Origin of the sequence: Spirosoma arboris, assembly GCF_009754945.1 — a bacterium.
Lineage (GTDB): Bacteria > Bacteroidota > Bacteroidia > Cytophagales > Spirosomataceae > Spirosoma > Spirosoma arboris.
This window is the reverse complement of sequence record NZ_WPIN01000009.1, coordinates 230,686-346,028: the sequence shown is the minus strand read 5'-3', so window position 1 is coordinate 346,028 and position 115,343 is coordinate 230,686. Positions and strand designations below refer to the sequence as shown.

At 47.8% G+C, this 115,343-nt stretch carries 80 protein-coding genes and 1 tRNA gene (2 of these 81 only partly in view); 60 read left to right on the top strand and 21 right to left on the bottom strand.

Annotation, left to right across the window (positions count from 1 at the left end; genetic code table 11):
* The 5 genes from GO755_RS24025 to GO755_RS24005 form a co-directional block, all read left to right on the top strand.
* Window positions 1-37 carry the 3' portion of a pyridoxal phosphate-dependent aminotransferase gene (locus GO755_RS24025; protein ID WP_157587842.1) on the top strand. Its footprint begins 1,136 nt before the window's first position, so only the last 37 of its 1,173 coding nucleotides appear in the window; the start codon falls outside the window, past its left edge; its stop codon occupies window positions 35-37.
* Window positions 38-198: 161 nt separating this feature from the next.
* On the top strand, window positions 199-600 hold the full coding sequence (locus tag GO755_RS24020) for a GxxExxY protein (protein WP_157587841.1): 402 nt from the start codon (window positions 199-201) through the stop codon (window positions 598-600).
* A 57-nt stretch (window positions 601-657) separates the two neighbouring features.
* Window positions 658-1,515, top strand: a complete 858-nt coding sequence (locus GO755_RS24015; RefSeq protein ID WP_157587840.1) for a prephenate dehydrogenase — start codon at window positions 658-660, stop codon at window positions 1,513-1,515.
* Window positions 1,516-1,622: 107 nt separating this feature from the next.
* Window positions 1,623-2,501: an aldo/keto reductase gene (locus GO755_RS24010; RefSeq protein ID WP_157587839.1), complete on the top strand. Its 879-nt coding sequence runs from the start codon at window positions 1,623-1,625 to the stop codon at window positions 2,499-2,501.
* Window positions 2,502-2,538: 37 nt separating this feature from the next.
* Entirely contained in the window at window positions 2,539-2,886 is a 348-nt protein-coding gene (locus GO755_RS24005; protein ID WP_157587838.1) for a hypothetical protein, read from the top strand.
* 65 nt (window positions 2,887-2,951) lie between these two features.
* Here GO755_RS24005 and GO755_RS24000 read toward each other — a convergent pair whose 3' ends face one another.
* Window positions 2,952-3,407 carry a ferritin-like domain-containing protein gene (locus GO755_RS24000; RefSeq protein WP_157587837.1) on the bottom strand — a complete coding sequence of 152 codons (456 nt, stop codon included), beginning with the start codon at window positions 3,405-3,407 and terminating at the stop codon, window positions 2,952-2,954.
* A gap of 129 nt (window positions 3,408-3,536) precedes the next feature.
* On the bottom strand, window positions 3,537-4,967 hold the full coding sequence (locus tag GO755_RS23995; protein ID WP_157587836.1) for a hypothetical protein: 1,431 nt from the start codon (window positions 4,965-4,967) through the stop codon (window positions 3,537-3,539).
* Between the two features lie 365 nt (window positions 4,968-5,332).
* Between GO755_RS23995 and carB the strand changes: the two genes are divergently transcribed.
* On the top strand, window positions 5,333-8,209 hold the full coding sequence (gene carB / locus GO755_RS23990) for a carbamoyl-phosphate synthase large subunit (RefSeq protein ID WP_157587835.1): 2,877 nt from the start codon (window positions 5,333-5,335) through the stop codon (window positions 8,207-8,209).
* A 53-nt stretch (window positions 8,210-8,262) separates the two neighbouring features.
* Here carB and GO755_RS23985 read toward each other — a convergent pair whose 3' ends face one another.
* The 3 genes from GO755_RS23985 to GO755_RS23975 form a co-directional block, all read right to left on the bottom strand.
* A complete protein-coding gene (locus GO755_RS23985; protein WP_157587834.1) occupies window positions 8,263-8,694 on the bottom strand; it encodes a hypothetical protein in 432 nt (143 codons plus the stop codon).
* Between the two features lie 70 nt (window positions 8,695-8,764).
* Window positions 8,765-10,330: a DUF4394 domain-containing protein gene (locus tag GO755_RS23980; RefSeq protein WP_157587833.1), complete on the bottom strand. Its 1,566-nt coding sequence runs from the start codon at window positions 10,328-10,330 to the stop codon at window positions 8,765-8,767.
* Between the two features lie 132 nt (window positions 10,331-10,462).
* Window positions 10,463-11,965 carry a capsule assembly Wzi family protein gene (locus tag GO755_RS23975; protein ID WP_157587832.1) on the bottom strand — a complete coding sequence of 501 codons (1,503 nt, stop codon included), beginning with the start codon at window positions 11,963-11,965 and terminating at the stop codon, window positions 10,463-10,465.
* A gap of 140 nt (window positions 11,966-12,105) precedes the next feature.
* On the opposite strand from GO755_RS23975, the gene GO755_RS23970 reads away from it, so the two are divergent.
* Window positions 12,106-12,924 (top strand): aldo/keto reductase, encoded by an 819-nt coding sequence (locus GO755_RS23970; RefSeq protein ID WP_157587831.1) that lies wholly within the window; start codon window positions 12,106-12,108, stop codon window positions 12,922-12,924.
* 162 nt (window positions 12,925-13,086) lie between these two features.
* Here the strand turns inward: GO755_RS23970 and GO755_RS23965 are convergent, their stop codons facing one another.
* Window positions 13,087-13,866, bottom strand: coding sequence for a Nif3-like dinuclear metal center hexameric protein (locus GO755_RS23965; RefSeq protein ID WP_157587830.1), 780 nt, complete (start codon window positions 13,864-13,866; stop codon window positions 13,087-13,089).
* A 393-nt stretch (window positions 13,867-14,259) separates the two neighbouring features.
* Between GO755_RS23965 and GO755_RS23960 the strand changes: the two genes are divergently transcribed.
* The 3 genes from GO755_RS23960 (at window position 14,260) to GO755_RS23950 (ending at window position 17,282) form a co-directional block, all read left to right on the top strand.
* Window positions 14,260-15,645, top strand: a complete 1,386-nt coding sequence (locus tag GO755_RS23960; RefSeq protein WP_157587829.1) for an MATE family efflux transporter — start codon at window positions 14,260-14,262, stop codon at window positions 15,643-15,645.
* A 232-nt stretch (window positions 15,646-15,877) separates the two neighbouring features.
* On the top strand, window positions 15,878-17,155 hold the full coding sequence (gene hflX, locus GO755_RS23955; RefSeq protein WP_157587828.1) for a GTPase HflX: 1,278 nt from the start codon (window positions 15,878-15,880) through the stop codon (window positions 17,153-17,155).
* Window positions 17,156-17,210: 55 nt separating this feature from the next.
* A tRNA-Arg gene (locus tag GO755_RS23950) sits at window positions 17,211-17,282 on the top strand.
* Between the two features lie 203 nt (window positions 17,283-17,485).
* On the opposite strand, the gene lgt is transcribed toward GO755_RS23950, so the two are convergent.
* The 5 genes from lgt to GO755_RS23925 all read right to left on the bottom strand — a co-directional run bounded on the left by lgt (window position 17,486) and on the right by GO755_RS23925 (window position 31,284).
* Entirely contained in the window at window positions 17,486-18,496 is a 1,011-nt protein-coding gene (gene lgt, locus GO755_RS23945) for a prolipoprotein diacylglyceryl transferase (protein WP_157587827.1), read from the bottom strand.
* Window positions 18,497-18,616: 120 nt separating this feature from the next.
* Complete coding sequence (locus GO755_RS23940; RefSeq protein ID WP_157587826.1) at window positions 18,617-23,734, bottom strand: putative Ig domain-containing protein; 5,118 nt, start codon at window positions 23,732-23,734, stop codon at window positions 18,617-18,619.
* Window positions 23,735-24,373: 639 nt separating this feature from the next.
* On the bottom strand, window positions 24,374-25,153 hold the full coding sequence (locus GO755_RS23935) for a response regulator (protein WP_157587825.1): 780 nt from the start codon (window positions 25,151-25,153) through the stop codon (window positions 24,374-24,376).
* A gap of 96 nt (window positions 25,154-25,249) precedes the next feature.
* A complete protein-coding gene (locus GO755_RS23930; RefSeq protein ID WP_157587824.1) occupies window positions 25,250-27,118 on the bottom strand; it encodes a putative Ig domain-containing protein in 1,869 nt (622 codons plus the stop codon).
* Window positions 27,119-27,234: 116 nt separating this feature from the next.
* Complete coding sequence (locus tag GO755_RS23925; RefSeq protein ID WP_157587823.1) at window positions 27,235-31,284, bottom strand: ATP-binding protein; 4,050 nt, start codon at window positions 31,282-31,284, stop codon at window positions 27,235-27,237.
* A gap of 392 nt (window positions 31,285-31,676) precedes the next feature.
* Between GO755_RS23925 and GO755_RS23920 the strand changes: the two genes are divergently transcribed.
* The gene (locus tag GO755_RS23920) at window positions 31,677-32,654 is read left to right on the top strand and encodes an alpha/beta hydrolase (protein WP_157587822.1); all 978 of its coding nucleotides are present in this window, start codon (window positions 31,677-31,679) and stop codon (window positions 32,652-32,654) included.
* A 60-nt stretch (window positions 32,655-32,714) separates the two neighbouring features.
* Window positions 32,715-33,857 (top strand): NAD(P)-binding domain-containing protein, encoded by a 1,143-nt coding sequence (locus GO755_RS23915; protein ID WP_157587821.1) that lies wholly within the window; start codon window positions 32,715-32,717, stop codon window positions 33,855-33,857.
* Between the two features lie 36 nt (window positions 33,858-33,893).
* Here the strand turns inward: GO755_RS23915 and GO755_RS23910 are convergent, their stop codons facing one another.
* Both GO755_RS23910 and GO755_RS23905 read right to left on the bottom strand, forming a co-directional pair.
* Entirely contained in the window at window positions 33,894-35,987 is a 2,094-nt protein-coding gene (locus tag GO755_RS23910) for a M56 family metallopeptidase (RefSeq protein WP_157587820.1), read from the bottom strand.
* A gap of 6 nt (window positions 35,988-35,993) precedes the next feature.
* Entirely contained in the window at window positions 35,994-36,368 is a 375-nt protein-coding gene (locus GO755_RS23905) for a BlaI/MecI/CopY family transcriptional regulator (protein ID WP_157587819.1), read from the bottom strand.
* 254 nt (window positions 36,369-36,622) lie between these two features.
* Between GO755_RS23905 and GO755_RS23900 the strand changes: the two genes are divergently transcribed.
* On the top strand, window positions 36,623-39,220 hold the full coding sequence (locus tag GO755_RS23900; RefSeq protein ID WP_157587818.1) for a helix-turn-helix transcriptional regulator: 2,598 nt from the start codon (window positions 36,623-36,625) through the stop codon (window positions 39,218-39,220).
* A 95-nt stretch (window positions 39,221-39,315) separates the two neighbouring features.
* Window positions 39,316-39,588, top strand: a complete 273-nt coding sequence (locus GO755_RS23895) for a DUF4242 domain-containing protein (RefSeq protein ID WP_157587817.1) — start codon at window positions 39,316-39,318, stop codon at window positions 39,586-39,588.
* A gap of 220 nt (window positions 39,589-39,808) precedes the next feature.
* Here the strand turns inward: GO755_RS23895 and GO755_RS23890 are convergent, their stop codons facing one another.
* Window positions 39,809-40,936, bottom strand: a complete 1,128-nt coding sequence (locus tag GO755_RS23890; RefSeq protein ID WP_157587816.1) for a hybrid sensor histidine kinase/response regulator — start codon at window positions 40,934-40,936, stop codon at window positions 39,809-39,811.
* Between the two features lie 404 nt (window positions 40,937-41,340).
* Between GO755_RS23890 and GO755_RS23885 the strand changes: the two genes are divergently transcribed.
* The 3 genes from GO755_RS23885 (at window position 41,341) to GO755_RS23875 (ending at window position 43,233) form a co-directional block, all read left to right on the top strand.
* Window positions 41,341-42,228 carry a helix-turn-helix domain-containing protein gene (locus GO755_RS23885; RefSeq protein WP_157587815.1) on the top strand — a complete coding sequence of 296 codons (888 nt, stop codon included), beginning with the start codon at window positions 41,341-41,343 and terminating at the stop codon, window positions 42,226-42,228.
* A 62-nt stretch (window positions 42,229-42,290) separates the two neighbouring features.
* On the top strand, window positions 42,291-43,013 hold the full coding sequence (locus tag GO755_RS23880; RefSeq protein ID WP_157587814.1) for a siderophore-interacting protein: 723 nt from the start codon (window positions 42,291-42,293) through the stop codon (window positions 43,011-43,013).
* Window positions 43,014-43,029: 16 nt separating this feature from the next.
* Window positions 43,030-43,233, top strand: coding sequence for a hypothetical protein (locus tag GO755_RS23875; protein ID WP_157587813.1), 204 nt, complete (start codon window positions 43,030-43,032; stop codon window positions 43,231-43,233).
* Window positions 43,234-43,244: 11 nt separating this feature from the next.
* On the opposite strand, the gene treZ is transcribed toward GO755_RS23875, so the two are convergent.
* The gene (treZ, locus tag GO755_RS23870; protein WP_157587812.1) at window positions 43,245-45,137 is read right to left on the bottom strand and encodes a malto-oligosyltrehalose trehalohydrolase; all 1,893 of its coding nucleotides are present in this window, start codon (window positions 45,135-45,137) and stop codon (window positions 43,245-43,247) included.
* A 248-nt stretch (window positions 45,138-45,385) separates the two neighbouring features.
* On the opposite strand from treZ, the gene GO755_RS23865 reads away from it, so the two are divergent.
* The 21 genes from GO755_RS23865 to GO755_RS23765 all read left to right on the top strand — a co-directional run bounded on the left by GO755_RS23865 (window position 45,386) and on the right by GO755_RS23765 (window position 62,351).
* On the top strand, window positions 45,386-45,529 hold the full coding sequence (locus GO755_RS23865) for a hypothetical protein (RefSeq protein ID WP_157587811.1): 144 nt from the start codon (window positions 45,386-45,388) through the stop codon (window positions 45,527-45,529).
* A gap of 21 nt (window positions 45,530-45,550) precedes the next feature.
* A complete protein-coding gene (locus GO755_RS23860; protein WP_157587810.1) occupies window positions 45,551-46,414 on the top strand; it encodes a hypothetical protein in 864 nt (287 codons plus the stop codon).
* A gap of 11 nt (window positions 46,415-46,425) precedes the next feature.
* Complete coding sequence (locus GO755_RS23855; protein ID WP_157587809.1) at window positions 46,426-47,298, top strand: DKNYY domain-containing protein; 873 nt, start codon at window positions 46,426-46,428, stop codon at window positions 47,296-47,298.
* Window positions 47,299-47,304: 6 nt separating this feature from the next.
* The gene (locus GO755_RS23850; protein ID WP_157587808.1) at window positions 47,305-48,852 is read left to right on the top strand and encodes a TPM domain-containing protein; all 1,548 of its coding nucleotides are present in this window, start codon (window positions 47,305-47,307) and stop codon (window positions 48,850-48,852) included.
* 12 nt (window positions 48,853-48,864) lie between these two features.
* On the top strand, window positions 48,865-49,128 hold the full coding sequence (locus GO755_RS23845; protein ID WP_157587807.1) for a hypothetical protein: 264 nt from the start codon (window positions 48,865-48,867) through the stop codon (window positions 49,126-49,128).
* 9 nt (window positions 49,129-49,137) lie between these two features.
* Complete coding sequence (locus GO755_RS23840; protein ID WP_157587806.1) at window positions 49,138-49,398, top strand: hypothetical protein; 261 nt, start codon at window positions 49,138-49,140, stop codon at window positions 49,396-49,398.
* Entirely contained in the window at window positions 49,382-50,563 is a 1,182-nt protein-coding gene (locus tag GO755_RS23835) for an outer membrane protein assembly factor BamB family protein (protein ID WP_157587805.1), read from the top strand. The genes GO755_RS23840 and GO755_RS23835 overlap by 17 nt, the downstream gene beginning before the upstream one ends.
* A 12-nt stretch (window positions 50,564-50,575) precedes the next feature.
* Window positions 50,576-51,223, top strand: coding sequence for a hypothetical protein (locus GO755_RS23830; protein WP_157587804.1), 648 nt, complete (start codon window positions 50,576-50,578; stop codon window positions 51,221-51,223).
* Complete coding sequence (locus GO755_RS23825; protein ID WP_157587803.1) at window positions 51,216-51,830, top strand: ankyrin repeat domain-containing protein; 615 nt, start codon at window positions 51,216-51,218, stop codon at window positions 51,828-51,830. Before GO755_RS23830 ends, GO755_RS23825 begins: the two co-directional genes overlap by 8 nt.
* 177 nt (window positions 51,831-52,007) lie before the next feature.
* Window positions 52,008-52,505: a YbjN domain-containing protein gene (locus GO755_RS23820; protein WP_157587802.1), complete on the top strand. Its 498-nt coding sequence runs from the start codon at window positions 52,008-52,010 to the stop codon at window positions 52,503-52,505.
* Window positions 52,505-52,651, top strand: coding sequence for a hypothetical protein (locus tag GO755_RS23815; RefSeq protein WP_157587801.1), 147 nt, complete (start codon window positions 52,505-52,507; stop codon window positions 52,649-52,651). The genes GO755_RS23820 and GO755_RS23815 overlap by 1 nt, the downstream gene beginning before the upstream one ends.
* 9 nt (window positions 52,652-52,660) lie before the next feature.
* Window positions 52,661-53,788 carry a hypothetical protein gene (locus GO755_RS23810; protein WP_157587800.1) on the top strand — a complete coding sequence of 376 codons (1,128 nt, stop codon included), beginning with the start codon at window positions 52,661-52,663 and terminating at the stop codon, window positions 53,786-53,788.
* 6 nt (window positions 53,789-53,794) lie between these two features.
* The gene (locus GO755_RS23805; protein ID WP_157587799.1) at window positions 53,795-54,568 is read left to right on the top strand and encodes a leucine-rich repeat domain-containing protein; all 774 of its coding nucleotides are present in this window, start codon (window positions 53,795-53,797) and stop codon (window positions 54,566-54,568) included.
* On the top strand, window positions 54,507-55,052 hold the full coding sequence (locus GO755_RS23800; protein WP_157587798.1) for a hypothetical protein: 546 nt from the start codon (window positions 54,507-54,509) through the stop codon (window positions 55,050-55,052). The genes GO755_RS23805 and GO755_RS23800 overlap by 62 nt, the downstream gene beginning before the upstream one ends.
* A gap of 43 nt (window positions 55,053-55,095) precedes the next feature.
* Complete coding sequence (locus tag GO755_RS23795; RefSeq protein ID WP_157587797.1) at window positions 55,096-55,587, top strand: hypothetical protein; 492 nt, start codon at window positions 55,096-55,098, stop codon at window positions 55,585-55,587.
* A 106-nt stretch (window positions 55,588-55,693) separates the two neighbouring features.
* Window positions 55,694-56,317 (top strand): hypothetical protein, encoded by a 624-nt coding sequence (locus tag GO755_RS23790; protein ID WP_157587796.1) that lies wholly within the window; start codon window positions 55,694-55,696, stop codon window positions 56,315-56,317.
* Between the two features lie 8 nt (window positions 56,318-56,325).
* Window positions 56,326-56,556 (top strand): hypothetical protein, encoded by a 231-nt coding sequence (locus GO755_RS23785; RefSeq protein WP_157587795.1) that lies wholly within the window; start codon window positions 56,326-56,328, stop codon window positions 56,554-56,556.
* 108 nt (window positions 56,557-56,664) lie between these two features.
* On the top strand, window positions 56,665-57,297 hold the full coding sequence (locus tag GO755_RS23780) for a hypothetical protein (RefSeq protein WP_157587794.1): 633 nt from the start codon (window positions 56,665-56,667) through the stop codon (window positions 57,295-57,297).
* A gap of 125 nt (window positions 57,298-57,422) precedes the next feature.
* Window positions 57,423-60,455, top strand: coding sequence for a sensor histidine kinase (locus GO755_RS23775; protein ID WP_157587793.1), 3,033 nt, complete (start codon window positions 57,423-57,425; stop codon window positions 60,453-60,455).
* A 4-nt stretch (window positions 60,456-60,459) separates the two neighbouring features.
* Complete coding sequence (locus GO755_RS23770) at window positions 60,460-61,263, top strand: LytR/AlgR family response regulator transcription factor (protein WP_157587792.1); 804 nt, start codon at window positions 60,460-60,462, stop codon at window positions 61,261-61,263.
* A 269-nt stretch (window positions 61,264-61,532) separates the two neighbouring features.
* Window positions 61,533-62,351, top strand: coding sequence for an RpnC/YadD family protein (locus GO755_RS23765; RefSeq protein ID WP_157587791.1), 819 nt, complete (start codon window positions 61,533-61,535; stop codon window positions 62,349-62,351).
* Window positions 62,352-62,380: 29 nt separating this feature from the next.
* Here GO755_RS23765 and GO755_RS23760 read toward each other — a convergent pair whose 3' ends face one another.
* Window positions 62,381-63,832: a serine hydrolase gene (locus GO755_RS23760; RefSeq protein ID WP_157587790.1), complete on the bottom strand. Its 1,452-nt coding sequence runs from the start codon at window positions 63,830-63,832 to the stop codon at window positions 62,381-62,383.
* A 231-nt stretch (window positions 63,833-64,063) separates the two neighbouring features.
* Between GO755_RS23760 and GO755_RS23755 the strand changes: the two genes are divergently transcribed.
* On the top strand, window positions 64,064-64,549 hold the full coding sequence (locus tag GO755_RS23755; RefSeq protein ID WP_157587789.1) for a DUF6252 family protein: 486 nt from the start codon (window positions 64,064-64,066) through the stop codon (window positions 64,547-64,549).
* 77 nt (window positions 64,550-64,626) lie between these two features.
* On the opposite strand, the gene GO755_RS23750 is transcribed toward GO755_RS23755, so the two are convergent.
* The 3 genes from GO755_RS23750 to GO755_RS23740 all read right to left on the bottom strand — a co-directional run bounded on the left by GO755_RS23750 (window position 64,627) and on the right by GO755_RS23740 (window position 68,647).
* Window positions 64,627-66,537 (bottom strand): sensor histidine kinase, encoded by a 1,911-nt coding sequence (locus GO755_RS23750; protein WP_227687059.1) that lies wholly within the window; start codon window positions 66,535-66,537, stop codon window positions 64,627-64,629.
* 198 nt (window positions 66,538-66,735) lie between these two features.
* Window positions 66,736-68,187 carry a Gfo/Idh/MocA family protein gene (locus GO755_RS23745; protein WP_157587787.1) on the bottom strand — a complete coding sequence of 484 codons (1,452 nt, stop codon included), beginning with the start codon at window positions 68,185-68,187 and terminating at the stop codon, window positions 66,736-66,738.
* Window positions 68,188-68,350: 163 nt separating this feature from the next.
* Window positions 68,351-68,647, bottom strand: coding sequence for an SCP2 sterol-binding domain-containing protein (locus GO755_RS23740; protein ID WP_157587786.1), 297 nt, complete (start codon window positions 68,645-68,647; stop codon window positions 68,351-68,353).
* Window positions 68,648-68,760: 113 nt separating this feature from the next.
* Here GO755_RS23740 and GO755_RS23735 point away from each other — a divergent pair, with 113 nt between their 5' ends.
* Window positions 68,761-69,213 (top strand): hypothetical protein, encoded by a 453-nt coding sequence (locus GO755_RS23735; RefSeq protein ID WP_157587785.1) that lies wholly within the window; start codon window positions 68,761-68,763, stop codon window positions 69,211-69,213.
* Between the two features lie 29 nt (window positions 69,214-69,242).
* On the opposite strand, the gene GO755_RS23730 is transcribed toward GO755_RS23735, so the two are convergent.
* Window positions 69,243-70,415 (bottom strand): hypothetical protein, encoded by a 1,173-nt coding sequence (locus GO755_RS23730; protein ID WP_157587784.1) that lies wholly within the window; start codon window positions 70,413-70,415, stop codon window positions 69,243-69,245.
* A 158-nt stretch (window positions 70,416-70,573) separates the two neighbouring features.
* On the opposite strand from GO755_RS23730, the gene GO755_RS23725 reads away from it, so the two are divergent.
* Complete coding sequence (locus GO755_RS23725; RefSeq protein ID WP_157587783.1) at window positions 70,574-71,290, top strand: DUF5020 family protein; 717 nt, start codon at window positions 70,574-70,576, stop codon at window positions 71,288-71,290.
* 159 nt (window positions 71,291-71,449) lie between these two features.
* Window positions 71,450-73,876: an ABC transporter permease gene (locus GO755_RS23720; RefSeq protein ID WP_157587782.1), complete on the top strand. Its 2,427-nt coding sequence runs from the start codon at window positions 71,450-71,452 to the stop codon at window positions 73,874-73,876.
* A gap of 10 nt (window positions 73,877-73,886) precedes the next feature.
* Here the strand turns inward: GO755_RS23720 and GO755_RS23715 are convergent, their stop codons facing one another.
* On the bottom strand, window positions 73,887-74,357 hold the full coding sequence (locus GO755_RS23715) for a Uma2 family endonuclease (RefSeq protein WP_157587781.1): 471 nt from the start codon (window positions 74,355-74,357) through the stop codon (window positions 73,887-73,889).
* A gap of 56 nt (window positions 74,358-74,413) precedes the next feature.
* Between GO755_RS23715 and GO755_RS23710 the strand changes: the two genes are divergently transcribed.
* The 18 genes from GO755_RS23710 to GO755_RS23625 all read left to right on the top strand — a co-directional run.
* Window positions 74,414-76,816, top strand: a complete 2,403-nt coding sequence (locus GO755_RS23710) for an FtsX-like permease family protein (RefSeq protein ID WP_157587780.1) — start codon at window positions 74,414-74,416, stop codon at window positions 76,814-76,816.
* A gap of 259 nt (window positions 76,817-77,075) precedes the next feature.
* Complete coding sequence (locus tag GO755_RS23705; protein WP_157587779.1) at window positions 77,076-79,478, top strand: ABC transporter permease; 2,403 nt, start codon at window positions 77,076-77,078, stop codon at window positions 79,476-79,478.
* Between the two features lie 80 nt (window positions 79,479-79,558).
* Window positions 79,559-81,946: an ABC transporter permease gene (locus tag GO755_RS23700; RefSeq protein ID WP_198174909.1), complete on the top strand. Its 2,388-nt coding sequence runs from the start codon at window positions 79,559-79,561 to the stop codon at window positions 81,944-81,946.
* Window positions 81,947-82,005: 59 nt separating this feature from the next.
* Window positions 82,006-84,384, top strand: a complete 2,379-nt coding sequence (locus GO755_RS23695; RefSeq protein ID WP_157587777.1) for an ABC transporter permease — start codon at window positions 82,006-82,008, stop codon at window positions 84,382-84,384.
* 274 nt (window positions 84,385-84,658) lie between these two features.
* Window positions 84,659-87,079 (top strand): ABC transporter permease, encoded by a 2,421-nt coding sequence (locus GO755_RS23690; RefSeq protein WP_157587776.1) that lies wholly within the window; start codon window positions 84,659-84,661, stop codon window positions 87,077-87,079.
* A 79-nt stretch (window positions 87,080-87,158) separates the two neighbouring features.
* Window positions 87,159-89,618, top strand: a complete 2,460-nt coding sequence (locus GO755_RS23685) for an ABC transporter permease (protein ID WP_157587775.1) — start codon at window positions 87,159-87,161, stop codon at window positions 89,616-89,618.
* A gap of 74 nt (window positions 89,619-89,692) precedes the next feature.
* Complete coding sequence (locus GO755_RS23680; protein WP_198174908.1) at window positions 89,693-92,050, top strand: ABC transporter permease; 2,358 nt, start codon at window positions 89,693-89,695, stop codon at window positions 92,048-92,050.
* Between the two features lie 68 nt (window positions 92,051-92,118).
* Complete coding sequence (locus GO755_RS23675) at window positions 92,119-94,503, top strand: FtsX-like permease family protein (RefSeq protein ID WP_157587773.1); 2,385 nt, start codon at window positions 92,119-92,121, stop codon at window positions 94,501-94,503.
* Window positions 94,504-94,577: 74 nt separating this feature from the next.
* Complete coding sequence (locus GO755_RS23670; RefSeq protein WP_157587772.1) at window positions 94,578-97,031, top strand: ABC transporter permease; 2,454 nt, start codon at window positions 94,578-94,580, stop codon at window positions 97,029-97,031.
* Window positions 97,032-97,131: 100 nt separating this feature from the next.
* Window positions 97,132-99,498: an ABC transporter permease gene (locus GO755_RS23665; protein WP_157587771.1), complete on the top strand. Its 2,367-nt coding sequence runs from the start codon at window positions 97,132-97,134 to the stop codon at window positions 99,496-99,498.
* A 74-nt stretch (window positions 99,499-99,572) separates the two neighbouring features.
* Complete coding sequence (locus tag GO755_RS23660; protein ID WP_157587770.1) at window positions 99,573-101,966, top strand: ABC transporter permease; 2,394 nt, start codon at window positions 99,573-99,575, stop codon at window positions 101,964-101,966.
* 15 nt (window positions 101,967-101,981) lie between these two features.
* Entirely contained in the window at window positions 101,982-104,360 is a 2,379-nt protein-coding gene (locus GO755_RS23655) for an ABC transporter permease (RefSeq protein WP_157587769.1), read from the top strand.
* Between the two features lie 15 nt (window positions 104,361-104,375).
* Window positions 104,376-106,835 (top strand): ABC transporter permease, encoded by a 2,460-nt coding sequence (locus GO755_RS23650; protein WP_157587768.1) that lies wholly within the window; start codon window positions 104,376-104,378, stop codon window positions 106,833-106,835.
* Window positions 106,836-106,858: 23 nt separating this feature from the next.
* On the top strand, window positions 106,859-109,306 hold the full coding sequence (locus GO755_RS23645) for an FtsX-like permease family protein (protein WP_157587767.1): 2,448 nt from the start codon (window positions 106,859-106,861) through the stop codon (window positions 109,304-109,306).
* Window positions 109,307-109,568: 262 nt separating this feature from the next.
* On the top strand, window positions 109,569-110,204 hold the full coding sequence (locus tag GO755_RS23640) for a hypothetical protein (RefSeq protein ID WP_157587766.1): 636 nt from the start codon (window positions 109,569-109,571) through the stop codon (window positions 110,202-110,204).
* Window positions 110,205-110,411: 207 nt separating this feature from the next.
* A complete protein-coding gene (locus GO755_RS23635) occupies window positions 110,412-112,799 on the top strand; it encodes an ABC transporter permease (RefSeq protein ID WP_157587765.1) in 2,388 nt (795 codons plus the stop codon).
* A 194-nt stretch (window positions 112,800-112,993) separates the two neighbouring features.
* Window positions 112,994-113,746: a GIN domain-containing protein gene (locus GO755_RS23630; protein WP_198174907.1), complete on the top strand. Its 753-nt coding sequence runs from the start codon at window positions 112,994-112,996 to the stop codon at window positions 113,744-113,746.
* An 84-nt stretch (window positions 113,747-113,830) separates the two neighbouring features.
* On the top strand, window positions 113,831-115,343 hold the 5' portion of the coding sequence (locus GO755_RS23625) for an ABC transporter permease (RefSeq protein WP_157587763.1). The gene runs 872 nt beyond the window's last position; 1,513 of the gene's 2,385 nt are visible here — the first part of the coding sequence; the start codon lies at window positions 113,831-113,833; its stop codon lies beyond the right edge, outside the window.

The following is a 115,343-nucleotide window of genomic DNA, read 5'->3' as shown; positions in this document are numbered from 1 at the left end:
GCGTATTCGAACCGGGATTGAACGGATTTTAGGATAAACCAGATTTTGTTTTTATTCAATCAACAATTTACTTGACTGCTCAAAAATCAGATTCTGGCATGAACCGTTTTTTTGATTTTAATGCTCTCCTCTACGTATCTCTTTCAATCAATTTCAAGATGAACATGGTCTTATTGTTAAGAATTATTGATCGTAGTGATGCATCAGGATTACAAATATGGCGAACTGACACATCGCATTATTGGCTGTTCGATGGAAGTACATCGTGTATTAGGTAATGGCTTTCAGGAGGTTATTTACCAGCGTTCGCTAGCTTATGAACTTGAGCAATTTAATATAGGCTTCGCTCGTGAAGTGGATATGCCTATTTTCTATAAGGGTGTTCTGATGGGTACTCGTCGCGCAGACTTTCTAATAGAAGAGAAAGTATTGGTTAAATTAAAAGCGATTATCAAATTAGAAGAAGTTCATCTGGCCCAGTCCATCAACTATCTCGAAGCTTATAATCTGGAAATCGGATTACTAATAAACTTCGGTGCATCCAGCTTAGAATTTAAGCGTGTACTCAATCCTCATTTTCGACGCTTTCATTCCAAATAATCATCTAATGAGAAACAAAATCTGTTTCATCCATAAATCTGTTAAATCCCGGTTCAGATGACAGTCTCCATTATTGGCATAGGCTTACTAGGCGGCTCGTTTGCCCTTGCAGTGCGCGAGAAATACCCAAAAATGCGCTTCATTGGCGTTGACACCTCGCCCGTGAATGGGCAGCTGGCGTTGGCAAAAGGTATTGTCGATGACGTATTGCCGCTAGCCGAAGCGGTAGCCCAAAGCACACTCGTCGTGATGGCGACACCCGTTAATATCATCATCGACTTGCTGCCTGAGGTACTTGATCACCTGCCACCGGGCGCTACTGTAATCGACCTGGGTTCTACCAAAGAATTAATTTGTGCCGTAGCCGATGCCCATGTAAAACGAGCACAGTTTGTTGCTGTTCACCCAATGGCTGGCACCGAAAACTCTGGTCCTGGTGCGGCTTTTAAGGAATTGCTAGTAGGCAAAAACCTCATTATTTGCGATCGGGAAAAGAGCAATTCCGACAGTCTGACGCTTACCGAAAGCCTGTTCCGGGATGTGGGTATGAAATTGTTTTATATGAACCCACAGGAGCATGACCTGCACCTGGCCTACGTCTCACACCTGAGTCATATTAGCGCGTTCGCCCTCGGCCTGACTGTACTGGAAAAAGAAAAAGATGAGCAGGCCATTTTCGATATGGCTAGCACAGGCTTTAGCTCGACGGTTCGTTTAGCGAAGAGTTCTCCACAAATGTGGGCCCCTATTTTCGATCAAAATCGCACGAACGTATCCGACGCCCTGGCCGCCTACATCGACTTTCTGCAGCAATTCAAAGAGGTAATTGACAGTCAAGATGTTAAAACATCGCTCGATTTTATGCAACGGGCCAACGTTATTCGGCGGGTGCTGGATGGAATTGAGAAACGGTAAAAAAAGTAAAACTTTTTCCGGTTGCTGATACAAAACGGATTTCTGTTGGTTTATGTCATAGGACACCACTAACTGGTATGTCCTGGAACCTGAATCACAAAATACCCATGCAAGCAACTGAACAATCGGCCGGATCACAATTGGCCGCCCAGGCAGGTACTATTACAATCGGTGGCGACTTAACTGTCAATCGTATGGCGTACGGAGCTATGCGTATTACTGGGAACGGAATATGGGGGCCACCAAAAGACCATGACGAAGCGATCCGCGTTTTAAAACGCTGCCTCGATCTGGGCATTAATTTTATTGATACGGCTGATAGCTACGGCCCTTACGTTTCAGAAGAACTCATTGCCGAAGCACTTCACCCCTACCCCGACGGCTTAGTCATCGCCACCAAAGGCGGTCTACTACGTACGGGGCCGAACCAATGGCCGGTAGATGGCAGCCGGAAACATCTACAAGAGGCTCTGGAAGGCAGTCTGAAACGATTGAAAGTCGATCGAATCGATTTGTATCAACTTCACCGTTTCGACCCAAAAGTACCGTCTGACGAGTTCCTGAGTTTTTTACAGGAGGCCCAGCAACAAGGCAAAATTCGGCACATTGGTTTGTCGGAAGTAAGTATCGATCAGATCGAAGAAGCAAAAAAATACTTCGAGGTCGTGTCGGTACAGAATATGTACAACTTTGGGGAGCAGCGGTGGAATGATGTTCTAAAATACAGCGAACAGAACAACATTGCCTTTATTCCCTGGTTCCCGCTCAATGCAGGAAACGTAGCGGCTAACAATGCCATCAAAAAAGTGGCTGCTCGTCACAATGCTACAGACTATCAAATTGCGCTTGCCTGGCTCTTAGCCGCTTCACCGGCAATGCTGCCTATTGCCGGAACATCATCGGTAAAGCATTTGGAAGAAAACCTACAGGCTGTGACAATCAAACTTACCGACGAAGATTTGAATGATATGCCGCTACCTGAATAAGGTTTGCTATAAATCAGTAACCAAATCGTCAATCTGTATGCTAACACAAACCAAACAAGACCCGCAGCAATTGCTGGCTTCAACCCTGCATAGGCTGCAAGAAGGCGCTGAACACATAAGTCCAGTCAATGACTTAATTAATCAGTGGAGTGATGCACTTGGGGAAGGTAATCTGACGCTCGAAAATGTTGCCGATGAGTTATTCTCGCTCAAACGAGCGCTGGCAGATGGGAAAGCTCCCCAAATCGCCGGGTCGTTGCATACACTTAGCAAGCTAACAAAGCAGGCTGCTAACGAGGTATCGGACGTTGGTTTAGTTGGACAACTGCTTCAGCTGGCACAGGTACTGGAGGAGACATCGAAACAGGTTACGCAGGCAGGTTAATCAAACCAGCATACAACAAAAGGGAGGACTTGAAGTCCTCCCTTTTTGTTGTATGCTGGCACAACTTATGCAGCCTTCTCCAGTGAACTGATTTTATCGTGAGCAGTTTGCAATTGGCTTAATTGCTTTTGCAAATCTTCTTTAATGTACGCCGGAATATGATCTTTATCAATCGCATCCTGATAGGCTTCAATCGCAGCATTTTCGCCAAACTCAACTGAACTCAGTACGCTATCGCGATCCTTACCCGTCAGCGCTGATTTAATATCGATCCAGGCCCGGTGAATCTTACTTGTTACATCCGTTGATGTGGCATCAGATACTGCCAATCCATCAATCCGTACAATGTGATCGGCCAATTGACTACGAAAATTCTGACTCTGAATTACATAGTGCCGGAAAAGATCGTCCAGTTGTGCGTCTTCGTTGTCTTCAATCGCTTTTTCATAGCCCTGAATGCGATCATTATTGATTTTAACCAGTTCGTTGAGGTCGTCAACAATTTCCTTATTCGTGATCATAACAGTTGATTTCTATAAGTTATTAACTCAGATTACAACCAAGTGTACGCGCGATTGTTCACCTGGGACTAAAAAATGAGGGATTTGCTGAGCTCAGCAAATCCCTCATTTTTTAGTCCCAGGTATTTACTAATTGGAAGCGGTTACACTACGTAGCCGCAAAATCGACCCTTTCTCGAAAGGAAACTGACTGTCTGGACTTGTTAAGGAAATTTGAGTAATAGCTCCATCCCATCCTGTCAGTTGACTTGTGTTAATTTCATACGTACGGAACTGGCCATCGCCCACAATTGGGAAATCGACGTAGCGACCCGGTGTGTCCAGAAAGTCATAATCCTCAGGTTTACGCCACGAAAACCGGGCTATCGTTCCTTTTGTCTGAAAAGCAGCCTGTATGTAAATCTTTGGTACACTTGTCGAATTCCAGAACGACATTGGACTCATAACCCGGAATCTGCTGGCAGTCGAATCATCTCGCATCCAGCGAACAGTCAATTCATTCTGAATCGGATAGCCCTTGTCGCGAGTATGATTGAAATACCAACCCTGTCGATCGCTGACAAATTTATACGTAGGGGCCGTAGGCGGGCGAGGCTGGGCATAGGCGAACTGTCGAATATCGGTCAACGAGCCAACGACCAAAGTATATTCAAATTCATACTGCCCATTATGATCAATTAGCAAGTGAGGCTGGCTGGTTATGTAGCCCGCCGACACGTCATACTCACCCCCAACCTTTGGAACACCAAAACCCGCCGATCCGAATCGTACCTCGTTGGGCTTATACAAACCAACACCCCGTCCATCTGCATTCAGCAAGGCAATCCAGTTTTCGCTACCATATCGATTCAGTACATCCCGGTCGGTAAATTCTGATACCGCATCGTTAGTGAACGGCTTCACGCCCCCATAGGTAATCATCCGATAATAGGGCCCATTCAGGTAGACACAAGGCACCTCCTGCGTTCGGGACTCATACTGAGTGGTATCGGCCCGATTAACAACAATTTTACAACGTACGTGAATTGTATTGTCTTTGAGTTCAATCCAGTGCTCGAAGTAACAGTCGGCGGGTTCATTGAGCAAGGGCCAAATCAATGGTATCGTTTTGACGTACAGCGTGTTTTGCCCTTGTTGATAGCTAATCACCCGCGCTGGATTATTATAATAGTCACCTGTCTGAACGGGATTCCAGCCAAGATATCTCCACTGATAAACAGGATCTTTTCCATTCACACTATAGGGGTAAGGACCCGCATAAATTGAGGTTTGTATCTGCCGTCCCAAGTCATTATTGTTGACCATGTTTACGCTACTACCGGCCTCTGATAAATAAGTAATAGCTCCTCCCGCATTGAGATCAATACCCACCCGTATCTTATCATTATCCAGATACAGTCGCTTTTGGGGAGATGTTTGCGTCTGGCCAGGCAATCCGCCTGATGGTGGGTTCGGCACAACGGGCGCTTTATTAGGATCTGTAGACGGGTAATCACGAACACAGGTTACAGCCAGACAACTAACCAGAACACATATAAACAGTAAATAAGGTCGAACCATAAGCGCAATACATTAATGAATCAAATTAGTCAAAAATAGGTATATACCGAGCGTTTTCCAATAAATCACATTGTATGTTACTGATTGGTATTAGGCGAAAACCGTTGGAAGGAAATCAAAAAAAATTTACGTTAAACCCTATTGACGAACTTATTATTGAAGCAGCTTACACAAAAAAAAGGGCCTTGAGGCTTATTATCGCCACTATCGCATTATATTCTAAAATTCTCCTTTTCCATTCCCCGCTAAACCCCTAATTTTGCAGGATTTTTGACCAGACCCTGAATCGCCTGCTAATCGTCAGGCAGTGTGCTCAACTTACAACTCATTCAGGGCCGCCCATGCGGTCATTGTCCTGCTGAAAAATGCCAAAAAATTCCAACATTCGCTCGGTTCTTATTATTGGCTCAGGCCCCATTGTTATTGGCCAGGCTTGTGAGTTCGATTATGCTGGCTCACAGGCCGCTCGATCTATTCGGGAGGAAGGTATAGAAGTGTCGTTGATTAATTCCAATCCGGCCACGATCATGACCGACCCAATCAACGCCGATCATGTCTATCTACTGCCGTTAGAGAAAAAGTCTATCGTCGAAATCCTGAAAAAACACCAGGAAATGGGTCGCCCCATCGACGCCGTTCTACCAACTATGGGTGGGCAGACAGCGCTGAATCTGGCTATCGATTGCGACAAAGCCGGTATTTGGAAAAAATACAATGTTCAGATCATCGGGGTGGATATTAAAGCCATCGAAACGACCGAAGATCGTGAGAAATTCCGCCTGCTGATGCTTGAGCTTGGCGCGGGGGTTTGTAAAGGACGCACCGCTCGCTCGTTTCTGGAAGGTAAAGAAATTGCGCAGGAAATTGGCTTCCCGCTCGTTATTCGACCATCGTTTACCCTTGGCGGTACGGGCGGTGGCTTCGTCAACCGACCTGAAGATTTCGACAAGGCGCTTACCGCCGGTTTACACGCATCTCCTGTTCATGAGGTGTTGGTAGAACAAAGTGTAATGGGCTGGAAAGAGTATGAGCTGGAGTTGTTGCGTGATAACAACGGTAACTTCATCATCATCTGCTCCATCGAAAACTTCGATCCGATGGGTATTCATACCGGCGACAGTATTACAGTTGCTCCGGCCATGACCCTACCCGACACACTCTACCAAAAAATGCGCGACCTGGCCATCAGGGTGATGAGTGGTATTGGGCAGTTTGCCGGAGGATGCAATATTCAGTTTTCAGTCAACCCGCAAACGGATGACATCATCGTTATTGAGGTAAATCCACGCGTGAGCCGATCATCAGCGCTGGCATCAAAAGCAACGGGTTATCCTATTGCTAAGATTGCGGCTAAAATGTCGGTCGGGTATAACCTCGATGAACTGATCAACCCGATTACGGGCACAACGTCAGCTTTCTTCGAACCAGCTATTGACTACGTCATTGTAAAAGTACCTCGCTGGAATTTTGACAAGTTTCCGGGTGCCGACCGGTCGTTAGGCCTGCAAATGAAGTCGGTAGGCGAAACGATGGGTATTGGCCGGAACTTTCAGGAAGCCCTCCAAAAAGCCTGTCAGTCGTTAGAAATTCGTCGGAATGGCCTTGGTGCTGATGGTCACGAACTCACCGACCGAGCTGCTCTAACGGAAAGTCTGCAACACCCAAGCTGGAACCGTCTGTTCCATATCTACGATGCGTTTAAAGCCGGAATGTCCTTCCGTACGATTCAGCAATTAACCAAAATAGACCCCTGGTTTTTGCATCAGATCGAGGAATTGATTGAGCTGGAGCGTGAGATTCAAAAATACGATCTGGACGATATTCCGCCCGAACTTCTCCGGACGGCCAAGCAGAAAGGCTATGCCGATCGCCAGTTAGCTCACTTGCTTCAGGTGAAGGAAAGTAAGATTTACAATTATCGGCAGGAGCATAACATCCGCCGGGTGTATAAGTGTGTAGATACCTGCGCAGCTGAGTTCGAGGCTAAAACGCCGTATTATTATTCGACGTTTAACAATCAGTTACCCATCACAAATGACCGCCCTGAGCCGGTTTCTGACCTGCCCGGTAATGAGTCGATTCGGAGCAATCGCAAAAAGGTTGTGGTATTGGGTTCAGGACCAAACCGCATTGGCCAGGGAATCGAATTCGATTACTCTTGTGTACATGGTGTGTTGGCGGCTAAGGAAGCGGGTTATGAGACGATCATGATCAACTGTAATCCCGAAACGGTCTCAACGGACCCTGATATTGCCGACAAACTGTACTTCGAACCGGTTTTCTGGGAGCACGTTCACGCCATTATCATGCACGAGCAGCCCGAGGGCGTCATTGTGCAGTTGGGTGGTCAAACGGCGCTGAAAATGGCCGAAAAACTGACTCGCTACGGTATCAAAATCATCGGTACAAGTTGGGAAGCCCTCGACTTAGCCGAAGATCGGGGTCATTTCTCGGAGATGCTGAAAACCCTGGACATTCCATACCCAAAATTTGGAACCGTTCGGGAGTCGGAAGGCGCACTGGAATTATCGCGTGAGCTAGGATTCCCGCTGCTGGTACGGCCAAGCTACGTGCTGGGTGGCCAGAACATGAAGATCGTTATCAATGAGAACGAGCTGGAGCAACATGTAATGAAGATTCTGGAAGATATTCCAGACAACAACATCCTGCTCGACCACTTCCTCGAAAACGCCATTGAAGCGGAAGCCGATGCCATTTGCGACGGCGAGGACGTATATATCATTGGTATCATGGAGCACATCGAACCGGCGGGTATTCACTCCGGCGACTCCTATGCTGTGCTACCGACCTTCGACTTGAGCGAGAACGTGATTCGGCAAATTGAAGAACATACCAAAAAGATTGCCGTCGCGCTTAAGACCGTTGGGTTGATCAATATTCAGTTCGCCATCAAAAACGAAGTGGTCTACATTATTGAAGCAAACCCACGGGCCAGCCGTACGGTACCGTTCATCTGTAAAGCGTATCAGGAACCTTATGTCAACTATGCAACCAAGGTAATGCTAGGCGACAAGAAGGTGAAGGATTTCGATTTCAAGCCGGTCAAGAAAGGTTATGCGATCAAGATTCCGGTGTTCTCGTTCAGCAAATTCCCGAACGTAAATAAGGAACTCGGTCCCGAAATGAAATCGACCGGAGAGGGTATCTATTTCATCGACGACCTTACGGACGATTATTTCCAGAAGGTATACTCCGAACGGAATTTGTATCTGAGCCGGTAGAATTACAAAAAGAGCCACTCGAATTGAGTGGCTCTTTTTGTATCCGGATGTTTTTACCGCTGGCGGCTAAAAATGCTTGTGACTCCATCATCAGCATTCATACTAATAGACAATTCACTATTGGAAATGCCTGTAATGATACCGCCAAACATGACGAAGCGGGGATTTTTAGGCAGGTTACTATACGTCACCTGCTCTAAGTCGATTTGAGGTTTGTCTTTGCCATAGTAAACCCCACTCGTTACCCGAAATAAACCACTATAGGTGAGTGTATCATTCTGATGAAGACTGAATTTCCCATCAGATGAGAATCGCAGGACAACGCGTTCTGCCATATTGGGTTTGGTAATCCCGCCAGAAATTCCACCCGACGAGCCTATCCATTGCCAGTCGCCAATAAGCAATAGTGGAGCTGGTTCTTTACTACATCCACTTACTAAACTTAACAAAATGCCTGCGAGGCAAAGCCTTTGAAAGAGTAACATAACAGGTATTAGTCTGTTTCAGAGAGACTCCAATTTTACCCAGGCGGTTGGAATTGTTCTGGATTTTGATCTAGAATCCTAAACCAACCGTAAAACCACGAACTGTTGGACTACCAGATAAAGTCGCTCCAGCCGTGGCTGCACCCGTTGTCAGGTTAATGGTATATATTTTTGTTGTGCCGCTCGAACGCAGTAAAGCATAGGCCGTGCCGGTTGTCCCACCAATATCAAATCCATTGGCACTTTCAACGTCAGCACCCAACGAACCGACAGCAACTAATGTCCCGTTATTGGGTGGGTTTTGCTGCAATAAAACAGCGCTTCCCGGACGAACATCAATGTCATACAAGGTTGTCGTGGTAGCCCCCGCAAAATTGTTCGTATACGCAGCTGCCGATATGTTAGGAGTCCCGCCCTGTGGAGAGAACGTCAGTGCGCCATCGGTAGCGGCTAATGTGCCATCATTCGGGTTCAGGCGCAGGTTCTGGCCAGTGTTGCTCACCACACGGATGCGGTCGACCGTGGGGTTAAAGTCAAATCCAAAATCGGTTCCTGACAGCGTGAATGCTCCAGCACTACCAACCTGTACCAAATTCCAAACGTTTGTATTCGTAACAGCAATGGTATATAACCGACTCGAGCTACCTAACACAAACAATTGACCATTTACGGGTCGGGAGTCGATACCCAGAATTGACTCACCTGGTTGAAGACCTGTAATAACTTTTAGCGTCTGGGCAGTTAAACTAACCGGGTTGAAAATAAGAAGGCTATTGGTACCATCGACGGCATAAGCAACTGGATTTGTTGGAATTGCCAGTCCGATAATCGTACCAGGCAGATTGCCCAACTTCTGCAAACGCCCTGTAGATAGGTTGATTTGATCCAGTTCTGATGACCCGTTAAACTGCACAGCAACCAGACCTTGCGTATTATCATTGGGCGAAATATCGAAGCCAGCTGCTCCCGATATGTCTAACCCAAGTGGACCAACATCCGTCAACGTTCCATTATTAGGCGGATTTTGGATATACAGGCGGTCGGTGGCAGGATCAATGTCGTATAGGGTTGTTACCGTTACACCTGCGCTGCTATTCGTGTAAGCTACTTCCGAAATCATAGCCCCCATTACCCCGTTAATCACCCCATCAGTAGCAACTACTAACCCCGTTTCTGGATTCAAGCGTAAATCCTGTCCTGTATTGGTAACAAGACGAATGCGGTCAACGGTCGGATTGAAATCAATCCCAACGACAGAACCCGAAATTGCAGGTGTAAATGGAGTGGTTGTTAGCGGACGAGCCTCCGCCGTTGTTGGGTTAATGACAAACAACCGACTCATGTTGCTTACCCCATAAAGCTGTCCCGTAGCTGGGCGAAAATCGATCGATACCATGCGCTCACCCATCTGAAAATTCACGCCCGTGATAACCAGCATCGACAACGGAACACTTGAATTCTGAACGTTCAATCGTAGTAGTTGATTCGCGTCATTAATGGCATAAATTGTAGCATCGGGCAAGGCGTTTGGGTTAGGTGGCAGGCGGTGATCCTGACAACTGACCAATGTCAATAAAGAGCCAATTACCAACATACCAACAACGATACGAAGGTGTTTCGTGTAAAGCATAACCATAGAAAAGTCGTTCAGAGTAAATCAGAAAAGCAATTACACCTGACATACGTCAATACGCGGCAAATGGATTTAAAAAGATTAAAAAGAGATTAAAATTTTTATCTATAAATTAAAAAGTCATTAAAAATCTAATTACCAGATCTTCTTCAAACTCATATAACCACCAAAGGAATTGGGCATTAACTCACCCCGATCAAGCGCCAATGTAGTTGTTAACGCCAGACCGGACCCGGTACGAATAGGCCACTGAGCTGTTATAAGTGTGGATAACTGATGAAATACTTGTGGATAAGGTTGTTTGTATGATCCAAAATTTCGGCTGTAGGAAATTCGGGTTGTTACGGTTGGCCCACGCTGGAAAGTACTTGTCGTCCCCAGGTACCAGGCAACAACCCGGTTATTTGGATAATAGCCATTCCCGGCATACTCATTGCCTACCGATGGCGCTAAATCCCCTCGGGGCATAATAAACGGGGTACCAATCGTGCGTCCTCGATATGACCAACCTTCAGGGTACTGGCTGTTGTTAAAGTAATTGTCGGCACCCTGGTAGCGAGCTGTCGGGTCAAACGTTGGTCCGCTCTGATCCGTAGTACTTAGCCATTCGAGTAAGATACGCCGAAACCGGAAACGCGTGTTTGTCGTAGCCTGATTCAGGAAACGTAGTCCTGTTAATCCATCCGGTACATTTTGCAAAGCCAGTCCAGATGCATCGTCGTACATGTGCTGATGGTATAACAGCCAATTAGACCTATCTCCTTTCCATTCCAGCGCCACATCATAATTTCCGACATGATTACCTACGCGGTTGGTCCCATCGAATGTTGTAAATCGGTCGTTTTCCAGCGCATCAGGATACCGACCCGTGATAATTGACAGATAGTCCTGAAAAGAAGTGGGCAGGTTCCCATTTATGGCCAAATCTGGTCTCGCAAGCAGGTAATCGGCGTGCCCACCCCACTGAACCTGATGATTTAAGCCAGCATAAAACTGGAATCGCCAGGTTGGTTTTCCGATTCGGCCATACAAATATTTTTGATGCAGATAACTTCCCTGAATGTAGGAGTCAGCAAACCACCCATGCGCATAACCAACCCGAAAAGAAAGCAGTTTTTTCGTGAATCCAATCGGCACATAATCGGGCGTGTGCAGTTGTATTTTCGGAAATGGCATCGCATTACCCGACCAGGCCACGAAGCCCGAAGTCAACAGTGTATCGCCCAGGCCGGCCACTTCGCGTCGATTACCCCCATAGAGTTCCAGTATGCCAAACCGGATTTTTACATACGCATCGGGTAGCAAAACGGCTGGATTATCGGATGTGGACGTAGGACCAACATTAGCAACTCCATAAACCCCAAAGCCCCAGTCGAAACGGGATTTGCGTTTCGGAATCGAATCGGGTCGAGGTTTGTAATCGCGCTGAATACCCAATCGAATTGTTCCGAACGATCCTCGCAGCGGCACAGTGTTATATTGATTAGCTCGCAGCCAGAATGGATTTTGCGGGTCCGATGTCGCCATTCCACCTAGTTCAACCGAATATCGAACCGTGCCCGCAGCCGGGATCGATTGAGTTTGACCCACCAGCACGTTCAAAAAGAGAAGGCCTGTAATCAGGTAAAGTATCCGCATAATTCGATAAACAAAGGAGGAAGCGTATCTACCCGTAAACATACGGCAGAACGGATAATTGACCTCACGCACTTTATTGTTAGTATTTTAAAACATCTTGTCCTGATTTTGATTTAATATATGAAACTTGTCTTCACCGAATGACTATACCCTCTACTACGCTTAATAATGGTGTCGAAATGCCTCTGCTAGGTCTTGGTGTATACGCGCCAAGTCAGGTCAATGAAGTACAGCAGGCCATTGAATGGGCGCTCGAAATGGGTTGCCGATTAATTGATACCGCAGCCGCTTACGGCAATGAACGTGAAGTAGCCAATGCCATTAGAGCCAGCGGAATTCCCCGAAGCGATATTTTCATTACCACCAAAGTCTGGAACGACGATCAGGGCTACACTCGAACCCTACGGGCATTTAACCGAAGTCTGGAACGGCTCGGGCTCGATGTCGTCGATTTATATCTTATTCATTGGCCTATAAAAGAACATCGACACGAAACCTGGAGAGCGCTCGAAAAAATCTACTCAAGCGGTCGTGCCCGCGCCATAGGTGTCTCTAATCATTACCCCGCCCACCTGGATGATCTCCTGACAGAGGCTCACATAACGCCCGCCGTAAACCAGTTTGAGCTAAGTCCATACAGCTATCTGCCCGAAGTGCTGGACTATTGCCGGGAGAAGAATATCCAATCCGAAGGCTATGCGCCTTTAGTACGGGGGGAGAAAAATAACGATCCCAAACTGGTTGCATTGGCAGAAAAGTACGGCAAAAGCACTTACCAGATTCTAATTCGATGGTCGTTGCAACACGGAGTCGTCACCATTCCGAAGTCGGTGAAGCGTGAACGTATTCAGGAAAATTTCGACGTCTGGGATTTCACTATTTCTGACGAAGATATGGCTCTGATGGACACATTTTATGACAATACCCGTATAGCCGAAGACCCGCGCGAGATTTCATAAATTACTAATAATCAATTAATTAAGAATCATAAAATCAAATTACCCATTGTGTGACTCCGATGGGGTCAGATGTTTATAGAAGAGCCAAGATTACTATAAACATTTGACCCCATCGGGGTCACACAAAATGCAAATGATTCAATTCTACTTACTTCTAACGAATTATAACTTACTAAGAATCGTCGGTTCGTGAATGATGCACTCGACGGAATATTGTTCCCGAAGCAAGTCGGCCAAGGTGCGTAGCCCCCAAACCTCGCTCCGGCGATGCCCAACGGCAATAAAAGCGCTGCCTGTAGCATCTATGGCCTGCTGACCTGGCTTACGATAGGTACCTGTTATATACATAGTTGCCCCTTTGCTAGCAGCCTCCCGAACAAGCGCATCAGTCATGGCGCCAACCACTGCAATTCGACAACTATCGGGTTGCCATGCCCCAGAACCATGCCCGGCTTCGGCCCGGTCGTAGCCCCCAAATAGATTTTTGATAGCCGTGAGACATTGATCAAATTCTCTTGGAGTAATCTCCATAAGCATCCCGATAGGTCGTTGTGGTAGCGTTTTACCTGGCCCAATGATATCCTGTTTATAACCAAGTGGCACCAATTCCCCAACAGCTCCCATTTCCTTCGCCATTCGGGGGTTATACCCCATTGTTAGCGTTTCATCAAAGGGCAAATGATGCGTTAAAATTCCTATATCGGATGGGAGATTCGCGAGGTCGAGTTGCCAGGGACGGTGTAGCCAAAGCGCATCAATCTGCGTTTCACTGATCCAATCAGCTAACTTAGGAAACGGCTCCAGCGCCAATCCAATCCGCCTGATGGGTCGTTTAGATGGATAATAGATACCACCCCGTTCGGCGTCTGAATAGCGATCAGCCGTCAGTTCATTGTGCAGAAATTCAGCAAGATTGTCTAGATAGAATGGTGACGTAGGCATACTTTCTTAACAGGTATCGGGCAAGTTTGTTTTTCGACAGGATTAACAGGATAAAACAGGATTTCTAGATTTCAAATCCTGTTTTATCCTGTTAATCCTGTCGAAAATTTGTTATTATCTCATTGGAGATCACCTCTGTCCAGCACAAAAATGACCGTTCACTCAATCGAATTTGGTTTTCTGAAAAAGAAAATTGTAGTTTTGCAGCCTTAACTGCAACCGCCAGGTCGGTTTGTCAACGCCCATGAAGTTCCTCGCTTAAAAACCCACGTGGTTTTTTATTTCTTCTTCCGATTACTGCCGCCCGCTTCTGCATAGGTGGCCATTTTCATTTTCCAGATCATTCACATGCTGTCAGTAGCCCATTAGGCTTCGACATATCTTTTTGTTCCAATGACCAAATTTTTTCGGTTATTCCTGGCCGCACTGCGTGGTTCGGAAACCAATTTTACGTCCGGTAGTATTAACCGGGCCATTTTTCTGCTATCGGTTCCGATGATTCTGGAGATGGTGATGGAATCGCTTTTTGCGGTCGTCGATGTTTTTTTCGTGGCCAAAATCGGTACAGAAGCCATTGCCACCGTCGGACTGACCGAGTCGGTGCTCACGCTGGTGTATTCCATTGCGATTGGCCTGAGTACAGCCGCTACTGCGTTGGTATCCCGTCGGGTTGGCGAAAATAATCAGCGCGGGGCAGGCAACGCTGTCGGACAGGTAATTCTGGTATCTGTTGGGCTGGGGCTAGTGATGGGCCTGGCTGGTTTCGTGTTTGCCGAAGATATACTGCGCTTAATGGGTGGAGATGCAAAACTCATTGCCAATGGCGCCGGGTTCACTCGGATGATTTTCGCCAGTGCACCTGCCATCATGCTGCTCTATACGCTGAGTGGTTGTTTGCGTGGTTCGGGCGATGCGTCGGTAGCCATGCGGTCGCTGTGGCTGGCCAACGGGGTGAATATCGTCCTGTGTCCGGTGCTTATTTTCGGAATAGGTCCATTTCCTGAACTGGGCGTGATGGGCTCTGCCGTAGCCACTACCATTGGTCGGACAATGGGTGTATTCTATCAGCTTTATGCCCTGACGCGGGTAAAAGGTGTTATCCAGGTACTCCGATCCGATGTATCGCCTGATGCGGGTATTATTCGCAACCTTCTCAGTTTAGCCATTGGGGGCACCAGCCAGTTTCTGGTCGGTTCTGCCAGCTGGATATTTCTGACCCGAATTCTGTCCACTTTTGGTAGCGATGTGGTGGCAGGTTATACGATCGCCATCCGCATTATTGTGTTCACAATTCTGCCTTCGTGGGGAATGGCCAATGCGGCTGCTACGCTGGTTGGGCAGAATTTAGGGGCTGGTCAGCCCGAACGTGCCGAAACCTCCGCCTGGCGGGCGGCTTTCTGCAACATGCTCTTTTTAGCCACGGTTGGCGTCGGATTCTACCTGGGAGCCGCCCCAATCGTCGGTTTGTTCGATCACAACGTTCGCGTTGTCGAAATTGCGGTCGAATGCCTTCGAGTCTTTTGTCTGGGTTATCTGTTTATGGCATACGGTATGGTGCTTAGCCAGGCACTCAATGGTGCAGGCGATACCCGAACGCCCACACTTATTAACATTGTATGCTTTTGGGTGGTTGAAATACCACTAGCCTATACACTGGCTCACTTGCTAAACTGGGGACCTCCGGGCGTATTCTGGTCTGTGGCTATCAGTGAAACGTTACTGGCCGGTATAGCCGTCTGGATTTTCCGGCGGGGACGCTGGAAAACCGTTCAGGTATAGTTTTTGACAGGATTTACAGGATAAAACAGGATTGATAACTTGAGCAAATAATCCTGTTCATCCTGTAAATCCTGTCAAAAAAAGCAAACCTGTCTTATGCCCGTTTCAGCAGATTTACTGCCGAAACTTTTACCGAATAGGGTCCGTTATAATTAACAGGCTTATAGCTTTTTACAAGGATTAAATGCTTTGTTTGTACGCTATAACTGCCTAATCACCTCTAGAAATTTACATGATCGACAACACAAAACCACCCGAAACCGCTGTGTTGGTCGCGCTGATTACGCAAAAGCAAACCGCCGACCAAACCAAAGAATATCTTGATGAATTAGCGTTTCTGGCCGAAACGTCGGGTGTTAAAACTATCAAATCGTTTACCCAAAAACTTGACCATCCTGATAATCGCACGTTTGTTGGGAAGGGCAAATTGGAGGAAATCCAGATGTTCATTCTCGACAATCCGGTTGATTCTATCATTTTTGATGATGATCTGACCCCTTCTCAGGTGCGAAACCTGGAAGCGAGCTTTAAAGATATTAAGGTACTTGACCGCAGTTTGCTCATCCTGAATATTTTCTCGATGCGGGCCCAAACGGCTCAATCGCGTGTTCAGGTCGAGCTGGCTCAATATCAGTACATGTATCCTCGCCTGACCCGCATGTGGAGCCACTTAACCAGCCAGAAAGGGGGCGTGGGGATGCGAGGACCAGGAGAGAAAGAGCTCGAAACCGACCGTCGGATCGTGAAAGACCGAATTGCGTTTCTGAAAGAGAAACTGGCCAAAATTGACAAACAGAGCCAGACACGCCGGAAAGAGCGTGATCGCTTAGTACGCGTAGCTTTGGTTGGTTATACCAACGTGGGCAAATCAACGCTGATGCGGACGATGGCCAAAACCGACGTATTTGCCGAAAACAAACTCTTCGCCACGGTAGATTCGACCGTACGAAAAGTGACGTTGGGCAATATTCCGTTTCTATTGACTGATACGGTTGGTTTTATCCGTAAACTGCCAACGATGCTGATCGAGTCGTTCAAGTCCACACTCGATGAAGTACGTGAAGCGGATATTCTGGTTCACGTAGTTGATGTCTCGCACCCGAATTTTGAAGAGCAGATTGAAGTCGTCAACGCTACACTGGCCGACATTAAAGCGGCTGATAAACCAATGGTGCTGGTCTTCAACAAAATGGACCGTTTTGTTCCAAAAGATGAATGGACAGAGTCATTAAATTCGTCTGATGATGAGGAATTTACCGACTCCCACGAAGAAGTTATCGTTCCGATAGCTGTGCGTCGAAAAACTGCGCTGGAATACCTGAAGAAAACCTATTTGACTCAAAAAGCGGACTATGTTGCCTTTATTTCTGCGGAAACCGGTGAGAACATAGGCGAACTTCGCGAATTACTCTACGATTTGGTAAAGGAGCGTCATTATCAGATTTATCCGAACTGGTTGCACGTTCCCCTCACTGAATCAGCGGAATACGGCGACGGTTTGGCAGGCTGATAGATTTTTGACAATTTTGTATTTATGAGCGGTCAATGCTGGCCGCTCCTTTTTTGGTCCTGTAGTTCAACGGATAGAATAAGCGTTTCCTAAACGCTTGATACGGGTTCGATTCCCGTCGGGACTACGAAACAGGAGAAAACCCCCTATACAGCGCGTATTGGGGGTTTTTCGTTTACTAATCCATTTACTAAGACCAAAAAACCACCGTCCTTTTACTAATATTTTACGAATGGGAACAATACAGAACTTCACTCAAAAGGTTGTTATCCGAGATAAACCTAGGTCGTAGTCAATTTCTGTTTGCAAAACGATGCTATACAGCTAATTTCAGGTTAATGAACTCAATTTAGAAATTGAGTTTTTTGCCCTCGTTATACGGTTTTGGAAATATCTGATTTTGAGAGGCTTTTTGTCAGAAATTAATTCTTCACATCTGCCAGACTGGGCTTGCTCAGAAACTGGCAGGGCTGATTTATAATCGCACTGACAACAAAGACTCGATGACTGAATAACTAAGGCAATTGGAATTAGTGAAGCAGGTCTGATAAAATTTCTTAAGAGTAAAATCAGACCGAATAGAATAGCGGGTATACTCAAGAGTTGACCCATATTCAAACGCATATTGTCTTCAAAGGCCATCTGATTTTCCTTGAAAAATTCCCAGACAAATCGGAAGCCAAATACCCAAATTAGAAATATACCGACCATCGTACCCGGTGCTGACCGATTCCGATAGGCTCGCCAGTACCAGAATAAAATGAAGAAGAGAAGTAAATAGGATATGGATTCGTACAATTGAGTAGGATGGCGAGGAACCTGGCTAAACTCATGATCTCTCAGAAAGACGAACGCCCAGGGTACAGTAGTCGGCTTTCCGAAGATTTCGGAGTTCATCAGATTTCCAAACCGAATAAAGGCTCCGGCTAAAGCTATGGCAATACATATTCGGTCACTAACCCACCAAAACGTTTGACCACTAGCCTGGCTTGACTGACGACGTGAATAGAGCCAAAGGCCAATAATGATGCTTCCTATAGCTCCATGACTAGCCAATCCTTCGAAAGGGGGTGTTATGATTCGTAACGGATTCTGGATGAACATGTAAGGCTCATAAAACAAAAAATGCCCTATTCTGGCCCCCACAATAGTTGAAACCACCATTGTCATTAGCAATGAGTCGGTATCAGAAAGGGGTTTCTTTTCGGTCTTGAAAATGTGAGTCATGGTCTGAGCTCCAAGCAAGAACCCAGCAGCGAATAGTAAGCCATACCATCTCACTGGCCAGGAGCCAATACGAAAGAGTTCGGGGTCAACATCCCAGATAATGTATTGAAGCATCGTTTTTCTGTTGAATAATCTCCTATATATTCAGAAACGCTCAAGCGCCAAATATAACGTAAGCAACCGCGAAATCAGTAGCTATGGAAATTCGGCTTCAAGACAAACACTCAGTTAGAATCAATTAACTTTTTGCCATACAGTCTGCCCACCAATGATCGACGTAAAGGTTTGGGCATCTTCCGTAAAGGAGAAGGCAGGTTGAGAAACGGATGTACCATTGACAACAGAATTGAATATCCAGCCAATGGGAAGTCTGGTACAGTAGCCACCATTACTGTAGCATGGGGCACAACTGCAAGCTTCATTAGAGGGGATAATTGTTGTGGTACTCTTGCCCACAAAATCAAAAGAACCGCTATTCAGATAGCCAGGTGAACCACTCTTGTCGGCGTTATACCACAGTCGAATTGTCCAGCCAGTAGGGCTTATCACCGCTGTTCCGCTTGCAAGCTCACCTTGCCTGTAGGAGATAAGATTGTAGGTCCCATACGCGTAAAGCTGATTAAATGGGGGGACAGTTGTTGTAAACGATAAAACTCCACCATAAGCTGGCAGGAAAGAGGTATTTGCGTAAGCTCGAACGTAATATGTTTTGCCGGGTATCAAGTTGGTTAAACCTGCTGTGAACGTCTTACTGGAAGGCGGATGAAGTCCCGTTTTAAAATCAACTTTATTATCATCAATAGTAGGTGATGTATTCGTGCTTGAATAAACCATTCCATACTTGTCAAAATTGCCAAGGTCAAACTTCTGAATGACCCCCTGTACCTGTGCGGACGTAGCTGTTACACTGGAAACTTGTTGTGTTATGATAATCGGCTTTTCTGTTGTTGTGCACTTTTCCTTGAATAATGGAATGTTTAGCGCTGTAGTACTAACATCAAGCAGGGTAGCATTTAACAGGCTTAATTTAGCTGAGGCATATAAATTCGCATTGGCCGAATAACAAATAGTAAAATTATTACCTGTGCTAACCGTTGCTTTAATTTTGGCCGCATCAAACTGACAACCAACAGCTGCATTGGCATCTGCTTTGAACAATTTGTCGACGTAGCTATAATTTTGGTCGAAGAGGGTAAATTTTACTTCAAGCTTTAGATAACACGCAAATTCAACACTGGTCGAAGCACTCTCCTCACGGAAACCTGTTATAGGCGAATCCAGAATAGAGTCCCATGAATTAATCCAGTTCGTTGCTCCATTCACATACTCAGTCCCAATACTTCCATTTGTCTTCATCTTCGCAAAGGTCTGAACGGGCAAAGACACTTTACCCGTAAATTTAGCCCCGGCTTTTACGCTTGTTACCGGACGAATGGGCATAAATGGAAAGGCAGGTATCCGGATAGGTGGCAGCCGATACTCCTCTAATGTTTTTTCAATGACTGGAATCGTTATGCTTGGTATATCCAGTTGAAGGGAAGTCTCATTGGCAACATCATATTTAGCTATGAAGTAAGACAATGTACTCTTCGATGTACCATTGTCCGTAAATTTCCAGTTGATATAACCTGTCAGCTTATTATTGAATTGCCCTTTGAAGTTGAGCTGATCTCCAGTTGTGCCCGTATTGCCATCGGCATCAAACAAAGTAATGCCTACGGCTAAATTGACACTACTAATGATACCAGGGGTATTTTGTGGAGAGTTGGTTGTAGGATTTGACAAATCAAAAATGGTCTTAATATCTCCGTTCTTAATTAATTCGTTTAAGGCAGCGTTTTGCGTATTTATTATCGTCTGACCTCCAGAATTGCTTATTGATGTAACCTTACGCAAATACCCATTAATCGCATTGGTGTGAATACCTGAAACCAGTATATCACCGACCTTAAAATTGGCTATTTCGCCACTGGTCTGAAAAACTAACTGGGTTTCATTGAGTGTGCTAAGCTGCTGGTTTACATTGTCACTTACCATTTTGACGTTACTAAACAACTCGATATTGCTATCATAATTTAGTATACGTAATCGGCTATCCGTGTTAAACTTTAGGCTTCCGTTGGCTTTGTAAACCATCGTGCCAACTTGTGCTGTAAAATTTGCCGGAATTGTAACCAGATGAAGTAGTTGTACAGCATCGGTTCCTATCGGTATTCGCCCACAAGACCATACTGTCGGATCGTTCCAGTTTCCGTTTTTAACACTTTGTAATTCAACAGTCGACACAATCGCACTTGCCGTAGCTGTGCACCCATTGGCGTCGGTTACAATAATCGAATAGGAGTTTCCGCCCGACAGTGGATAAGTTAGCGCTGCGCCTACAGTTGACGAAATAATGGGCGTACTACCAGACCATACATACGAAACCACACTTGTATTAGGTATGGCTGTCAAGCTTAATGGAGACCCAGCGCAAACGGTTAAGCTACTCCCTAAAGCAGGCATAATTTTCACGCTTGCGTTAGGCGGACAAATGGTTGCCTTAAGCAGAAAAGTAGTGCTAATAGCTAAACCACCAGGGTCAGTAGCTGTTACAGTTACTGAGTAAGGTACAGATGTATCAGTTCCTAGGGCAAGAGTTCCACTAACTACATTATTCGTGAATTGAAGCCCATCTGGCAATCCAGCTAGTGTTACTGTCAGACTATTGGGCGTCTGGTCGTCAGTAAATGTATTCGCTGGAATGGTGTAGTTAAACGGTTGGCCAATAGAAGCTGTCTGGTCAGGAATGGCATTTTGTACTTTTGGTAACGTATTGGGCTGAGAGTCATCGAGTGAGGTCAGGATAATTCCGTCTCCTACGGCTACAAATAAGCCATTGCCATACCCAACACCGTTTAAGGTATTAATGGTACCAGAGGTACGGGTTGTCCAGGCAATACCTGTTGGAGAAGTGATTATCTTCCCACTCCAGCCAACCGTCATAAACAAACTATTGGCATAAATCAGATTATTGGGATTACTGATGATTCCACCAATATTCTGGGCGGTCCAGCTAGTACCATTAGCAGAGGTATAGGCAACTCCTCTATAAAAGCTACCTGCATCATAGCCCACAATTGTAAATACACCATTGCCATAGCTAACACCATTCAACGTAACAGAGGTATTCGTAAGCGACTTTCTGGTCCAGTTAACGCCATCAGATGAAACATAAATGGTTCCTACATCGCCCACGGCAACAAACAACCCATTTCCATAGGTAACACCATACAGCCTCCTGCCGGCATAGAACGAACGATACCAGGTAGTCCCATTCAGCGATACCATCCCATAACCACTCTCTTCTACGGCTACAAACACTCCATTCCCAAACGTACAGTCACTTATCCCATAGCCATACGCTTCAGTAGGGCGACTGGTCCAATTTATGCCATCGGGCGAGGTCAGCAGGACACCATACTCAGACGAAGCACCTACGGCCACAAATAGACCATTTCCATAGGAGACTCGACGCAGATTATTAATAGTTCCTGAGCTTCTGCCTGTCCAGGTAGCACCATCTGTTGATGTCATAATCATTCCTGTCCCTCCCACGGCAACATACATACCGTTGCCATAGGCGACGCCGTTTAGGTTGGAACTGCTTCCAATACCTCGGCTTACCCAGGTAATACTATCGGTAGAAGTTAGGAGTATGCCCCCTCCTACAACGATAAATGAGCCATTAGCGTAGGCTACACTTGTTAATGGCTCAACGGTAGGAGACTCCTGACGGGTCCAGGAGGTACCATTGCTGGACGCGAATATGGCACCTTTATCGCCCACGGCCACAAAGGTGCCATTGGCGTAGATAACACAGCGCAGATAACCATCGGTGCCGGTGCTTCTGAGGATCCAGGTGATGCCATCGGCCGAAGAATAAATGGCTGTAGTTGAATTGATTCGATCTTTACCAGTTGCGATAAGCAACCCATTACCATAGGCGATACTAAGTACATCAAAACCATTAGCGATACCACGGCTGGTCCAGGCAAGGCCATCAGGCGAAGTAAATACTGCACCGCTCCCTACTGCCACAAACTGACTATTGGCATAAATGATGTCATAGAGGTAATTAGTTGTATCGATATTCCGGTTAGTCCAGCTGATGCCATCGGGCGAGGTCATAATGATTCCATTCCAGCCTACAGCTACATAAAGCCCATTAGCGTACGTAACACTTGTCAACTGACCACTGGTGCCACTTAGCCGGCTTGTCCAGGTTTTACCATCCGGCGATGTGAAAATAGCCCCGTATCCAACGGCTACAAACAACCCATTTGCATAGACAACACCATTTAAGTCATTCCCGATATTCTGGCTGGTCCAGATAAGGCCATCAGACGAAGTTAGAATGTTATTACCCACGGCTACATATACTCCATTGCCATACGTGATATCTTTTGGAGAACCGTTGATGGCTGGACTGCGGAGAGTCCAGCTTATGCTATCGGGTGAGATTAGAATTACATTTCCTACCCCCACAAACACACCATTGGCATATGCGACACCTGATAGCGAATTCGATGTGGTGCGTGGCGTCCAGGTAATGCCATCGGGCGAGGTGTACGCAGAAAGTCCACCAACGGCTACAAAGGAACCGTTGACGTAAATGACGTCAGAAATACTCCCTGTATTACTACTAAGAAGTCCCGCTGTCCATGTAATGCCATTGGCTGAGGTAAAAATAGTAGTGCCGCTCCCTCCTGTCACAAACAGACCATTACCATATGTAATACTTTCCAGGCTATATCCGGAGCTAATATTCCGACTGGTCCAGGTGATGCCATCAGGCGAGGTCATAATGTTTCCACTCCAGCCTACAATAACAAACAACCCATTCCCATAGGCAACATCTTTCAAAATAGCCGTAGAGCCCGAACTTCTTGGGGTCCAGGCAATACCATCGGGCGAGGTTAAAATAGTGCCATTTAGACCTACAATAATGAATAACCCATTAGCGAAGGTAAGACCGCGCAATGAAGAGCTCACTCCCGAACTTCTTGCAGTCCAGGTAACGCCATTGGGTGAGGTTAAAATCGTACCTCCATCACCAACAGCCACAAATAAGCCATTACCATAGCTAACACTAAACAAATATCCGCCAAAGTTCACCGGTCGATTTGTCCATGTAATCCCATCAGATGAACTACGGATAAGCCCATTGTTGCCTACCGCGACAAATAAGCTCCCATTGGTAGCCACCGAATAAAGCATATTATCCGCCAGGGGAATAGGCGACCAAGTTGTCTGAGCAAGACTGGATAAACTACATAAAACAAATAGAGCACTCAGTAAAAGGTTTCTCATTATAGAAGCTATCAGTTGAACATGTCTAAGCTTTTAGTTTTTGCTCAAAATCAATGAGTTGTTGTCAAGAACTAAAAGTTGAAACAGGTTCATTTTATGAAGTGGACAGAAGTTGAAAATCGACCTTTTATTAACACTTAAATGAATTCACAGACTTCACATTGACTATTTGTCAATTGTTCTCATTAGCGTTATACCAAAAACAACTCTACTATAAAATATGTATATCAATTTGTCAAAACTATGAAACAACAAAGCTATAATAAACAATTTCTAATATTTGCATACTTATTATATAACATTTACTGGCAAATATAAACATATAAACTTATTCACTATATTGTTAAGGGAAAATTTTCCTTTTTGTAAGTAATTTCCCTTATAAGCCGTTCTAAATAAGTTGGAAAAGAGGTTAACAAGCTGCGGTCTGCCAGGCGCCAAATCTGTTTGAGAAACGATTCAGCATAGGTTCGCCGGCCCGTCGTCAGCTAAAAGTGGACGGGTAAGTGGAGGTTTCGCTTAAGTATGATTACTGTAGAATCGGGCGATTAGTTGCCCGGAGAGCTATTAACCAGGGCATAGCAATTTTGCCCTGGTAACGATTAGGAAGTCAATAAAGTAGTCAGTTATAAGCAGGCTTTACCGATGCAGAAAATGGCGCCAAAACTCATCCTTGTGGGTTCGGCTGAGCGATATAAGTTGCTGCCCGACTCTAACTTCGGCCTCATTAAAGGATTCCACTTTATTGATATTGACAGCATAGGAACGATGAATACGGACCAGATCGGGCTGGTTGATACGTTCCAAAACCCCACTCAGCGTGAGCCGGAGCACGTATTTACGGCCATTGGTGAACAGATTCGTATAAATATTGTCGGCCTCTAAGTACAGTAAATCACTCAAATTAACCTTAACGAACTGATTGTTTTGTTTGATAAACAGGTAATTATTGATTTGTAGGATAACTTCTCGTCCAAGCGGATCACGTCCGGAGGAAGCAGGTATAGGAGGAGTGGCAGAAATAGCTACTGCGCGAACAGTGAAGTTATAGATAGCGAGTTCGATGGTTGTTCGAAGGCTGTGCAATTGATAGGGTTTGGTAACGTAAGCCGCCGGATACGTCTGTTTAGCGCGCTCCAGCGTTTGCCGATCAGTTAGGGCAGTCAGGTAAATGACAGGGACAGGTCGCTCCGCAGTCAGGTGATGAATCGTCTGAATCCCATCCCAATCGCCCTTTATGTTAATATCACACAGGAGCAGGTCGACTGATTGACGTTTAAATAAGTCGAGCGCTTTGCGGCCGTTATTGGCTGTACCGACTACATCATATCCTTCTTCTTCCAGATTATCACTCAGTTCCATTGCCAGGATAGGCTCGTCTTCAATAATCAGGATTTTAACGCGTTCACCGGGATTCATGACGATATAATTAACGAAATTCAGAACTGTTAGTTGGTCAGGGCTAGTGCCTGCTTATAGGCTTTTCAGGAGGCCATTACTTTATTTTCTATCCGTTTACAAGCCCAATTGAAGGCGGGGGGCTGTGCCAGCCAGTTTCAGCTTAGCGTTGCTACGTTCCGTTAAGGTTTTAGCCCTGCCCGTGCTTGATAACGTAACGATATGGTTTTGGTCGATAATCACCTGATCGTTTGGGGTGGGTACCCGATTTACGTTCCAGGTAGAGCGATCCTCCCAATTGCCCGTTTTAATGCTGGTAATGATGTTACTAGCCGTAATGCTGAAACTGGTGCTGGCCGTTAGTCCACCGGGATCACGAGCGGTAATAATCACATTACTAACCCCTGCGACGGCTGGTACACCAAAGATCACACGCGTGGTAGCATTGAAACTTAATTCATTAGTAGGGGCAATACTCGCCGTGTAGGTTAGGCTGCCCGGTGTTTCAGCATCCGAGAATGCATTGATCGTGTAGGAAAAGGGCACACCTACCGTAGCGGTCTGGTTGGCATTCGGGGTGGCGACCGGGGGCGTATTGCTTGGTCTCACCGTTAGGGTCATACTGCTCGAAGATGTGCAGGGTGGATTGCTGATCGTCCAGGTTAGTACATATTGGCCTGTACCACCAAACGGTGTAAAGGTAGCCCTCGGGTTACTGCGATTCGTAAACTGACCTATACTAGTAGATGGACCGCTAACCACGGCCCACAGGCCCGTACCAGTCGAAGGCATGTTGGCAGCTAACGTAGCGCTTGTACCGTGAATGATGGTTTGAGAGGGCCCTGCATCGGCCACCGTTGTCGTTGGTGTATGCGTACAGCCACTGACCGCATCGCAGGCGTCAATGGTACAGGGATCATTGTCGTCACAGCTAATTGGGGTAAAAATACAGCCTATTAGTGTATTGCAGCCATCAATGGTACAAGCGCTTTCGTCGTCACAGACAATCGGAGTATGCGTACAGCCAAGGACATCGTCGCACGCGTCGTCGGTGCAGATGTTTTCGTCGTCACAGCTGGCAGGGTCAATTGGGGCAAAAATACAGCCTATTAAGGGATTACAGGTGTCGATGGTACACTCGCTATTGTCGTCGCAGGTAATCGGGGTATTCGTGCAGACATTGTTTACGCAGGCGTCGTCGGTACACACGGAGTTGTCATCACACTGGTCACTGGTCGTACAACTCAAACCCGTAGTAGGGCTAGTGATGGTCGTCGGTTTGGTGGTACTATTGCTGGCCACTGGTTTAGTCGGAGTAGTCAATGCTCCTGTGTAGCGCTGCCCGTTGAGAAAAATGGTGGGTGAACTTCGGATAGCCCGCTCTGTCGCCTTGTTGAGGTCGCTGGCCAGCAACTGACTGCTTTCTGCGCCCTGAAGCAGAGCCGTTAGGGCCGCCGGGTCAATGCCGGTTTGGCGAGCTGCCGTTTGCCAATCGGTAGTTTGGTAATTTTTAGCCCGTACCAGCAAATAATCCAGCCACTGGTTAGGGTAGTATTTGGCAATAATTAGCTGTCGGCTATCCTCGGCTACTTCGTCTGGCCCGTGTAAGCTACGAAACTGATTCGGCCCTGTAGTTGACGCGATATAATGCAATTGAAAATCAACTTGCCTGCCAAATTCCTTCACAATAGGAATCAGAGCTTCTTCGGCTCGTACGCCAAAGGGACACTGGCTCATAACAAACAACTCGACGGTGAGCGAACGCTGGCTATTGAGTTGTTTGGCAATGGCCTCCCAAAGGGGACTTTTACGAACGGCTTCTCCCGTTTGTGCTGTCTGAGTAGAGGGTGTGGCCAAACTCGACGAGTTAGCCGTATTGGTTTTCTGTGCCTGGGCTGGCAGGCAGATGAGTAGATATAAACTTACAAGTATCGGGAGCAGCCACCGGCCTTGTTGTGAGCTGAACAACGTAGAGAATAGCGTCATAGTGCCAGATAGCAGGGTGGTCAATAGAGGGTAAAACACCCACAAATCAACAGCTCCCCCGCTACACTGGTGTGCCAAAAAGCAGTACTAGTATGCCAAAAGACGCAGTAACAGGCTCATTTTAAATAATCGGTTGGGTTTTTACCAAAACGCTGCTGATAAACCTGCCCAAAGTAGCTTACCTGCCGGTAACCGACTCGATAGGCCACCTGCTTAACGGACGACACTTGCCGGGTTTCGAGCAGCCGCCGGGCCTCCTGAAAGCGGGCTTCGGCCATGTACTGCGCCGGGGTCAGGCCCGTCAGTCGCTTTATGGTTCGGTATAAAGTGCGCCTGGTCATAGCTAGCTCGTCGGCCAGTTCGTCAGCGTTCAAATCAAACTGACCCAGCCGACCGGCCATTAACCCTTCGAGCTGCTCCAGCCAGTGCTGCTCATCTGCCGAAACCACAGGTATCTTCTCCTCCGGCTCAGGCGACTGATCTTCTGGCGGCACTTGTCGGTTGCGTCGATTCTGAAGCAAGGTGGTTACACGGGCTGTAAGCTCGGCCTCGTTAAATGGCTTCAGCAAGTAATCATCGACTCCCAGCCGCAATGCCCGAAGTTTGTCGGTGGCCTCGGTTCGGGCACTTAGCATTATTACGGGAATCGTTCGATAAGTCGGGTGCGCTTTCAGGGTTTCCAGTAACTCAAATCCATCCATAACCGGCATCATAATGTCGGCAATGATGAGAGATGGCAGTTGGGGCAAATCGGCCAGCCGGTAGAGGGCTGCCTGGCCATTAGGGGCCGTCAGCACCCGTAGCCCCGGCGTTAATAAGGTGGTCAGATAAGTCCGAAGCTCGGCGTTATCCTCTACCAGTAGCACAGTGTCAACGTCAGTTGTATGGACAGTCTGCCTGAGGAGTGAGCTGACTTCTTCGTTTTCAGTGGCATCTACCCTAACCGTTTCTGGCATGGGCAATGTTTGCGTCTCCAACTCCTCATCGGTTGATTCGCTGGCGGCTATCGTGAGGGGCAGGTCGACACAAAACGAACTGCCTCGCCCTGGAGTGCTTTCTACACTGATGGTTCCCTGCATGAGTCGCACCAGTTCCTGACAAAGAGCCAGCCCAATTCCTGTACCGCCTTCCAGCGGAGCGTCGGGTTGCTGGGTTTGAAAATACCGGTCGAAAACATATGGCAAATCGCTGGGAGGAATTCCTCGCCCAGTATCGATTACCCATATACGCAGTCGATACTCCTGATTAACAGCCTCTAACGTGACCCGTCCCCCAGGAGGAGTGAATTTACAGGCATTGGCCAACAGGTTCTGAATGACCCGTTTAATTTTGCCAGCGTCGATAATCACAAAAAGGTCGTCGGCTTTTGCTAGTTGCAACGTCAGTGTAATGCCGCGTTGCTGCGCCTGCCCGGCAAAAGGGTCCAGACAATCCCGCAGCAGCGAATTAAGCCGAACCGTCTGGGGATGCAGATCCAGTTTGCCAGCTTCAAGCCGGGTCAGGTCCAGCAGTTCGTTAACCAATTCCAGCAGGTGTTGGGCACTCCGATCGGCCATTCGAATGAATTGTTCGTCCTGTGGCTCGATCCGGTTCCGGGTCAACACGCTATTTAGCGGTCCCAGCATTAGCGTGAGGGGAGTCCGCAACTCATGAGAAACATTGGTAAAAAAGCGGGTTTTCGTCTCATCTAACTGACGCAGTTCCGCAGCCTGCCGTTCACGCAGGGCCAATTCCTGCCGATCGCGGATGCGATTGCGCTGAACCCGAAATAGCCCCCAGCCAACTGATCCCAGCAGCATCGTGTATAAGCCATATGCCCAAATGCTGGCCCAGGGAGGAGGTAAAATAGTAATGGCCAGCTGGCGTACTTGCCGACTTGGCTGTCCCAATGTGTTGGCCGCTACGATCCGCAGGGTATAATGGCCCGGTGGCAATTGCGTGTAGCTGGCGGTGGCATGTGTGGTCGTAGTCCAGTGATTATCGTAACCCTCAAGCGTGTAACGGTAGGTTACCCGATCTGGCTGATGGTAGTTCAGGGCGGCAAAGCCAAACATCAGATAGTTTTGATCATGAGCGAGCCGTAAGCTAGTTAGCGTGTTGAACAATTGCGGCAGCAGCGTTGGTCGGCCGGCCGAATCAATTAGCTGATTGTTGATACTCAGGCTGGTTATTGCCACATCAGGCCGGATAGTATCCCCTCTAAGCTGAGTCGGATCGAACAATACCCAACCTTCCACCCCACCAAAAACCAATCGACCGTCGGGCAGCATCAAATGATGAAACCGATTGAATTCTTCACCGGGCAAACCATCCGACAGCCCGAAGTTGAGCGTTGTGTGCGTAACCGGATGAAACCGGCACAAGCCCCGATTGGTACTCAACCACAAATACCCCTGTCGGTCTGGCAGTATGGAATAAACCGTATTGTTGGGTAACCCTTCGGCCGTAGTAAATCGCCGGTAGCGGCCGGTCCTTTTGTTGAAACCAATCAGTCCCCGATAACCACCGATCCACAGCCAGTCTGGATGGGTAACGTCCTGATGCAGATTTAGCAGAGGTTCGTCCGAATCATTACCCGATTGGCGAGCAAAATGAATAGTCCGACGCTGATGGGTTATGGCATCGTACCGAATCAGACCATTGCCCATCGTTGTCGCCCATAAGGCGCTGGCATCGGCCACCAAATCGAGCGCTTCTACGTCTAGCTGACTAAAGGGCGTTTGCCACCGGCGGGCCGCCGAATCATATCGATAGATTGTCCCTTTTTGCGACAGAGCCCATACCTGATTATCGGTAGTGAAGGCGATTCCCCGGAGTAAACTAGTTGGAGTATCTATGTTCCCCTGGGGCATATCCAGATTGGGCAGTCGTGTAAACGTGCGTGTTTGAAACGAATAGTACCCTAGTTCGTGGCCGACACCTATCCATAACCGCCCCTGCCGATCATATTTCGTCCGAAAATAATAGGAAGACGCAGTTTTTGGATTGTCGAAAGGCCACTTAAAAAAGGTGGACAGGTTAAGGCCTAAGCTTGTTTGCAGTGCATCGGTACAAAATTCCTTCTGATAGCGGTAGGCCTCTAGCCGGGCAGCTGCCACATCGATTCGAAACAGTCCTTTGGTATTGGCGCCCATCCAGAGTACACCCGATCGATCTAGCCACAGACTGGTTTCCTGGAGACCGCCATGTCGATTGCCATACAATGAGCGATAGTGCCAAAGTTCGATTATTCCCGACCCATCTTTGTACTGATAAAGTGTTCCTCCGGCCAATAAATAGACTGTGCCATCGGCAGACTGACTCAACAGAGGCTGATCGACGGCGAGTTTATGGGTAGCGAAGGCAACCGACCGGGTAGTCATACGCCGGGGATCGATAAACAGCAGGTGCGTTTGATTATTAATCATAATCTCGCCGTTAGGCCGCACGAAAGCACGAACTCGTTCATCGTTGATGGCCATCGCCTGCAATCCTGGTATGGGCACTCTAAAGTGTGCTGATTTGACCGGTTGACCGGATGCAGAAATCTGGCTGATCCCAGCCGGAGCTATTGCCCATATGTTTCCCTGCCGGTCTTCGGCGAGGGTGTTGATGGTGTCGCTGATCAGGCCATCCTTGGCCCGCCGATACCGGGTAAATCGATCTTCCCGAACATCATAGTAAAAAACGCCCTGATTGAGAACCAGTCCCCACATATTCCCCCGGCGGTCCACATGTAATTGCCGATCACCGGGCAATGCCCGAAGGCTGTCCTCTAGTTTCGGGAAGTGCTGACACTGCCCCGTTTGGGCGTCCATCCGATCGAGCTGCCCCGTGTTGTAGCGTAGCCAGAGTTGATTGGGGCCACCTCGTTCCAGCCAGCCAACCATGTTGCTACGGGGCGATGTCGGATTAGCTGGCTGATGATAAAAAGGCAGCATCTGCCGACCGTCGTACCGCGCCACTCCACCCAGTGTACCCACCCAGATAAAACCAGCATCGTCCTGAACCACGCCGGAAACAAACGCCTGGGGTAATCCCTGCTCTACTCCAATCATTCGAAGTGGGGGCCAGCCTACAGGTTCTTGCCCCGACTGACCATAGGAGGGAGTAAACAGTAGCCAGCTAATCCCGTGCAATAGCCATTGGCAAATCCGAAGAAGTGTAGCAGAAAGTGCTTTTCGCATAGGCTGCTGACAGATCGTACTACTACTTGTTTGCACTTAGATGTAAAGAAAGCTATTCTGATAAGCCTATCAATGTACCAGATTATTTCCAGGTATCCAACGGTAGCAAAGTTGCGTTGTCAGATAAGCTACTGGAATTTCAATAGTTAACTGGCTATAAAATTAACGTGCGTTCAGGATTGCACATGATCACATCTTGATTTTCACTAACTATCTGAGAAGTTTCTGCTCCTATATGGGTTTAACAGCGTAGCGTCGCCGGGCTGATTTTTACGATGATTATGATTTTGAGATAAAAGGATGTTTATGCGAGCCATTTTTCTTGGCTTGTTGCACCTTTATCTTGGTAAAAATTGACTAAATCATCCTTAGTCATATTGATCATAAAAATCATGGCCATGAAAAAAATAGGAAAGAGAATCTTAATCGCTATTGGTGCTTTACTCGTACTTGTTTTTAGTATTGGGCTTATTCTGGCGTATCTCCCAACCAAATCAAAGACAAATCACGTTGGCATTACACCTGAAAAAGCAGCCATTTTGAGGAAGAATTTTGTGGGGGCCCATAACCAGTTTACTACTTCGGATGGGGAAACACTTTTTCTCAGACGATGGAATCCAGATAGTATTGAACCAGCCAAAAAAGATATTGCTGTCTTAATTTTTCATGGTATAACGGCCTACAGTGGCCCCTATGATATGGCAGGCAAACCCCTGTCAGCTGGCGGCTATACAACATTTGGACTGGATTATAGAGGGCATGGCTTATCAGACGGTAACCGAGGTGATAGCCCAGGTAAAGAACGGTGGATTGCTGATTTAGCGGAGTCGGTTAGGTATGTCAAAAGCCTTGGCTATCCCAAAGTGATTGTTTTGGGGCATAGTCTGGGGGTGGCTTCTGCGATATGTGCAGCAGATACAGTTCCTGATGAGATTTCAGGGTTAGTCTTACTGTCAGGCGCTTATGAAGGCAAAAAAGGAGTATCAAAACCACCTACATTTTATGAGAAAGCAAAAATTTTTGCAAGCTCTATTTTCCGTCCCTCCTATCCGGCTGCTGAATATTATAGAGAGGGCATGACCGTCACGAAAGACTCACTGTTCAATTTTAGATATACACTTCGGTTTCTGACAATGCTGAATGTAAAAGAGCTTCGGCTTCCTAAAACGCTGAATATTCCCGTGCTGGTGGGGGTTGGCGATAAAGATGAATTATTTAGTATAAATAAAGTAAAAGAATTCTACAACCTTGTTCCTGGCAACAAAAAGGAATTTTTAGTCATGAAAAACACAACGCATGCCAAGATCCCGGTTGAAAGCTGGAATCAGGTAGTGGCTTGGCTAGATAAAACGTTACCGCTGTATCAGTAGCCGCAACGTAGTAGGCGATTGCCCGTCGGGCCTAATCTGAATAATGCTAAACTCTTGATCATGAACCAGCAAACTACTACCCTCATTGTTGGCGCAGGCCCCTTTGGTCTTGGGTTGGCCTCCTATTTAAAGCATCATCAGCATGATTACCATATTGTCGGCAAACCCAACGAGTTTTGGGAACGGCATATGCCCAAAGGGATGCTGTTACGGTCATCTGCGAATTGGTATCTCGATCCTACTCATCAATGGACCATTGACCGTTTCTTTAGTGAGCATTATCCGGCGCGATTATCTGCTGATCCGATTTCGAGAGAGCATTACCTGCATTATATGAGCTGGTTTAGGCAACAAGCCGATATAGCAGTAACCTCGTCTTATGTCCACCTGTTGCGGCAGCACGACGGCTATTTTACTGCTGAGCTGGATACGGGAAACACCATCCAGGCGCAGAACGTTGTACTCGCAACCGGTTTTCAATACTTTACCAATTTCCCCGAAACGCTGGTAGCGCTACTGCCGGCGGGCCGTTACCAACATACCTGTGATGCAGTCGATATGGACGCCTATCGCGGTAAGCGGGTACTAGTGGTTGGAGGGCGTCAGAGTGCTTTTGAGTCAGCAGCTTTACTGCGCGAAGCAGGCGCAGAGCATATCCATATCAGCTACCGACACGATACTCCCCGATTTGAAGAGGCCGACTGGTCCTGGGTCGAAACGATTGTCGAACAGATGATTGAGCAGCCCAGTTGGTTCCGGAATTTGTCAGCCGAACAACAGGAACACTATCGGTATCGACTTTGGGCAGAAGGCCGCCTGAAGGTTGAACCCTGGCTCGAAAAGCGGATTTACCAGCCCGAAGTAACCCTGCATCCGCGCACAGAGATCGTATCTGCTACACTGCAACCGGATAACTCACTATGTGTTGGGCTGAGTTCTGGAGAGCGACTAACGGTTGACGATATACTATTTGCTACTGGTTATCAGGTCGATGTAAAACGCCTACCTTTCCTGTCGACCTCGTTGCAGGAAAGCCTGACCGTTGCCGGCGGATTTCCACTACTTGATCACCAATTTCAGAGCAGCGTACCCGGTTTATATTTCAGCAGCTTTCCAGCAGGGTTGTCTTTCGGGCCATTTTTTGGCTTTACAGTGGCAGTCCGTACGGCGGCCAAACTAATTGGAAATGCGCTCGTTAACTAAGGATAACCACTCGAATTTATAGTAGCTTGAACGTTGTTACTTCGCCATTTTGCTGATACCCGTCCTGCCATTATGGTTATAAATTATTTCGAGTCCGGCTTCATGGACATATTTGGCTTTCAACTTCTGATGCACCGAGTCGGGTTGTTTTACCCCGTTGACTTCTAACTCATCATTAGACAGTTTGAATGACAGTCCATTTTTATCCGAAATGATTCCTTCCTGGATAAGGTCATCGATTACGCCAGCGGTTGTTTTTTCAAAATAAATTTTGGCTTCTTCCGCTTTTCCTCTTGCCAGCTCGGCATGTTTCTTGGCTAGTTGAGCCAAGTCCTGCGCTTCTTCTGCTCTGAGCTTAGCGATCATGGCCTGGCTTCTGCTATCTTCAGCCATCTGTTTCATTTGTTCGGCACGGCCGCGTAACTCAGCTAGTTGGGCAACGCTCTCGGCTCGCATTTTATCCTGCTGTGCTCTGCCCCTTACAAAAGCCTCCTGCTGCAACTTATCCAGTTGCCTCTGCAATTGGGCCAATTCTGTCTTATTGTACGCCTGTTCGGCATCTTTCGCCGAACGAAAGCTTTCCATTTTTGCACGGAGCAGTTGGTCTTCTGCATTTAGTTCGGCTTTCAATCTCACTAGTTCAGCCATCTCTTTTGCCTGCCTTACCAACACTTGCCCTTGTTCGGCGGCTTGCTTTGACTTCTCAGCTTGCCTTCTGGCTAGTTCAGCCTGATCCCTCGCTTTTTCAGCTTGTTTTCGGTCAATTTCAGCTACTCGTTGCGCTTCCTTTATATCCTTGAGAATCGTATCGATTTCTGCTTTATATGTGGCAATCTGGTCGTCCGGAATCTGTTTACCATTAATCTGCAACGAGGAGATAACGCCCTTTTTTTCAATGAACTCATACCGTTTCCCATCTTTGGTTATGCTATATGTACCTGTTCCTCGCTTATCCAGGTCGACATACTCCGCGCTCTTCTTTTTGGGTAAGGTATCTGGTTGCGTGGTAGGATGTTTCCAGCTCACTACCTGATTACCAGACAAGATTGTCGCATAGTTTTCCTGAATTTTCTGTTGATACGACGATGGTACGAAAGCAACTGTTACGAGAACGGTAATGGCGATACTGGACGTCACAAAAATCTTTTCCATGGCATTTAATGGTTGGTTGTTCGTATAGACAATGCGTTTGATTCGTTCTAAAAGGTGATTTCGTTTGCTGGATAGCCTCATCGCATAGGATTGACGAGTCAGGTTATACTCCTGAAAGGCCACCAAGGCATTGATGAATGAGGTTTTATTGCCGCTGATGCCAATAGCCATATCGTCGCAGCAATGTTCGCGCTCCTCCCGAATCAGTGCCGACACCCACCATACAGCCGGATTAAAAAAGAAAACGCTTTCGGCAAAACTCTGCATCAAGTTGACCAGATAGTCTTTTCGTTTGATGTGAGCCAATTCATGCAGCAGAATTGCCTCTAGTTCATGGATTGGCAAATGAGCCAATAACCCAATGGGAAGCAGGATGACGGGTTTTAGCAAGCCAACCACCGTCGGCACGTTAACTAACTCGGACTCCAGCAATAAAATAGTCTGTCGAAGCCCTATTTTTTGGGCCAGCTCCTGAAGCTTGTCAGGCCACGATTCAGCTGGCTTATGGGTTTTATAATGCCTGATTCGCTGAATATGTCCCAGGCTAGCCATGGCCTGTACGCAGCGTGCAGAGAATATGATAAACCAGATCGCGACAATCAGGACCGCGTTGGCTGCAACAGAATCCATTAGCCAATTTATCGCTGTGGCGTTGGCTACCTGCTGAAAATCAACTGGTAGATAGGTCGAGAAACGGCTGGTAGTCTCCGGATCAGCTACCCTTGGTAAGGGCGTTTTTACAGGCCCTGGATGGCCGAATTGCAGATAGAATGTGAAACCAGACCCTACGACAAAGAGGAAAAATAGAAAAGCAAAAAGCTGGTAACGTATAGTAGCGCTTGATTTTCGGGTCAACACCGCTACAATGCCCGTTAAGGCCGCTAACAGCAGTCCCTGCCACAAGGAATGAACCAGCGTACGGCATAAAGCCTGGATTAAATAATGCCACGAGGGCAATGAAGTGTGTAGCAGTTCCATATACTGTTAGGGTTGATCCAGGTTTTTCAGAAAATCCTTAATTGCCTGTAGTTCCTGGGGCGATGTTTTTTGGTTGCCCAGCAACTGCATGACCAAATTGGAAGCCGACCCGTTATACATCGAATCGACATACCGTTTCAGTAAAAAATCTTTCGTTTTCTTTTCCTCTTCTACCGGACTGTAGACATGCTTCATACTGCTTTCATCCCGTTTCAGTATCCCCTTTTCGGCCATGATCTGCATCAATTTCAGGGTGGATGTGTACTGTACGGCCCGTTTTTCTTCGTTCAATTTATCATTTACGAACCGAACAGTAGAAGGTCCGTATTGCCAGAGAACCTGAAGGATTTCGAGTTCAGATTTGGTTGGCTCAGCAGGCATATCTTCGTTTGTTTGTTTTACGAATCAAAGGTAGGAAATTTTTCGTACGAAAAAATATTTACCTATTTTTTTATCACAGCGTTTTCGCAACCAGCCATGCCACGGTTCTCCATGAAACTTACTTAAACCGTGGCACGGCTGGTTGCGAAAACGTTGCTTTGCCCACTCGTTTCCCGATGACACAAAATAGCTTGAATCAGGAGGGCGTAGTGCTTACTTTAGACTATCAATCTCCTTAGTTATGACTAGATAGTATGGAACTAATTGAGAGGGCAGAATTTACGGCTTCTCTGCAAGCACAATTCGAAAAAACGCGTGAGGGGCAAGGGCATTGTGTTTTCATTGGTGGAGAAGCGGGGATTGGCAAAACCTCGTTAGTCAATGCTTTTTGTCAGTCGCGGAAGAACGATTGCACCATTTACCTGGGTACCTGCGATGCGTTGTTCACCCCGCGTCCGCTCGCTCCTTTATATGATATTGCCTGGCAAATGGGTGGCGCTATCGAAAAAAAAAGCCGAAGTATCGAAGACCGATCAGACTTATTTCTCAGCTTTCTTCAGGCCTTGAGCCACCAACCTCAGCCGGTCATAGTCGTATTCGAAGATATTCACTGGGCCGACGAAGCCACGCTGGATTTTATTAAATTCTTTAGCCGACGAATCACCCAAACCGCTTGTCTTTTTCTACTTACCTATCGTGATAATGAGATCCATACACGCCATCCCCTACGCAATGTCCTGGGTGAATTAGTGCCGGGCTCTTTTACCCGACTATTATTGCCCACTTTATCTATCCAGGCAGTCGAAAAACTAGCGAATGCCAAAGGATACAAGGGCGAGGATGTTTACAGTATATCGGGTGGCAATCCGTTTTACGTTCAGGAAATCTTAGCCAGTTATAGTCCAGGCATTCCGGAAACGATTAAGGATTCGATCTTACTGGTTTACAACCGGCAGGATGAATCGACAAAATATATATGGGCGATTTTGTCGATACTCCCCACTGGTCTGGAAAGTAGCTATCTCGAACAGGTTGAGCCTCAGCATGAAACCGCCATTGAAAACTCGCTTAGTTCGCGTATCCTGGTTTTGCAGGAAGGGCGGCTCTTGTTTAAGCATGAATTATACCGGCGAACCATTGAGCAATCGTTGTCTCCACTCAAACGAATTTCCCTCAATAAACGAATTCTGGATTTATTTCGGGTCCGTTTTGACGAACACAAGCAAATTGAGCGCATTATTCACCATGCAAAAAACGCCAATGAATACGATCTGGTCGTGCAATATGCCCCAATAGCCGCTCGCCAGGCCGCTTCAGTAGGTGCTCATATCGAAGCCTCAAAACTGTATTTATCGGCCATTGACTACTATCAGGGAAATGACAAGGACGTACTGCTCCCCTGGTATGAAGCCTATGCCTACGAATGCTATTTGACCAATCAGATCAACGAAGCGATTATATACCAGGGGAAAGTACTAACCATCTGGCGACATAAAGCAAACCGGTTACAGGAGGGGAACAGCCTGCGATTTCTTTCTCGTTTGTGGTGGTTCGATGGCAATCGGGAACAGGCAGAAAAGTTTGCGCTGGAAGCGATTGATGTGCTGGAGAATCAGCCAGCTTCTAGCGTGAAAGCAATGGCTTTCAGTAATTTGTCGCAACTGAAAATGCTGTCAGATCAGACTGTCGACTGTTTGTATTGGGGCGAAAAAGCCATTGCAATGGCTCGTGAACTACAGGACGAAGAGATTCTTTCACATGCCCTAAATAATGTGGGGACGGTGCAGGTAAGATATCCCGAGACTCGGGAAACAGGGGCCGAATCACTCCGAAAAAGTTTGGCTATTGCCCTGAAAAATGGCTACCATGAACATGCCGCCCGAGCCTATACGAATCTAAACAGTAATCTGGTTAGCATGAAAGACTTCGCCACTGTTCCTGAAACCCTGGAGGAAGGCATTTCATATTGTGAAGAAAGAGATCTGGACTCCTGGCTAAAGTACATGCTTTCTGTAAAAGCCCGGCTGAATCTTGAAACCGGCAACTGGAAAGAAGCCGCACGAATTGCCGGAAGTTTGCTTGAAAATGAACAGCAGACACCCATCATTAAAATTGGCGCGCTAACGATATTGGCTACAATCAGGATGCGAACCGGCGGACCTGATGCGCTGGCCATGTTGCTGGAGGCAAAGGCAAAAGCATTTGTGGCTCAGGAACTCCAACGAATTATTCCGGTGCTGGTGGCTTTGCTCGAATACGAATGGTTAACAGATCAGGTTGTTATTGAGCCTGAAGCGATTCGTCGTACCATCGAGTTGATCGAGCAAACCGACCATATTGTTCAGAACAGTGAATTTGCCTTCTGGTTACTGAAGGTAAGAAAACAGGCTATACCTCTCAAGGCCATATTTGCAGGCTATGATCTATCTACGGAAGTCACCTGCCATCAGGCTGCGTCGCTATGGGCGCAACTTGGGTCTCCGTATGAGCAAGCTTTGCTGTTAGTTGAAGGTGATGAAGAGGATAAACGAAAAGCAATAGCCATTCTCCACGAGCTGGGAGCAGAAACAGTCTATGAAAAATTGAAGCAGCAAATGCGGGCGGATGGCATTAAACATATTCCCCGTGGCATCCGGCAAACGACCCGGTCAAATCCGGCTCAGCTAACCACGCGCGAACTGGATATCTTACAACTGCTGAAACAAAGTTTACAGAATAAAGAAATCGCAACCCGACTCTTCATTTCGGCTAAAACCGTTGATCATCATATCTCCTCTGTCCTGTCTAAGCTGGAGGTCAACTCACGCATGAAGGCCGTGGAGGAAGCTCTTCGGCTAGGTATTATAAAATAGGGAATCCAACCCTTTTAAATAGGGAATATCTCTGACAAGAAAAAGATCCCGTTGGTAGAGCTTTGTAGGCATCAACCAGCTTACTTATTCTTGTCATGAAAAAATTTGTGATTGAACGAAATCTGCCCGGAGCAGGTAATCTATCGCCCGAAGAACTACAAGCCATTTCCCAAACCTCCTGTGGCGTCATTGGCGAATTGGGTAAACCCTATCAGTGGGTCCAGTCCTTTGTGACCGAAGACAAAATCTATTGTATTCACCTTGCCGAAAACGAAGAGGCCGTTCGCGAGCATGCCCGGCTGGGTGGGTTCCCGGTCAATTCGGTCAGTGAAGTCATTACGATCATTGATCCGATAACGGCTGGCTGAGTTTAACCGGCTGTTTTTCGACAGGATTGACAGGATGAACAGGATTGGCGAGCAGAAAGAAATCCTGTTCATCCTGTCAATCCTGTCGAAAAACATGCGGCCGACATTCCTAAATTTTCCAACCTGGCATTTGGCAAAATTGGATGGCAGAAGGACTACTTAATCCATTGACGGCTACCCAGCGAGACGCCTACTGGATTATGGTGTAAGCCTAAGAAATTTAGGAATCAATCGCACTGGTTTGTCCTTCATCAATCACTTGTGGTATCCAAATAGAAACAGTCGTCTCGCCTTCTGATGGTGTTTCAATAGTAAGTCGACCCTGGTTTAACTCCAGAATCTTTTTTACAATAGATAAGCCCAAGCCAAAGCCCTGCTGCTCGTACTTCTTCCGCTCGAATTGTTTATAGGGGGCAATTTGATCGCAGTACTCCTCCTTAAAGGGCTGCCCCTTGTTGGTAAACGTAAGATGGTAATCTGCTTCCTCGCACTTTCCGGTCAGCTTAATGATCTGATTTGAAGCGGAGAATTTAAAGGCATTATCGATTAGTTCTCCTAAACAGGTCCCCAGATTTACTTCCGACATTCGGAGTTGAGCGTTTTCTACCTGAATCTGGTAGCGGATGTCTCGATCCTGTCGATGGGAAACACTCAGTACGCAGTCTTCAACAAGTTTCTCTGTGATGGGTGCATTTCCAGTGGCAAAATAGGCAAAATCAATATGCCTCGAATCTACCTGCTGCAACACATCCATCAGTTGAATATTATCCAATGAACGTTTTAGCCGTAGGCCACTTACTTTAATCATTTCCACCATAGACACAACTTCTTCACCACTAAATTGCTGATAATCATTGATCAACAGGGAAGAAAATCCAATGACGCCAGCAAGGGCCGTATTATACTCGTGAGCCGTTACGGTGGCTAAAGTGTGGCGATATTTGTCTAACTGGTTCTTCAAATCGACTTTTCGCAAGGCTTCCCGTTGCAAACGGCTTTCGACCGCATGCAGCAGATCTTCATGCGCAAAAGGTTTGATCAGGTAGTCATCTGCTCCCTGATTCATACCCCGGCGTATATTGGCCGGGTCCGTTTGGGGTCCCAGAAATATAAACGGAACAGTAGCAATCAACTGACTTTTACGAACTACTTTCAGTACCTGATAGCCATCAACTTCTGGTATCATGATGCCACAGAGAATCAAATCAGGTCTGTTGTCTATAGCCTGATTTATCCCCTCCCGGCCATTAGAAGCCGTTTTTACCTGAAATCCCCGCAAGGTCAGCAGTTCTTCTACATTTTCCCGTATCTGACTGTCATCTTCAATGAGTAAAATTTGAATTGGCATGATTGTAATAGACACAAGTAAAACCGAAGGACGCTTTTCCTTAACCCCCATTCGTATAAATCAACGACTATTTCGCGGGCGGAAAATCCCTAGACAGCATCGAATTAACTCGTTAATTCTGTTAAATAACTAGCGAAACTACCCTTTTGATATTATCCCATGTTACATTTTGATAACTTATGAAGCTATTAAAACAATAAATTAACCAATAAATTCAACTTAATATTACTTTATAAACAATAAATTAGCTAATTATCATCAAAAACAACAAATGTGGTACTATTTTTTCTATAAGAAATAGTAGTCAATTAGCTAATTTTAGGCATACTCATGAATACCTATCCAGAAAATTGAGGTATTTTGTCAGTAACAAATGAATGTAAAACCAAAATAAAGCTCAAATTTTGGTCAAGGGCAAGAGGAAAAATATACCCGTTTTCGATCAGCATAAGGCGGCAAAAGCTGGCTTTTTTATTAAATCCTTAAGTGAGTCTCTGCATGATGTTGAACACGACGTGGTCAACGCTCACCGCGATGACGCATACCTTCTTTTTATACTCAAAACAGGCTTCTGTCGGGAGTTGATCGATTTTGAAGAATATACCTTTAGTGGGCCATCGTTTTGCATGATTCATCCTGAGCAGGTGCATGGCCTCCTGGAGCATCGTGACCTAGATGGCTGGATGATTTCCTTTGATCCAGGCTTGTTAGCGCAGGAAACAACCCAGCTAACAAGACTAATTAACTTTTCGCCTATCCCCGAACAGGAAGCAGGCTCACTGAGCATGATTTATGAGCTGACGGATTTGCTTTGGCGACAGTTTCATTCCAACGAAAACACAACGCACCAATCCCTCACATTACGCTATCTGCTAAACGCGCTGATTACAGCCATTGTCAGTCTGAGTCAATCAGGGAAAACCCTGCCTGAATCCATAGAAAATCGGCCGGACGAGATTACTGGCGCTTTCCGGCAATTGGTAAAACAGAATTTCATTCACTGGAAACGTCCGGCACATTATGCTGCGGCACTTCACTTATCGGTCAATCACCTGAACGATACCGTCAGGCAAAAAACGGGCTTCTCTGTCTCCTACTGGATTCAACACCAAACCATGCTGGAAGCCAGGCGATTATTATACCATACGCAGCAAACGGTGAAAGAAGTTGCTTATGAACTCGGTTTCGAAGACCAGCATTATTTTTCACGCCTTTTCCGCAAAGTTACGGGTCAAACACCGCTCTCCTTTCGACAATCATTCCGGGATTTGTCCACCAGAAGCCCTCTTTGAGCCATTCTTTTCGGGCAATCCACCCCATTTCTTTGTAGCCGAATCATTTTCTGCGGCATACAATGGGTTTAGTGGATACTATTGTCAAACGGTTTTCGCGAAAGGCCGTTCTGATCGACAAGCAGCAACTTACAGAACATACAGTTCACCTGAAAATTCAGGGCGATGACCTAACGGATCTAGCCTATACGCCGGGCGAACACCTGCGCGTGCTGGTCGGGATCGATAAGAATACGGCTATGCAGGATAAAGTCAGAACTTATTCTGTCTGGCAATATGATCGGACTAACGCTACCATCGACATCGCCGTTTGTACACATTCGACAGGTGTTGGTGCACGGTGGGTTCGCGAAATTGCGCTGGGCGACACGGTTTATTTCGGTGGCCCGAAAGGCAAATTTACGGTCGATCAGTCGGGCGATTATTATGTGTTCGTCGGCGATATTTCGGCGTTGGCCCATTTGTATGAAATCAATCGCCATTTGACTCAGCCAAAGCCTGTTATCAGTCTTATTTATGGCGATACCGAAGCCGATTTCTTCCCCGACCTGACGGGCGAAAAACCGTTTAATTTTTACCAATTGTCACAAAACCCCGATTCGGCTGTCATTGAGAAGCTTGACTCGCTGATAAAAAACAGGACAGGCAAAGGCATTGTCTATGTAGGTGGCGACGGACGGCTATGTGTGACGCTAAATAAGCATTTCCGAAATGCCCTTCATTGGGAGAGTCGACAGATTAAAACCAAACCATTCTGGCTACCCAACAAAACGGGGCTTGAATAACCAAAACAATTCAATTATGTACGCTAAACTTATTATTTACCAGCAGGAAAATGGAGTAATTTCTGACAGGCAACCTATTATCCAGACCGACAATCGCGCTCGATGGGAGCTAACCGCCGATAATCTGACGCCTGGAAAAGTAACTGAATTACTCCTTTGTCTGGACGAGTTGGGATTCTCTGATGAAGCGAATGCAGTTAGTGGTGTCGGTTACGTATAACCGACACCACATTACTTGTTTGTATAAATCAGAATGGATTCGGGCTGAACAACAACGGCTTCGTTTCCAGTTAGCGTCATTGGGGCCGCTACAAGACCACGCCACTGTGGATCAGCCGAATCCAAGAGTTTTTGCCAGGGTTTAGCACTAACAGCCAATATAAGCGAACGGGGCTCCTTCGAGAAGTTCATTAAACAAACAACCGTCTCCGACTCTGCCGACGTGCCATTTTGAGGCTGCTTACGCTGACGAAACAACGTAATCGTTTGTTGAATTTCATCGGCCACGACAGCCACCGATTCGCGGTCTGGGTGACGTAATGATGACTGTTTTCGTAAGGCAAGTAGTGCTTGGTAATAGCGAAAGAGGGTCTGATGCGGCTCCTTAGCCAGGCATGACCATTGCAACTTCGACCGCTCGAATGTTCGTTCGTCCTGCGCATCCAGTAAGTCTACATTAGGTGCTCCCTCATTTGGCACGGGTGTGCTAGAACCCTGAAAAGCGGCAAATTCCTTTTTGCGGCCCTGCCGAACAGCCTCAATAAGGGCTGGGTTGGAATGACTTACGAAGTATAAAAACGGATTTGATTCGCCCCATTCTTCACCCATGAATAACATCGGTAAATAAGGGCTGCTGATGACGGCCCCGGCCATTAGTTTCTGCATGGCAAAACTCACCAACTGACTCGGTCGCTCGCCCAACATTCGATTACCGATGTGATCATGGTTCTGCGAGAAAACCACGAATTGGCGTCCGGCATGACCAGCCGTCGATTTTCCAACAATTCGGGCGCGACGCGGCATATAGGTACCATCGTAGACATAAGCATCTTTGTACGATTTGGCCAGATGCTGGATGCCGTTATAATCAGCATAATAGCCCTTTCGCTCGCCACCAGCCGCCACTCGTAATGCATGATGGAACTCATCGTTCCACTGGGCATCCATCCCGTAGCCCTGATCGGACAGTGACTGAATAAAGCGGGTTTCGTTCTGGTCCGACTCCACAATCAAATAGTGTTGCCGCCCGGTCTGGCTCATTAATGCATCTACATACTGCTTGATCTCTCGCAGCAAGTGGGTTTCCCGAGCGTCGTGAATCGCATGGGCCGCGTCGATCCGCAAGGCATCAATGTGAAAATCCCGGAACCACATCAGGACATTTTCAACAAAATATCGGCGCACACTGTCGCTGTAGTCGCCATCGAAGTTGAGCGCGTTACCCCAGGGTGTCTGGTACCGCGTGGTGAAGTACGGGCCATAATCGCCAAAGTAATTTCCTTCGGGACCCATGTGGTTATACACCACGTCGAGCACAACCGCCAGCCCTTTCCGATGGCAGGTATCGACTAATCGCTGAAGCCCCGCAGCGCCCCCGTATGAGTATTGCACGGCAAAGGGGCAAACACCATCATACCCCCAGTTACGCGTACCCGGAAACTGAGCCACCGGCATGATTTCAATCGCATTAACGCCCAATTCCAGCAAATAATCCAGTCGACTTTCTATCCCAGCAAAAGTACCTTCGGGGGTGAATGTGCCTGTATGAAGCTCGTAGATCAGGTAATCTTCCAGGGGTAGATTGTGCCAGTCGGTATCTGTCCAGCTAAACTTCGTTATATCAACAGCCTGAGACGGACCATGTACGCCCTCGGGCTGTGCCACTGATGCCGGATCGGGTCGTTCGATGGTACCGTTCAGGACAAATTTATAGGTGTCGCCGGGTTGCATCTGATTGACCGTTGTCTGCCAATAATTGCCATCATTTTGAAGTGGTACTGTTACATCCTGGTTATACAAACGAAGGTCAACCGATTGCGCCTGAGGTGCCCAGACCCGCACGCATGTGCTATCGGAGTTAAAGGTAACGCCCAATGACCGGCGGTTGATGAGTGCCTGATTCATACGTTGAGAGTAGTAGTTGAGTAAGTAGTTATAAGACAACTAGTGACTAACCGGATGTGTTGCCAAAACTGATTTTAATGCATTAATAGAATTGTATGACCCCGATGGGCCGGTCGGTTGTAGCCACATATCAACCTACTTCTACCGATTTCTGATGGGTTTGCTCCACTTATCAACCCAATCAAATCAGCGCCGATACTCGTATTAATTTTATACTGTATTAAATATCACTGCAACAAAATACGAGAATGGAGAGGGGCGAGAATTTCACCAAACTGGGCTTATGGAAGCCCGCCAAAGCAGGATTAAGACGATTTGTAGAACAACGTTTTGATTGGATTGCCTTACTGACGATCACGTTACTAATTCTGTTTATTCTGGTCGTTTTTTAGTGTTTGTTATAACCTTATAGTATGGATCAGGACACATTTTTTCAGGCCATTGTTTTCGGTGGAATCTACGGCGTTAGTTTCTTCATCGTGTACCTATTCGCCCGGAAGACATCACCTACATCGGCCTGGCAATTCACTGTGGGCAGCTGGATTGGCTTGATGGCTTTCGTACTGATGGGCTCAGCTCCTGCTTCCTGTGTGTTCTTTGTGGTTCTCTTTTTTTCATCTTTTTTAATCTTTCGTAAAACAGTCCCCAATAACCTACAGGCTTTTTTTACGGACAACAACATCTACAAGGCAACCACTATTCCAGAGCCGGTTTCCAAACTATTAGGTAGTCAGTATTATTCCTGCGCCGAGGGAACGTTGACCAACCCATCGGGCGAGACTATTAAGTTTAACTGGTGGCAGGGCATGACATCGTCTATGATCAAATCCGGGAATGCGTATGTCAATTCGTACACCTACTACCTGGCCATTTCGTTCGCACCCAACACGATTACGGAGACGTTCAGACAGGCAGCTCGTGCCAAAATGGATACGTCAGGATTTACCTTTCGGCAGCGATTTAAGCACTGGTTTGTGCTGGATACCACAACGCCTATTCGGCTTGCGGAAGTCGAAGATGGCAGCTTCGTAATTATCTGGCAAACGTATCACGACGTCGAACGCTTTAGCCACTACATTGATTGGCTGAAGGCAAATCTGTTCGACACGAAGACGATTGAAACCGTCGAAAAAATTAGCGAGAAGCCTATAGATCAGGAAAATAGGCTTACCCAAAAAACTGAAACCGTTATCACTTCGGTTATCCCGTCCAGCCGTCATCAGCACGAACAGGCCGTAGGACAAGCGCCAAAAGTATCCACACATAGCCATCGATAATTCTTAAAACCATGATGTTTCTACTAAAAAAAGTATTCGGCCCTTTTGCTTCAGTCATTTTGACGCTTATTGGCCTGTTGCTAATCGGTTGTGGACCTGGTTCACGCAGGGGTTATCGTATTGAAAACGGCGAGGTGGCTATGTATAGAGGCTGGCCCGCTACTCGTTCCATCATCGGGGAAGCTGATACGGATTCGTTTACCATCATCAACGACGACTATGGCAAAGACAAAAACCATGTGTTTTATATAGGGCAAATTATCCCAAACGCCGACCCTGCTACGTTCGAATACCTGTCGGGTGCTTATTCCAGAGACAAAAACAACGGCTATTCCCGAAATGTACTAATCAGCACCGATGGGCCTCATTTCAAGGTAATTCCTAACGTGAATGATACGCCGACGAATGTAACGGCCGAAGGTGCCCCTTATGTCCGCGATCGGTATAAGGTTTATAAAGACACGTTCATTATTGAGGGAGCTGACCCAGCTTCGTTTGTCTTTGTACCGATGTTCAACGGAAATTACCTGACGCACGATAACCGACGGGTCTATTTTCAGGATAAACCGATAGAAGGTGCCGATGGAGGCACTTTCCGAAAAGTATCGGACTTCAATTTCTGCGATAAACACAGTGCGTGGGGATTGGTACTAGGTCAGTATACGCACTGGGCTCCGGTCGAGAAGGTCGACGTCGCCACTTTTTCTGGTGCTGGACAATACTATTCCAAAGACAAACAGCGGGTCTATTTCAGCGACCACACCGTTAAAGGAGCTGATCCGGCCACGTTTAAGGAAACAACTTACCTTCAGGCCAAAGATAAATACAGAACCTATTCTTCAGGCTACGGCAAAGACCAATCAAACGCCACCAGCCAGAATTAATCTCCTATGAAACAGACAATTACCCACCGAACTATTCTGTTCTTCCTGCTCATTTGCGGGGGAATGTCGTCGGCTATTGCACAGACTTACACGCTCGAAACCATCCCTAATCCGAAACAAAGTCGAAGCCCACACTATGTCAGCAATCCAGATCATATTCTGTCGAATGCAGCCGTGGGCCAAATTGACGCGATGTTGGGAAAACTGGAAGATTCGACAACGGCGCAGGTAGCGGTCGTCTGCGTCAACTCCATTGGTGAGAGTGTACCTAAAGACTTTGCGACGGCACTGTTTCGAAAATGGGGATTGGGGTATCAGAAGAAAAATAACGGCTTTCTGGTTCTGTTGGTAAAAGATCAGCATCGGATCGAAATGGAAACCGGCTACGGATTGGAAGGTATTCTGCCTGATGCCATCTGCAAACGGATTCAGACAGAGAATATGATCCCACTGGCCAAAACCGGCGATTTCGACGGCGCGATGATCGCTGGTGTTCAGGAGATTACCAATCGAATTAGTACACCAGAAGCCGCCAAAGAGGTTTATGACGACTCGAAAGCAAAGGCAGACCAAAAAGACAAACCCCTCGAAGATGGCGCGCTCTGGTTGTTCTTCGTTCTCTTAACCCCAGCTATGCTGGTACTCAGGCTGATTATATTCTTCCTCAGAAAACAGAATTCCATTGCCGATAAAATCGAACTCACAATTACACAGTCGAAACGGCGAGTACTCTGGGCAATTCTGATGTACGTTATCATGCCCGCAGCCGTAGGATTACTGGTTGTCCAGCTTCGGCAGGATCACTGGCTCCATAGCTGGCAAATTCTTCTCGTTTTTTATGCCGTTCCAGGTCTGGTTCTATGGGATGCCCGCCGACGCCGAATCAAGACATTTTATCAACTTTTCGGCACTATGACCGAGGCAGATCGCTACGTGCGCTATCGGGCTGCCCATCTCAATGGTTTTGGCAATATCCTGCTGTATCCCATTCCCTTCTGGTGGTTGAAACGGGAAGATGAAAAAGCCCTCTACGCCATTCGGAATGCAAGCCGGACATCGCCAGAAGGCTACCCATTAACGAAAGTACCCGTAACTCATAGAGACGCCTATATTACTGACTATCAACGAACAGAGCAAAGCATTTGCAGTGTAGACTATGATGTCTGGCGCAACGAAGCTCACGATAGTACGCAGACTATTGGCTACGAAAACTTAAACAATATCGTGTACCATCGCTGTAGCAAATGCGAATCAAAGGCGGTGTATAAAGTCCGGGATCGAGTCGTAAAAGAAGCCACCAGCGAGCGTGAAGGTCGGGGTGCCCATGAGTATGAGTGCAAAGCCTGTGGCCATCACTACGAAACGTATTACAAGATTTCGGCAATCCAACGGAGTTCGCCATCATCGACGTCTAACTCGTCATCTACTACTTATTCCTCGTCGGGCAGTAGTAGCAGTAGTTCATGGGGCAGCTCATCGGGCAGTTCCTCGAGTAGTAGCAGTAGCTGGGGTGGTGGTAGTTCGGGGGGCGGTGGTGCCGGTAGTAGTTGGTGATCCTTCTTTCTCATGTGCATCAAAAAATACCTCGAAAATCGCCAGATGGAGAAACGAATCCGGCGATTAACTGAAGCAGAACGACAGGCAATTTTAAAGGCGTCGCCGTTAGAAGCGGGCCTTTTTCAGGGCGAAGGGTTTCACGTTTTTCTGAAAAGTGAGCCCGATTTTGGAAAAGCGCATGTGGATAGTTTAGGGGAGATTTCGGCCCAAGCCGCCGAAGACTGGATTATTCGGCAATACTTGTTGGCAGAGGATAAAATGAAGAATCTTTAAACTAACACAATGTGGTTCAGGAAGTACCTCCAAAAACGTCGGGTGGAAAAACAGTTGAAACGACTGACGGAGACTGAACGACAAACCATTTTGGAAGCATCACCTCTAGAGGTGTTCTGGGCGCAGGGAACGGGGTTTGCGATTCTCAAAAAAGATGAACCCGACTCAGCTAAATCCTACGTGCATGGGATAGACGAGATGGATGGCCGAGTTGCCGAAGACTGGATTATCAGACAATACTTGCTGGCTAACGATGAAAACCACAATTAAGGTGTTTATAGGATTTATAGCGTTCTGGGCCGTACTCGGCGGTATAATGAGCTTTTTCTGGGAACGTAACTCCGAAAAGGCTACCTATTTTGCTGCCGATGCGCCCATCAAAGCGCTTACCCTAGCACTTCCTTTTCCAGCTGATCTAATCTACCAGGCTTCGCCGGATTCGACCGTTTTGATCGGCACCTTTAAACACGAACCCGGCCTGTTTGACATTAGTGCGTTTGATTGGGCAACGGCGAAAAAACTGTGGCAGTTGCCATTCGCAGGGAACGTCGTTGGCCAAACCAGTCGGCAGGTGTTGGTGTACGAAGCGAAAGCTTCGACAGTGCATTTCGTGAATCCGCGAACCGGGGAAATCACCCGCAAGGTGTCGCCCGAACCAGCCCCGTTGACGAGCCCGTCGAGCCTATACCTTGGCATGGCGTTCACCGATGATTTATACGTAACCACAAAGCCGCTTTATCAGGATGTCATCGTAAATGGCAAGGCAGACACCTCCTGGAAAATCGGCATTACCGCTAAAACCTGGGAGAACAACGAGACAACCTGGTTTCTGCCGCCCGTTAAGCAAATCGTGATCATTGATTATCAACCCGTTATAGTAGGCGATAACGTACTGATCGTTAATACGGAACAGAAAATTGGCGAAGGTCATTCGTACCAGATTGTCTCGCTAAAAACGGGTGAAGAACTGCATCGGAGCGTTACAGAAGGCACATATTATCCACTCGGCAAAAATCTATTCGTTGAGCGAACCAACGCCTTTGTCCGGCGACTCGATCCATTCACCCAACGGGAAATCTGGCGCCTGAACGGAAGCTTCTCCTTTGGCCAGCTTTGGCAAGTCGGTGAGCAGCTTACCATACTCTCCCGCCATCTCGACGGCAAGCGCAATACGTTGCGTATAGTCAATGACGTTAGCGGTCAATTACTCAATCAATTCGACTTACCTTTTTTTGAGAATACAGACATCAAAGGCGCTTACCTAACCCATGAGAATCAGGTTTTTCTTCATTTCGAGCAAACAAATTTCAGCGACCCCGGCACGCTTCTGTACGACTACTGGGTTCGGTATGATCCGCAAACTCAGAAAGCCCTCTGGCGCACCGATTTTCACAGTGAATCAGTTAGCAGTTTACTTCCCTTTATCACTCTTTAAACAAGTCAATCCATGAAAACCATTCTATTTGGCCTGAGCAGCGTTCTCGGCCTATTTACAACACCAGCAGCAGCGCCCAATTCAGCGCAGGACCTCAAAAACTACCTGACCATCCGCGAGCAGGTAAAAGCGATGGACATAACAGCACTGAAGAAAATAGCAACCAGCCCCGACGAGAAAAACGTAAAAAAAGGACTCGCCACCTACTATACCTTCATCAAAGCGCCTTTGCCAGAGAACAATCCGGCAGCCGGAAAAGCAGCCGTCGATGCACTCGAAGCCTCAGCTAATACCTACATGGACCCGATTGCGTATGTGAAATTAGCGATTGTTTACGCGCAGGATAATCCTTCGTTCAACATCAAACAGGATCGCACGAAGTCGTTGAAATACCTGTCTATTGCCTGGGAAATCGCCGATTTATCGGACAGAGCAACGGGCGACAATGCGCTACTGACACTGATTGTCAACAACAGCCTGGGTCTTGGCGATGGTTTTTATGCCGACAATACGAACGGGAAATTTGCTATGAAGAAAGCCCTTGATACGATCCGGCCAGAAGTATTAGCTGCCCGCGGCCGATTCAAGAAGCTATATAACCTGTCGGTAAAAGACGAGTCTGCTGGATCTACGAACGTTGAGCGGCATTACGGTGGATAAGCCTATCGTTTTCTCACCCCGAATACGAAAATCAATCTGGCGGAATTTAGAGTGGTACGGGTTATTCATGAACAACCCGGATGCACCATCGGAAGAAGCTTTCCAGGCCTACTACGAAGTTCCTAACCAGAATCCTGTTTTTTCGTGGGTGGACAAATTTAACGGGGTAACTTATTTATATGACCTGAGTATCAATCAGGCACAGGTGACGCCCTCGGTAGAGCCTCAGGCAGAATGGGTGACCAAGCTGAACAAACGCCTTTGGGAGCTCTTGTCACCAGAACTACTGGACCCGAAGGATAACTGGAAAAAAGCCTGGCTTACCGCTGCGAAGAGGCTGGATATACCTACAATGAAGTTTATCATTGAGCAAGGTTTCGACGTCAACGTAGTTGATGAAGATGGCTATACCGCTTTATATCACGCAGTAACGCCCTATGGCGGCAGTATCGAGGCAGTTAGATTATTAGTAGAATCGGGAGCTGACTTAAGCATGCCCGTAAATAATGTCGACTTTCTGATTAAGGTAGGCTGGGAGGGTGTAGCGGGGAATGGAGAAGCCAGTGAAGCCATATCAATTGCTTACTTTCTGCGAAGTATCTCATAGATAGAGAACCTAAAAGTGGTTGTACCCACAGGCAAAGCCTGTGGGTACAACCACTTTTAGGTCCGTTTCCACCACCTATAAAGCCAAATCCACCCCGCATAGAGTTGCCGCCCATTGACTTGATAGCCGGATTAATTTTGATCTATCAAACGAATCACTCTTAAACTACTAAAGTCAATGGAACCAATTAAAAATCCTACCCCAGCCCGACCAGAAGACGCAAAAGCTGCTCTTGCCAATGAGCAATACAATCGCGTTCAAACGATGATTCAATGCTACGTTGAATCAATCGGCTTGACCAAAGACCAGACTTACGGCGCTAAAAACAATAACTGGCTTTGGAAGAATGGCTCAGCTACGATTGAGGTATACATTCAGACTATCAATTTTGAGAGTGGAACCCGCCGTGATTACCTGCGCATTTTCTCGCCCCTGCTTGAGGTTCCAGCCAATAATCTGCTAGGTTTCTACCGTCACCTGCTCGAACTCAATGACCTTCGATTGGGCGTAAAGTTGTGCATTGCTCCCAACACACAAATGGTGTACGCTACCTACGAGCGCGACATTCGGGGTATGGACTATCAGGAATTGACAACCTGCATCCGCGACCTGGAACTTTGGGCCGACGAATTGGACGATCAACTCAAAGCGCAGTTCCCCAACTGGTCGAACTAATGATCGACAAACTGCGGACGGCCATGAAATTGCTGCTCACTATTTACCGAATCCTGGTAGCAATTTTCACTATTGGCTGGTGGTTGGCCGCGCTTATGGCCGCGTATGGCGCATGGCTTTATTTCTCAGGCAACGGTCGTCCGTAAGCTCCAACAATGAAACCGGTTACGCTTTTGCTGATAAGTCTGCTCTCGTTTTTGTCGGGTTGTCTGACCCGAGACGATACGCATCCCGATATGCCCCTTCTCCCGCATATCGACAATGCCCGAATTCGAATTGATTCGATCCCAAACACAACGGTTCATAGCTTTATTTTCTCAGCCGATAAAACAAAGATCTATGCCATTGTCCTGACGGCTTCGACCGGGGTATTTGCCACACATACCCTTGTCGAATACGATCAACTGGGGCACCAATTGCGCCAGCTTCCGCTGGGAGAAATGAGTATTCAGCAAACGGAGCTAGCCTTGCTTCAACCGGGTTCGTTATTGTGGCAGTTCGCGAATGTCTTTTACATCATTGACCTACAACAGTTTAAAGTCATTGATGAAGTGCATACCTATTGGGCCGGCAATTATCCAGATGCGCAACAAGCCAAAGACCGGGCGAAGGTAGCCAACGAGAGTCAGGCGTGGTTTCATCAGAAGCAGAAGGAAATCGGCGAACGATACGGTATTCAGAAAACTGATTCTGTAACGTTTGCCGTACTGGAAGGAAACAAAGCCAATGCCGATAAATACAGGGAGGCCATCCGGGCAGCCCGTGAGCAACAGACTCAGTTCGAATCAGACCGGCACGAGCATTATTATGAGGAGTATGCTCAGGAGCGTATCCGGTCAGGAAAATTATTTTTCGGGTACCGAAGTCCTGGTGGACACGCAGAATACCTGTTCACCAAATTTCAGGACGGTAGCACAGCCGCGTTCACCCTAACGAAGGGGCTGGCACAAAAAACGGAGGTTCGGTTTCTACAAAATGACGTAAATACCAAAGTCACCCTCAACCGAACAAACGCCCGCTTCAACTTTGCGGAAGGTCAGTCGGTTAGCGACAAAACAAGCGCACTGCGAACAACCGAGAAAATCGTAACCAAGCGCTCCAGCCTTCTGTCAGGTGCCGTAGCCGAGGATTATCTCTTTTATTATGAGCTGAAACTGAGTAATGAAACAGCTCGCTTCAAGTGGCTTTTGCCGCTTAAGCTCTCCAACGATTTTTACCTGCAATCGGCTAACGGTTCAGCTTTCATACTAAAAAAGGATACATTGTACTGGTTTCATTTATAAGCAGTTATGGCCACTCGCAGTTTAGTACTCTCGCTCGCACTTACATTTTATTTAGGCTATTCCTTTACCGTCGGGCTAACCGATCCGAACTCGTTCCTAAAAAAAATACCCGATTGGCTGAGCATACCTATCTTTTTCGGGTGCTTCCTGTTGTACCTGCTGGCAACCTGGTGGGCTTTCAAAGGGTTCAGCGATCACAAACTCATAGCCCTTACATCAATGGGGTTTTGTTTGCTCGGACTTGGGATTTATGCCACGGTTTTCATCATGGAAATGGGACATGGCAAAGCCTCGCCGGGACAGTATGATTACGACTTCGCGACACTTGACCCTACCGAAAAAGCCATTGTTGCACAAATCACCCATGATGCAGGATTAGGCTTGCAGAATGCTGTTTTTACCGAACACTGGCATGTAGGTGAGGCTGCGAAATCCACCAACCCGACCAACAGTTTTCAAATTTGCGTGCAGAAAGGGCATGTTACCGCCCTCAACCTGTCGAACCATCCAATTCGGAACCTGGCACCCTTTTCGCAACTACCCCAATTGGGCGATCTGTACCTAAGAAACTGTGGCTTATCTGACATGAGCGACTTGCAATCGACTAAGCTAGGCCGACTGGATGTATCTGACAATCAGATTACAGATTTAAAAACATTACGGGGTTGCCCCAACGTTCAATGGTTGTTTGCAATGAACAACCGACTAAAATCAACCGATGGACTCAATCAATTCAGAGATATTGTCAGTACCGATTTTAGAGGGAATTCAATTCCCTAAGAACCAGCCTGACTTGTTCACGCTCACAGCCGAACCTGCTTTTTCCCGGCTCATCTATGGCAAAACGGCCGGCATCCTGCTGGCTTTTGTTCTGGTGATTCACCTGGCGGGTCAATGGCGCAACCCGCCGTTGATTGACGCCCGGTTGTCACTCCTTCTTTGTTCTGGATTAGGTTTGTTGTTCCTGTATGGACTTACTCGAACGCCTTTCACCCGCTCGCTTACCCTCGATTATGGGAAGCGAGCGATCGTGATTACGTACATGACCTTAACAAAAGACGAGAACACGCTCACAATTCCGTTCGACCAACTGAACTTAAAAACAGATACGTCATTTGGCGTGCGGGGAAATGGGCTAGCGTGGAAAGTATACCTATTACGCAATCAGCAACAGGTATACGACCTGAGCAACACAGAAAATGGCTTCACCGAACGGCAAATGAATGAGTTTGTGAATAGGCTGAAAGCATGCCGAATAAGTTGATTAATAAGCAAATCCAGAAGATTAAAGTACCTCTCTCCTATTCATGTTCGACGCGCTACTACCTTTTCGTCAACTCACTTATCAGACCGAATTAACGTCAGATCAAATTGGTCAACGGTTAACCGAAAACGTGATCACGGGCTTTAGTTTTTACAGCAAGAAACCCTATTACGGTAGCTTCACGCCCTATAGTTTTTCTGTGCGAAAAACGAGCAGCAATTTTAAGCAGCAGGGACTTGGTCCGAGTATTGATGGCACTTATCGAATCAGTAACGGCAAAATGCTTGTGTCAATCAGCATCCGTCCTCACACGATCTGGATCATTTCGCTGTTTGTGTTCAGTTTCCCGATTGTGATGTTTGTGGCTGCTGGTATTCCCGAGTTTTTCAAAACTGGCGACATAGCCATTCTGCTCAATAGCCTGTTTCCAGCCCTATTTTTATACGGCATTTTCTGGCTTATTTTCCAGATGCAAAGCAGTGCCGCTATTCGCTTTTGGGAACAAACCTTACAGCTCGATAAGCTCCAACCATAAAGCGAAACCTACCACTTTTCGGGCGAACACCGCCTATTATCCAGTCTTGCTTTTGAGCGGTTCGGATTCAATTAAGTTTGATTCAATTAAGATCCCCTCTAAAGCCATGACTGACCAAATTCAAGAAATCTGTTTCGGTGTTTTCCTGATGGCCTATTACTACTTCGTGCTGCGGAAGTATAATACGCTGGGTTTCCGAATGTTCTCGCTGTTTTTCTTTATCGGACTCTGGTTTTGTTACTGGTGGTATGGCAGCGATCAGGACCTGAAAAATATTCAGCACAACGGCGTTCCTACACAGGCGCTTATCCTCAAAAAGACAGACAATAGCCTTGAAGTTAGTTTCACCAACCCATCAGGCAAGCCCATCGTCCGCACACAAACAGGTGGCATTTCCGTCGAAGAGTTTGCTGCCGTGACAGAAGGCAAGACGGCCCCAATTCTCTACAGTCCCAGGACCGACACTTTTTTCTTAACCAGCAGTTTTCAGCGTCAGCTTAGCGACACTATCTATATCCTGTGGTTTGCAGGAGTTCTATTTCTGATTGGTACGCTATGCTGGCTCTTCCTGTACAAATACCGAGTCCATGCCTATGGCAATGGGTCGATTTACGAATACGTGACCGACGAAAGTGGCAAGGTTGTTCTTGATGATAATAAAAACATCTTCACCCGATCTCTCCGCAATTACACGACAATGTCTAAACTCTTCGAACTCTTCGAAAAATAACCCTGACTATGAAATCAGTATTCCCTTACGTAATCATGGTTGTCCTGTTCGTAGCTGGCACTCGGTTGGTGAATCGTCAACAGAACTACTTCCGCTCGATTCAGGAGTCGGCATCAAGCAAACCTGCCTCGTTTACAAGTATGCTCGCTACTAATGAGCCAACTGATGTAGCAGGTAATCAGCCTGGTTCCGTCAAATCGACGAACACGAAAAAGCCCTCAAGTTCACTTGTACGGTAAACGCGGCATGGCGCAGGATGGCGCGAACGTCTTCGTTCGTGCCAATTATTCTCCGGCCTCTGGCCGGAAGAAAGTAATCATAATTCAATTCAAACCTCATTCACAACAATGAAATTTTCTTCTTTTTTCACGCTATTCATCATGCTTACTGCTCAAACCCTGCTCGCTCAGGATGGTACCTGGCGCATTGAGAAGGCCCAACTACCCGATGGTAAATCCTATAATGGCTCCCTCAATATCTCGCGCGTAGGTCAATCATTTGGTGTTGACTGGAAAACAACGGCGGGCAATTACAGTGGCTTAGGTCTGATGGCCGATGGGAAATTATTCGTTGGCTACGGCCTTAACAGTGGTTACGGTATTGTTGTCTACAAAACGAATACCGCTGCGCAACGAATCGAGGGCGTTTGGACGGCATCGGGCCTGGACGGTGCAACTGGCACCGAAACGCTCACGGGTCGCGACGGAAATTATGACCTGGTAGGTACAAATCCAGACGGACGGCCTTATCGAGGAAAATTAACGCTGCAAAAAACAGGCGATACGTTTCAGGCTCAGTGGCAGGTAGGCAATGGGGTTTACAATGGCGTAGGCTTCATGAGTGGCGATTATCTGGTCATCGGCTACGGGCCTGGTCAGGCATTTGGCACCGTAGAATATGTTATGACGGGTAATAGAGCTCGTGGTCGCTGGGCGATGGGTGGTGGTAGTCAATTCGGTGTTGAAAATATTACCCGTTAATCATGTAATTTGCCCTGGTTGAGTAGATTTTGATTCTGCAGATTCTATAGATTCTACTAGGCTGTCAGTTGTCAATCAAGAGAAGCTCAGAATCGAATCTAACTTAGGCATTTTACTATCAACGTATGCGCTTCATATTGGTCTTCCTGCTGGTTTTTACCACCTGTTGGGGAGCCCATGCCCAAATGCCTACGCTGACATTAGAATACCTGACGACAAAAGAAGGGTTGCCTTCCAATGACGTATGGTGTATTACAAAAGACAAGCAGGGTTTTCTGTGGATTGGTACGGGTCGGAGTGTTTGCCGTTACGATGGGTATACATTTCGCGCACTGGATGACCAGAAATTAGGCTACTGCTCCGGCGTCTCAACCGATTCTTCGGGCACGGTATATGCGTCAATTTCCACAAAAGGGTTATGCGCAATCAATCCCGAAACCTTTACCGCCGAAACAATTCTCCGTAATAATTACGAAGACGCTGACCGGACCAACGACATGCACGAACGAGTGTTTGTTGACTCGTATAATCAAGCCTGGGTGGGCGATTACACATCGGTAAAACGATATGATCCCGCTCGAAAAAAGCTTCGGTTGTATGCGCTCTCCTCGGCAACCAACATTCATCAGGATGCTACTTTTTTCGAAGACAACCAACGGAGGCTCTGGGTGATTTCGGAAATCGGACTCTACCGCTACGATCGCCCAAACGACCGACTCATCTGTGTATTAGGACAGGAAGCCAAACAGGCCAGCAACAAACGTCCCGTTCGTCTTGAAATGGCCTTTCAGGATACAAAGGGAACGATCTGGATCGGCGCCTTCGACTCAGGTCTGCTCCGCTTTTCACCCGAGATTGGAGGGTCTAGCGATCAATCCTTTTCGTTCCTGAGTAAAGAGTTTGCGAACCAGAACGTCATTTGTGGGCAGGCATCCGTTGATGCAAATGGACGAAAACTCTTGTTCATTGGTACCGAAAAAGGGTTAAGCCTTTATTATCCCGATGAAAATCAGGTATATCACTTGCCGGAATTTTACAACAAGGGTATCCATGTTAGAGTCATGTACGACGATAAAGACAATGGCATTCTCTGGATTGGCACCCGTAAGGGATTAATTAAATACAGGTATCGGAATCCGGGTATTCATACTATCGATATACCGGCCAGTGCTGTTCGATTGCCCGTTGAGGTAACTAGTCCTTTACAACTACCTGACACGAATTTCCTGTTAGGGCTTTCTCACTCAGGCGCATTGGTCTGGAAGCCATCAACCAATCAGTTTCACTTATGGCCTTATCCCACAAGTGCTTATACCTATCGGCTTCAGTGGATTCAGAACCGCCCAATGGCGTTTACCGACAAAGGTGTATTTGTAGGAGATCCGACCAAAGGCACGTTTTCGGTTTTGCCTGTGGCATCACGATTGTTCACGTCTACCGAATTCAGAGATGGTTTGCTGGATCGGAAAGGACGATTCTGGATCGCTAATCTAACCGAAGGGCTCAAAGTAGTTGACCCGACTACAGCCACAGAACTGAAACTCTGGCCCGAATCAATGGCTAAGCAGCTCTGCAAGAACAATTATGTGAAAGCGATTACCGAGGGCACAGACGGAAAAATCTGGATAGCTACCTGCCCCAATGGTTTATATTACTTCGATGAGCTACGGGCCAGCTTTGTCAATATCCTGGATCTGCCGGTCAACAAGGGCAAAAGTTTGAGCGGCCTTTGTATCAATGCGGTGCAACGGGGTGAAGGCGGCTCAATGCTAGTCGCTAGTTGGGGCGGAGTTAATAAAGTTTCATCGTCGGGCCAGCTTTTAGCTTCGTTCGACTATCAGCACGACAAGCTATCCGATACATACTGTTCCAATATTTGCGACGACAAAGCGGGCAATCTCTGGTTCAGTACCAACGAAGGTGTTCATATCGCCAATCTAAAAACCAGAAAAGTCAAGTACCTTACGACGATAGAAGGATTGAGCAGCAACGACCCCGTTGGGTTTCTGAAAAACGGCTCGAACGAGTTGATTTTAGGCCATATCAACACGATAAATATTCTGAATATCAACGCCCTGATTCGCAGCAAAGTTATTCCCCACATTGCGCTCAGTTCGGTAGAGGTAAAGGGGAAGATGCTCCATCAGGATTTAACAAAAGAGATCGTTTTACAACCCGACGAAAATTCGATCACGCTGAATTTTTCAACACTGAATTTTGAACCGGCTTCCAAAAACGTATACAGTTATCAGTTAGAAGGCTATGAACCGAACTGGGTTGATTTAGGAAATCAACATACCGTTTCCTTTACAAATCTACCGGCACGCTCATATACGCTGCGGGTACGAAGTAGCGACAGTTTCGGACTAAAGAGCGACAAACCGCTGGTTATTCAACTCACCATAAAGCCTTATTTTACCAATACATGGTTTTTTAGAACGCTTATTGGTTTGTTCATTGCTGGCCTGATTGTACTAATGATGCGCTGGCGGGTGAATACGCTTGCCGAACGGAATCGGCTGGACTTACAGGTAACGGAATGGCGATTGAAAGCCCTTCAATCGCAGATGAACCCCCATTTTCTGTTTAATTCGCTTAATTCCGTCCAGAGTTATCTGTTGACCAATCGGGGTATCGAAGGGGCAAAGTATTTATCGAAGTTCTCAAAATTGGTCCGACGGATCATGGAAAACTCGAACCACCAGTATCTGTCCTTTGAGCAGATTATCGACACGCTGCGTATGTATGTCGAGATCGAATCGTTTCGGTTCAATCACGAATTCAGCTATTCATTTGACATCGAAGATAATGAAGTGTTGCTCGACGCGCACCTGCCACCTATGCTCCTGCAACCCTACGTTGAAAATGCGATCTGGCATGGTCTGATGCCTAAAGAAGGCCCAAAGACGTTAAAAATAAGGGCCCGAATTCAGGACAATCACATTGTCTGCACAATTGAGGATAACGGTGTAGGCCGGGCGTTTGCACCCCGCACCGAAGGCCACATCTCAAGGGGGCAGGAAATGACAAAAGGGATTTTCGAATCGCTCCGGCGGAAAGATAAAGAAGCCAAAATAGAACTCATTGATTTGGTTGATACCGACAACAACCCAGCGGGGACGCGGGTAAAAATGACCATTCCCATCGAAAAAGCGTAGCGTTATGAACCAACTTCGTGCTGTATTAATTGACGACGAAACCAATGCCCGCGAGGCACTGACCAACTTACTCCGCATCCTTTGCCCGGAAGTAGAAATTGTTGGCGAAGCTAAAAACGCCGATCTGGGCATCGAATTGATCAAGAAAGAGAAACCAAATCTGGTCTTTCTTGATATTCAGATGCCGGGGAAAACCGGTTTCGATTTGCTGGCAAGTTTCGACAAGGTGGATTTCGGCGTGATTTTCACAACGGCTTACCAGGAGTTCGCCATTCGGGCCTTCCGATTCAGCGCCATCGACTACCTGCTCAAGCCCATTGATCCCGACGAATTACAGGCAGCTGTCGAGAAATTCAAATCGCAGATAGCGGGTGTGAATCCGCAACAACTTCAGATTTTACAGGAACACCTCGATTCAACGCAAAGTCCACGGCTGGTTGAACGTAAGAAAAATGACAATCAGCGCATTGCTTTACCCACTGCCGAAGGCATTCACTTTGTACAGATGACCGATATTATTCAATGTGAATCGTTGGGTTCGTACACTAAATTTCATCTCGTCAAAGGCGCCCCAATTGTGGTGTCGAGGTTGCTAAAGGAGTATGAAGAGATTCTGGACAACTACTATTTTTTCCGCGTCCACCAATCAAACATCGTCAACCTCGAACACATCAAACGCTACGTAAAAGGCGACGGTGGTCAGGTTTGGATGAGCGACAACACCGAGATCGAAGTATCACGCCGTCGCAAAGAGGAGTTCCTATCCCTACTCTCTGATTTCTATGTAAATTCGGGGAAGTTGAAGTAGGGCACTATAGTTAACCTACCGTTAACTCACTTCGAGGCTATGCTGTCGTAAGTATCATTAATGGCGCATTCTGTTGCGTGTAGTTCGCGTCCCGGCGACAGGCAGGCTTTAGCTCAGAAGACGAGTTGTGGCTGACAAAGCGAACACCTGGTCCAGTAAGATTTGAGTGTCAACACCACTCGACGTAGTTCAAACTATGCCGTTGTGCTATTCGATCTTCAATTAGTTTTTTTTGTAAACAATTATCGCGCTTCAGGTAACTTTACCGCATGGGTAAACAGGCCAGCCAATACGATAAGATTTTCAAAGAGAATATAGAGGCAGTGATACCGAGTTTGATGCAAAATATACTCGGTATCACGGCTGTTTCGTCCGAAGAACTACCCGATGATATTCAGCACACCAAGGAGCGTAAGCCTGATGTGCTGAAGAAAATTACGGACATAGAGGGCAGGACATTTGTACTGCATATTGAATTTCAACTGGTTGATGAACAGGAGATGGTGTACCGAATGGCTGATTATCACATCATGCTGGCTCGCAAGTATAAACTACCCATTCGCCAGCACGTATTGTTTCTTGGTTCAGGTATACCCAAAATGGAAACCCAGTATGAAAGCGAATTAATGAATTATCGGTTTCTACTTATTGCCTTTAATGACCTTGATTATCATACGTTCCTCAAATCTGATCAACCCGAAGAAGTCATTTTAGGTATTCTGGCTAATTTTATAGGAGAAAGTCCAGAAACCGTCCTCCATCAAATCATTCAACGCGTTGAAGAAACGACTCAAGGTGATTTAGCGTTAAAAAGATATTTCAGTCAGTTGCGTGTATTAGCGCAGTTGCGTAACTTAGGACAAACACTCAGAGACCTTGCCATGGATAGTATCGCCAAATTTGTAAGCGTAGAGAAGGACGCGGCCTACATGATAGGTCAAGACAAGGCAAGAGAACAGGAACAGGCTAAATTTGTGAACAACTTGCTGACTGAGACTGATTTTTCAGTGGAACGCGTTGCCAAAATTGCTGGTGTATCTATTGAATTCGTTCAGCAGGTTCAGCAAAAGCTGAAGTCTGACAAGTAAGGTAGTACCGATCACCCCAATCAATCCCATCAATTTCCCGCTATTCTCGCCAGTACATGTTTGCCGTTCTGGTTATCTGGGTTTAGCTCGATCGACTTTTTGTACATGGCAATGGCGTCTTCTTTCTGGCCATTTTTTAAGAGGGCTTCGCCATAGCTGTCATATACATTCCAGCTTTTGGGGTATAGGTTCACATTGAGTTTGAAAATTCCGAGCGCTTCGTTTAGTTGTCGTCTGGCCATGAGTCGGTAGGCCCAATCATTCAGATCGTCTTCAGACGGCTTGAAGTCAGGGGTTTTCTTCTTTAGTTCACTGGCTACGTCGATGGCGTTTTCGAAGCCACGTTTCCGTAACTGCATGTGGAGAGCCGTAACGGGGTCAGCTGCCGGAATATCTGGGTTATAACAGCCCGCCAGCTCATCAATGAACTCCTCGGGGAACGAGCCCGCCAGGTTGGTTAACACAACAATCGCCAAATCATCGTCAGGGTACACAAACAAGGCCGATCGACCACCACCTGTTGTGATCACTGCCCGATGCTTGAGACGGGGTTTAGTTACCCAACCAACGGCCCACTGAGTTGGCGAGCCATTCTTATAGGTTGCCGGTGTCCAGAGGGCATTGAGTGCGTCTTTTGTCTTGAGAAGCTTACCCTGCTGCAACGCCATGACCCAGTGTGCCATATCTTCTGCTGTACTATTTAGTCCAGAAGCCGTCCGACGAAAGGGGGCAAATTCTTCATAGTTGTTGGTGAGTTTAGGCTCACTCAACAGTTGGCCGTCAATTTTTGTGGTAAACCCATACGATTGCGTTTTATTAGGAATCACATCACGCGAATCGCCAAAGACAGTGCCTGGCATACCTGCCACCTGGAACTGTCGCTCCTTAAACACCTGAGCAAATGGCTTCTCACTGAATTTATCAATGATTTTGCCCAGTAAAGCGTAGTTTGTCTGGTTGTAGCTGTACTGTTCTCCAGTTGGGAAATCCATCGGCATCGCCTTCGTTTTCGCCCAAATAGCCTCTTCATTGAAGGTGGCTCCACGACCTTCTTTGTCGGAATCAATAACCCGGGCAACATCGGGCAGTCCCGAAATATGCGCTAGTAATTGCCGTATCGTTACGGGCTGCCATGCCTCAGGAAGCGCATCAAGATATCGAGATACGGGTGCCGCCAGCTCTACTTTACCATCTTCAACCAACTGCATAATGGCAATACCGGTAAATGCCTTGGTACAGGAGTTAATGGAGAAAATACTTTGATTCGTTACTGGAGTTGAATATTGAAGATTGGCTATTCCATACGATTTAAGCAGAGCAACTTTCCCATGCTGAACAACGGCAAGCTGAAGACCAGGAATACGTCGCTCCTGCATTTCACGCTGTATAACGGTTTCTACATTATCGATCTGGGCTTTCTGTCCATAAGTGCTATGAATAGAAACAAACAAAAGAATAGCTATAAAGCGAAGAATGGTCATGATCAAACGTTTCGCTGGAAACTCCGGGTTAACGCAAAGGTTACTTGTCAACACTGAATTTTATCTACAATCCGTTCAGGACACTTTTTCATTTACGCCAACTATAGTACTATATCCACCGGGTTTAAAGTAAGAACCGCCTATTACACAGTCTCGTCTTCGGCCCCCTACTGGATGTAGTAGCTTTGATTCATCAAAAAAAAACAAAAGCCCAAAAGCTCTATATCAATCATGAAAATCACCCACGTTGCAACGATCCTGACACTCATTTGCGCCTTCAGTCTAAGTTCATGCAGTAAGAAGTCTGACGATATTGCCCCTAATCCAACCACGACTCAGGCTACAGTAGATTTTCAAGTAAAGGTGGATGGAAAGGCATATACCCCTGATTATGCCTATGCACTGGCTACATTTCCGGGAGCAAACGGCTACTTCGCCATTTATGGCCTCGACAGTAAAACCAGCGATGTCGTAGCCCTTGCTCTCCCCTCGACGGCTGTTGAAGGAACCTATCCATTGAGCAATATCAATATTGGTATTCTGACCATCAATAAAGAAGATTTTTCGACCGTAAATGGCGGAACCGGAAGCATTACAATTACGAAGAAAACGGCAACCTATATGACAGGTACGTTTAGTTTCACGGCCTATGATGCATCGGGTACGGTAAAACGAACACTAACAGAAGGTTCATTCAACGTAAATATTCGTCAATAGCCTGGTTGCTAAAAATGGTAGATTAGATACGTCATATCTCCTAAGGTATGGCGTATCTAATCTACCATTTTTAGCATTTACACGTCTACCTCTACCGTTGTCCCATTATCGGCATAGACCCGGAATTTGCCGCCCAACTCCTGAGCACGCGTCTGCATATTCTGCATCCCATAGTGTTGACTAGAGACCGTTCCATTAGCCCAGGTAAAGCCCCGACCATTGTCATGAATGCGTAGGTTAATATGACCTCCCAGACTAACCTGCAACTGAACAGCCGCCGTAGTGGCCTGTGCATGTTTGACAACGTTAGTAAGTGCTTCCTGCACAATTCTGAATAAGTTCAGCACCTGTGTCGACGAAAGCCGCTGTGTTTGCGAACCCGTCACAACCACATCGACATTCAGCCCATCTTCCTCATGAAAGTAACGATTGATATATTGATCAAGGCGCTCACCAAACTCCTCGACAGTAAAACTTTCCTGATGAATTGCCCAGATGGTTTCGCGCAGAAGTTTAACGGCCTCCCGAGTATGCATCACAATGTTACGAAGTCGGCTGGCCCACTGTTTCCCATCTTTAACGGATTGTTTCTCGGCCTGATCGCTGATCTGGGTCAGATTCGTAACAATAAACGCCAGGTGCGCTCCTACATTATCGTGCAGGTCGCGGGCAATGCGTTCTTTTTCGACTAGTAAGCTATTTTTCACCGCTAATGTCTGCACCTCGGCCTGATAGGCCCGTTGCTGCTGAACGATACTTTCTTTTACGAGTCGCTCTGTCTGGTCACGATCCATTTTGTACCGATAGGCCAGACCAACTGTCAACATAAGCACTTCAAATAAAGCGGCTGGTGCATAGTAAGCAAAGTTGGCAACGGGCTCGTAAGTGGGTAGTAAACCAAAATTGGAAAAAACCAGAGCAAGGTTTAGTGTGTAAAACGGTAACACAGCAATTGAATACAACCATGCCTCACCTACGTGATAACGCCGAATGATACTGATAATAATATAGGCTACGATAACGGGTAACGGGAGCCAGTATAGCGCCGTGAATAAGCGGATCATAACTAACTCCAGAGCGGGTGTCAACGGCATGAACCACTCGGCCGTTAACGCAATCAGGCACAGTATGCCACTCCCAAGAACGAACGTGCCAACCGTATGCCAGCGATACGAGGGCGTATTGCGCAGGTTCAAAAATGTACGGACAAACGTTAGTTGTGAGTAGAATAGAATAAGCGGAAATAAAAAGTAAACATTCTGCCGAGGCATCCAGAATTGCTCGTCGAATGCAAATTGGTTCATGAATCCATCGTTGATAAAGAAGAAACCAACCAGACCCAGTAAACAAAAAATGTACTTCCAATAAATTCGGTCAAGGGTTGTCAGGAAAAAAATCAGACTCATAAACGCTACAAACGTCAGCGTAAACAACACGCCCCCCCAGAATAAATAGCTTCGCTGCACAACTGAATCATACGCCGATTCCCGGACAAGTTCGATGGGTACAATTTGCGTACCCCGGCGTTTTAAGACACGCAAATAAACGGTTACGTTCTGCTGTGCAGGGCTAGTGAATGGAAACCAGAAGTGCCGATGAGCGCGAATTCGCTGGTCGGCACGGGTTTTCCAGCCAATTAACGGTGAGGTCGATAATACCCGATTTTGCGCATCAACAACAAAAAGTTGCAACTCATCGAAACACCAGAAGTCTATTTCGGCCAGCCAATTTTGCGGCTGAGGGGTAGAATTTTGCACCCGAAACCGGAGCCAGATAGGCGTAGCCTGTTTTGTGCCGGTAATGATGCCAAAGTTAGGAACAGGCGACTTGACCGGCTGAAAAATGACTCCAGTAGCCAGGCTGGTAACGTCAGTAATCGTTTGGGTGTGCAGTGAATCGCGAAAAAAAGCCAGGTACCCATCCAACGAGATAAGATCACCTTGTCCGGGCAACACAACGACTGGCTGATGGCTCAATGACTGTGCCATCAGTCGGAAAGTCAGTAAGCAACAGCTCAGAAATGGAAATAGTAGTTTGCGAAAACGTCTCATCAGTGACCCCGAAGTAGCACTAATGTAGGGATTTATTTAAAGAGTGAAAGAACGAAAGAGTGAAAGAGTGGCTGGCGAGTCACTTTCTCCGCACCGACGGCCTTTCGCTCTTTAATTCTTTCGCTCTTTAAATCTTTATAGCGTATATCCACCATTATACTGTCGCTTGACAAACTGATTGGCGTAGTCGAAGTTGGTAATTTTCATATTGTCGCCATCCCAGAGCAGTTTTTTGCGTCCCGTAAACTTACCTCCCTCTCGGGCCAGATAGGAGCGCGTAGCCAGATTGCCCATCAGAACGGTTTCGGTGAGTGGGCCCGATTGATCGAATGACGAGGAAGTATAGGCCCCGAACCCTTGTTTACAGGCTTTAACCCATTGTTGCTGGTGACCTTCGGTTTTGCCTTCTACCAGCGGTTTTTCGGGAGTCGGGAGTTCCTTTCCACTAAATTTATCGGCAGGTAATAACTTAGGGTCATTGCCAAACAGACCGCCCGTAAGCATTCCTTTTGTACCAATGAAGAGTATACCACCGTCAATTTCCCGGAACACATCATTATATTCTACACCTTCGGGTAGTTGGGGGCGAATACCACCGTCGAACCACGAAAATTTAATTTCTTTGACTTTTTTGTCGTCCGACGGAAACGTCAGGTGAATGGCCGACGAAGGTGGACAACTGTCGTCATAAAACGCTTCTTTGAAAAAATCGGCATAGACCGATCCCACGCTACATTCAACGGAAGTTGGATATTTGAGCTTCAACGCCCGGAAAGGCACATCCATGAAGTGGCAACCCATGTCGCCAAGTGCGCCCGTACCGAAATCCCAATAACCCCGCCAACGGGTTGGCATGTAAGCTTCGTGGTAATCCCGAGTGGGAGCCGTACCCAGCCAAAGCGGCCAGTTCACTTCGGGGGGGATGGGCTGCGATTCTCCTCTTTCTCTTGGCGATTTAACACCTTGCGGCCATACTGGACGATTAGTCCAGCAATAAACGGTATGAACATGGCCAATGATTTTGTTCTGGATAGCCGTTTCGATAATGCGCGTAGCATCGCCCGAGCTACCCTGATTCCCCATCTGGGTCACAACTTTATACTTTTGAGCGGCTTCGGTTAGCATGCGAGCCTCGTAGATGTCGTGCGTCAGTGGTTTCTCGACATACACGTGTTTACCCATCTGCATTGCCGCCATAGCGATTGGCGCGTGCATATGATCGGGCGTACTGACAATAACCGCGTCGAAGGTTTTACCCGCTTTGTCGAACATTTCGCGGTAGTCCTGAAAATAGGGAGCATTGGGGAACTGAGCCCGGAATTTTTTAGCCTGTCGATCATCGACATCGCACAAAGCCACGAAATTGTCAGACCCCTTGTTGTAGGCCAGTCGGATATTCACATCGGCTTTGCCCCCACAGCCCACAGCAGCTATGTTGAGTTTATCAGATGGAGCAATAATGCGCGAGCCATCCGATGATTTTCCACCCAACACATGGCGCGGAACAATAAAGAAACTTCCACCGAATGCTGTTGCAGCAGCGAGTGTACTGTTTTTCAGAAATTTACGACGAGAGGGCTTAGACATAAAGGTGAAAGAACGAAAGAGTGAAAGAGCGCTTTCGGCGGAGCAAATCAGGCCGCCAAGCTACTAAATTGTAGTAAGGCATAAAAACACATCTACTACTGATTCATTTCGCTCCGCTCTGGCGGACCTCTTTTTCACTCATTCACTCTTTCGCTCTTTAACCTTAGCCCATAATCTGCCCCATTTTCATGGCAATACCCATGTCGCCCTTAATTTTGAGTTTGCCCGTCATAACGGCCATCATTGGATTAAGGTCACCATTGCTCATTTTAACGAGGTTATCGATGCTTATCTGCAACTCACAGTCAGCGGCTTTATCGTCGTTTGACACCGTAGCGGGCGATTGAGTAGCGTCAATATAGACAACACCCTGATCAGTTACGAGCTTAATCGTAGCGTTGATATTGTCGGCGTGTGTAACTTTGTTCCGAGTTTGCTCGGTTAGTTCTTGCAGAGTCATCAGATTTTGATTTCGTTGTTGAAAGGAAACTCAGCCGCGAAATTAAGGTTTCCAAGTAACGCGAACATCCTGTTCGCCTAAATTCTATTGCGGACAGATTGTTCGCGTCGCCTATGCGTTCTCAATATTTAACTCTCCTTTGCATTCTCACCTTTCTTAGTTGTGCCTGGGGTTTATTCGATTCATCGATATCGTTCTTCCAAACGGATGCCGTATCTGAAACAACCTATGTCGAAAACTCCGGGAAAGCACCTAAGAAAGAAAAGCAACCCAATGCCTATTTTGAAGACCGATCAGCCAGCGATGCGCCCGTACCCAGCGATCCTGTTCAGGTGAAATCGTTGGCTATTGCACAATTTATTTACTCGCTGTTGACACTCATTGGTGCCGTGTTCATGTTTCGGCTCCAGCGAATAGGCTTCTGGATTTACGTAGCAGGGGCTGCTGTCGGCCTTGTCCTGCCTGCTATACTGGGGGGATTCAGCGCGCTGAACACTTCCTTTGGTGCATTTTTCAGTCTGATTTTTGCCGGACTATACTGGGTTGCAAGGAAGGAAATGCACTGATTTTAATCGTTTATTTCTAGCATCCGACCTCACTCACACCGCTGCCCATCCAGTCGAAAATAGCGTACAGAAACCGGCATGAGGGCTGTAGAGTCGACGAAGCCTTTCAGGGCAAACAGGCCAATGTATTTAGGGGTCATTCCGAATTCGTAGGCGGTTATTTCCTTAAACGAGAAATTGTCGACGGGGCTAACGGAATATAAAACCCGAAACTTCTGCCCCTGTTTCTCGATCCGAAACGCAAGGTTTTTCAGATTGGTAACAGCGATCCGCCGGTCGTTGGCGTTGGCTAGCGGGAACAAAGGTTGGTGAATGAATTCTTCCAGATTTTTATCGCCTTTTCCGTAGGAGGCAATGGCTTGAATAAGAATTTCGCCGGGTTTGTCATAGCCGCCAAAGTAATCGTTGTAGGAGAGTGACAGGCGAATGCTTTTCCCCGTAAACAGGGTATCTTCCAGTAACAAAAGTCCCGCTTGCTGCCAGTTTCCGCTGGGAACGAAATCCGTAAAATGCACTTCCGTTCGGAAGCAATCAGTCTGAATTTCTCGTAACAACAAATTTTGTACACGTGGAATTTCGCCCGTTTTGGGCCAGTTATCCCCTTTGAGTGTGAATAACGTCAGGCGGCCCGACTGCTCTGATCTTCGAGCCCAGTACTGATCGTTTTTACCCTGAACAAGCCAGCCATTTTTGGTCAGATAATCATCATCTAGCGTATGAAAATCCTCCTGCACTTGTTCAACTGATGATTGTCTAAAAAACAGGAAACCACCAATAGCTGCTATGAAGAAAAGTCCAGCGACGATAACAGGCCAGCGTTCCTTTTTCGGCTTGTTAGTGTTTGCTTCTGGCTTAGTCGATAGGCCCGTCTGTTCACGGTAGCGGAACCAGTACGGAAAATGTTCTTCCGTCTTTTTCCGTTCGGCTTCCGTCGTCACTGGCGCATTGAACACATAGCGAGCCAATGTGTCGAGCGTAGCTACCGATGGATTCTCCTGTTTATCCGGCGAGGGATTGAGCAGAAAAGCGGCATAGTTTTTCACGCTCCGCCAACCGATAACCAGCCCGGTACTTTCTTCTATTTCAGTGCTCAGGTGCTTGCTCTCCGGCTCAGAAAGTGGACTATTCAATGGATGGCCAAAGCACTTCATGACCACCGCATTGACTAAATCGGCAAACGCCCTCCGGTCAAATTCATCCATAGAAATGTACCTACGGGCTTTAGCCCGTGTTTGAACTAGAATAAAAACACGGGCTGAAACCCGTGGGTACAGCAGAATTCACAATTCCGTGACGTTTCCGCCTGAATTCCGCTCGTTTTTCGCCCTCCGACGAAGATTTACCGAAAAATTCGTCGTCCATGAAAACCATACTGTTTGCTATTTTTTGCGCTATTACTCTGGCAGGTCAAGCGCAACAACTTCAATTCCACTACGATTTCCGGCATTCGCTCGACCCTGAATTGAATCGGACCAATTTTGCGTCAATCACTTTTGAATATTTCAAGGGAAACGATTCGACGGGTTCTTTCTTGTTCAAGATGCAAACCGACTTATCCGGCGAAAATAACAATGTTGGTCAGGTTTTCTTGCAGGTTTCCAAGAATATCCGCTACTGGAAACCTAAAGTCGAACTGGCGCTGACCTACAGCGGTGGTTTGGGTGTTGCGCCACCATCGTATGGATTTTACATTACCAATACGTTCGGGATTGGAGCGGCTTATCCGTTTCAATGGAAAGGTGCCTGGTTCACAACCAGCCTGGTTTGTCGAACCAGTTTCTTCCCCAAACCAAGTCATGATCCGCAGTTTACATTTTACTTCGGAAGAGGTTTTTTCAACTACCGAATTATGGTAGCCGGAAGTCTGGTTGCGTGGAGTGAAAATCGGAATCAGGGCAACGATTTTACGAAAGACCAGATCGGCAAAAAAGTCGCCTTTTTCGGTGATCCGCAATGTTGGGTAAAGCTCACCAAATCAATTTCAGTCGGCTCAAGGATCAATCTGTTTTACCATACCCTGACCAATGCCAATCAACTACAGGTATACCCCACGCTGGCGTTGAAGAATCAGTTCTAGTAGTGCCGACCGTCTCGGTCGGATGTGTATTGGTAATCTGTCATACGCCCGACCGGGACGGTCGGCACTACAAAACCTTAACATTTTTTAACGAACTGCTAATCAGAACAGTAAATACCTTCGTGGCGATAAAACTACCTCCACCAAATCGGTCACGTTATGCTCCAGAATTACCTCAAAATTGCGTTTCGCAACCTTCTCCGACGTCGATTCTATGCACTCGTGACGTTGCTTGGCCTGACGGTTGGTATTACGTTTTTGTTGCTGATTAGCAATTACATTCAGGGCGAACTGGCTGTTAATAAAACCCTGCGCAATTCTGGCCAGCAGTATCTGGTACGGAGTCATTGGAAGGAGGCAACCATGGGTATGGACATCACAACCCTATCGCCTATTGGCCCCACACTCAAGCAATTATACCCGAATCTGGTCGCTAACTACTACCGATTCTACGGCATAACGGCCATCATTTCGAAGGACGAGAAGCATTTCCGGGAAAGTATCCAAGTGGGCGATTCGACGCTGATACCCATGTTTGGCTTTCCTATGGCCTATGGCGATCCAAAAACGTCTCTCCTTGAACCAAATTCCATTGTCATTACGGCGGCTGTTGCGCAGAAATTTTTCGGCAAAACCGATGTGCTTCGGCAACAGCTAACGGTGCAGACACCGGCGGGCGGCAAACAGCTATTTACCGTGACAGGCGTGTTGCAGGATTTGCCAAAGAACAGCGTCACAGATCTAGTTCCCACGCCCAACCGGGTTTTCATGTCGATGCGGGACATCAATTATTTTGCGCCGTCAACCGGCATAAATACCTGGCAGAATCAATATATTCCGAACTACCTGGAACTACAACCGGGCGTAACCGCTGATCAACTGACTCAACCTATTGCCAAAGTTCTGGCAACCTATGCACCACCGGGTTTCAAGGAAAATCTGGAGGTATCGCTTAGCCCACTGGACACATTTTATCTGAAAGGCAACAATGGTCTGATCGAAAAAATGGTGCTTACGCTCACTCTGATTGGAGTTTTCATCTTGTTGATGGCCGTGGTCAATTTCATCAACATCACCATTGGTATATCGGCTACGCGCCTGCGCGAAATCGGCGTCAGGAAGGCACTGGGTGGACTGAAAAAGCAGTTGATTGGTCAATTTCTGGCCGAGGCTCTCCTCCTGACAGCCGTTGCTACGATACTGGCGCTGGGCTGTCACGAACTGTTCCGATCTACGTTTGCCGACTTGCTGGAACGGCCAATTGCCTCCTTGATTACCTGGTCGCCACTCGCCTTTGCTGCGTTGATAGCTGGCGCGTTGCTGGTTGCGTTACTGGCAGGTGGTTATCCGGCTTTTGTGCTGTCGAGCATGCCTTCGATAGAATCGTTGAAAGGCAAGCTAACGGCATCGGTGCAGAAAGGAATCGGGCTTCGTCGGGCGTTGATCGTGTTTCAGTTTACGGTCGCCATTTTCGTATTTGTGGGCGCTATGGTCATCAGTCGGCAGGTTGCTTATTTTTTCAGCAAAGACCTGGGCTATCAGAAAGAACAGATCATGACGGTGGCCTCTGTCCCGCGCGAGTGGTCGAAAGATGGCGTGCAGCGGATGGAAGGAGTTCGGAATCAACTTGCTCGTATTCCCGGTGTGAGCAACGTGAGTTTTTCGTTTATTATTCCCGATGGTAAAAGTAGTGGCAGTGGTCAGGTATTTCACCACGGACGTGATAGTACCGATGCCGCTACAATGGAAGTGCTCACCACCGATGAACACTTTGCGCAAACGTATGGACTGCAACTACGGGAAGGCCAGTTTTTCCACGCGAACGGCGGAGCTTATGATTCCACGCGCGTAGTCTTGAACGAATCGGCGGCCAAAGCCCTGGGTTGGCGTGATCCTGCCAAAGCGATAGGTCAGCTTGTGCGGTTTCCGGGGGGTAACGTCCCGCTTCGAGTAGATGGCGTTCTAAAAGATTTCCATTTCGGATCGCTGCACCAAACGATCAACCCACTCATCTTCATCCATGTTCGCGCCAATCTCGTTTACCGCTATTTCTCCTTCAAACTTGCCCCAGGTAGCGCAGATCATTTGCAAAAAACTATAGCCGCAATTAACAAAGAATGGGCGCGACTCTTTCCTGATGCACCATTCGAGTATTCGTTCATGGACGATACGCTTCAGAAGCTTTACCAAACCGAAAAGCAACTGCAAAAAGCATCCCGGCTAGCCACTACGTTAGCGCTGATCATCGTACTGTTGGGCGTGTTGGGACTGGTTTCGCTGAACGTAACCCGACGTACCAAAGAAATCGGCATTCGGAAAGTGTTGGGTTCTTCGACCATCGGCATTGTCAATCTATTCATGAAGGAATTCGTGCTGATTCTGATCATCGCCAATGTTATTGCCTGGCCGTTGGCCTACTACCTGCTCAGCGACTGGTTAACGCACTTTGCTTACCGGACAGATTTGTCGTGGACGCCGTTTGCCTTGGTGGCGCTTATTCTAGCGCTGTTAACAGGATTAGTGGTCAGTGTTCAGGCCATTCGGGCAGCAGGGGTGAATCCGGTGAAGAGTTTGCGGAGTGAATAGTGTTTTTTTTTCACCCTTCGAAAATGTCAGCCAGGTTTAATTGTAATCCGGTTTCTGGATCAGCAATAAGGCCTTCAGTAAAATTAAGCTGTTGACGATTGGGCAATAGAATTGACACGATTTGCAAGCTTGGTACAATCAGCCAAACAGTCTTAACACCGGCAGGAAAGTGCTTTTGGTAAATGCGTTCAATAAGGCTGTTTAAGCTCTGTTCGGGGGAAAGAATTTCGATGGTAACTAAAGGAACATCATGAACAATGATTTCGTCAGTCATCCAATTTATCTGACGCTTAGGAAAGATACATAAGTCCGGACGAGTTTTGCCCGAGGCAAACTCAAGATCAAGTTCTGTAAAAATACTGTACTGTTGCCGATAGGCCGACATGAATAGAAAGGCTAACCGACTTTGCAACTCAGAATGATTCAGGCTTGACATTTTTTCGTCTTCGTATTCGATGGGTTGCTCAACGGTTGCTTCCATAGTCGAACGAGTTTTCTCTTGAAGTGAATTCAAAGATAACCAAATGCCACAACTAAATGCTACGATCTTACCTCAAAATCGCCCTTCGAAACCTGCGTTCACAACGCGGTTATACACTTCTGAACGTGGTTGGTCTCACTATTGGCATGGTGGGTGGGCTACTCATTTTTCTGTTTATCCGGCATCACCTCAGCACCGATCGGTACCACACCAAATTCGACCGTATTTACCGGATTGTCCTGGATCTTCACCTCGATGATGGGTCCATTGAACATTATCCAGAAGCGCCATTACCCATGGCAAAAACACTGCGAACCGACTACCCGCAGGTCGAACAGGCAGCTTTCCTGTCAGTAAATCGGTCATTAACAATTAGCGTAAAACAACCCGGCCAAGAGGCTCCAATCCGCTTTCTGGAACACGATAATACGGCTCTTGCCGAAGGCGAGTTGTTTCAGATTTTCGACTATCAATGGTTGGGCGGTGATCCAAAAACGGCTCTAAGCGCTCCAAACAGCATTGTGCTAACCGAGTCATGGGCCAAACGCTACTTTGGCAACAAAAACCCTTTGGGACAGGTCATTGAACTGGATCACAAAGTTAATGCGACCGTAACGGGCCTTGTCGCCGATCCGACAAAACCCACCGATACCAACATTGGCCTGTTTGTTTCCATGCCCACCATCCGGCAACTCGACCCCGAGTTTAATGTCAATGAGTGGGGCCAATTGAACAGTAATTACCGGTTGTACTGTACACTAAAAGACAACGCGCCCACCACTGCTCAACGACTGGAAAGTACTTTCCCGGCGCTGTCAAAAAAGCACTTTGGCGACGTTGCTCATGCTTACCATTTTCACATACAGCCCCTGGCCGACGTGCATTTCGATGTGGATCGGGTGGGCGGTGTTATCCGGCTATCGCTACTATGGTCTTTGGGGTTAATTGGCCTTTTTTTAGTCCTGACGGCCTGTATCAATTTTGTCAATCTGGCAACGGCACAGGCATTCCGACGCAGCAAAGAAGTTGGCGTTCGCAAAACACTGGGGAGTTCGCGTGCGCAACTGGCGGGGCAATTTCTGCTCGAAACCAGTATGATTGTGGTGATGGCTACGATGCTGGCCGCACTAGTGGCATACCTAAGTTTACCATTATTCAGCAACTGGGTTCACATTCAGCTAGTGTTTACGCCCGACCTGCCAATGCTGCTATTTATCGGTTTATTGATGGTTATAGTGGTGTTTCTAGCGGGTGGTTATCCGGCTTTTGTCTTGTCCGGCTTCAGCCCGTGGGCGAGTCTACGGGGGAAACTCACGGCAACATCGGTGGGTGGGTACTCGCTACGACAGGGGCTGGTCGTTCTCCAGTTTATCGTTTGTCAGGCGTTGTTGGTTGGGGCGCTGGTGGTGATGCGACAGATGCAGTTTATTCGCCAAACCGACCTGGGTTTCCAGCAGGATAATGTCGTGATTGTCAACCTTCCTCTTTCTGATAAAAAATCATGGCAAGCCTTTAAAAGTGAACTGAATCAGTATCCTGATATCAAAGCGGTCACCTTACAATATCGACCGCCCTCGGCCAAAGTCATGAATGGAGGTTCCTTCAAATTTGGCTCTAACAACGAGTGGACAACCTTTCCTGCTCGTGAGCGGCTCGCTGATGCGGACTACCTGAAAACGTATAATTTGCAGTTATTGGCCGGCCGAAACATCGTCGAAGGGGATTCTATCCGGGAGTACGTTATTAATGAAACGTTGCTTCATAAGCTTGGCTTTCGCAATCCACAAGACATTCTCGGCAAACGGATGCAATACTATCTGTCATCGGTCCCGTTGCCCATTGTGGGCGTCGTTAAAGATTTCCACCAACGGTCATTGCATGAAGTCATTGGCCCCTGCTTTATTGCGTCGTTTCCCAACATGTACCGGCAGGCAGGCATTCGAATTACAGGCGCATCGTCGACGCAGACGCTGGCTCATATTCGGAGCGTCTGGCATCGGTTATATCCAAATGATGTCTTTGAGTATGAATTTCTGAATGATCAACTCGCGAAGTTTTACGAAACCGAAACGACGATTTCTCAACTCGTCAACGTATTCGCGCTGATGGCGATGGTCATTTGCGGGCTTGGGCTTTACGGTCTCGTTGCATTTACGGTTGGGCAACGTACCAAAGAAATCGGCATTCGGAAAGTGCTGGGTGCATCGGTCGCCAGTATCGTTGGTCTCCTCTCCAAGGACTTCCTGAAACTGGTTGCCGTTGCTATCATTCTGGCGTCTCCCCTAGCCTGGTGGGCCATGAGTACGTGGTTACAGGACTTCGCCTATAAGATCGACATTGCCTGGTGGGTATTCGTTCTTGCCGGACTGCTAGCTACTGGTATTGCTTTGTTGACGGTTAGTTTTCAAAGTGTGAAAGCGGCACTGATGAATCCAGTGAAGAGTTTGCGAAGCGAGTAGTCTGAACCGGGATTCAGCTGATTTAAGGATTAAAGCTGATTTTGTTTATTGATTCGCTTCGAAGAAGCGCAAGGCAAAATCAATTTTAATCCTTAAATCAGCTGAATCCCGGTTCAGAACTTGTCCGCAACTGTCCGACCAACGTCCGTAAACGGACAATGATCTTGACTGAGACAAAATAATCAACTAATAATCAACTATTTACTTTTTTGGTACAGCATTTGGGCACTATACTCTAGCGCCAAATACTGTATTCCTTATGCTACGCAATTATCTGCTGATCGCTTTCCGCAATTTGCGGAAACACAAAACATTCAGTTTCATCAATCTTACGGGAGTTGCCGTAGGGCTGGCGTGTTTTCTGCTCATTGCGCTCTACGTAAAGGATGAACTCAGCTACGACCGCTACAATACCAATGCTGACCGTATCTATCGGGTCACGCGTACATTCCTATCTTCCGAAGGAACACCCTCGCTAAAATTAGCGCAGGCAGCTCCCCCATTTGGCCCACTGATTAAACAGGATTTCCCGGAGGCCGAACAAGTTGTACGGACCATCGACAACGGTGCGCTGGTACGCTACGGCGAACACTCTTTCAACGAGGAGGACATGTATTTTGCCGAAGCCAACCTGTTTAAAGTATTTGATTTTAAACTGCTTAGCGGAAATCCGGACCAGGCACTCGTCAATCCGTTTTCGATTATGTTCTCCCGGCCAATGGCCGAGAAGTATTTCGGTAGCGAAAATCCAATTGGAAAAACCGTTCGATTAAACAACCAATTCGACCTGACCGTCACGGGCGTTTATGAGCCTCTACCTGCGCAATCGCATTTTCACCCCAAGTTTCTGATGTCGTTTTCCACTTTTAACGACAACCGTATTTACGGAGCCGAAGGCTTGAGGACCAATTGGGGTAACAACTCCTTCAATACGTATATGTTGCTAAAGCCGGGCGCAGACCCGAAACGGATCGAAGCGGCTTTCCCGGCTTTTCAGGATAAACATGTGCCATCCAACGAAGGCCGTATAGCCTCTACTTTTTCGGTACTTAATTTGCAAAAACTCACCGATATCCACCTACGCTCACATACCGATTCGGAGGTAGAGCCAACCGGCGATATCAGTTATATCTATTTGTTTTCGGCCATTGGACTATTCATTCTGTTGATCGCCTGCATCAACTACATGAATCTGGCAACAGCCCGTTCGGCAGGGCGGGCCAAAGAGGTTGGGATGCGCAAGGTTGTAGGGGCTTTGCGCGCCCAGCTCATTGGTCAGTTTCTGAGTGAATCCATTGTTTTAGTGACACTTGCGTTAGTCATTGCTATCTTTTTAGTGATTCTTTGCTTGCCCTCACTCAACGATTTCACCCAGAAACAACTGGCATTTCAGCAATTGCTAGACCCGATTTTCCTAACTATTCTGGTTGGCATTACGCTCTTAACCGGTCTGGTTGCAGGCAGTTATCCAGCATTTTTCCTGACATCGTTCCGGCCTCTTGGCGTATTGAAAGGCCAGATTGCGTCGACCATGCGCACAGGGAAACTGCGACAGGTGCTGGTTATCACGCAGTTTGCCATTGCTATTGTTCTGATTATTAGCACAGCGGTTGTCTATAATCAAATGAAGTACATCCAGGACTACCGACTGGGGTACGCCAAAGAGCAGGTCCTGTTGTTGCCCGATGTGGGCGATTCGACAACGAATTACGAGACCCTTAAACAGCAGCTTGTTCAAACGGGTGTTGCCAACGGTATGGCTCGTTCCTCCAGAGTACCGTCGGGACGACTCCTTGATTCTTACGGGGCTTCGGCTCTGAAAGGCGATACAATGGCTCCGGTCAAAGTAAATCTGCGGGCGCTGAGTATCGATCACGATTTCATTCCAGCGTATCAGATTAGTATGGTCGCTGGACGGAACTTCGACCGCTCTCATTCGACGGATACCTCAATGGTCGTTCTGAACGAGACAGCCGTACGTGAGTTAGGCTGGACACCCCAACAAGCCATCGGAAAGCCCTTTCAGTACGGACCTGCCAAAGGCCAGATTATTGGTGTAACGAAAGATTTTCACTTCGAATCACTGCATCAGCAAATGGCTGCCCTGGCCATGATTATGGGTAGAAATTTAAGATGGATATCTGTACCTCTGAAAGGAAATATTCCAGTCGCTCTACAGCGGGTAGAATCAGTTTGGAAACAGTTTTTCCCGGAACGCCCATTCGATTATCAGTTTCTGGATGCTCGCTTTGACCGACTCTATAAACGCGAGCAAACGCAGCAGACTCTGTTCAGCATTTTCGCCGGGGTTGCCATCCTGATCTCGTGTCTGGGTCTGTTTGGTTTGTCGATGTTCATGGCCGAGCAACGCACCAAGGAAATTGGCATTCGGAAAGTGCTGGGGGCATCAGAAACGAGCCTGGTAGCCATGTTCTCCAAAGACTTCATGAAGCTAGTCGTCGTGGCGTTACTGATTGCCTCTCCTGTGGCCTGGTACGCCATGCACACCTGGCTCAACGATTTCGCCTACCGCACCGACATCCACTGGTGGGTATTCCTGCTGGCTGGCGGCCTTACGGTATTGATTGCCTTGGCAACCGTGAGTTTCCAGAGCGTAAAAGCTGCTCTGGCGAACCCGATTAAGAGTTTACGATCTGAATAAATAGCATGGAGCAAGGTGCGCGGGGCAGGGTTTCATACCGCGCTCCATGCACCCTGCTCCACGCCAACTCCTACGCCCTCATGCTACGAAACTATTTTAAAATCGCCTGGCGGAACCTGTTGAAAAACAGGCCGTTCTTTCTGATTAATACGTTAGGTCTAGCCGTGGGGATGGCGTCCTGTCTGCTCATTTTGCAGTACGTTACGTTCGAGAGGAGTTATGATGATTTCCACCCGGATGCGCAAAACATCTACCGCATCGAATTGGATAGTTATCAGAACGGCAAACTGGCATTTAAATCAGCTACGTCGTTCCCCGCTATTGCGCCTGCGCTGAAAAAGGATTTTCCGGAAGTGCTGGAAACTGCGAGACTGTATGATGCCCAAACGGATGTGGTAACGTATAACAACGTTCATTATCGGGAAGACAATTACTCCTTCGCCGATAATTCCGTTTTCAAGATTTTCAAGATCGACTTTCTGAGTGGGAATCCAGCAACAGCATTAAGCGACAAACATACGGTGGTGATGTCGGAAACGACGGCCCGGAAATATTTTGGTAACCAGAACCCTATGGGCAAAACCCTCCTGCTCGGGCGTGAGCCGTATCTGGTGAAAGGCGTTTATAAAGATTACCCCAAAAACTCCCACCTCGAACTCGACCTGCTTTTCTCGTACCGAACCGAGCCTGAGGCTCAGACGAGTTGGGGATGGTATGATTTCTATACCTACGTCAAACTGAAACCGAGTACGAATCCAGATCAGTTTCAGGCGAAGATTACCGACCTGGTTCAAAAGTACAATCCCAGTCCGAATAGAACAGCTGGCATGCACAATGATCTATTACTCCAGCCCTTGCGCGATATTCACCTGTATTCGAATCTGAATCAGGAAGCCGAGGTGAACGGCAATGGTAAGTCGGTGACGGTACTGTCGATTATCGCCCTGTTTATTTTGGTCATTGCCTGGGTCAATTATATTAATCTGGCAACGGCCCGGGCCATGGATCGGGCGAAAGAAGTAGGTATTCGGAAAGTAGCAGGTGCCGAACGGTCGCAGTTGATTATCCAATTTTTACTGGAATCGCTGATTCTCAACTTGCTGGCGGTTGCCGTTGCCTTGGTTATCATACAAGTTAGTGCACCGTATTTCAACAATCTGACCGGGCGGCCGCTCTCATTAACCCAGTGGTTGCAGCAAGATCTTTGGTTGCCAGCAATAGGCGTATTCCTGATCGGTACGTTATTGTCGGGTTTATATCCGGCATTTCTATTGTCGAGTTTCCAGCCGATTACTGTTTTAAAAGGCAAATTAAGCAGCCTGACAGGTGGGTTGTCACTTCGGCAAAGCCTGATTGTTTTCCAGTTTGTTTCTTCGGTTGTTCTGATCATTGGCACGATAACCGTCTACCAGCAACTGCGCTACATGCAGGATCAGGACTTAGGCTTTAGTGTAACTAATAAACTGATTTTACGGGGCATATCAAATGCGGATTCAACCTATGAAGCCAAAGTCAATGCGTTCAAACAGGAACTGGTTGGAGCTAATCTGGTCAAGAAAGTGACGACCTCGGCTTACGTTCCAGGCATCGAAATTCTGTGGACGCGTGATGCCCGGCGATTAGATCGCACCGATGCTGTTGCCAACACCCTGTACAATACGGCCATTGATTATACATTTCTGGATGCCTACGATATCAAGCTGGTAGCGGGGCGTAATTTCAACCGCACCTTTGGCACCGATCGTCATAATGCCCTTATCAATGAAACCGCCGTTAAACTGTTGGGATTCGACAGTCCTGCTGAGGCAGTTGGCAAGCGCGTTAACTCAGGCGATACGTTACTGATTGTTGGTGTGGTGAAAGATTACCATCAGCAGGGATTACAAAAAGGCCATTGGCCCATGCTCATGCGCTTCATCCCCGACGATGCCCGGTTCTTTTCACTACAGCTTGCGTCGACTGATGAGTTGGATAATAAACTGGCCAATATCAAGGCTAAATATGACCAGATTTTTCCAGGCAATCCATTTGACTACTTTTTTCTGGATACCTTTTTCAATGAGCAATACAAAGCCGAGCAGCAATTTGGTCGTGTTTGTAGCTTGTTTGCTGGGTTAGCCATTTTCATTGCCTGCCTGGGCCTGTTTGCATTGGCAACCTTTATCGCCAAACAGCGTACAAAGGAAATTGGCATTCGGAAAGTGTTGGGAGCCAGTGTACCCAGCCTTATTAATTTACTCTCACAAGACTTTTTAAAGCTGGTCATCGTAGCGATCCTCCTTGCGGCACCGTTAGCCTGGTTCGCGATGAATCGCTGGCTCGAAGATTTTGCCTATCATATTGCGGTACCCTGGTGGTCGTTTGTGCTGGCAGGTTTTCTGGCGATGGGTATCGCTTTCCTAACCGTGAGTTTCCAAAGTATCAAAGCCGCGTTGATGAATCCGGTCAAGAGTTTACGAAGTGAATAGCAAGGAGCAGGGAAAACCCTGCTCCTTGTCCCCCACACCCTACCCCTCCCCCTAAACTTATGCTAACTAGCTATCTCAAAATTGCCTGGCGAAATCTCTGGAAACACAAGTTGTTTTCGGTCATAAATGTCTTTGGCCTTGCGTCAGGATTAGTGGTGTGTTTTCTGGCAATAGCGCACATCAAAGGGTCGTTTGATTACGATAATTTCCACCCCAACCGCGGCCGTACGTACCGAATTCTGACCGATGTAGTCGGAAAGGATAACGATATAACTCCGTTCGCCACATCGCCTATGCCGCTGGCAGCGACGTTAAAGCGGGACTATAGCTTCGTGGAAGAGGCTGCTCGTGTCGCCAAAACGTACGCGGAGTTTTCGAGTAACCAAAAGCGATTCACAACAGTGTCTTATGCCGTCGATCCAGGTTTCTTCCGCATTTTCGGCTATAAGCTGGCGAAGGGTCGACCGGCAACGGAGCCCAATACGGTTGTTCTGACTCGCGAAACCGCTGAGAAGTTTTTTGGCACCGCCAATCCCGTTGGGCAGGTGCTACAAAATACCGAATTAGGGCAATTTACGGTCACGGGTGTATTGGCCGACATGCCCATTAAGTCGCATTTGGTATTCGATATGCTGTTCTCGTTGCAGACGCCCTGGAATCCGCAACAGCGTGCTTCGTTTGCCGACTGGCGCAACTATCAGACTGGTCTCACCTACGTATTACTGAAACCCGGCACCACCGCTGATGCCCTCAAACAGGTTCTTCCCTCTGTCGTCGGCCGGGCAACCCGTAATCTGCATTTCAAAACCGAAAAAGGCTACAGTTTGCGCGTTCAGCCGTTCACGAAACTGTCGCCCTCCCGTCAGGAACTCATGCGTGCGACAAATGAACCACAGATAGGTGGCCTATTGGTCGAAGCTGGCGTGGGTTTACTAACCCTGTTGCTGGCCGCGTTTAACTACATTAACCTGACGCTGGCCCGTTCGCTGAGTCGCGCCCGCGAGGTGGGAATTCGGAAAGTGGCTGGAGCCGTTCGCTGGCAACTGGTTGGGCAATTCATGGCTGAGTCGGTTATTCTATCGCTGCTGGCGCTGGGACTCGCCAATGTCATGCTCGAATTCATTAAACCCATGGTTTTTGTGCAGAAATGGCTTATTGGCGGTGTGGTGTGGAACTGGCAGCTAACGGCAATTTTTGTGGTATTCAGTGTGATAGCCGGTTTGCTGGCGGGCGTTATTCCGGCCCGCATTCTATCTGGTTTTCAGCCATCGCAGGTATTGCGTAGTCAAACAGGACTACGCGTGATCAGGGGAATTTCACTGCGTAAATCGCTGATTGTCGCTCAGTTTGCGATCTCGATGATTGCCATGATCGCGCTTCTGTCCATGAGTCGGCAGATGAACTATATGGCAACGGCTGATTATGGTTTTCAGCGCGACCGGGTTCTAACGATTCCACTCAATACAATTCCTGCCCAACGACTAGCCAACGAAATAAACCAGTTGGCGGGTGTTGAGCAGGTATCTGCCACCTCGGAATTATTTGGTTCGTATGGCTATGACCATACCGTGAAACGGGAACGTAATGGCCTGGATTCATCAACGGCTTTTGTCTGGGCTTCCGATCCGCAGTTTATAGCGACCATGAATCTAACCTTGCTGGCAGGCCAGAACCTTCCCCCAGCCACGGCAGATTCAGTAGCGTCGGGCGGTTCCCGTCTGGTGCTGATCAACGAAGAAGCAGCCAAAACCTTCCGACTCGGTAATTCTCGTGAAGCAGTGGGCAAATCTCTGTGGCTCAACGATAGCACCGAAGTTCAGGTTGCCGGAGTGTTGAAAGATTTCCGGTTTACGTCCTTCGCCTGGTCAATCAAACCGCTGATTATCCAAAATAACCCTGCTCAATTTCGCTATCTGACCGTTGGTGTAGCGGCTGGCAATGAGGACGCTGTTCTAGCCGATACCAAACGCATCTGGAAACGACTCAGCCCTTATGAACCGTTTACCGGACAATGGTATACCGATTTCCTGCAACAACGCCATACCCATCCTGAAGACATGGATTTTACGACGCTGCTGCTTGTATTATCGTTTTCAATTGCCTGCCTGGGGCTTCTGGGAATGGTTACCTACAACACCCAAACCCGCGTGAAGGAAGTGGGCGTTCGCAAAATACTGGGTGCCCAGGTGAGTCAGATTGTCTGGCTATTATCACGTGATTTTGTACGCTTGCTACTCATTGCGGCCGCTATTGCCATGCCGCTTGGTTATCTGGCAGGCTATGCATTCCTGAGTAATTTCGCTTATCACGTTTCCCTTGGACTGGAAACATTCGCCCTTTGCTTCGGCAGTTTGCTCGTTCTGGGCGGTCTAACCATTGGCATCCGAACCTACCGGGCTGCCCTTGATAATCCAACAGAAAGCCTGCGAGCGGAGTAGTCAGAACCGGGATTTAACTGATTTAAGGATTAAAGCTGATTTTGTTTATTGATTCGCTTCGAAGAAGCGGAAGGCAAAATCAGCTTTAATCCTTAAATCAGCTAAATCCCGGTTCTGACATTGTCCGCAACTGTCCGCCAAGCGTCCGTTTGCGGACACAAAGTGGCTACCAACAAATTCCATATACCTAATAATCAACCAATTACAATCATGGTACATCATTTGGGTATGTGTCTATAGCTTCTTAGCTTAGCCTGTATAACATCGAGTACCCATGCTGCAAAACTATATCAAAATCGCCTGGCGGAATCTGGTTCGCAACCGGGCATTCTCTGCTATCAACATTACTGGACTAGCGCTTGGGTTGGCCACTTGCATGCTCATTAGCCTGTTCGTGCTCGATGAACTCAGCTACGACCGCTTCAACGAAAAGGCTGATCGGATTGTGCGCGTCATTTTCAAAGGCTCGATACAGGGTGGCAAAATGAACGAAGCCCACGTGATGCCGCCCGTTGCCAAAACCCTCAAAGCCGATTACCCAGAAGTATTGGAATCCACTCGCTTACGTCAGGGTGGTGCCCCCCTCATTACAATTGGCGATAAAACCTTCAAGGATAACGCCATTGCCTACGTAGACTCTAATTTTTTCCAGGTATTCACGCTTCCGCTACTTCAGGGTGATGCAAAAACGGCTCTAATTCGGCCCAATACGGCGGTTATTACCCAGGCGATGGCCCAGAAGTATTTCGGCAACGAAAATCCGATTGGCAAAGTCCTGACGATTAAAGGCTGGAATACGGGCTATCAAATTACTGGCGTCATTGACAAAGTGCCCACCAACGCGCATTTCCATTTCGACCTGTTTATCTCCATGGCCAGCCATCCAGATGCCAAATCGAACTCGTGGATGACGTCCGAATTTCACACCTATTTAGTCTTGCCCAAAGGCTATGATTACCAGCAACTGGAAGCCAAAATGCCGCAGGTGGTGGAGAAATACATGGCTCCTCAGTTGCAACAGGCGATGGGCATGACACTGGCTCAATTCCGGCAAAAAGGCAACGACATTGGCCTGTTTCTGGAACCGCTGACCGACATTCACCTACACTCGGAGATGACGCAGAATCTGGAAGCGGGGAGCGACATTCGCTACGTTTATATTTTTGGTGCGGTCGCTCTGTTTATGCTGCTCATTGCCTGCATCAACTTCATGAACCTATCCACAGCAGGTGCCTCCAAACGAGCAAAAGAAGTGGGTATTCGAAAAGTGCTGGGTTCTGTCAAAATGGCGCTGGCCAATCAATTCCTGATCGAATCGCTCCTGCTGACGGCGATTGCCTTACTTCTGGCCATCGGTCTGGTTTACATGGCGTTGCCGCTTTTCAACCAATTGGCGGGCAAAGAATTGACCCTGAATTTCACAACGAATGCCTGGTTATTACCAAGCCTGTTGATACTTGGTTTGCTAGTAGGTGTTCTGGCGGGAAGCTACCCAGCTTTTTTTCTATCGTCCTTCAAGCCGATTGCGGTACTAAAGGGCAAGTTTACGTCGAGCCGAAACAGTATCGGATTACGTAGCGGTTTGGTCGTTTTTCAATTCTTCATTTCGATCTCACTGATGGTAGGCGCCACCGTGGTGTACCGTCAGCTAAGTTACATTCAGAACAAGAAACTCGGGTACGACAAAGACCAGGTGCTGGTGTTGCCAGAAACCTGGTTGCTGGGACAAAAGGAAGACGTATTCCGTAACCAGATCATGCAGGACCCTCGCGTCGTGAATGTTAGTACGTCTGGCTATTTGCCCGCCGGTCCAAGTAATAACAACAACTTCACGGTCTATCCCGAAACCAATTCGACGCAGTTGATAAAAACCCTCCGCTACGATGTCGATTATAATTACATCCCAACGCTGGGTATGCAGATGGCAACAGGTCGGAATTTTTCTCAGCAATACGGCACCGATTCATCGGGCGTGATCCTGAATGAAACAGCCGCTAAGACATTTGGCTGGGGCGACAAAGCGCTAGGCCATACCATTACAAACGCCAACAACGAAGGAAGAAAAGCTACGTACCGCGTCATTGGCATCGTCAAAGATTTCCACTTCAAGTCGATGCACGAGCAAATTGCACCATTAGTCATGGTGCTGGGTCACAATTCAGGGACGGTGATTGTGAAGGTGAAAACCAAGGACATTTCGGGCTTATTGGCTAGTATGAAACAGCAGTGGACTCAGCTCATGCCCGATGCTCCCTTTGCCTACTCGTTTCTGGATGAGCGTTTTATGGCCACCTATCGAGCTGAGCAGAAAATCGGCAGTATCCTCGGCATTTTTGCGGGTCTTACCATTTTCGTGGCTTGCTTAGGTCTTTTCGGTCTGGCTACATTCACCGCCGAGCAGCGTACCAAAGAAATTGGCGTGCGTAAAGTACTCGGCGCGTCGGTCGGTAGTATCGTGGCATTACTCTCCAAAGACTTTCTGAAACTGGTTGCTATTGCCATCGTGATTGCTGTGCCCGTTGCCTGGTACGCCATGAGCCGCTGGCTGGAAGACTTTGCTTACAAGATTGACATTTCGTGGTGGGTCTTCGCGCTGTCGGCCGTGCTATCGGTTGGGGTTGCCTTACTAACTGTAAGCTTCCAAAGTGTGAAAGCCGCGTTGATGAACCCGGTCAAATCGTTGAGATCAGAGTAATGCCACTCTGGCGGCCCAGCGACCGTCCTGGTCGGCTGTAAACCATTTTATCACCCGACCGGGACGGTCGGCACTACATATGCTAAAAAGTTATCTCACCACCGCCCTTCGCGCCCTGAAGCGCAACTGGAGTTATTCGGTCATTAACGTGCTGGGGTTGACCCTTAGTCTGGCCTGCTGCCTGCTGTTGTTCCTGGCGATTCGCTACGAATTGAGTTTCGATAAGCACAATGCTCATGCCGCCCAAACGTACCGGCTTATATCGTTCAACAAAAAAAACAATACGGATCGACGGAACGCGGGTATTCCATTGCCTGCACTGGCGGCCCTTCGAAACGATTTTCCGAACCTGAAACATGATGTCACGATGGTTAACCGCATTGCCAATGTGGTCGTAACTGTGGGACAAAAATCGGGGGTACCGGCGAAGAAGTTCCAGGAGGGCGACGGTGTGGTCGCGTTTGTCGAACCCGAATACTTCCGGCTGTTCGATTTCGGCTGGAAAAACGGAAGTCCGCAAACCTCACTCAACAATCCGAATACGGTTGTGCTCAGTGAGCAAATGGCCCAAAAGTACTTTGGCACGGGCAACCCAATGGGGAAAACCCTGCGTGTTGAAAACAAGATGGATTTTGTGGTAGCGGGTGTCGTTCAGAACCTGCCCGCAACGACGAGTATGCCCTTCGAAGTTTTACTGTCGTTTGCATCGTTGAAACAGTTTGGGGCTAATACGAATTGGGATGACTGGCAGTCGACTTATGGTGGTGCACAGATTTATTTGAAGCTCCCCGGCACAGCGGAAGATCAGCTGATTGAGTCGGCTCAGATGGATAAGCAGCTTGTGGCTTTCGTGAATAAGTACCAGAAGCCCGAGGACGCCCGTGACCTGATTTATGCCTTACAACCTCTAACCAGCATCCATACCGACACCCGCACGGATAATTACGCCAAGCGGACTGTTAGTATAGAAATGATCTGGGCAATGGGGCTCATTGGTCTGTTTATCCTGACTACGGCCTGCGTTAATTTTATCAACCTGGCTACAGCCCAGGCGATTCGTCGGGCCAAAGAGGTGGGCGTTCGGAAAGTACTGGGCAGTTCACGCGGCCAATTGGTGCGGCAGTTTCTGGGCGAAACCGGTGTATTGACGGGTCTGGCGATGATTCTTGGTTTCCTGCTTGCACAAATAGCCTTGCCTTACGTGGGCGAGTTGCTCAATATTAAACCGGGTGCTGCCACCCTGCTCGATCCCACCGTGATTGTCTTTTTAGTTACGTTAGGGGTGCTCACCACTGCATTGGCGGGCTTCTATCCTGCTTTGGTTCTGTCAGGGTATCAGCCTATTCTGGCACTCAAAGGCAAGATTCGGGCATCGCAGGCCGGCTCTTCGGGCATTAATCAACTGACACTTCGTCGGGGTCTAATTGTGGGTCAGTTTGCCATTTCGCAGTTGCTCATCATCGGAACGATCATTGCGTATTACCAGATGAAGTACTTCCGCTCGGCCGACTTGGGCTATAGCCGGGATGCGGTACTAGCCGTGTTTATCCCGGAGAAAAATCCTGGACAACTGGAAAGTCTGAGAGCGAAACTGACGGGTTTACCGGGTATTCAGTCGATGAGTTTCGCCATGACAACCCCCTCATCCAGCAGCAACTGGTCGACCGGTTTTCGTTTCGGAAACGCGGATAAAGATTCCGACTATGGCATACTCATGCGCCCCGCCGATACCGCTTATGTCCGCACGTATGGTCTGCGCCTGATTGCGGGGCGGCTGTATCAACCGGGCGATACCATACGGGAGTTTGTCATTAACGAAGCCTTCATGAAACGCCTGGGCTTTCAGAAACCGGAACAGGTTATCGGTAAGTTCATGACGGTCAATGGCGAAACGCTGAAAAAGCCGATTGTTGGCGTCGTAAAGGATTTCAATTCGTACTCATTACACCAACACATTGAACCGATTATACTGACCTCCTATCGCGATCAGTACCGCAGCTTAGGCGTAAAACTTACACCTGGCCAAAGTACAGAGGCAATCAGTCGGTTGATTGGTCAGGTTGAAACGGCCTGGAATGCTACCTTTCCCGACTTTGTGTTTAAATACGAATTTCTGGATCAGCGGCTGGCGAACTTCTACAAAAGTGAAGAGCAGATGTACGCGCTGTTCCGGCTGCTGGCGGCTATTGCCATCTTCATTGGTTGCCTGGGTCTTTATGGTGTCGTCGCCTTCATGGCCGAAACCCGAACCAAAGAAGTAGGAATCCGAAAAGCGCTGGGGGCCTCGACTGCCCATATTTTCGGCTTGTTCTCGGTTGATTTCGTCAAACTGGTACTGGTTGCTCTGGTGCTGAGTTCGCCACTGGCCTGGTACGTCATGAATCAGTGGCTACAGAAATTCGCGTTTAAGATCGACATTGAGTGGTGGATGTTCGCACTGGCCGGTTTGTTGGCGGTTAGCGTCGCGCTCCTGACCGTGAGTTTTCAAAGTATCAAAGCCGCGATGATGAATCCAGTGAAGAGTCTACGTTCTGAATAAAAGCATGGAGCGTGGAGCACGGGTGGCTAGTCCCTGCTCCGCGCTCCATGCTCCACACCAAAACCCTAAGCCCTATGCTAACGAACTATATTAAAATCGCGCTTCGAAATCTCTGGCGGCATCAGCTTTATAGCCTCATCAACATTGGTGGACTGGCCGTTGGTATTGCCGTGAGTCTATTGATTTTGCTTTACGTCGTGCATGAGCATAGCTACGACCGTTTCCATCCAAACGCTGACCGTACAGTTCGATTATCGGCACGGATGAAGCGCGAAAGCATGGATATAAATTCAATGAGCCTGGCACTCTCTGTAACTGACCGTATTCGTCGGCAGGTGCCCCAGGTCGAAGTGATGACGCGGCTTATTAGTGGTGACTGGCAAGGGAAGGACGTAGTACAATATAGAAATACACCCTTGTACGTCAAGGGCTTATATTATGCAGAACCGTCTTTCTTCGACTTGTTCAACTTTCAGATGAAGCAGGGCGATGGGCGTAAGGCACTAAGTCGCCCCCAAACGGTCATTCTGACCGAAACACTGGCTAAGAATTTATTTGGTCAGGAAGACCCAATGGGTAAAACACTGATGTTCAACCAGAAACACCCATTGGAAGTAGCGGGTGTCATGCAGGATTTACCATCCAACACGATTTTTTCATTTCCACTGCTCATCTCAGCCAGTACGTTCAACACAATTGCCGACGAATGGCAGCGAAAGAACGGGGCCGCTGGTGAAACCTTTATGCGGCTTTCCAGCACTGAAGACATAAAAACGATTGCCTCATTTATTAACAAACATATTTCCTTATCAGACGATCCAAAAGAAAAAATTACCGCTTATACCGTCCCGATTACCCAACAACACTTATCTCCTGACGGCGGTAGTTCGGCAACGGCCTATGTGTCTACATTTTTCTGGGTAGGCCTCAGTGTTCTTTTGTTGGCATTAATCAACTACATGAATTTAACAACGGCCCGTGCCACCATACGTGCCAAAGAAGTTGGTATGCGGAAAGCATTGGGTGGCAGTCGTGGAGCACTGATCTGGCAGTTTTTCACGGAGTCGACACTGCTAAGCGCCCTGGCATTTGGACTTGGGATCTCCTTGCTCATCGTTGCCAAAACGCCGTTTATGACCTTCATTAACACGACGTTAGACGACTCTTTCCTCTGGCATCCTTATTTCATAGGGACGGTGGTGAGTGTCTTTATTATCAGTATTCTGCTGGCCGGAAGCTATCCGGCTCTGTTGTTATCTGGCTTTGCGCCCTTGAACGTATTGAAAGGCCACTTTACCCGGACGGATCGTTTTGGAGTACGACGCACCCTGGTGGTGTTCCAGTTCGTCTTGTCGGGTGGGCTTATTTTTTGCACACTAGTCGTCCAGCGGCAGCTTAATCACATGCAAACGAAAGACCTGGGCCTGAGTACCGAACGGGTAATGGGTATTTCTATGGCAGGGCCTTTGGCGAAAAACTATGCCAGTTTCCGAAATGAGATTCGGCAACAAAGTGGTGTTCAACACGTAGCGGCTGGCGGTTTGGCCATCTTCGACGGTGGATTTAATATTTGGTCGGCAAAGACAGCCGCAATCAAAAGCCCGATTACACTGCTGGGGATGAGCGTCGATAATGAATTTATCGAAACCCTTCAATTGCACTGGAAATTGCCGCCCCACGGAAAAGCAGCAAAATATACGGTTATTAGCCAGACTGCGGCTAAAGAACTGGGTATCGCCAAAAATCCCATTGGTCAATCAGTAAGCCTGGGCGAGCAACAAAAAGAGGTGGCCGGTGTTCTCGACGATTTTTTTCTGACATCTGTAAAGAATACAGTCAATCCAATTATTCTTTTTGTCGGCCCCGACACCAGCCGAAACAATGCAGAATTCGGTGGAACATTTTACATCCGTTTCCATAAACAGGCCAACTTGCTGAAGCAGGTAGCTACACTTGAAGGCATTTTCCATAAATACGCTCCCGAAATGCCGTTCAAGTACTATTTCCTCGATGAGGCATTTAACAACCTGTTCCAGGTCGAACAGCGGCTTGCTAACGTACTGAATCTACTTACGAACATTGCCATTCTTATTGCCTGTCTGGGTTTGTTCGGTCTGGCCGCCTTTACCGCCGAACAGCGAACGAAGGAAATTGGCGTACGGAAAGTGTTGGGGGCTTCGGTAGCGAGTATCGTTACGCTGCTCTCGAAAGATTTCCTGAAACTGGTATTGATCGCTATCGTCATTGCCTCCCCTATTGCCTGGTGGGCCATGAATCGCTGGTTGCAGGACTTCGCCTATAAAATCGACATTGAGTGGTGGATGTTTGCCCTAGTCGGTTTGCTGGCCGTTGGCATTACGTTATTGACCGTCAGTTTTCAGAGTATCAAAGCCGCCTTAACGAATCCAGTGAAGAGTTTACGATCTGAATAAATGCGTTGAGCAGGGTGCACGGGTTGCTAGTCCCTGCTCCATGCACCCTGCTCAACGCCCCACAACCTATGCTGACAAACTACATTAAAATCGCCTGGCGGAACCTGGTTCGTAACAAGGTTTATGCATCCATCAATGTGCTGGGGCTGGCCCTGAGCCTCACATGCGGAGTTCTGATCTTTACGCTGGTGGCTTACCATTATGGCGTCGATCGGTTTCATACGAATGCCGACCGCATTTATCGCGTCGTTATGGAAACGCACCACGATGGGCTTAATTACTCGTCGGGGGTGTATTCGCCACTGGGTCGGGTGATTCGTGATGAACAGACGTTTGCCGAAAAAACGGCCCGAGTACTATCGGTTGGCGGAATGGCGATTATGGTTCCAAACGCCGGAAAGATCGATAAATACCCATCAGACGTCGCGTTTGCAGAGAGCGACCTCTTCAGCATTCTCGACTTTCCGTTGCTACAAGGCGATGCGCAAACGGCCCTTAACGCCCCCAACACAGCAATCCTGACGGCACGTATGGCCCAGAAGTTTTTCGGGACAGCAAATCCAATGGGCAAAACGTTTCGGTTCGACAATCGGATGGATTTTACCGTAACGGGCGTCCTGCGCGATCTTCCAGCTAACACCGACCGTCGGGAAGAAATTTACCTCTCGTTTGCTAACGCCAAGCAATTTGATGACTATTTCAATGAAGAAAACTGGGGCAACTACTCGGGTAGCCTTCAGGTCTTTACGTTACTAAAGCCAACCACATCAGTAGCAACAGCAGAGGCAGCGCTGGCCAGCGTCATGAAAAAATACGTGACCGACGAGAGTAATAAGCATAATGTCCTCAAGCTTCAGCCCATTGCCGATATGCACCTCAACACCAATTACAGCGGGAGCATCGACAAAACAAATCTGTGGGTGTTATCGCTGATTGGCTTCCTCTTGATTGTAGTCGCCTGCGTCAATTTCATTAATCTAGCCACGGCGCAGGCACTCAAACGAGCCAAAGAGATCGGCGTTCGGAAAGTGTTAGGAAGTCGTCCAAGGCAGCTTTTTTGGCAGTTCATAGCCGAAACGGGTCTTATCAGTGTACTGGCCACATTGCTTGCCCTCGGCGTGGCCGCGATGACGTTGCCCTTGCTGGGTCAGCTGTTACAAATCAACTTGTCGCTCAATCTGTTCAGCGACTTCCGACTTCCGCTCTTCCTGCTCCTGTCAACCTTAGTCGTCACGTTTCTGTCTGGAGCCTACCCCGGCCTGGTGCTGGCGGGTTTCAGACCAGTATTGGCCCTCAGTGGTCGATTGGCACAGCGTCACATTGGCGGGTTCTCGCTGCGTCGGGTGCTGGTGGTGGGGCAGCTGGCGTTGTCGCAGTTGCTGATTATCGGCACCATCGTCATTACCAACCAGATGCGGTATGCACATCAGGCCGATATGGGGTTCACAAAAGATGGCGTCGTGATGCTGCCGTTGCCGGTTCAGGATAACGCCAAAATGAGTACGCTCAAGTCCCAGTTTCTGCAACTTTCTGGTGTCGAAAAAGTATCGTTCTGCTACCAGGCCCCCGCCGATTTAGGCATTAACGCAACCACGATACGGCTCGACGGTCGGGCGGAGGACGAGAAATTTCTGATCGTTACGAAAGATGCCGACGAGGAATATGTTCCTACCTTCGGACTTACCATGCTGGCCGGTCGCAACATCACTCATTCCGACACCACCCATGAGTATGTGTTGAACGAAGTGGCGCTGAAATCACTGAACCTGAAATCTCCGCAGGAAGCCATCGGAAAAATAATGTACACCAGCAAAGGCAAACGAAAAGGCCCCATTGTTGGCGTGATGAAGGATTTTCATAACGGCTCGTTCCGGCAGTCGATTCCTCCCATTTGCATCCGGGCGAATGTAGGTGCGTATCAGGTTTGTGCGGTTCGGATGAATACGAGCACACTCAGAACGTCGCTGCCAGCAATAGAGAAAATCTGGACGGAAACCTTCCCCGAATTCATTTATTCGTACCAGTTTCTGGACCAGCGAATCGCTAATTTCTATGCACTGGATGAGTTGATGCTGACCTTGCTCAGTGTCTTTGCGCTGATCGCCATATTTATTGGTTGTCTGGGACTGTTTGGCTTAGTCTCCTTCATGGTGGCTCAGAAAACAAAAGAAATCGGTGTGCGGAAAGTATTGGGCGCCAGTGTGCCGTCTATTCTCTGGCTGTTTGGGCAGGAGTTTGTTCGGCTAACGCTGATCGCCATTGTTATTGCTTCGCCCATTGCGTGGTACGCCATGAATAAATGGCTACAGAGCTTCACCTACAAGATCGACATTGAGTGGTGGATGTTCGCCTTGGCGGGTTTGCTGGCTGTAGGTGTTGCGTTACTGACGGTAAGTTTTCAGAGTGTGAAAGCCGCCCTGATGAATCCGGTCAAGAGTTTACGATCTGAGTAGTGTGGGGCTAGGGGCATAGGGGTAAAGAAAACACCCCCTCTGCCCCTAGCTCCATGCCCAAAACCCTATGCCCTATGCTAACGAACTACATCAAAATCGCCTGGCGGAATCTGGTCCGAAACCGCCTGTTTTCGGCCATCAACATTGTGGGTTTAGCCCTTGGCCTGGCAACATGTCTACTGATTCTGGTGTATGTACTGCACGAACTCAGCTACGATCGTTTCAACGACAAGGCAGACCGAACTGTACGTGTGTTTTTTCGGGGCAGCGTACAGGGTAATCAGATGAACGAGCCCCATGTAATGCCGCCTGTAGCGCAGGCACTTCACAGCGAATTTCCCGAGGTGGAGGAGGCTACCCGTTTACGCATGGGAGGTTCTCCATTGATTTCATATCAGGATAAGACTTTCAAGGAGAGTGCTTTTACCTTCGCTGACTCCAACTTTTTCCAGGTGTTTTCCATTCCGTTTCTGAAAGGAGATGCTAAAACAGCTCTATTGCAGCCCAACACAGTTGTTGTAACGCAAAAATTTGCCCACAAATACTTTGGTAGCGACGACCCGATCGGCAAAATCATTACCCTGAAAACGGAAAATAACGCCTACAAAATCACGGGTTTGGTTGATAAAATACCGTCCAACTCTCACTTCGATTTTGATTTGTTTGCGTCGATGGCCAGCTTACCCGAGGCAAAATCGTCGAGCTGGCTACAGTCCGAGTTTTTTACCTATATCGTCTTACCGAAAGGGTACGATTATAAGCAACTCGAAGTCAAGCTTCCTCAGATCATTGAAAAATACATGGGCCCGCAATTGCCCCAGGCGATGGGTATGTCGTTAGCTCAATTTCATCAGAAGGGCAATGAACTTAGCTTACTCTTACAACCTCTGACCGACATTCACCTTCATTCCACATTTTCGTACGATCTCAAACCACTGGGCAACATTCGCTATGTGTATCTGTTTGGGGCCATTGCACTATTTATGCTGCTAATCGCCTGCATAAATTTCATGAACCTCTCAACAGCCAGCGCTACAAAACGAGCTCGCGAGGTAGGTGTTCGAAAAGTAATGGGTTCAAGCCAGCCAGCCTTAATTGGTCAATTTATGATCGAATCGTTGTTGCTGACGACTGTTGCACTGGCTTTATCCACCAGTATTGTCCGACTGGTGTTACCTACATTTCGGGCATTCGTTGGACAGGAGCTTCCGCTTGATTTTTTAGGAGATTATTGGCTATGGGGCGGTTTGTGCGGGATTGGTTTGCTCACGGGAGTCGTGGCAGGAAGTTATCCGGCTTTTTTCCTGTCATCGTTCAAACCAGTAGTCGTACTAAAAGGTGGTCCGGCATTCCGGGGCGGGCCATCAGGCTGGTTACCAATGGGTAAAGGAGCTGGTTTACGAAGTAGTCTGGTTGTTTTTCAGTTCGTCATTTCAATTACCCTGATTGTTGCCACCACGGTCGTTTACCAACAGCTTATGTATATGCAGCATAAGCCATTAGGCTATGATAACGACCAGGTGATTGTACTTCCACAAACCTGGCAGCTAGGCTCCAAAGAAGCGCTCCTGCGCGACCAGTTACGGCAAGATCCTCGAATAGTCAACGTAAGCTTATCGGGTTTCCTTCCGGCGGGACAATCCTACGGCAATAACTTTTTTGTTTCGCCCGATAACAACCAGGCTCAGATCGTTAAATCCCTGCGCTACGATGTGGACGAGAATTACATTCCCACGTTAGGCATGAAATTGCAACTTGGCCGAAACTTCTCGCGTGACTTTAGCACCGATTCGTCAGCCATAATTGTGAATGAAGCAGCTGCTCGATCCTTTGGCTGGGGAAACAATGCCCTAAAACATACACTGAAACACATCCTGTCTAATTCCAAGGATACTCAAAAAACGTATCAGGTCGTTGGCGTGGTAAAAGATTTTCATTTTCGACCACTCCACGAGCGAATTACCCCGTTGGTTATGGTGCTGGGAAATAATGCCGGTACACTCATTGTGAAGGCTAAAACGCCAGACATGGCCGGCCTGCTGGCATCTATGGAGCAGAAGTGGAAAACGCTTATGCCCAATGAGCCATTTGTGTACTCGTTTCTGGGTGAACGGTACCAGAATTCATACGCGACCGAGCTAAAAACCGGACAAATTCTGGGCTTTTTCTCTGGATTGACGATACTGGTAGCCTGCCTTGGTTTGTTTGGACTAGTATCCTTTACGACGGAGCAACGGACGAAGGAGATCGGGGTTCGGAAAGTACTCGGCGCGAGCATAACGAGTATCGTCGGGTTGCTCTCCAAAGATTTTCTCAAGTTAGTGACGATTGCCATTGTGCTGGCATCTCCCGTGGCCTGGTGGACCATGAATCGCTGGTTGCAGGACTTCGCGTATAAGATTGATATTGACTGGTGGATGTTAGCTTTAGCGGGAGCACTGGCCGTTGGCATTGCCCTGTTAACCGTGAGTTTCCAAAGCATCAGAGCTGCGTTGATGAATCCGGTGAAATCGTTGAGAAGTGAGTAGTACCGACCGTTCCGGTCGGATGTAAAAAAGTCTATTCTGCATATCCTATTTATAACCCGACCGTCCCGGTCGCCGGGCCGCCGGAGCGGCACTACAACCTATGCTAACGAACTACATCAAAATCGCCTGGCGAAATCTGACTCGAAACAAGAGCTTTTCGGCCATTAATATTCTCGGCCTGGGACTGGGAATTACCTGTAGCCTATTCATTTATCTATGGGTGCAGGATGAGCGTAGTTACGACACCTTCCTGCCCGACAGCGACCAGCTTTATAAGGTCGTTATTCACAACAAAGAGAAAAACGGAAGCATAGCGAACAGTATGGACGCAACGCCAGGTCGTCTTTCGGAAGCGTTGAAACAGGAAATTCCGGAGATTACGGAAGCCTGCACGGTTATCTGGGATTACAAACAACTTGTTTCCATTGGTACAAAAATCGGAAAAGAAAACGGTCGCTATGCCAGTCCCAGCTTCTTCAGCATGTTCGAATTTCCTTTGTTGCAGGGCGACCCCAAAACCGTTTTAGCCGCTCCGAATAACATGGTCATTTCGCAAAAAATGGCTGAGGCTTATTTTGGTGCAGAGAACCCAATCGGCAAAATTATTCGGGTCGATGATAAGCGGGATTACATGGTAACGGGCGTATCGGCCAATGTGCCGCACAACTCGTCTCTTCAGTTTGATTTCGTGCTGCCCGTTGCCAATTGTTTCATCGACAATTCCTGGATGGTGGCGGGTTTCGATCACTACGGCCCGCCTACGTATGTAAGGCTTCGCCCCGATGCTTCACTGGCGAATATTGACGCGAAGATTCAGGATTTTCTGCACCACAAAGATCCAACGGTGAAAGACAAGTCGATGGCCCTGCAACCCTATCGCGAGATGTATCTGTATTCCAAATTCACCAAAGGTATTGCCGACGGTGGACGAATCGAATACGTTCGGTTGTTCTCCATTGTGGCTATTTTTATTCTGCTGATTGCCTGCGTCAACTTTATGAATCTGGCTACGGCCCGATCCGTAAAACGGGCGAAGGAAGTAGGCGTACGGAAAGTGGTTGGGGCGGTTAAAGGTTTGTTGTTTGGTCAGTTTATGGCCGAAGCCGTTCTGACAACATTCCTATCGGTCATAGTAGCACTGATTCTGGTACTGGCGTTGATACCCACGTTCAACTCATTAACCGAAAAACATCTGTCGATTCCCTTTTCGGAGCCTCAATTCATTTTGACAATCCTCGGATTTACGCTCCTGACCGGATTTATTGCCGGAAGCTACCCAGCGCTGGTGCTCGCATCGATGAATCCGATTACCGTACTTAAGGGCTCCCTTAAGTTTAAGCCGAGCGCGGCTTTACTCCGTCGGGGACTGGTTGTATTTCAGTTTACGTTGTCGATTGCGCTCATTGTCTGCACGGCCATAGTTTTTCGGCAGATGAACTACATACAAACGCTCAACCTGGGCCTTGATCGCGAAAACATCATTTATGTACCGCTTGAAGGCACTTTAACTGGCAAGTATGACGCCTTTAAACAGCAGATGCTGCAATCGGGTACGGTGCAGAACATGACACGAGCGTCAAGCATGCCAACCAGCATCGGAATGGCAACGGACGGTATTAGTTGGCCGGGCAAAGCCGCCGACGACAAAACGGGTCTCTGGCAACTGGAGGCCAGCTACGACTTCACCAAAACGATGAAGATTCAACTGGCAGCCGGTCGTGATTTCTCCCCATCGTTCGGTACCGATTCGGCGAATATTCTTATCAACGAGACAGCCGCGAAGGTCATGAACCTTAAGAATCCGGTTGGTCAGCCAATCGTCTATAATGGCCGAAAAGGAACGATTATCGGAGTGATGAAAGATTTCCATATTCATTCGCTGCATGATCCCATTGCCGCGCTTATGGTCAACTTCCAGCCAGCGTCCTCGTTCGGATTCGCCATTGTGAAAACGCAACCCGGCAAAACGAAAGAGACACTCGCGGCTTTGGAAAACACCTGGAAAGCACTCAACCCCAAATACCCATTCGATTATCACTTTGCCGACGACGAGTTCAATCGGCAGTACCACAGCGAAACCTTAGTTAGCCAGCTAGCCAATGTGTTTGCGTTTCTGGCCATCTTCATTTCATGTTTAGGGCTATTCGGTTTGGCGATGTTTACCGCTGAGCAACGTACCAAAGAGATTGGCGTTCGCAAAGTGCTGGGCGCATCGGTTACGGGTATTGTCAGTCTGCTATCCGTTGATTTCCTGAAACCAGTTTTCATTGCCATTGTCTTAGCTACGCCTTTGGCGTGGTATGCCATGAGTCAGTGGTTAGCGGGTTTTGCCTTTAAGCTCGACATTGAGTGGTGGGTATTTGCGGTAGCTGGTCTCATGGCCGTGTTTATTGCGTTGTTGACAGTGAGTTTCCAAAGCGTGAAAGCTGCGCTGATGAATCCGGTGAAATCGTTACGTTCTGAGTAATACCGACCGTCCCGGTCGGGCGACATCGCGAATAAACTATTTAACACCCGACCGGGACGGTCGGCATTACACCTATGCTTCTCAACTACATCAAAATCGCCTGGCGAAACATTATTCGCAACAAAGCCTTCTCGGCTATCAACGTTTTAGGATTGTCGCTCGGCATGGCGTGTAGCCTGCTGATCTTTCTGTGGATAAAGGATGAGCTAAATGTGGATAACTTCCACGCCAATGGTCCTCAGTTGTATAATGTTATGCAACGCCAATACTATGATGGGAAGGTAGACGCAGGAAAGTACACACCAGGTATACTCGCCGACGAGCTGAAAAAGCTATTTCCCGAAATTGTCTATGCAGCTAGCTATACGGGCTGGGATGCCCAAATGACATTTGCCGTTGGTGACAAGATTAATAAAGAATCAGGCCACTGGGCTGGAGCCGACTGGTTTAAGATGTTCACGATTCCGCTCCTGGCCGGAACACCGCAAACGGCACTGAACTCCCCGAACAGTCTGGCCATCTCCCGAAAAGTCGCTGAATTCTATTTCGGCAATCCGGTAGCCGCTCTTGGCAAAAGCATCCGCATTGACAATAAACAAGACTATCAGGTCAACGCTGTCTTTGAAAACCTACCCGAAAATTCGTCGGACAAATACGACTTTCTACTCAACTGGCAGGATTGCATCGCCCGCAATCCCTGGATGAAACAATGGGGCAGCAACGGCCCACACACCCGCATTATGGTTCGGCCTGACGCGAACATAGCCAGTCTGGATGCAAAGATCTTACCGCTTTTGCGGAAGTATAATAAGGAGGACATGGGCAAAGGGTTCGACGCCCAGCTCTTTCTGCAAGCTTACCCCGATAGTTATCTGTATTCCAACTTCAGGAATGGCAAACAGGATGGCGGACGCATTGAATACGTTCGGTTGTTTAGTATTGTCGCCGTATTTCTGTTGCTGATTGCCTGCATCAATTTCATGAACCTAGCCACAGCCCGTTCGGTAAAACGAGCGAAGGAAGTGGGCGTTCGGAAGGTAATTGGTGCGGTGCGGAGTGTACTGGCCGGTCAATTCATTGGCGAAGCGTTGTTGTTTACCTTTCTGGCGTTAGTCGTTGCACTGGCTCTTGTTTTCTTCCTGCTGCCTCAGTTTAATACATTAACCGGTAAGCACATAAGCCTGAATTCCACCCAATATTCCTTCTGGTTATTGCTAATTGGTATGGCGTTACTCACCGGATTGATTGCTGGTAGCTACCCCGCCCTGTTTTTATCATCACTTGAGCCGGTTCGGGTATTGAAGGGTTCGCTCAAGTTTGGTTCAGGCGCCCGGTTATTCCGGCAGGGTTTGGTTGTCTTCCAGTTTGTCTTATCCATGTTGCTCATTGTCGGTACGATCATCGTGTATCGGCAGGTCAATTATGTGCAAACGACAAACCTTGGTTACGACCGCGAGAATCTGCTTTACATCCCAATTGAAGGAGACCTCGCGACAATGTCGACCTACAAAACATTTAAAGATGAGTTGTTGCGCAAGCCCGGAATCATGTCGGTATCATCCATGCAGGAAGCACCTAACAATATTGGCAGCAGTACAGGTGGCATAAAATGGCCCGGAAAAGACCCGAATTCAAACATCGAATTTACCCAAACAGCGGTGGGCTATGATCTCATTAAAACCCTGAAATTAACCGTAGAAGGCCGCGATTTTTCGCCGGAATTCGGGACAGACACCACCAATTACCTGATCAATGAAGCAGCTGCCCGGCGAATTGATAACAAAAACAAGGTCACTGGTTCACTCGTTGGACAACCGATTACGATGTGGAATAGGCCGGGAAAAATAGTTGGTGTGCTGAAGGATTTTCATTTTCAGTCCTTGCACATCCCCATTACGCCCATCATTCTGCGCTTAGGTACCGATCTTGACAGGCATAATTTTATCATCCGTACGCAACCGGGTCAGACAACACAGGCGCTGGCCAGTATAGAAACACTGTGGAAAGAGATGAATCCGAAGTTTCCATTTGCGTACCGGTTCATTGACGATGAATATCAGAAGCTGTACAAAAGCGAAGCCGTCGTTGGCAGTCTCGCTAATTACTTCGCGTTCCTGGCCATCTTTATTTCCTGCCTGGGTTTGTTCGGTTTGTCGGCGTTCATGGCGGAACAACGTACTAAGGAGATTGGGGTGCGTAAAGTGTTAGGCGCATCCGTTGGTGGTGTTATTAGCCTGCTTTCCAAAGATTTCCTGAAACTAGTGTTGATCGCTATCGTCATTGCCTCTCCCCTGGCCTGGTACGCCATGAATCAATGGCTGCAAGGATTCGCCTATAAGCTCGACATCGAGTGGTGGATTTTCGCACTCGCCGGTCTGTTGGCTATAGGCATTGCCTTGCTGACGATCAGTTTCCAAAGTATCAAAGCCGCCTTGATGAATCCGGTCAAGAGTTTACGATCTGAATAGCCAAACCTCTCCCTCATGCTATCGAACTATATCAAAATCGCTTTTCGCAATCTGACCCGAAACAAGGTTTTTTCGATTATTAACCTGTTGGGCCTGTCTACGGGTATTACGGTGTGCCTGATGATCTTCCTGTTCATCATGAATGAGTTTAGCGTAGATAATTTCCACAAAAATGGAAAATCCATCTATCGCGTCATGCGTGGCATACAGAATGAGGGCAAAGAAGTCGGAGTTTCCTACCTGTCGGGGCCTTATGCGCCTGCACTACTGAACGATTTTAAGGGGCAAATCACGCAGGCAGTACGAGTAAACCCGACCGATGCCTTGATAACTTCCAAGGACAAATCGTTTCACGAGCGGAAAATTATTGATGTCGATCCTAACTTTTTCACGTTCTTTTCCTTCCCGCTGATCAAAGGCGATCCAGCTACGGTATTGCTCGAACCGGCGAGTGTCGTGCTCACCGAATCGACAGCCAGAAAATACTTTGGTAGTATCGACAACGCCATGGGTAAAATCGTTGAAGTCGATAAAAATCTGCCCCTAAAAGTCACGGGGATTGCGCAGGATGTGCCTGCTAATTCCCATCTGGACTTTGATCTGGTGATACCACTGGAAAACTATAAAGACCGGGGCTACATGACCCGCTGGATCAATAACGGTATTTACACCTACGTGCAGCTTGACCCAACGGCCAGTGAAGAACAGATTGAGCGAAATTTTCCGCGCTTTATGGATAAACACATGGGGCTTATTATGAAAGAGTCCGGCTTTCATTTTACCCTGTCACTCACACCGTTACACGATATTTACTTTGAACAGGCAGTCTTCGACGGGGCCAAACATGGCGATAAACGAGTGGTTTATATCTTCCTGTCAATTGCTATTCTGATTCTATTGGTGGCCTGCATCAATTTCATGAACCTGTCGACGGTTCGGGCGGTAGAGCGATCAAAAGAAATTGGGGTTCGGAAAGTATTAGGGGCCATTAAAGGGCATCTGGTGTGGCAGTTCATTGGCGAATCACTCCTGTTAACAGCCCTCTCGTGCCTACTCTCGGTAGGCTTGCTGGCATTGGTTTTACCGGCTTACAGACAACTGCTAGGCTACCCGTTGAACCTGGCCGTTTATGCGCTGCCGATCGTGCTCTTTCTGATCGGAATTATGGTGGTAGCGGGTTTCCTGTCGGGTAGTTATCCGGCGTTTGTACTGGCAGCCTTTTCGCCCATTCAGGCACTGAAAGGTAAATTACGATTAGGCAAAGGTGGTATTTCCTTAAGGCAGGTGCTGGTGGTGGTGCAGTTCAGTATTTCGATATTACTCATGCTCGGAACTGCCATCGGTACTCAACAAATGGGCTATCTCAAAAACAAACAGCTTGGGTATAACAAAGAACAAACCCTGGTAATCCCCATCGATAATAACGACATCTATAATTTCTTCCTGACGCATAAGCCGGAGATTCTTGCTCAGAGCCGGGTGGAGGCCGTTTCGATGATGTCGGGCGAGCCGGGTGGTTTTTTCGATGGGCATATGTTTGATGTAGAGTCTCAGCCCAACCGATGGAAAGCCCGAACGGAGTTTGCCGATTTCGATTATGTAAAAACCCTGGGTTTGAAGGTGATTGCGGGCCGGGACTTTTCGCCCCAGTTCCCCACCGATACGGCTCGTGCTGTTCTAATTAATCGAACGGCGGCTGCTAGACTGGGCTGGACTCCGAAAGAAGCCATTGGCAAGTGGATAAAAAATACAATACAAGACAGCACGAACCGGACAATTATTGGGGTGGTCGAGGATTTTAATTTCCTTTCCTTAAAAGACCCCATAGAGCCGTTGGTGATTGCGCCCAACGACGACCGGCGTGCCGCTTTGATTAAGCTGAGACCCGGCGACCTGCCCGCTACGGTCGAGACCATTCGACAGTTGTATGCTAAAACGCGACCGGCTTATCCGTTCGAGTACCACTTTTTAGACCAACAATTCGACCAGATGTACCAGGCGGATCTACGTCAGCAAACGATTTTGAGCATTTTCGCCGGTTTAGCCATTTTCATCGCCTGCTTGGGTCTGTTTGGTTTAGCCTCTTTTTCGGCCCAGCAACGTACCAAAGAAATTGGCGTTCGCAAAGTATTGGGCGCATCGGTAGGCAGTGTGGTAAGTCTGCTTTCCGGCGATTTTCTGAAACCAGTGGGCGTTGCCATTCTGATCGCCAGCCCAATTGCCTGGTATGTCATGAATCAGTGGCTACAAAACTTCGCGTACCACATCGACATTGAATGGTGGGTATTCGTGTTGGCCGGGCTGTCGGCAGTAGGTATTGCGCTATTGACCATCAGTTTCCAAAGCATCAAAGCCGCCCTGATGAACCCGGTCAAAAGTTTACGATCTGAATAGTAAACCCACTCCCCTATGCTAACGAACTATTTCAAAATCGCTTTTCGCCGTCTTTGGGCCGATAAGACAAACGCGGTTATTAACGTACTGGGATTGACGCTGGGGATAACCTGCTGTTTAGTCATCTATCTCTTCGTCCGCTACGAACTTAGCTTCGATCAATCGCACACGAATGCGGGTCGGATTTATCGGGTTGTGCAACACAATCGAACGTCGGAGAGTGTGCAGCACTGGCCCACAACGGCTTATCCTTTAGCCGAAGCTATCCGTCAGGATATTCCGGGGGTTGGCGTTACGCAGACGGCGGGGCCTGAAAGCCGCCTGATTAATTCGGTTGATAGCCGGGGGACAGTCCATCGGTTTGAAGAAAAGCGCGTTATGTTTGCAGATGCTCAGTATTTGCAAACCTTCGACTTTGCTACCACTTTTCCAAATGGCATCTGGCTGGCAGGAAATGCCCAAACGGCCTTTCAACAACCCAATGCGGTTGTGTTGACGCAAAAACTGGCGGAGCGCTATTTTGCCAGTTATACTGACCACCTTGAGCAGGTAGTGGGCAAACAGCTAACGCTAAACAACTCGAATGCGCTAACCGTATTGGGCATCATTCGCAACCCACCTTCCAACACGAATCTGCCCTTCGATCTGCTCATTAACTATGCCTTTTTCAAAGCAAACAACCAATATCAGGCCACGAACTGGTCGGGTAATTATGAGGGAACAACCTACGTTACGTTACCCGCTGGGACCGATCCGAAAGCCGTTGAACGCCAACTAGTGTCGTTACAAAAGAAGTACATGAAACCGGAAGACATTCGCCGGATTAGCTACGTGCTTCAACCACTTTCCGAGATTCATACAGAACCGTTATACGGAAATTCGCTGGGTAGCTACGTCGTTAGTCGGGATATGCTTTGGGGGTTGGCGAGTCTGGCCGTTTTCCTGATTCTGATTGCTTCCTTCAACTTCATTAACCTAACGACCGCTCAGGCCATCCGACGACGAAAAGAAGTGGGCGTTCGCAAAGTAGTGGGTAGTACGCAGGTCCAGTTATTCAGTCAGTTCATTGGCGAAACGCTCCTGATTGCGGTCGTAGCGGGTTTATTGTCGCTGGGAGCGCTCAATGCACTACTGAACTGGGTGAATCAGTCGTTGACGATCATTGACCTGAATCTCAGTGCCGATGTCACAATTTGGGCCTTTAGTGCGGGGCTGATTTTGGTTGTTGCCTTACTGGCTGGCTTTTATCCGGCCCTGGTACTCTCTAATTTCCAGCCGATTAGTGCCTTAAAGAACATCACTCCCCAACGGCGAGATCGCTTTTCACTTCGGCATGGCTTAATTGTCTTACAATTCTGCATTACGTACGGCCTGCTCGTTGGCACGTTTGTGGCCAGCAGGCAAATGAATTTATTTAAGGATAAAGAGCTGGGTTTCACCAAAGATGCCGTCCTGACAATCAACGGGCCGCGCAATCAGATACCGGGAAAGCTGACAACCTTTCGGAATCAATTACTGCAAAACCCCAATGTTACCAATGTCAGTTTTGGTTCAGGAGCCCCCATTACCAATAACCATTACGGCACCAGTTTCCGACTGAAATCCGAAGCGGAACAAATGAATCGACAGGCCGAAGAGAAGTTCGTCGATCTGGCCTACCAATCACTTTTCGGCCTAAAAATAGTAGCCGGACGCTGGTTTACCCAATCCAATGATTTGCCGGAAGGGAAGCCTTTCAATGCGTTTGTGGTCAATGAAACGATGGTTCAACTGCTGGGGCTAACACCCGAGAAGGCTATTGGTCAAACCATTATCATTAATGAAGGCGTCGCACCTATTCTGGGTGTTGTGAAGGATTTTCATAATACATCCCTGCAACAGCCCATTAAGCCCTGTGTCATGATGTGCTGGAATACAGGCTTCTACGATCAGATTCATTTACAGATACAAACGCAAAATGGTCGCTTGTTAAGCCTTCCACAAACGCTCAGTTTCATCGAAACGACCTGGAAAAAGCTGTTTCCCGACGATGTGTATCAGTACACTTTTCTGAACGAAGCCCTCACGAAGAATTACATCATTGAGCAACTCGTCTTCGACGCCTTCCGAATTTTTGCCGCTATCTCCATTTTCATTTCGTGCCTTGGTTTATTCGGGCTTATCACCTTTGCTGCCAATCAGCGCACGAAAGAAATAGGGCTACGCAAAGTCCTTGGTGCATCAGTTGCGAGCATTGTGGCCTTACTTTCCACCGATTTCCTTAAATTAGTGCTCATAGCCATCGTAGTCGCCACTCCGGTTGCCTGGTACGTGATGAATCAGTGGCTTCAGGATTTCGCCTACAAAATCGACATCGAATGGTGGCTATTTGCGTTAGCGGGTCTGTTGGCGATAGGTATTGCCTTGTTAACCGTAAGTTTCCAAAGTGTGAAAGCCGCCTTGATGAATCCAGTGAAAAGTTTACGCAGTGAATAATGCGTCTCTTAACTTAAACATCCATGCTCAAAAGTTACCTCAAAATTGCGATTCGCAACCTTGGTCGCAATCGCCTGACCACTGCGCTCAACGTAGCGGGCTTATCGGTAGGTGTTGCAGCTTGTCTGGTCATTTACCTGATCGTTCAGTTTGAGTTTAATTTCGATCAGCATGTCCCCAACAGTGGACAGGTGTATCGACTGGTATCGAAGTTTAAATTTGGTGACGATTTTTACCACAACCCCGGTTTGTCGGCCCCAATTCCGGCAGCCGTACGTACAGAACTGACTGGAACGAAAGCGGTTGCGGCTTTTCATACGGGCAGTTTTCAGGTTGTTGAAGTGCCTCGTCCGGGTGCCGAGCCGCTCCGGTTTCGTGCGCCAGAAAAAGAGCATGAGTGGCTGGCAACAACCGATGGTAACTTCTTCTCTATCCTGCCCCGCAAGTGGCTGGCTGGCTCTCCGGCAACATCCCTCTCGAAACCAGGTCAGGTTGTGCTAACGGAGCGGCAGGCCCGCTTGTATTTCGGGGATGCCAGTCCGGCAGTAGTAGGTCGTCAACTCATAGGGCAGCAATATCGGGACACCCTTGCGCTGACGGTTTCGGGCTTAATTAAAGACCTCGATGCACCCAGCAACTTTGATTTTCAGGCATTCGTTGCTCTCGCTACGGTCACCACTAGCAAGAAGCGTCAGGATAATCTGGGTTTTACGGAATGGAATAATACGAACTCATCGTCGCAATGTTTGCTTACGCTAACGCCCGGTACCGATCCAAAGCGGTTAGGTGAACAAATCATCAAGATGGTGGAGCGGCATATGCCTGCCAGTGAAGAGAAAGGCAATCGCTGGTTTATCCTTCAGCCGCTTGCCAATGTCCATTTCGACGCCGATTACGCCAGTGGCAGCCACGTAGCGCACCGCCCAACGTTGTTGATACTCGGTCTGGTTGGCGGATTTTTATTACTGCTGGCCTGCATCAATTTCATCAACATGGCAACGGCTCAGTCGACTCAGAGGGCCAAGGAAATCGGGGTGCGTAAGTCATTGGGTAGCGGACGATGGCAGTTAATGTTCCAGTTTCTGGGCGAAACCTTCGTGCTTACCTTGTTAGCAACGGGTATCGCGCTGGCACTGGCGCAGGGCGCACTAGTTTATCTCGGCGATATTGTGCCGACGGGTGTCGTGCTTGACTTTTCTCATCCGCATCTATACGTTTTCTTAATCAGTGTGGCCCTTGTTACGTCGCTGCTAGCTGGCCTTTATCCGGGGATTATAGTATCACGGCTTTCGCCAGTGGTGGCACTGCGTAACCAAACGGGTACCGTGGGTGGTAGCTCCCGGCTACGAAAAGTGCTCATTGTGGGGCAGTTTGTCGTGGCACAGGTGTTCATTGTTGGCGCTTTATTGGTTGGCCAGCAACTACGCTTCCTGATCAACTCCGATCTGGGTTTTCAACGCGAAGCTATCGTCATTCTCCATACGCCAACCAGCTCTTTTTTTAACGGCGACAAACAAAACAGCCGCTTTATGCTGGCAGATCGCATTCAGAAACTGTCGGGTGTGGAACGAGTGAGTATGGCCAACCAGACTCCTATTGCCGGTGGCTGGTCTACATCCACGCTGGAATATGCGGGTAAAAAGGGCAAGATAAAAGTTAACGTATACCGCAAAGAAGCCGATACGGCTTACCTGGCCTTATACGGCATGAAATTAGTAGCAGGGCGAAATCTGCTCCCAAGCGATACGGCTCGGGAATATGTTATCAACGAAACACTGGCGAAACGGATCGGCTTCCAGAATCCGGCCGATGCAGTCGGGCACGTATTAGACAAACTGCCGATTGTAGGTGTTGTGCGTGATTTTCACCATCTCTCGCTTCATTCGGCCATTCACCCAACCGCGCTGATGAGTCAGAAAGGCAATTTTTATACCTTTAATGTGAAGCTCCGGCGGACGGGTGCCAGTGGGTTCGACCAAACGCTGGCGCAAATCAAAACGCTCTGGGGCGCCACCTATCCCGATGACCCCTTCGACCCTAAATTCTTCGATGAATCAGTAGCCGAACTCTATGGCAAAGAACGCAACCTTGGGAAACTGATCACTCTGGCTACGGGCATTGCCGTGTTCATCAGTTGCCTGGGTTTATTTGGCCTGGTCACTTTCACGGCCGAACGCCGGACGAAGGAAATTGGGGTGCGGAAGGTGTTGGGTGCATCGGTCGCCAGTATTGTTACGCTGCTGTCCAAAGATTTTTTGATGCTCATCCTCATTGCGGTACTGATCGCATCGCCCGTTGCCTGGTGGGGTGTGGATCGTTGGCTGGAAGATTTCGCGTATAAAATTAACATCGAGTGGTGGCTATTCATTCTGGCAGCTCTCTTGGCGATGGGCATTGCGTTGCTGACCATCAGCTTCCAAAGTATCAAAGCCGCCTTGATGAATCCAGTTACCTCTCTACGGTCGGAGTAGCGTGGAGCAAGGTGCGCGGAGCAGGGCTAGGCGTAATTTTTCCCTGCTCCATTGCACTCCGCTCCACGCTCCATGCTATTGTCTGTGTCCTCACAGAACGCTTTAGCAAAGACTAACCCCGCCAGCGTTCTGTGAGGACACAGACCGAGGATACTGTTCGCTCGTTTTTTATCTGCCATCTTTCATCATCAAGCAACGTACGGAAGAAATAGGTGTCTGTTAGGGTAATGAACTCGTTGACAATAAACTAACAACAATCAATATGCGAACGCTTATAACTACTTTACTAGCCCTAGCGGCTTCGCTGGCCCTTGCCCAGCAAAACACCTCTATTAGCCGCAACATCAACGACGATGGCAAAACCCTGTCGATTCGGGTTAAGGGCACAGTCGATGGAAAACCGATTGATTATGATCGCACGTTCGACGTATCCAGCTTAAATCGGGATGAGCGAAATGCGCTTCGTGAACACATTCTGGATTCACTGAATGTGAGTATGCCGGCGCCACCAAGACCGCCAAAGCCACCCAAGGCACCTCGTGCAGCGATGTCTCTACGCGCCCCAATGACTCCAATGCCCCCCGTAGCGCCCCTGGCCCCACCTACACCGCCAACCGCTCCTGAGTCAGTAGCTATTATCAGCAGCGATCAGGAAACTATATCCGTAACCAACGGAGACAATCAGACAATGGCTGTGGGCGGGAAACATCCATACACCAAGGAGGTTAAGTACGATTCTGATGCCGGGCAATTGTACCTGCGCTATAAGTTTCAGAAAGATGGTGATGATTTCACCTACGAACGTACCATCGACGCGCCCAATAAATCGCAAAAGGAACGGCAGCAGATCATCGACGAAATTGAGAAGTCAATAGGATTGCCAAAATCGGGGAAATAGAGCTTCCTATTTGTGTAGAAACCCCAGAGTTTCATGTCCGCAACTGTACGACCTACGTCCGTTTGCGGACATTGAATTTTACGCCCTACAATCCAATTTACTAAAAATCAATCGATTACCCCTTTGGCATAGCATTTGGGTTTCATTAGATCAGTAAGATATACAAGGCAGTATGTTTTCTCTTCTTAACTTCAACGATCTACCGCTATGCTAGGCAATTACGTCAAGATTACGATTCGGACATTCTGGAAAAACAAGCTGTTTAGCGGTCTCAATGTAGTTGGCCTGGCCATTGGTATGGCGGCCGTCTGGTTGATGGTTCTGTATGTAGCCGATGAGTTGAGCTATGATCGACTCCACACCAAGGCAGATCGCATTGTTCGGGTAGTTCATTATGCGCAGTGGCCGGGTGGAAACCTGAAACTGGCGCCTACCTCGGCACCGTTTGGGCCAGCGTTGAAGAACGATTATCCGGAAGTTGAAAAGGTCGTTCGGTTCAATACCGAAGGAGGTGGTCAGATCACGTTTGGAGATAAAAAGATGGACGTGAATAACATTTTCTTCACAGACCCGTCGGTGTTCGACGTGTTTACATTTCCCTTTTTATACGGCGATCCAGCTTCGGCCCTCACCAAACCACAAAGTATCGTACTCACGAAAAGCATTGCCGAAAATCTGTTTGGCGATGCCAGTAAAGCCGTTGGCAAGGTCATTGAATTCAGTAACCATTTCCCGAATACGGTCACGGGTGTTATCGAAGATGTGCCGACCAATTCCCATTTGCAATTCCAGGCCTTACGGTCGCTACCCGACAATTACACATCTGGCTGGCAGAGTTTTGAACTCTATACCTATTTATTGCTCAATGAAGGCAGCAACTATAAAACGCTGGAAGCCAAGCTCCCCGGCTTTTTTCAGAAGTATCTGAAAAAAGAAATGGGTGCCGACGTTGTCTACCGGATGGAGCTTCAACCCTTAACCTCTATTCACCTCAATTCGCAGTTAGATTACGAAATTAGTGCGAACGGTAACGCCCGTACGGTCTCTATTTTTGCCGCCGTAGCTGCATTGATTCTGCTCATTGCCTGCATTAACTACGTGAATTTATACACGGCCCGCGCCCTCAAACGTACCCGAGAAGTGGGCGTTCGGAAAGCAATTGGTTCGTTTAAATGGCAACTGATCGGGCAGTTCCTGACCGAGTCGATACTCATGACATTGCTGGCGGGTTTTGTCAGTGCAATGCTCACCAAAATGGCCTTGCCGTACTTCAACCAGATGGCCGACAAGACGCTATCGATGGGCGGTATAGGCACTACAGCCCTGGTTGTGATCGTACTTTCGGTATGCCTCGGAGCACTAAGCGGCCTCTATCCGGCGTTACGATTATCAAGTTTCCGGCCGGTATCGGCTCTGCGGGGACAGGTTGGGAATCAGTCGGGAAGTATTCTGTTCAAACAGTCGCTGGTGGTGTTTCAGTTTGTGGCAACGGTCGCACTCATTGCCTGTTCGGGCATTGTGTATCGACAAATGAGTTATTTGATGCACAGCGACTTAGGCTTCAACAAAGAGCAGGTACTTACGTTTCACATCAATAGTGAAGACGTTCGTCAACGTATCGATGCACTCAAAAAAGCGCTACAACGAAGCCCGTTGATTGAAGGTGCATCGGCTGCCAGCAACCCGATTGGGAATAATAATATCGGTGGGAACGGCATGTTCTTCGAGCAGAATGGCGCACTGCCATCCAACACACAAGTTGTTCAGAAATTCATGGTTGACCCCGATTATCTGAATACTCTGGAAATTAAACTGCTACGTGGTCGAAATTTCTCGGAATCATTCAAGAGCGACTTGTCGGGAGCTGTGTTAGTCAACGAGACTTTAGCAAAGCAACTCGGCTGGAAAGAGCCTGTGGGCAAGCGGGTGAAATATTACATCGATCAGGAAAAACACACAGCCGAAGCTCGTGTAGTAGGCGTGGTAAAGGATTTTCATACTTATTCGCTTCAGCACAAAATTGAGCCGCTGGTCTTGCAAATGCCCGCTCCGATGGACAAAGACAATATGTATGTTCGGATTCAGGCCGGAAAAGTGACCGAAGCGCTGGCTTACATCCAGTCTGTGTATCGCACCTTCGATCCAAGTGCTACACTGGACTTCCACTTCCTCGATGAGAACTTCTCGAAGCAGTACAAAGCCGAGCAGAAACAGGGCGAAGTCTTATTGACATTCACGTTGCTGGCGGTGTTCATTGCCTGTCTGGGACTGTTCGGTCTGGCGGCTTTTGCTGCTGAGCAGCGCACCAAGGAAATCGGTGTTCGGAAAGTGCTGGGCGCGTCTGTTTTCAGTATCGTAACAATGCTCTCCAAAGACTTTGTGAAACTGGTACTTATTTCGATCGTCATTGCCTCGCCCCTGGCCTGGTACGCCATGAGCCAGTGGTTGCAGGGATTCGCCTATAAAGCCGACATCACCTGGTGGATTTTCGCCTTGTCTGGATTGTTGGCTATTGTCATTGCATTACTAACAGTGAGTTTCCAAAGCGTAAAAGCCGCGTTGATGAACCCGGTAAATAGTCTGCGAAGTGAATAAATTGGGTTTAGATTCAAAGGTCACGGAGATAAATTAGGTAGTGATTTAGTATGACCCCGACGGGGTCAGATGTGTATAGAAAGGTCATTATCCCTATAAACATTTGACCCCGTCGGGGTCACACTAAATTACGAATGATTGACTTCAAATTTATTCGATCACTAGATGTCACATCAATACACATACCCTTAATTATGAATAATCTACGCAAAATCGGAACAACCCTTTTCTTCGTATTAGCCACCTTGTTAGTACGTGCCCAAACACCGGCTCAAGTCTTGCCATCGTTCGATAAAGTAATTGCCAGTCCCCACGTGAGTATTGTATTGGTTGCGGGTGAACAGGAAAATATTCAGTTGCAGTACCAGAATATTGAGCCCGAGAAAGTGAATTATTCCGTTCAGAATAAAACCCTCAGCATCTACCTCGACGACGCCCGAATTACGGTCAAGAACCGGAAATGGAAAGATGGTGATATGGAATTTACAAGACCGATTTACGATAAGAGCGTAAAAGTAACCGCTTACGTAACCTACCGAAGCCTAAAAGCCCTGCAAATACGGGGCGAAGAAGAAGCCACCTGTCAGAGTGATCTACGTAGTGATTCATTCAAACTAAAGGTATACGGTCAGGCCACGGTTAATCTGGCAGGCTTAACAGCGAATAACCTCAAAGTCAGTCTGTACGGAGAAAACAAAGTAACGATCCGATCGGGCAAGGCAGCCAACCAGCAATATCGCATCTACGGTGAAAATAAACTCGATACGGAAAGCCTGATCGGCGAGCGGGTTTCCGTTCATTCGTATGGCGATAGCCAGTTGAACGTTTATGCCTCCAATCGAATCGGCGTAATGGCATTCGGCGAATCTGACATCAAGTACGCGGGTGATGGCAACCTGCGCAAAGGACTGGTAATCGGCGAAGTAACAATCCGTCGAGCGGAATAATAAATGCGAGGAGCCGGGTGCACGGAGCGGGGGTTTGCTAGTCCCCGCTCCGTGCACCCGGCTCCTAGCCCAAATAACACTCCCATGCTCCGTTCCTATCTCAAAATTGCCTATCGGAACCTGATCCGAAACAGAACGTTCTCCACCATTAACATCGTGGGACTGGCATTGGGTATGGCCTCCAGCCTGCTCATTTTCCTCTGGATTCAGGATGAACTGAGCATTGGAAAGCAGTATGCCAATGGCAACAATCTGTACCGGGTCATGGAGAATGAAATTGCCGACGGGCGGATTGTTACGGACGAGGATACGCCAGGAATCTTATCCGATGAACTCAAGCGGCAGTTTCCTGAGATTGTTCACGCGGCTGGATTCTCGTCGAAGGAGGGGCACGTAGTAAGCGTTGGGAATAAAATAGCCCGGCAAACAGGGCACTTTGCCGGTGCCGACTGGTTCAAGATGTACAACATTCCGTTGCTGGCGGGCACGGCAGCTGTGGCTCTCAACGCGCCCAATAATGTGGCTATCTCCCGAAAACTGGCCGAAACCTATTTCGGGAATCCACAAGCTGCGTTAGGCAAATCGGTTCGCTTCGATAATAATACAGATTTTCAGGTGACGGCGGTATTCGAGAATTTGCCCAACAATTCGCTCGATAAATACGATTATCTGCTTAACTGGGATCTCTTTTTAAAGCACAATCCGTGGATTAACGTATGGGACAATGCCGGGCCTGATACGCGCATCGAACTTCGGCCAGATGCTGATCCGGCTAAAGTAAACGCCAAACTTAAAACATTCCTGAGAGGTCGAAACAAAGACATTAGCCCCACGTACGACATTCAGTTATTCCTACAACCCGAGACCGAAGCGTATCTGTATTCCAATTTTAAAAACGGTATTCGCGATGGGGGGCGCATCGAATATGTACGGCTATTTGCCATTGTCGCGGTGTTTCTATTGCTCATTGCCGGGATCAATTTTATGAATCTGGCTACGGCACGTTCTACAAAACGAGCGCGGGAAGTCGGGGTTCGAAAAGTGGTAGGCGCCGAACGAGCCTCCCTAATTGGGCAGTTTATGGGCGAAGCCCTCCTCCTGACGATTCTGGCACTTGTACTGGCAGTTGTGCTCGTCAATCTACTTCTCCCAACATTCAACCTACTGACCGACAAACAACTGGTTCTTCCTCTACAGCAGCCCTCTTTCTGGGCCTTATTAGCCGGATTGCTAGTCGCCACAAGTAGTCTGGCCGGAAGTTATCCCGCCCTGTTTCTGTCTTCGCTCAACCCTGTTCGGGTACTAAAGGGGACGCTACGTTTTGGTGCGGGCGCACAGTTATTTCGGCGTGGCCTGGTAGTCTTTCAGTTTGTTTTATCGATGCTGATGATTGTAGGCACGGTGGTCATTTACAAGCAGCTTCAGTACATCCAAACGAAGAATTTAGGCTACGACCGCGAAAATCTAATCAGTATCCCCGGCGAAGGTGAGTTAGCTCGAAACTATTCAACGTTTAAGCAGGAGTTACTTCGACTAGCTGGCATTCAGACCGTTACCCATGCGCTCACCAATCCATTGCAAAACGGAAACACAACTG

Coding starts and splice junctions, on each gene's coding strand:
- GO755_RS24020 (WP_157587841.1), top strand. CDS start 199: ATGCATCAGGATTACAAATATGGCGAACTGACACATCGCATTATTGGC.
- GO755_RS24015 (WP_157587840.1), top strand. CDS start 658: ATGACAGTCTCCATTATTGGCATAGGCTTACTAGGCGGCTCGTTTGCC.
- GO755_RS24010 (WP_157587839.1), top strand. CDS start 1,623: ATGCAAGCAACTGAACAATCGGCCGGATCACAATTGGCCGCCCAGGCA.
- GO755_RS24005 (WP_157587838.1), top strand. CDS start 2,539: ATGCTAACACAAACCAAACAAGACCCGCAGCAATTGCTGGCTTCAACC.
- GO755_RS24000 (WP_157587837.1), bottom strand. CDS start 3,407: ATGATCACGAATAAGGAAATTGTTGACGACCTCAACGAACTGGTTAAA.
- GO755_RS23995 (WP_157587836.1), bottom strand. CDS start 4,967: ATGGTTCGACCTTATTTACTGTTTATATGTGTTCTGGTTAGTTGTCTG.
- carB (WP_157587835.1), top strand. CDS start 5,333: ATGCCAAAAAATTCCAACATTCGCTCGGTTCTTATTATTGGCTCAGGC.
- GO755_RS23985 (WP_157587834.1), bottom strand. CDS start 8,694: ATGTTACTCTTTCAAAGGCTTTGCCTCGCAGGCATTTTGTTAAGTTTA.
- GO755_RS23980 (WP_157587833.1), bottom strand. CDS start 10,330: ATGGTTATGCTTTACACGAAACACCTTCGTATCGTTGTTGGTATGTTG.
- GO755_RS23975 (WP_157587832.1), bottom strand. CDS start 11,965: ATGCGGATACTTTACCTGATTACAGGCCTTCTCTTTTTGAACGTGCTG.
- GO755_RS23970 (WP_157587831.1), top strand. CDS start 12,106: ATGACTATACCCTCTACTACGCTTAATAATGGTGTCGAAATGCCTCTG.
- GO755_RS23965 (WP_157587830.1), bottom strand. CDS start 13,866: ATGCCTACGTCACCATTCTATCTAGACAATCTTGCTGAATTTCTGCAC.
- GO755_RS23960 (WP_157587829.1), top strand. CDS start 14,260: ATGACCAAATTTTTTCGGTTATTCCTGGCCGCACTGCGTGGTTCGGAA.
- hflX (WP_157587828.1), top strand. CDS start 15,878: ATGATCGACAACACAAAACCACCCGAAACCGCTGTGTTGGTCGCGCTG.
- lgt (WP_157587827.1), bottom strand. CDS start 18,496: ATGCTTCAATACATTATCTGGGATGTTGACCCCGAACTCTTTCGTATT.
- GO755_RS23940 (WP_157587826.1), bottom strand. CDS start 23,734: ATGAGAAACCTTTTACTGAGTGCTCTATTTGTTTTATGTAGTTTATCC.
- GO755_RS23935 (WP_157587825.1), bottom strand. CDS start 25,153: ATGAATCCCGGTGAACGCGTTAAAATCCTGATTATTGAAGACGAGCCT.
- GO755_RS23930 (WP_157587824.1), bottom strand. CDS start 27,118: ATGACGCTATTCTCTACGTTGTTCAGCTCACAACAAGGCCGGTGGCTG.
- GO755_RS23925 (WP_157587823.1), bottom strand. CDS start 31,284: ATGCGAAAAGCACTTTCTGCTACACTTCTTCGGATTTGCCAATGGCTA.
- GO755_RS23920 (WP_157587822.1), top strand. CDS start 31,677: ATGGCCATGAAAAAAATAGGAAAGAGAATCTTAATCGCTATTGGTGCT.
- GO755_RS23915 (WP_157587821.1), top strand. CDS start 32,715: ATGAACCAGCAAACTACTACCCTCATTGTTGGCGCAGGCCCCTTTGGT.
- GO755_RS23910 (WP_157587820.1), bottom strand. CDS start 35,987: ATGGAACTGCTACACACTTCATTGCCCTCGTGGCATTATTTAATCCAG.
- GO755_RS23905 (WP_157587819.1), bottom strand. CDS start 36,368: ATGCCTGCTGAGCCAACCAAATCTGAACTCGAAATCCTTCAGGTTCTC.
- GO755_RS23900 (WP_157587818.1), top strand. CDS start 36,623: ATGGAACTAATTGAGAGGGCAGAATTTACGGCTTCTCTGCAAGCACAA.
- GO755_RS23895 (WP_157587817.1), top strand. CDS start 39,316: ATGAAAAAATTTGTGATTGAACGAAATCTGCCCGGAGCAGGTAATCTA.
- GO755_RS23890 (WP_157587816.1), bottom strand. CDS start 40,936: ATGCCAATTCAAATTTTACTCATTGAAGATGACAGTCAGATACGGGAA.
- GO755_RS23880 (WP_157587814.1), top strand. CDS start 42,291: ATGGGTTTAGTGGATACTATTGTCAAACGGTTTTCGCGAAAGGCCGTT.
- GO755_RS23875 (WP_157587813.1), top strand. CDS start 43,030: ATGTACGCTAAACTTATTATTTACCAGCAGGAAAATGGAGTAATTTCT.
- treZ (WP_157587812.1), bottom strand. CDS start 45,137: ATGAATCAGGCACTCATCAACCGCCGGTCATTGGGCGTTACCTTTAAC.
- GO755_RS23865 (WP_157587811.1), top strand. CDS start 45,386: ATGGAGAGGGGCGAGAATTTCACCAAACTGGGCTTATGGAAGCCCGCC.
- GO755_RS23860 (WP_157587810.1), top strand. CDS start 45,551: ATGGATCAGGACACATTTTTTCAGGCCATTGTTTTCGGTGGAATCTAC.
- GO755_RS23855 (WP_157587809.1), top strand. CDS start 46,426: ATGATGTTTCTACTAAAAAAAGTATTCGGCCCTTTTGCTTCAGTCATT.
- GO755_RS23850 (WP_157587808.1), top strand. CDS start 47,305: ATGAAACAGACAATTACCCACCGAACTATTCTGTTCTTCCTGCTCATT.
- GO755_RS23845 (WP_157587807.1), top strand. CDS start 48,865: ATGTGCATCAAAAAATACCTCGAAAATCGCCAGATGGAGAAACGAATC.
- GO755_RS23840 (WP_157587806.1), top strand. CDS start 49,138: ATGTGGTTCAGGAAGTACCTCCAAAAACGTCGGGTGGAAAAACAGTTG.
- GO755_RS23835 (WP_157587805.1), top strand. CDS start 49,382: ATGAAAACCACAATTAAGGTGTTTATAGGATTTATAGCGTTCTGGGCC.
- GO755_RS23830 (WP_157587804.1), top strand. CDS start 50,576: ATGAAAACCATTCTATTTGGCCTGAGCAGCGTTCTCGGCCTATTTACA.
- GO755_RS23820 (WP_157587802.1), top strand. CDS start 52,008: ATGGAACCAATTAAAAATCCTACCCCAGCCCGACCAGAAGACGCAAAA.
- GO755_RS23815 (WP_157587801.1), top strand. CDS start 52,505: ATGATCGACAAACTGCGGACGGCCATGAAATTGCTGCTCACTATTTAC.
- GO755_RS23810 (WP_157587800.1), top strand. CDS start 52,661: ATGAAACCGGTTACGCTTTTGCTGATAAGTCTGCTCTCGTTTTTGTCG.
- GO755_RS23805 (WP_157587799.1), top strand. CDS start 53,795: ATGGCCACTCGCAGTTTAGTACTCTCGCTCGCACTTACATTTTATTTA.
- GO755_RS23800 (WP_157587798.1), top strand. CDS start 54,507: ATGGACTCAATCAATTCAGAGATATTGTCAGTACCGATTTTAGAGGGA.
- GO755_RS23795 (WP_157587797.1), top strand. CDS start 55,096: ATGTTCGACGCGCTACTACCTTTTCGTCAACTCACTTATCAGACCGAA.
- GO755_RS23790 (WP_157587796.1), top strand. CDS start 55,694: ATGACTGACCAAATTCAAGAAATCTGTTTCGGTGTTTTCCTGATGGCC.
- GO755_RS23785 (WP_157587795.1), top strand. CDS start 56,326: ATGAAATCAGTATTCCCTTACGTAATCATGGTTGTCCTGTTCGTAGCT.
- GO755_RS23780 (WP_157587794.1), top strand. CDS start 56,665: ATGAAATTTTCTTCTTTTTTCACGCTATTCATCATGCTTACTGCTCAA.
- GO755_RS23775 (WP_157587793.1), top strand. CDS start 57,423: ATGCGCTTCATATTGGTCTTCCTGCTGGTTTTTACCACCTGTTGGGGA.
- GO755_RS23770 (WP_157587792.1), top strand. CDS start 60,460: ATGAACCAACTTCGTGCTGTATTAATTGACGACGAAACCAATGCCCGC.
- GO755_RS23765 (WP_157587791.1), top strand. CDS start 61,533: ATGGGTAAACAGGCCAGCCAATACGATAAGATTTTCAAAGAGAATATA.
- GO755_RS23760 (WP_157587790.1), bottom strand. CDS start 63,832: ATGACCATTCTTCGCTTTATAGCTATTCTTTTGTTTGTTTCTATTCAT.
- GO755_RS23755 (WP_157587789.1), top strand. CDS start 64,064: ATGAAAATCACCCACGTTGCAACGATCCTGACACTCATTTGCGCCTTC.
- GO755_RS23750 (WP_227687059.1), bottom strand. CDS start 66,537: ATGGCACAGTCATTGAGCCATCAGCCAGTCGTTGTGTTGCCCGGACAA.
- GO755_RS23745 (WP_157587787.1), bottom strand. CDS start 68,187: ATGTCTAAGCCCTCTCGTCGTAAATTTCTGAAAAACAGTACACTCGCT.
- GO755_RS23740 (WP_157587786.1), bottom strand. CDS start 68,647: ATGACTCTGCAAGAACTAACCGAGCAAACTCGGAACAAAGTTACACAC.
- GO755_RS23735 (WP_157587785.1), top strand. CDS start 68,761: ATGCGTTCTCAATATTTAACTCTCCTTTGCATTCTCACCTTTCTTAGT.
- GO755_RS23730 (WP_157587784.1), bottom strand. CDS start 70,415: ATGGATGAATTTGACCGGAGGGCGTTTGCCGATTTAGTCAATGCGGTG.
- GO755_RS23725 (WP_157587783.1), top strand. CDS start 70,574: ATGAAAACCATACTGTTTGCTATTTTTTGCGCTATTACTCTGGCAGGT.
- GO755_RS23720 (WP_157587782.1), top strand. CDS start 71,450: ATGCTCCAGAATTACCTCAAAATTGCGTTTCGCAACCTTCTCCGACGT.
- GO755_RS23715 (WP_157587781.1), bottom strand. CDS start 74,357: ATGGAAGCAACCGTTGAGCAACCCATCGAATACGAAGACGAAAAAATG.
- GO755_RS23710 (WP_157587780.1), top strand. CDS start 74,414: ATGCTACGATCTTACCTCAAAATCGCCCTTCGAAACCTGCGTTCACAA.
- GO755_RS23705 (WP_157587779.1), top strand. CDS start 77,076: ATGCTACGCAATTATCTGCTGATCGCTTTCCGCAATTTGCGGAAACAC.
- GO755_RS23700 (WP_198174909.1), top strand. CDS start 79,559: ATGCTACGAAACTATTTTAAAATCGCCTGGCGGAACCTGTTGAAAAAC.
- GO755_RS23695 (WP_157587777.1), top strand. CDS start 82,006: ATGCTAACTAGCTATCTCAAAATTGCCTGGCGAAATCTCTGGAAACAC.
- GO755_RS23690 (WP_157587776.1), top strand. CDS start 84,659: ATGCTGCAAAACTATATCAAAATCGCCTGGCGGAATCTGGTTCGCAAC.
- GO755_RS23685 (WP_157587775.1), top strand. CDS start 87,159: ATGCTAAAAAGTTATCTCACCACCGCCCTTCGCGCCCTGAAGCGCAAC.
- GO755_RS23680 (WP_198174908.1), top strand. CDS start 89,693: ATGCTAACGAACTATATTAAAATCGCGCTTCGAAATCTCTGGCGGCAT.
- GO755_RS23675 (WP_157587773.1), top strand. CDS start 92,119: ATGCTGACAAACTACATTAAAATCGCCTGGCGGAACCTGGTTCGTAAC.
- GO755_RS23670 (WP_157587772.1), top strand. CDS start 94,578: ATGCTAACGAACTACATCAAAATCGCCTGGCGGAATCTGGTCCGAAAC.
- GO755_RS23665 (WP_157587771.1), top strand. CDS start 97,132: ATGCTAACGAACTACATCAAAATCGCCTGGCGAAATCTGACTCGAAAC.
- GO755_RS23660 (WP_157587770.1), top strand. CDS start 99,573: ATGCTTCTCAACTACATCAAAATCGCCTGGCGAAACATTATTCGCAAC.
- GO755_RS23655 (WP_157587769.1), top strand. CDS start 101,982: ATGCTATCGAACTATATCAAAATCGCTTTTCGCAATCTGACCCGAAAC.
- GO755_RS23650 (WP_157587768.1), top strand. CDS start 104,376: ATGCTAACGAACTATTTCAAAATCGCTTTTCGCCGTCTTTGGGCCGAT.
- GO755_RS23645 (WP_157587767.1), top strand. CDS start 106,859: ATGCTCAAAAGTTACCTCAAAATTGCGATTCGCAACCTTGGTCGCAAT.
- GO755_RS23640 (WP_157587766.1), top strand. CDS start 109,569: ATGCGAACGCTTATAACTACTTTACTAGCCCTAGCGGCTTCGCTGGCC.
- GO755_RS23635 (WP_157587765.1), top strand. CDS start 110,412: ATGCTAGGCAATTACGTCAAGATTACGATTCGGACATTCTGGAAAAAC.
- GO755_RS23630 (WP_198174907.1), top strand. CDS start 112,994: ATGAATAATCTACGCAAAATCGGAACAACCCTTTTCTTCGTATTAGCC.